At 65.4% G+C, this 99,662-nt stretch carries 88 protein-coding genes, 1 other RNA gene, 2 pseudogenes and 1 riboswitch (1 of these 92 running past the window's edge); of the genes and pseudogenes, 32 read left to right on the top strand and 59 right to left on the bottom strand.

The window, feature by feature from the left end; translation table 11 throughout:
- Nucleotides 1–155: 155 nt before the first annotated feature.
- Nucleotides 156–1,406, top strand: a complete 1,251-nt coding sequence (locus DFR43_RS05265; protein WP_133596305.1) for an O-antigen ligase family protein — start codon at nt 156–158, stop codon at nt 1,404–1,406.
- Between the two features lie 22 nt (nt 1,407–1,428).
- Here the strand turns inward: DFR43_RS05265 and DFR43_RS05260 are convergent, their stop codons facing one another.
- Genes DFR43_RS05260 through DFR43_RS05245 form a run of 4 tightly spaced genes read right to left on the bottom strand, consistent with a single transcriptional unit; the run spans nt 1,429 to nt 6,092 of the window.
- Nucleotides 1,429–2,295, bottom strand: a complete 867-nt coding sequence (locus DFR43_RS05260) for a glycosyltransferase family 2 protein (RefSeq protein ID WP_133596303.1) — start codon at nt 2,293–2,295, stop codon at nt 1,429–1,431.
- Complete coding sequence (locus DFR43_RS05255; protein ID WP_425471071.1) at nt 2,292–3,626, bottom strand: 3-deoxy-D-manno-octulosonic acid transferase; 1,335 nt, start codon at nt 3,624–3,626, stop codon at nt 2,292–2,294. The genes DFR43_RS05260 and DFR43_RS05255 overlap by 4 nt, the downstream gene beginning before the upstream one ends.
- On the bottom strand, nt 3,616–4,671 hold the full coding sequence (locus DFR43_RS05250; protein ID WP_245988834.1) for a glycosyltransferase family 4 protein: 1,056 nt from the start codon (nt 4,669–4,671) through the stop codon (nt 3,616–3,618). The genes DFR43_RS05255 and DFR43_RS05250 overlap by 11 nt, the downstream gene beginning before the upstream one ends.
- Nucleotides 4,672–4,673: 2 nt before the next feature.
- Entirely contained in the window at nt 4,674–6,092 is a 1,419-nt protein-coding gene (locus tag DFR43_RS05245; RefSeq protein WP_133596299.1) for a phosphomannomutase/phosphoglucomutase, read from the bottom strand.
- An 81-nt stretch (nt 6,093–6,173) separates the two neighbouring features.
- On the opposite strand from DFR43_RS05245, the gene DFR43_RS05240 reads away from it, so the two are divergent.
- Nucleotides 6,174–6,674, top strand: coding sequence for a methylated-DNA--[protein]-cysteine S-methyltransferase (locus tag DFR43_RS05240; RefSeq protein WP_133596297.1), 501 nt, complete (start codon nt 6,174–6,176; stop codon nt 6,672–6,674).
- A 3-nt stretch (nt 6,675–6,677) separates the two neighbouring features.
- Here DFR43_RS05240 and DFR43_RS05235 read toward each other — a convergent pair whose 3' ends face one another.
- The 7 genes from DFR43_RS05235 to thrS form a co-directional block, all read right to left on the bottom strand.
- Nucleotides 6,678–7,037: an integration host factor subunit alpha gene (locus tag DFR43_RS05235; RefSeq protein WP_133596295.1), complete on the bottom strand. Its 360-nt coding sequence runs from the start codon at nt 7,035–7,037 to the stop codon at nt 6,678–6,680.
- Between the two features lie 25 nt (nt 7,038–7,062).
- Nucleotides 7,063–9,486: a phenylalanine--tRNA ligase subunit beta gene (gene pheT / locus DFR43_RS05230; RefSeq protein WP_133596293.1), complete on the bottom strand. Its 2,424-nt coding sequence runs from the start codon at nt 9,484–9,486 to the stop codon at nt 7,063–7,065.
- A 26-nt stretch (nt 9,487–9,512) separates the two neighbouring features.
- Nucleotides 9,513–10,583, bottom strand: a complete 1,071-nt coding sequence (gene pheS, locus DFR43_RS05225; RefSeq protein ID WP_133596291.1) for a phenylalanine--tRNA ligase subunit alpha — start codon at nt 10,581–10,583, stop codon at nt 9,513–9,515.
- 95 nt (nt 10,584–10,678) lie between these two features.
- Nucleotides 10,679–11,038 (bottom strand): 50S ribosomal protein L20, encoded by a 360-nt coding sequence (rplT, locus tag DFR43_RS05220; protein WP_133596289.1) that lies wholly within the window; start codon nt 11,036–11,038, stop codon nt 10,679–10,681.
- 26 nt (nt 11,039–11,064) lie between these two features.
- A complete protein-coding gene (gene rpmI / locus DFR43_RS05215) occupies nt 11,065–11,268 on the bottom strand; it encodes a 50S ribosomal protein L35 (protein ID WP_133596287.1) in 204 nt (67 codons plus the stop codon).
- Between the two features lie 120 nt (nt 11,269–11,388).
- Nucleotides 11,389–11,997: a translation initiation factor IF-3 gene (gene infC, locus DFR43_RS05210; protein ID WP_133596286.1), complete on the bottom strand. Its 609-nt coding sequence runs from the start codon at nt 11,995–11,997 to the stop codon at nt 11,389–11,391.
- Nucleotides 11,998–12,072: 75 nt separating this feature from the next.
- Entirely contained in the window at nt 12,073–13,980 is a 1,908-nt protein-coding gene (thrS, locus tag DFR43_RS05205) for a threonine--tRNA ligase (protein ID WP_133596285.1), read from the bottom strand.
- A gap of 383 nt (nt 13,981–14,363) precedes the next feature.
- Here thrS and DFR43_RS05200 point away from each other — a divergent pair.
- From DFR43_RS05200 to DFR43_RS05170, 7 genes and pseudogenes are all read left to right on the top strand, one after another.
- Nucleotides 14,364–15,280, top strand: a pseudogene (locus DFR43_RS05200) (WYL domain-containing transcriptional regulator).
- Nucleotides 15,281–15,287: 7 nt separating this feature from the next.
- Complete coding sequence (locus DFR43_RS05195) at nt 15,288–16,844, top strand: class I SAM-dependent DNA methyltransferase (RefSeq protein ID WP_133596284.1); 1,557 nt, start codon at nt 15,288–15,290, stop codon at nt 16,842–16,844.
- On the top strand, nt 16,834–18,201 hold the full coding sequence (locus tag DFR43_RS13695) for a restriction endonuclease subunit S (RefSeq protein ID WP_133596358.1): 1,368 nt from the start codon (nt 16,834–16,836) through the stop codon (nt 18,199–18,201). Before DFR43_RS05195 ends, DFR43_RS13695 begins: the two co-directional genes overlap by 11 nt.
- Nucleotides 18,198–19,208 carry a virulence RhuM family protein/type II toxin-antitoxin system death-on-curing family toxin gene (locus tag DFR43_RS05185; RefSeq protein WP_133596283.1) on the top strand — a complete coding sequence of 337 codons (1,011 nt, stop codon included), beginning with the start codon at nt 18,198–18,200 and terminating at the stop codon, nt 19,206–19,208. Before DFR43_RS13695 ends, DFR43_RS05185 begins: the two co-directional genes overlap by 4 nt.
- Nucleotides 19,205–20,410 carry an AAA family ATPase gene (locus DFR43_RS05180; protein ID WP_133596282.1) on the top strand — a complete coding sequence of 402 codons (1,206 nt, stop codon included), beginning with the start codon at nt 19,205–19,207 and terminating at the stop codon, nt 20,408–20,410. The genes DFR43_RS05185 and DFR43_RS05180 overlap by 4 nt, the downstream gene beginning before the upstream one ends.
- Nucleotides 20,407–21,021 carry a DUF4276 family protein gene (locus DFR43_RS05175; protein ID WP_133596281.1) on the top strand — a complete coding sequence of 205 codons (615 nt, stop codon included), beginning with the start codon at nt 20,407–20,409 and terminating at the stop codon, nt 21,019–21,021. Before DFR43_RS05180 ends, DFR43_RS05175 begins: the two co-directional genes overlap by 4 nt.
- A gap of 67 nt (nt 21,022–21,088) precedes the next feature.
- Nucleotides 21,089–24,274, top strand: a complete 3,186-nt coding sequence (locus DFR43_RS05170; RefSeq protein WP_133596280.1) for a type I restriction endonuclease subunit R — start codon at nt 21,089–21,091, stop codon at nt 24,272–24,274.
- Nucleotides 24,275–24,338: 64 nt separating this feature from the next.
- On the opposite strand, the gene ppsA is transcribed toward DFR43_RS05170, so the two are convergent.
- Nucleotides 24,339–26,729, bottom strand: coding sequence for a phosphoenolpyruvate synthase (gene ppsA / locus DFR43_RS05165; protein ID WP_133596279.1), 2,391 nt, complete (start codon nt 26,727–26,729; stop codon nt 24,339–24,341).
- 151 nt (nt 26,730–26,880) lie between these two features.
- On the opposite strand from ppsA, the gene ppsR reads away from it, so the two are divergent.
- Complete coding sequence (gene ppsR / locus DFR43_RS05160; RefSeq protein ID WP_133596278.1) at nt 26,881–27,690, top strand: posphoenolpyruvate synthetase regulatory kinase/phosphorylase PpsR; 810 nt, start codon at nt 26,881–26,883, stop codon at nt 27,688–27,690.
- Between the two features lie 12 nt (nt 27,691–27,702).
- Here ppsR and DFR43_RS05155 read toward each other — a convergent pair whose 3' ends face one another.
- The 15 genes from DFR43_RS05155 to cbiT form a co-directional block, all read right to left on the bottom strand.
- Nucleotides 27,703–28,596, bottom strand: coding sequence for a lytic transglycosylase domain-containing protein (locus tag DFR43_RS05155; protein WP_133596277.1), 894 nt, complete (start codon nt 28,594–28,596; stop codon nt 27,703–27,705).
- On the bottom strand, nt 28,593–28,961 hold the full coding sequence (locus DFR43_RS05150) for a hypothetical protein (RefSeq protein WP_133596276.1): 369 nt from the start codon (nt 28,959–28,961) through the stop codon (nt 28,593–28,595). The genes DFR43_RS05155 and DFR43_RS05150 overlap by 4 nt, the downstream gene beginning before the upstream one ends.
- Nucleotides 28,962–29,087: 126 nt before the next feature.
- On the bottom strand, nt 29,088–30,944 hold the full coding sequence (locus DFR43_RS05145; RefSeq protein WP_133596275.1) for a sodium:solute symporter family protein: 1,857 nt from the start codon (nt 30,942–30,944) through the stop codon (nt 29,088–29,090).
- Between the two features lie 19 nt (nt 30,945–30,963).
- Entirely contained in the window at nt 30,964–31,224 is a 261-nt protein-coding gene (locus DFR43_RS05140) for a DUF4212 domain-containing protein (protein ID WP_133596274.1), read from the bottom strand.
- A gap of 159 nt (nt 31,225–31,383) precedes the next feature.
- Entirely contained in the window at nt 31,384–32,457 is a 1,074-nt protein-coding gene (cobT, locus tag DFR43_RS05135) for a nicotinate-nucleotide--dimethylbenzimidazole phosphoribosyltransferase (RefSeq protein WP_133596273.1), read from the bottom strand.
- A gap of 11 nt (nt 32,458–32,468) precedes the next feature.
- Nucleotides 32,469–33,953, bottom strand: coding sequence for a cobyric acid synthase (locus tag DFR43_RS05130; protein ID WP_133596272.1), 1,485 nt, complete (start codon nt 33,951–33,953; stop codon nt 32,469–32,471).
- Nucleotides 33,950–34,957, bottom strand: coding sequence for an aminotransferase class I/II-fold pyridoxal phosphate-dependent enzyme (locus DFR43_RS05125; RefSeq protein ID WP_133596271.1), 1,008 nt, complete (start codon nt 34,955–34,957; stop codon nt 33,950–33,952). Before DFR43_RS05125 ends, DFR43_RS05130 begins: the two co-directional genes overlap by 4 nt.
- Complete coding sequence (gene cbiB, locus DFR43_RS05120) at nt 34,954–35,940, bottom strand: adenosylcobinamide-phosphate synthase CbiB (protein WP_211338603.1); 987 nt, start codon at nt 35,938–35,940, stop codon at nt 34,954–34,956. The genes DFR43_RS05125 and cbiB overlap by 4 nt, the downstream gene beginning before the upstream one ends.
- A 712-nt stretch (nt 35,941–36,652) precedes the next feature.
- On the bottom strand, nt 36,653–37,759 hold the full coding sequence (locus tag DFR43_RS05115) for a magnesium chelatase ATPase subunit I (RefSeq protein WP_133596269.1): 1,107 nt from the start codon (nt 37,757–37,759) through the stop codon (nt 36,653–36,655).
- Nucleotides 37,756–41,571 (bottom strand): cobaltochelatase subunit CobN, encoded by a 3,816-nt coding sequence (gene cobN, locus DFR43_RS05110; RefSeq protein WP_133596268.1) that lies wholly within the window; start codon nt 41,569–41,571, stop codon nt 37,756–37,758. The genes DFR43_RS05115 and cobN overlap by 4 nt, the downstream gene beginning before the upstream one ends.
- 37 nt (nt 41,572–41,608) lie before the next feature.
- Nucleotides 41,609–42,673, bottom strand: coding sequence for a cobalamin biosynthesis protein CobW (cobW, locus tag DFR43_RS05105; protein ID WP_133596267.1), 1,065 nt, complete (start codon nt 42,671–42,673; stop codon nt 41,609–41,611).
- Nucleotides 42,674–42,710: 37 nt separating this feature from the next.
- On the bottom strand, nt 42,711–43,280 hold the full coding sequence (gene cobO, locus DFR43_RS05100; RefSeq protein WP_133596266.1) for a cob(I)yrinic acid a,c-diamide adenosyltransferase: 570 nt from the start codon (nt 43,278–43,280) through the stop codon (nt 42,711–42,713).
- Between the two features lie 28 nt (nt 43,281–43,308).
- Nucleotides 43,309–44,118, bottom strand: coding sequence for a precorrin-6A synthase (deacetylating) (gene cobF / locus DFR43_RS05095; RefSeq protein WP_133596265.1), 810 nt, complete (start codon nt 44,116–44,118; stop codon nt 43,309–43,311).
- Nucleotides 44,115–44,888 carry a precorrin-4 C(11)-methyltransferase gene (gene cobM, locus DFR43_RS05090; protein WP_133596264.1) on the bottom strand — a complete coding sequence of 258 codons (774 nt, stop codon included), beginning with the start codon at nt 44,886–44,888 and terminating at the stop codon, nt 44,115–44,117. Before cobM ends, cobF begins: the two co-directional genes overlap by 4 nt.
- Entirely contained in the window at nt 44,885–46,105 is a 1,221-nt protein-coding gene (cbiT, locus tag DFR43_RS05085) for a precorrin-6Y C5,15-methyltransferase (decarboxylating) subunit CbiT (protein WP_133596263.1), read from the bottom strand. The genes cobM and cbiT overlap by 4 nt, the downstream gene beginning before the upstream one ends.
- On the opposite strand from cbiT, the gene DFR43_RS05080 reads away from it, so the two are divergent.
- A complete protein-coding gene (locus DFR43_RS05080) occupies nt 46,104–46,889 on the top strand; it encodes a cobalt-precorrin-6A reductase (RefSeq protein WP_133596355.1) in 786 nt (261 codons plus the stop codon). The genes cbiT and DFR43_RS05080 overlap by 2 nt on opposite strands.
- Nucleotides 46,890–46,930: 41 nt before the next feature.
- Here the strand turns inward: DFR43_RS05080 and cobJ are convergent, their stop codons facing one another.
- Genes cobJ through DFR43_RS05015 form a run of 13 tightly spaced genes read right to left on the bottom strand, consistent with a single transcriptional unit; the run spans nt 46,931 to nt 59,177 of the window.
- A complete protein-coding gene (gene cobJ, locus DFR43_RS05075; RefSeq protein ID WP_133596262.1) occupies nt 46,931–47,665 on the bottom strand; it encodes a precorrin-3B C(17)-methyltransferase in 735 nt (244 codons plus the stop codon).
- A complete protein-coding gene (gene cobI, locus DFR43_RS05070; RefSeq protein WP_133596261.1) occupies nt 47,662–48,402 on the bottom strand; it encodes a precorrin-2 C(20)-methyltransferase in 741 nt (246 codons plus the stop codon). Before cobI ends, cobJ begins: the two co-directional genes overlap by 4 nt.
- On the bottom strand, nt 48,402–49,049 hold the full coding sequence (locus DFR43_RS05065; RefSeq protein WP_245988839.1) for a precorrin-8X methylmutase: 648 nt from the start codon (nt 49,047–49,049) through the stop codon (nt 48,402–48,404). The genes cobI and DFR43_RS05065 overlap by 1 nt, the downstream gene beginning before the upstream one ends.
- A 26-nt stretch (nt 49,050–49,075) precedes the next feature.
- The gene (locus tag DFR43_RS05060) at nt 49,076–50,290 is read right to left on the bottom strand and encodes a precorrin-3B synthase (protein ID WP_133596259.1); all 1,215 of its coding nucleotides are present in this window, start codon (nt 50,288–50,290) and stop codon (nt 49,076–49,078) included.
- Nucleotides 50,287–51,075, bottom strand: coding sequence for a uroporphyrinogen-III C-methyltransferase (cobA, locus tag DFR43_RS05055; RefSeq protein ID WP_133596258.1), 789 nt, complete (start codon nt 51,073–51,075; stop codon nt 50,287–50,289). The genes DFR43_RS05060 and cobA overlap by 4 nt, the downstream gene beginning before the upstream one ends.
- A complete protein-coding gene (locus DFR43_RS05050; protein ID WP_133596257.1) occupies nt 51,065–51,742 on the bottom strand; it encodes an energy-coupling factor ABC transporter permease in 678 nt (225 codons plus the stop codon). The genes cobA and DFR43_RS05050 overlap by 11 nt, the downstream gene beginning before the upstream one ends.
- A 12-nt stretch (nt 51,743–51,754) precedes the next feature.
- Complete coding sequence (locus DFR43_RS05045; protein ID WP_133596256.1) at nt 51,755–52,642, bottom strand: ABC transporter ATP-binding protein; 888 nt, start codon at nt 52,640–52,642, stop codon at nt 51,755–51,757.
- An 11-nt stretch (nt 52,643–52,653) separates the two neighbouring features.
- The gene (locus DFR43_RS05040; protein ID WP_133596255.1) at nt 52,654–53,691 is read right to left on the bottom strand and encodes a FecCD family ABC transporter permease; all 1,038 of its coding nucleotides are present in this window, start codon (nt 53,689–53,691) and stop codon (nt 52,654–52,656) included.
- A complete protein-coding gene (locus DFR43_RS05035) occupies nt 53,688–54,572 on the bottom strand; it encodes an ABC transporter substrate-binding protein (RefSeq protein WP_133596254.1) in 885 nt (294 codons plus the stop codon). The genes DFR43_RS05040 and DFR43_RS05035 overlap by 4 nt, the downstream gene beginning before the upstream one ends.
- The gene (locus tag DFR43_RS05030; RefSeq protein ID WP_133596253.1) at nt 54,569–55,141 is read right to left on the bottom strand and encodes a bifunctional adenosylcobinamide kinase/adenosylcobinamide-phosphate guanylyltransferase; all 573 of its coding nucleotides are present in this window, start codon (nt 55,139–55,141) and stop codon (nt 54,569–54,571) included. Before DFR43_RS05030 ends, DFR43_RS05035 begins: the two co-directional genes overlap by 4 nt.
- The gene (locus DFR43_RS05025; protein ID WP_133596252.1) at nt 55,134–55,949 is read right to left on the bottom strand and encodes an ABC transporter substrate-binding protein; all 816 of its coding nucleotides are present in this window, start codon (nt 55,947–55,949) and stop codon (nt 55,134–55,136) included. The genes DFR43_RS05030 and DFR43_RS05025 overlap by 8 nt, the downstream gene beginning before the upstream one ends.
- On the bottom strand, nt 55,946–57,307 hold the full coding sequence (locus DFR43_RS05020) for a cobyrinic acid a,c-diamide synthase CobB (protein ID WP_133596251.1): 1,362 nt from the start codon (nt 57,305–57,307) through the stop codon (nt 55,946–55,948). Before DFR43_RS05020 ends, DFR43_RS05025 begins: the two co-directional genes overlap by 4 nt.
- 4 nt (nt 57,308–57,311) lie before the next feature.
- Entirely contained in the window at nt 57,312–59,177 is a 1,866-nt protein-coding gene (locus tag DFR43_RS05015; protein ID WP_133596250.1) for a TonB-dependent receptor plug domain-containing protein, read from the bottom strand.
- 71 nt (nt 59,178–59,248) lie between these two features.
- A riboswitch (cobalamin riboswitch) is annotated at nt 59,249–59,494 on the bottom strand.
- A 34-nt stretch (nt 59,495–59,528) separates the two neighbouring features.
- Here DFR43_RS05015 and DFR43_RS05010 point away from each other — a divergent pair.
- From DFR43_RS05010 to DFR43_RS05000, 4 genes are all read left to right on the top strand, one after another.
- On the top strand, nt 59,529–59,747 hold the full coding sequence (locus tag DFR43_RS05010; protein ID WP_133596249.1) for a cell division protein ZapB: 219 nt from the start codon (nt 59,529–59,531) through the stop codon (nt 59,745–59,747).
- Nucleotides 59,748–59,758: 11 nt separating this feature from the next.
- Entirely contained in the window at nt 59,759–60,106 is a 348-nt protein-coding gene (locus DFR43_RS05005; protein WP_133596353.1) for a cell division protein ZapA, read from the top strand.
- 34 nt (nt 60,107–60,140) lie between these two features.
- A non-coding RNA gene (ssrS, locus tag DFR43_RS13965) (6S RNA) lies at nt 60,141–60,321 on the top strand.
- Between the two features lie 23 nt (nt 60,322–60,344).
- On the top strand, nt 60,345–61,157 hold the full coding sequence (locus DFR43_RS05000; protein WP_133596248.1) for a sulfite exporter TauE/SafE family protein: 813 nt from the start codon (nt 60,345–60,347) through the stop codon (nt 61,155–61,157).
- A 52-nt stretch (nt 61,158–61,209) separates the two neighbouring features.
- On the opposite strand, the gene rraA is transcribed toward DFR43_RS05000, so the two are convergent.
- Nucleotides 61,210–61,710, bottom strand: a complete 501-nt coding sequence (gene rraA, locus DFR43_RS04995) for a ribonuclease E activity regulator RraA (protein ID WP_133596247.1) — start codon at nt 61,708–61,710, stop codon at nt 61,210–61,212.
- Between the two features lie 261 nt (nt 61,711–61,971).
- On the opposite strand from rraA, the gene DFR43_RS04990 reads away from it, so the two are divergent.
- Complete coding sequence (locus DFR43_RS04990; protein WP_133596246.1) at nt 61,972–62,268, top strand: SWIB/MDM2 domain-containing protein; 297 nt, start codon at nt 61,972–61,974, stop codon at nt 62,266–62,268.
- 77 nt (nt 62,269–62,345) lie between these two features.
- Here the strand turns inward: DFR43_RS04990 and DFR43_RS04985 are convergent, their stop codons facing one another.
- Both DFR43_RS04985 and DFR43_RS04980 read right to left on the bottom strand, forming a co-directional pair.
- Nucleotides 62,346–62,807: a DNA polymerase III subunit chi gene (locus DFR43_RS04985; RefSeq protein WP_133596245.1), complete on the bottom strand. Its 462-nt coding sequence runs from the start codon at nt 62,805–62,807 to the stop codon at nt 62,346–62,348.
- Nucleotides 62,808–62,821: 14 nt separating this feature from the next.
- A complete protein-coding gene (locus DFR43_RS04980; RefSeq protein WP_133596244.1) occupies nt 62,822–64,330 on the bottom strand; it encodes a leucyl aminopeptidase in 1,509 nt (502 codons plus the stop codon).
- Nucleotide 64,331: 1 nt separating this feature from the next.
- Here DFR43_RS04980 and lptF point away from each other — a divergent pair, with 1 nt between their 5' ends.
- From lptF to DFR43_RS04955, 5 genes are read left to right on the top strand one after another with little or no spacing between them, the layout of a single operon-like run.
- The gene (gene lptF, locus DFR43_RS04975) at nt 64,332–65,462 is read left to right on the top strand and encodes an LPS export ABC transporter permease LptF (RefSeq protein ID WP_342776093.1); all 1,131 of its coding nucleotides are present in this window, start codon (nt 64,332–64,334) and stop codon (nt 65,460–65,462) included.
- On the top strand, nt 65,459–66,577 hold the full coding sequence (gene lptG, locus DFR43_RS04970) for an LPS export ABC transporter permease LptG (protein WP_133596242.1): 1,119 nt from the start codon (nt 65,459–65,461) through the stop codon (nt 66,575–66,577). The genes lptF and lptG overlap by 4 nt, the downstream gene beginning before the upstream one ends.
- A gap of 7 nt (nt 66,578–66,584) precedes the next feature.
- Complete coding sequence (locus DFR43_RS04965; protein ID WP_164499703.1) at nt 66,585–66,956, top strand: sirohydrochlorin chelatase; 372 nt, start codon at nt 66,585–66,587, stop codon at nt 66,954–66,956.
- On the top strand, nt 66,953–67,897 hold the full coding sequence (locus DFR43_RS04960; RefSeq protein WP_133596241.1) for a CysB family HTH-type transcriptional regulator: 945 nt from the start codon (nt 66,953–66,955) through the stop codon (nt 67,895–67,897). Before DFR43_RS04965 ends, DFR43_RS04960 begins: the two co-directional genes overlap by 4 nt.
- Nucleotides 67,898–67,914: 17 nt before the next feature.
- The gene (locus DFR43_RS04955) at nt 67,915–69,105 is read left to right on the top strand and encodes a pyridoxal phosphate-dependent aminotransferase (RefSeq protein WP_133596240.1); all 1,191 of its coding nucleotides are present in this window, start codon (nt 67,915–67,917) and stop codon (nt 69,103–69,105) included.
- A gap of 25 nt (nt 69,106–69,130) precedes the next feature.
- Here the strand turns inward: DFR43_RS04955 and hrpA are convergent, their stop codons facing one another.
- Nucleotides 69,131–73,108, bottom strand: coding sequence for an ATP-dependent RNA helicase HrpA (gene hrpA / locus DFR43_RS04950; protein WP_133596239.1), 3,978 nt, complete (start codon nt 73,106–73,108; stop codon nt 69,131–69,133).
- A gap of 84 nt (nt 73,109–73,192) precedes the next feature.
- Between hrpA and argA the strand changes: the two genes are divergently transcribed.
- Complete coding sequence (argA, locus tag DFR43_RS04945) at nt 73,193–74,542, top strand: amino-acid N-acetyltransferase (protein ID WP_133596238.1); 1,350 nt, start codon at nt 73,193–73,195, stop codon at nt 74,540–74,542.
- A 98-nt stretch (nt 74,543–74,640) separates the two neighbouring features.
- Here the strand turns inward: argA and DFR43_RS04940 are convergent.
- The 3 genes and pseudogenes from DFR43_RS04940 to DFR43_RS04930 form a co-directional block, all read right to left on the bottom strand.
- Nucleotides 74,641–74,841, bottom strand: a pseudogene (locus DFR43_RS04940) (hypothetical protein); the annotation flags it as partial.
- 209 nt (nt 74,842–75,050) lie between these two features.
- Complete coding sequence (locus tag DFR43_RS04935; protein ID WP_133596237.1) at nt 75,051–75,545, bottom strand: hypothetical protein; 495 nt, start codon at nt 75,543–75,545, stop codon at nt 75,051–75,053.
- Nucleotides 75,538–76,701, bottom strand: coding sequence for a cupin domain-containing protein (locus tag DFR43_RS04930; protein ID WP_133596236.1), 1,164 nt, complete (start codon nt 76,699–76,701; stop codon nt 75,538–75,540). Before DFR43_RS04930 ends, DFR43_RS04935 begins: the two co-directional genes overlap by 8 nt.
- A 44-nt stretch (nt 76,702–76,745) precedes the next feature.
- On the opposite strand from DFR43_RS04930, the gene DFR43_RS04925 reads away from it, so the two are divergent.
- On the top strand, nt 76,746–77,237 hold the full coding sequence (locus DFR43_RS04925; RefSeq protein ID WP_133596346.1) for an FKBP-type peptidyl-prolyl cis-trans isomerase: 492 nt from the start codon (nt 76,746–76,748) through the stop codon (nt 77,235–77,237).
- A 45-nt stretch (nt 77,238–77,282) separates the two neighbouring features.
- On the opposite strand, the gene dut is transcribed toward DFR43_RS04925, so the two are convergent.
- The 7 genes from dut to xseB all read right to left on the bottom strand — a co-directional run bounded on the left by dut (nt 77,283) and on the right by xseB (nt 84,535).
- Nucleotides 77,283–77,732, bottom strand: a complete 450-nt coding sequence (gene dut, locus DFR43_RS04920) for a dUTP diphosphatase (RefSeq protein WP_133596235.1) — start codon at nt 77,730–77,732, stop codon at nt 77,283–77,285.
- Nucleotides 77,733–77,734: 2 nt separating this feature from the next.
- On the bottom strand, nt 77,735–79,483 hold the full coding sequence (locus DFR43_RS04915) for a TRAP transporter large permease (RefSeq protein ID WP_245988831.1): 1,749 nt from the start codon (nt 79,481–79,483) through the stop codon (nt 77,735–77,737).
- Nucleotides 79,480–80,094 carry a TRAP transporter small permease subunit gene (locus DFR43_RS04910; protein ID WP_133596234.1) on the bottom strand — a complete coding sequence of 205 codons (615 nt, stop codon included), beginning with the start codon at nt 80,092–80,094 and terminating at the stop codon, nt 79,480–79,482. The genes DFR43_RS04915 and DFR43_RS04910 overlap by 4 nt, the downstream gene beginning before the upstream one ends.
- 131 nt (nt 80,095–80,225) lie before the next feature.
- The gene (locus DFR43_RS04905) at nt 80,226–81,308 is read right to left on the bottom strand and encodes a TRAP transporter substrate-binding protein (protein ID WP_133596233.1); all 1,083 of its coding nucleotides are present in this window, start codon (nt 81,306–81,308) and stop codon (nt 80,226–80,228) included.
- A gap of 157 nt (nt 81,309–81,465) precedes the next feature.
- On the bottom strand, nt 81,466–83,358 hold the full coding sequence (dxs, locus tag DFR43_RS04900) for a 1-deoxy-D-xylulose-5-phosphate synthase (protein ID WP_133596232.1): 1,893 nt from the start codon (nt 83,356–83,358) through the stop codon (nt 81,466–81,468).
- Between the two features lie 35 nt (nt 83,359–83,393).
- Nucleotides 83,394–84,287, bottom strand: coding sequence for a polyprenyl synthetase family protein (locus tag DFR43_RS04895; RefSeq protein WP_133596231.1), 894 nt, complete (start codon nt 84,285–84,287; stop codon nt 83,394–83,396).
- A complete protein-coding gene (gene xseB / locus DFR43_RS04890; protein WP_133596230.1) occupies nt 84,284–84,535 on the bottom strand; it encodes an exodeoxyribonuclease VII small subunit in 252 nt (83 codons plus the stop codon). Before xseB ends, DFR43_RS04895 begins: the two co-directional genes overlap by 4 nt.
- Before the next feature lie 246 nt (nt 84,536–84,781).
- Between xseB and DFR43_RS04885 the strand changes: the two genes are divergently transcribed.
- From DFR43_RS04885 to DFR43_RS04855, 7 genes are all read left to right on the top strand, one after another.
- Nucleotides 84,782–85,681 carry a S1C family serine protease gene (locus DFR43_RS04885; RefSeq protein ID WP_133596229.1) on the top strand — a complete coding sequence of 300 codons (900 nt, stop codon included), beginning with the start codon at nt 84,782–84,784 and terminating at the stop codon, nt 85,679–85,681.
- A gap of 21 nt (nt 85,682–85,702) precedes the next feature.
- Complete coding sequence (locus tag DFR43_RS04880; protein WP_133596228.1) at nt 85,703–86,707, top strand: AAA family ATPase; 1,005 nt, start codon at nt 85,703–85,705, stop codon at nt 86,705–86,707.
- A 10-nt stretch (nt 86,708–86,717) separates the two neighbouring features.
- Entirely contained in the window at nt 86,718–87,701 is a 984-nt protein-coding gene (locus DFR43_RS04875) for a DUF58 domain-containing protein (protein WP_133596227.1), read from the top strand.
- 8 nt (nt 87,702–87,709) lie between these two features.
- Nucleotides 87,710–88,747: a VWA domain-containing protein gene (locus DFR43_RS04870; protein ID WP_133596342.1), complete on the top strand. Its 1,038-nt coding sequence runs from the start codon at nt 87,710–87,712 to the stop codon at nt 88,745–88,747.
- Nucleotides 88,748–88,919: 172 nt separating this feature from the next.
- Nucleotides 88,920–90,071, top strand: coding sequence for an aromatic ring-hydroxylating oxygenase subunit alpha (locus tag DFR43_RS04865; RefSeq protein ID WP_133596226.1), 1,152 nt, complete (start codon nt 88,920–88,922; stop codon nt 90,069–90,071).
- Between the two features lie 45 nt (nt 90,072–90,116).
- Nucleotides 90,117–91,010 (top strand): DMT family transporter, encoded by an 894-nt coding sequence (locus DFR43_RS04860; protein WP_133596225.1) that lies wholly within the window; start codon nt 90,117–90,119, stop codon nt 91,008–91,010.
- Complete coding sequence (locus tag DFR43_RS04855) at nt 91,007–91,885, top strand: sulfurtransferase (protein ID WP_133596224.1); 879 nt, start codon at nt 91,007–91,009, stop codon at nt 91,883–91,885. Before DFR43_RS04860 ends, DFR43_RS04855 begins: the two co-directional genes overlap by 4 nt.
- A 6-nt stretch (nt 91,886–91,891) precedes the next feature.
- On the opposite strand, the gene DFR43_RS04850 is transcribed toward DFR43_RS04855, so the two are convergent.
- Nucleotides 91,892–92,725 carry a ZIP family metal transporter gene (locus DFR43_RS04850; protein WP_133596223.1) on the bottom strand — a complete coding sequence of 278 codons (834 nt, stop codon included), beginning with the start codon at nt 92,723–92,725 and terminating at the stop codon, nt 91,892–91,894.
- A gap of 85 nt (nt 92,726–92,810) precedes the next feature.
- Entirely contained in the window at nt 92,811–93,710 is a 900-nt protein-coding gene (locus tag DFR43_RS04845; protein ID WP_133596222.1) for a dienelactone hydrolase family protein, read from the bottom strand.
- Between the two features lie 239 nt (nt 93,711–93,949).
- On the opposite strand from DFR43_RS04845, the gene DFR43_RS13895 reads away from it, so the two are divergent.
- Nucleotides 93,950–95,527, top strand: coding sequence for a methyl-accepting chemotaxis protein (locus DFR43_RS13895; RefSeq protein WP_211338601.1), 1,578 nt, complete (start codon nt 93,950–93,952; stop codon nt 95,525–95,527).
- Nucleotides 95,528–95,550: 23 nt separating this feature from the next.
- Here DFR43_RS13895 and DFR43_RS04835 read toward each other — a convergent pair whose 3' ends face one another.
- Nucleotides 95,551–96,642 carry a nucleotidyltransferase family protein gene (locus DFR43_RS04835; protein ID WP_211338600.1) on the bottom strand — a complete coding sequence of 364 codons (1,092 nt, stop codon included), beginning with the start codon at nt 96,640–96,642 and terminating at the stop codon, nt 95,551–95,553.
- A 125-nt stretch (nt 96,643–96,767) separates the two neighbouring features.
- Here DFR43_RS04835 and DFR43_RS04830 point away from each other — a divergent pair, with 125 nt between their 5' ends.
- A complete protein-coding gene (locus DFR43_RS04830) occupies nt 96,768–97,460 on the top strand; it encodes a hypothetical protein (RefSeq protein WP_133596220.1) in 693 nt (230 codons plus the stop codon).
- Nucleotides 97,461–97,495: 35 nt separating this feature from the next.
- On the opposite strand, the gene DFR43_RS04825 is transcribed toward DFR43_RS04830, so the two are convergent.
- Both DFR43_RS04825 and polA read right to left on the bottom strand, forming a co-directional pair.
- Nucleotides 97,496–98,452, bottom strand: a complete 957-nt coding sequence (locus DFR43_RS04825; RefSeq protein ID WP_133596219.1) for a GGDEF domain-containing protein — start codon at nt 98,450–98,452, stop codon at nt 97,496–97,498.
- Nucleotides 98,453–98,530: 78 nt separating this feature from the next.
- Nucleotides 98,531–99,662, bottom strand: the final stretch of a protein-coding gene (polA, locus tag DFR43_RS04820; protein WP_133596218.1) for a DNA polymerase I. It continues 1,643 nt past the right edge of the window; only the last 1,132 of its 2,775 coding nucleotides appear in the window; its start codon lies beyond the right edge, outside the window; it ends in the stop codon at nt 98,531–98,533.

The following is a 99,662-nucleotide window of genomic DNA, read 5'->3' as shown; positions in this document are numbered from 1 at the left end:
AAGGCCTCGAACTTGCCCCTCGAACGCTCCAAGATATCGCCATCTGAAACATCAGCCGACAACAGCCGCCCCAGCGGGGGTTGTGCAGACCTTTCTTAGCCCCAATTTTGCAGCTTCCTGAGCTTGCCGACATCCGCATCGATCCGCCTTAAACCATGCGCTTTGGCTCACACACCTCTCACCCACTCTCAAATCGCCAACATCAATTCATTACAGGATTATTTGCACTGCAATTTTTCACATTTCCTGTCGTCCTAGGACTAGGAAACGTCATCACTCTTGCCATCCTCATCACAGGCATCTACTTTCTGAAGCTCCCTGAAGTCAGAAACGTATGGTCTAGCCAAAGGATGATTTGGCTGCTACTAGCGCTTTACGGAATCATTCTGGTGGGATTGCTGTACAGCCCCGCTGAATGGGCATGGAAATCCATTCACTTGAACAAGTATGCCAAAGCGATTTACGCTGCGGTGATGATATCTTTGCTTGTGGCTTTTCCCCAAGCTCAGAGAGCCGCGTTGCACGGGTTCATTGCCGCCATGATCTTCATCAGCGCCTCTACGTGGCTAAATATTTGGTTTCTGCTTCCTTGGTCAGCTTCGCAGGCGCTGGGCTGGGGGCAGTCGCACCATGTCATTGGCGACTATATCACTCAGAATGTGATGATGAGCTTCTTCTGCGTGATCGCCCTTCACTACAGCATTCAATCTGGAAGAGTTGGTGAAAAGCTGTTCTGGTCCGTTATTTTCTTTGCATCCGCCATCACCATCACGCACTTGTCGATTGGCAGAACCGGATACGTTGCTCTTTTGGCGGCGCTTGCCGCGTATATATTCACCGCTTTTGAAAGCAGGTGGAAATATCTCGCTTTGATTGGCATGACTGCTATTGGTCTGCTCGCTCTCGGCACATCGCCCACGCTTCAAGCTCGCTTCGGCCAAGCATGGCAGGAACTTCTGATGAGCCAGAAAAACCATGAGTCTTCCATAGGCCACAGAATTTATAACTACAAAACGACTACGCAAATGGTTTTAGACAAGCCCTTCCTCGGTCATGGCACCGGGGCGTATCACACAGAAATTTGCAAGTTCATCACGCCTATAGAAAAGTGCGCGAACTATAGCTGGCACCCACACAACCAGTATCTTTTTATCGCGGCCGATCACGGTCTCATCGGCGCAATGGTTTTCATCGGAATCATCGCCTATTCGTGGTGGCTCTCGCTCAAAGCCAAGGATCGTCAAACCAGGGTACTTCTGGCAGCCTGGACCTCGCTATTGCTCGTCAATAGCGCCATCAACTCGCCTTTGTGGAGCGCCCGAGAAAGCCATTTCTTTTTCTACATGCTGGCCTTGCTGGCCGCCATGGCAAGCACCCGATCAGCAATGACCAGCAAGCCGGCGTAATCCGTCAATGCTGGAGCCTGCCTCACCCCCTCCAAGCCCACAATCCCCTCCATCGCCCCCACATGCGGGCAATGAGCTTGGGGGAGAACAGCGCCACACGCACAGGCAAGGCCAGGCTGGTGAGCAGCAGGAGCTTGCGGCGCTGCGCGCGGGCGGCCTGGGGGGATACGTATTTGCCGGTGAAAATCAGCTTGGACTGCGCGTGGTGGTAGCCGCGCCAGTATTCACCACGCCAGGGCGAGCGGCCCTTGACCGAGCCGCGTGAGCGGTGGACCGCCACCACATGCGGCCAGACGACCATTGGCAGGCGGGCCTGAAAGAGACGCAGGCACAGGTCGTCATCCTCATAGTAGAGGAAGAAACGCTCATCGAAAAAGCCCACCTCGGCAAACCGCTGAAGGCGCAGCAGCATGGCCGCGCCGCACACAAAGCCCACGCACGCCGCCCCTTCGGCGCCAGGGCCGCGTGATGTCCACAGGGTATGCGGCCAACGGTAATTGACCTCCGGTTGCCCGCGGGCGTCTTGCAGTTGGGGGGCAATCACTGCCGCTTCAGGCAGGTCGGCGGCGGCCTGCAGCAAGGTCTGGAGTCCTTCGACCGTCAGTTCACAATCGGGATTGAGCAGCAGCGCGAAAGGCGTGGTCACCCGCTCCAGCGCCCGGTTGTTGGCGGCCCCAAAGCCGAGATTGGCTCCGTGCGCCAGCACGAGCGCATGCGGCCAGCGGGCGCTGGCATCAGCGGGGGTGCCGTCGCTGCTGCCGTTGTCCGAGACGATGACGTGCGGGCACCGGCTCAACAGGGGCGACAAGCCGTCGAGGCAATGCGCGCTGTTGTAAGTGACGACGATGACCGTGACCGCGCTGAGCGCAGGCGCAAAACCGTTGTTCATGCCCCCTCCTCCGCGCCGTGGCGATATGCATCGAGCAGAAATGCCGCATAGCGCTGCGCGGCCCCCTGCCCTTGCTGGAGGAGTCGTTCGCACGCCTGTCGGGCAGCGGCCAAGGCTGCAGCGTCGTGCAGCAGGCGCTGGGTGTGTGGCATCGCGGCCGCCATGTCGGGCACGCGAAAGGCCGCGCCGATCTGGATGGCCTGCTCGGCCGCGTCGGCAAAGTTGAAGGTGTGCGGCCCCATGACGACGGGGCAACCGCACGCGGCGGCTTCGATGAGGTTTTGCCCGCCCAAGGGCAAGAAGCTGCCGCCCAACCAGGCCACATCGGCCATGGCGTAGTAGGCGTGCATTTCGCCCAGGGAATCCCCCAACCACACGCTGGCCGTGGCGGCCTCGCTGGGGGGCTCGGCATCGTCAGCCCATGCGCTGCGGCGAAACACCGTCAAGCCGGCTTGCGCCAACAGCGCGGCCACGGCGTCGAAACGCTGGGGATGGCGGGGTACCAGCAGCCACAACACTTCCTGCGCCCAGGGCACTTGCCGCAGCGCCTGGAGCCACAGCGCTTCCTCGCCGTCGCGACTGCTGGCCAGCATGACCACCGGGCGAACGCCGGCGGCCTGCCGCCAGCGTCGTCCCCGAGCCATGAGGGCCGGATCCGGCGCGACATCAAACTTGAGGTTGCCCAGCACCCCATGCACGGCGGCCCCCAGCTGCGCAAACCGCTGGGCATCGGCGGGCGTTTGCGCCAGCACGGCGTGCAGCCCGGCATAGGCGGGCCGCGCCAGCCAGGCCATGCGCCGGGCCCGCTGGAGTGTTTTGTCACTCAGCCGCCCGTTGACCAGACACAACCGAACCCCTCTGGCCCGGCAGGCCTGCACCCAATGTGGCCAGACTTCGGTTTCCATCAGCACCCCCAGCGCGGGTTGGAAGTGGTCCAGAAACCGGGTGATGGCCTGCGGCGTGTCCCACGGCTGCCACACCTGCACGTCGCCCGGCGCCAGCCACTTGGCGCCTTCGGCCCGGCCGGTGGCCGTGCCGTGCGTCAGCAACACCCGCAGGCCGGGCATGCGCGCGCGCAGCGCCTCCAGCAGCAGCCCCGCAGCGCGCGTTTCCCCCAGCGAGACGGCATGCACCCATAGCCACCCAGAAGAAGCCGGAATGCCCGGGTAATGCCCCAGGCGCTGCTCGATGTGCGCCACATAACCCGGCTCCGCGCGGCCACGGCGGCGCAGCTTGCGCCGCAGCAGCGGCACCAAGGCCCGCATGACCCACCCATAGGCCCACAGCGCCAGCCGCTCGATGACGGACAGGCTGCGGGCCTCACGCGGCATCGAACAGCCCTTGATACACGCGGCCTATGCCCGCGGCCTCTTGCGCCAGCGTGAAGCGTTCGACCACGCGCTGGCGGGCCGCCTGCCCCATGGCAAGCGCACGCGCCGGATCCTGCATGACGCGCAAGACGGCCTGCGCCAAGCCGTGCGCGTCGCCCGTATCCACCAGCTCGCCCTGAACGCCAGGGTCGATGAGCTCCTCAAAAGCCCCGGTGCGTGAGCACACCACAGCGCAGCCGGTGGCAGCCGCCTCGAAAGGGGTGAGACCGAAGGGCTCATAGCGCGGGCAGGCCACGCACAGCAGGCAGCGTTGGTACCAACGGTGCACCTCGCCCGCGGGCACCTCACCCAGAAACACGATGCGATCGGCCAGCCCCGCGGCGGCAATCTTGTCCTTGAGGGCTTGCTGATACGCCTGGTGCTGCGGCTGGGCCAAGCCGGCAATCACGGCCGTCACATCGGGCAAGTGGGGCAAGGCTTCGATCATGGCATCGACGAACACATCGCTGCCTTTGTCGGGCCGCACCCGACCAAAGACGCCGATGCCATATTTGCCTGGCAGCCCGGCATCGGCCCAGGCGGTCAGCTTATCCGGCGGGGGGCTGAAGCGCTGCAGATCGATCCCGTGCGGCACCACGGCGGTGGTGTTGGGCACGAAGCTCGCAGCCTTGGGGGTGGTGGCGATGACGGCATCCATGCGGCTGATGAGCCAGCGGGGAAACCAGCCGTGCAGATGCTGGGCCGCCGAGGTGAACACCAGCTTGACAGGCAGGCGCAGCACATCCCGGGCCCACAAGCCCGCCATCATTTCATGGTCGCGCCGCACGTGCCAGATGCGAAACGGCCGCCCCGCCGGTGGACGGCGCGACAGGCGAATCGCTTCCTTCAGCGTCATGCCTGCCACGCCGTTGGACAGCAGCGTGCCGCAATAGCCCAAGCGCCACTGGTGCATCTGCAATGGCACCAGCGCGTTGACGGTGGCAGACACCCCCGTGTACCGCTTTTTGAGGTTGAAGACGATGACTTCGGGATCGGGGCTGAGCATGGTCATGATCCATGGACGGCTTCGGCCACCTGCGCCTCGGGCTTGACCCGCCGCAGCAAGGCCCACATGTCGGCCTCGATGCGCCGCAAGGCTTCGGGGGTATGGCCCTCGAAGCGCAACACGAGCACGGGCGTGGTGTTGGAGGCGCGGATGAGGCCAAAGCCATCGGGCCAGTCCACGCGCAAGCCATCGATGGTGTGGACTTCGGCCGGTGGCTCGAACCGGGCCAGCGCCTGCAGTTCGGCCACCAGACGGTGCGGCTCGCCCTCGGCGCAAGGCACGTTGATTTCCGGGGTGGCGTGGCTGGTGGGCAAGGCCTCCAGCACGGCGGCGGGCTGCGGATGGCGGCTGAGGATTTCCAGCAAGCGGGCGCCGGCATAGGTCCCATCGTCGAAGCCGAACCAGCGCTCCTTGAAAAAAATGTGCCCGCTCATCTCGCCGCCCAGCGGCGAATCCACCGCTTTCATGCGGGCCTTGATGAGCGAGTGCCCGGTTTTGTACATGAGGGGTTGGCCACCGGCGGCACGGATGGCGGGCGCCAGACGCTGGCTGCACTTGACATCGAAAACGATGGTGCCGCCCGGCACGCGGCTGAGCACGTCTTGCGCGAAAAGCATCATCTGGCGGTCCGGAAAAATGTTCTGCCCGCTGGGCGTGACGATGCCGAGCCGGTCGCCATCGCCGTCGAAGGCCAGCCCCAGGTCGGCCCCGGTGGCTTGCAGGGTACGGATGAGATCCTGCAGGTTTTCGGGCTTGGAAGGGTCGGGATGGTGATTCGGAAAATGCCCATCGACCTCGCTGAACAACTCGATCACCTCGCAGCCCAAAGCCCGAAACACCCTGGGCGCAGACGCGCCAGCCACGCCGTTGCCGCAATCCACCACGATGCGCAGCGGCCGCTGCAGGCGCACATCCTGCACGATGCGGGTGATGTAGTCCTCTGCCACGTCGATGCGCTGCGCTTGCCCCGGGGCAGCGGCACCCGGCAGGGGCTGAGTGGCTGCAGCCTCGGCCTCCATGGCCTGGCGCAGGGCCTGGATGCCGTCTCCGTAAATGGCCCGCCCGGCGAGCACCATTTTGAAACCATTGTGGTGCTTGGGATTGTGGCTGCCCGTGACCTGGATGCCGCTGCGGCAGCGCGTATGCGCCGCGAAGTAGAGCATGGGCGTGGTGACCATGCCGATATCAATCACGTCCACGCCGGCCTGGATGAGCCCTTCGATCAGCGCCTGGGCCAAGGTCGGGCTGCTCAAGCGGCCATCGCGCCCCACCGCCACCACGCGCTCGCCCAAGGCCAGCGCCTGGCGGCCAAAAGCCCGGCCCAATGCGCTGGCAAACGAGGGGTTGAGCACGTCAGGCACGACGCCGCGGATGTCATAGGCTTTGAAAGCGGACGGGGGATATGGAGGGGGCGTTTGCATGAATCGGATGGCTCATGGAGATGAGCGATTGTAGGCCGCCGGTTATATGATGACTGGGTTTGCACTGCACTGACGCGCCCCATGCCCACCCTGCCCTGCCCCTTGATGAGCACCCGTTGGCACAGCCCAGTGGGCGAATTGCTGCTGGCCTGCGACGCCGAAACGCTGCGCGGCGTGTGGTTCGTGGATCAGCCCGGCATCCCCCCTTGGGCTGGGCATGCTGCTTCAGGCGATCACCCCCTGCTGGAACGGGCCATCGCCCAGTTGACGGCATACTTTGCCGGCGAGCGCCGCGGCTTCGATCTGCCCCTGAATCTGCGCACCGGCACCCCTTTCCAGCAAGCCGTGTGGCAAGCCCTGCAAGCGATTCCCTGGGGGCACACGGCAACCTATCGGTCCGTGGCCACCGCGATCGGTCGGCCATCGGCCGTGCGGGCGGTGGGCGGCGCGATTGGACGCAACCCGATCGGCATCATCGTGCCGTGCCACCGCGTGGTGGGCAGCGACGGCGGGCTGACCGGCTACACCGGCGGGCTGGAACGCAAGCGCGCGCTGCTGTCGCTGGAAGCCGCGCGACACTGAGCGTCAAGCGCCGCCACCGGCACCAGCGTCCACCGCGTCCTTGAGCTTGGGGCTGGCGTGGAAAGTGACGACGCGCCGCGCCTCGATCGCCACCGGCTCGCCGGTGCGCGGATTGCGCCCGGGCCGGGGTGCCTTGGTGCGGATTTGGAAGTTGCCAAACCCGGACAGCTTCACATCCTCGCCCTGGATGAGGCGGCTGCTGATGACATCGAAAAAGGCATCGACGATGTCTTTCGATTCGCGCTTGTTGAAACCGATCTGCTCATACAGCAGTTCGGCCAGTTGGGCTTTGGTGAGCGCCTCGCCCCCCGCAGACTGCGCATCGGCGGGCGTGGACTCGTCGGAATGAAGGGGCTGGTTCATGCTACGGTCTCCGGGCTAGGGGTCATCAGCGCAGGCGGGCCTGCACGCGCTCGGCCAGCGCAGCCAGCACGGCCTGCACCACGCCATCGATCTCCTCATCGGTCAAGGTGGCGTCCGAGCGCTCCAGGGTCAGGCGCACCGCCAGGCTCTTTTCATCCGGCGCCAGCCCGGCGGCCGACGGCGCGCCAGCCTTGGGTCGGTACACGTCAAACAGCACCGCCTGCCGCAGCCAACCATGGGTGGCTGCGCCATGGATGGCTTGCATCAGGGCCTCGTGGCTGACGCCGTCCTTGACGACCACGGCGATGTCACGCTCGACGGGCTGTTGTCGCGACACCGGACGGGCCTGCGGCACGTCGCGCTGCAGCACGGCCGCGCAGTCGAGCTCGAACATCACCGGCGCCTGCGCCCAACCTTCTTGCTGGCGCCAGCGGGGGTGCAATTCACCGACGTAGCCGATGGGGTGGCCATCGAGCCACACCTGGGCGCACCGCCCGGGATGCATGGCCGGATGCGTGGCCGGCTCAAAGCGCGGCTGTCGCGGCGCCAGCAACGCCTCCACGTCGCCTTTGACGTCGAAAAAGTCCACGGCACGGGCCGGCATGCCCCACTGCAAGGCGGCTTCGCTGCCCCAAGCCAGCCCGGCCACCCGCAAAGGCTGGTCAAACCCGGCCACCGTGGTGTCGCTGTCGGTCACCGTCGGGTCTTTGCGGAACACCCGCCCCACCTCGAACACCCGCAGGCGCGAGGCCTTGCGGTCGGTGTTGAAGCGCAGCACGGCCAGCAGGCTGCCCAACAGCGACGAACGCATCACGTTCATCTGGCTGGCGATGGGGTTGAGCAGACGGATCGGGTCGGCATTGCCCGCGTAATCGCGCTCCCAACGCTCTTCCACGAAGCTGTAGTTGATGGTCTCCTGGTAGCCGAGTTGCGCCAGCTGGCGGCGCAGCTGGAACGGCGCGCGGCGGCTCTCGGGGCGAATCTTGGCCGTCACCGGCGCCAGCGGCGGGGTGTGCGGCAGGTGGTCATAGCCGATGACGCGCGCCACCTCTTCGATCAGGTCCTCCTCGATCTGCAGGTCGAAACGGAAAGACGGCGGCGTGACGGTGACTGTGCCATCGCCTTCGCTCACGGGCAGGCTGAGGCGACGCAGCGCGTCGGCACACTGCTGCTGCGTGACCGGCATGCCGATGACCTTGGCCGCACGCGCCACCCGCAGCGTCACCGGTTTGGACTCGGGCATGTGGACGATGTGATCGTCGATGGGGCCAGCCTGGCCGCCGCAGATCTGCAGGATGAGGTCGGTGATGCGCTCGACGTGTTCGACGGTGAGCTGCGGATCGACACCACGTTCGAAACGGTGGCCCGCGTCGGTGCTGAAGTTGTAGCGGCGCGAACGGCCTGCAATCGCCTTGGGCCACCAGAACGCCGCTTCCACGAAGACGTTGCGCGTCTCGTCGCCCACGGACGTGGCGTCACCACCCATGATGCCGGCGAGCGATTCCACCGCTTGGTCGTCGGCGATGACGCCCACCGTTTCGTCCACCGTGACGGTGTTGCCATTGAGCAGCTTGAGCTGTTCACCGGCTTTGCCCCAGCGCACTTGCAGGCCGCCGTGGATTTTGTCCAGGTCGAAGATGTGCGAAGGACGGCCCAGATCGAACATCACGTAGTTGGAGATGTCCACCAGCGCCGACACGCTGCGCTGGCCACAGCGGGCCAGGCGCTCCACCATCCAGGCGGGCGTTGGTGCCTGCGGGTTGATGCCGCGCACGATGCGCCCGGTGAAGCGGCCGCACAAGTCGGGGGCCAGCACCTTGACGGGCAACTTGTCGGTGTGTGCGGCGGGAACCCTGGGGAAGACGGGCTCGTTCAGCGGTGCACCCGTCAAGGCAGCCAGCTCACGCGCAATGCCATACACACTCAGGCAGTGCGCCAGGTTGGGCGTGAGCTTGAGGGTGAACAGGCGGTCGTCGAGCTTGAGGTGCTCGCGGACATCCTGCCCCACCGGCGCATCGGCCGCCAGTTCCAGCAGGCCAGCGTGGTCGTCCGAAAGGCCGAGTTCGCGGGCCGAGCACAGCATGCCAAAGCTCTCGACGCCGCGCAGCTTGCCCACCTGGATCTGGAAAGGCTTGCCGTCTTCGCCAGGCGGCAGTTCGGCCCCCACCAAGGCACACGGCACCTTGATGCCGACACGGGCATTCGGTGCGCCGCAGACGATTTGCAGCAACGCCCCCGTGCCTGCATCCACCTTGCACACGCGCAGGCGGTCGGCATTGGGATGCGGCTCGGCCTCAACGATGGCGCCCACCACCACCCGGGAAAACGGCGGGGCCACAGGCTCGCACGCCTCCACCTCCAGACCGGCCATGGTCAGGACGTCGGCCAACTGCTCGCTGCTCAAAGGCGGATTGCAAAACTCGCGCAGCCAGGACTCAGGAAATTGCATGGTTCAAACTCTGTGGGAGGAGCGGGTCAACGGAATTGGCTCAGGAAGCGAATGTCGCCATCGAAAAACAGGCGCAAATCGTTGACGCCGTAGCGCAGCATGGTCAGCCGATCGGGGCCCATGCCAAACGCAAAGCCGATGTATTTTTCGGGGTCCAGCCCCATGTTGCGCACCACGTTGGGGTGCACCTGGCCACTGCCGGCCACTTCCAACCAGCGCCCGGCCAGCGGGCCGGTCTGGAACTGGATGTCGATTTCGGCGCTGGGCTCGGTGAACGGGAAAAAACTTGGGCGGAATCGCAGCACCAGGTCATCAAACTCGAAAAAGGCGCGGCAGAAATCGGTGAACACGAACTTCAGGTCTTTGAAGCTGACGTTTTCCCCGATCCACAGCCCCTCGCACTGATGAAACATGGGCGAATGGGTGGCGTCGCTGTCCACCCGGTAGGTGCGGCCTGGCGCGATGACACGGATTTCGGGCATGTCGCCGCTGAACAATCCCTCGCCGCTCCCCCCGGCCAGCGCCTTGTGGCGCTTGACGTGCTGCACCGCGTGGCGGATCTGCATGGGGCTGGTGTGGGTGCGCAGCAAATACGGCGCGCGCTCGCTGCCGCCTTCCACGTAGAAAGTGTCGTGCATGGAACGCGCGGGATGGTCTTGCGGCGTGTTCAGCGCGGTGAAATTGAACCAGTCGGACTCGATCTCCGGGCCATCGGCCACTTCAAACCCCATGGAGCCGAAAATCGCTTCGATGCGCTCCATCGTCAAGCTGACCGGGTGCAGCCCGCCCAGCCCACGCTGCCGGCCGGGCAAGGTGACGTCCAGCGCTTCTGCCTGCAACTGACGCTGCAACTCGGCTTCGGCCAGCGCCTGGCGCCGCTCGGCCAGAGCCGCCTCCACCGCCTGCTTGGCCGTGTTGATGGCCGCCCCACGGGTCTTTTTCTCCTCCACGCTCAGGCTGGCCAAGCCTTTCATCAGCTCGGTGATGCGGCCGCTTTTGCCGAGGAACTGGGCTTTGGCGTTTTCCAGGTCGGTGGGGGTGGCGGCCTGCGCGAACAGCTCACGCGCAGACTGCACCAGAGAATCGAGGTCGTTCATCGCAACGGTTCACGGTGGAAAATGAAAAAGGGCCAGTGCCGTGTAGCGCTGGCCCCTCAAGCCGGGTATTTTCGCTCAGAAAAACCCGTCGTTCCTCAAGCCGCCAGCTTGGCCTTGACCTGCTCGACGATGCTGCCAAAAGCAGCCTTGTCGTTGACGGCCAGATCGGCCAGCACCTTGCGGTCGATCTCGATGGCGGCCTTCTTCAGACCATTGGCAAACTGGCTGTAGGTCAGGCCCAGTTCACGCGCGGCGGCGTTGATACGGGCAATCCACAGCTGACGGAACACGCGCTTGCGGGCGCGGCGGTCACGGTAGGCGTACTGACCGGCCTTCATCACCGCCTGCTTGGCAACGCGGAACACGTTGCCGCGGCGGCCGCGGAAGCCTTTGGCCTGGGCGAGAACTTTCTTGTGACGGGCACGTGCGGTGACACCACGTTTGACGCGAGGCATAGCTTACTCCTTGTTCGTCGCGTTGATTACAAGCCAGCGAAGGGCATCATCTGTGCCATGTGACCCATGTTGGTCTCATGCACATTCACCGCACCGCGCAGTTGGCGCTTGTTCTTGGTGGACTTCTTGGTCAGGATGTGACGCTTGAAGGCCTGCCCGCGCTTGACGGTCCCACCCGGACGAACGCGAAAACGCTTTTTCGCACTGCTCTTGGTCTTCATTTTGGGCATGACATGCTCCTTATGGTTTGTGCTCGCGAGGCGCCGTGAACCCATCACGGACTTGCAGGCCCCGAGCCACTTGGAACGGCGCAGGTGACCGACCCACGCCGCCTTGGCGCCAGGTGGGCTTTAGGCCCCCTGGCTGGCCGCCGCCGTCTCCGGCGCCGGTTTCGCACCCCCGGACTTCTTGCGCCCCGGGGCAATCATCATGATCATCTGCCGGCCTTCGAGCTTGGGGAACTGCTCCACCACGATCGAATCGCCGAGCTCATCGCGAATGCGCTGCAGCAGCGCCAACCCCAGTTCCTGATGGGTGATCTCGCGGCCGCGGAACCGCAGGGTCACCTTGCACTTGTCGCCGTCTTCCAGGAAGCGGCGGATGTTGCGCATCTTGATCTGGTAGTCGCCTTCATCGGTGCCCGGACGGAACTTGACCTCCTTGACCTCGATGACTTTTTGCTTGGCCTTGGCCTCGGCTGCCTTTTTCTGCTCCGCGTATTTGAATTTGCCGTAATCGATGAGCCGGCACACGGGGGGCTTGGCCATCGCCGCGATTTCGACCAAATCCACATCCAGGTCACCCGCCATGCGCAAGGCTTCCTGCAGGCTGACGATGCCGATGGGTTCGTTGTCGGGGCCCATCAGCCGGACTTCAGGCGCGGTAATTTCGCGGTTCAGACGATGGGCGCGCTCTTCGCGTTGACGGCGATCGCGGAAATGGGGAGCAGCGGTAGCGATGGTGAATTCCTTTGTTCAAAAACGCTGACAGGCAGCACTCACGCAAAAACCGGCCCCACCTCCATCGGCAGACGCTCAGGCCCGGGCTTCGATGTCGGCACGCAGGCGCTGGGCGAAGCCGTCAAGCGGCATGACGCCCAGATCTTTGTTGCCACGCGCACGCACGGCCACCGAACCGGCCGCCTTTTCTTTGTCGCCCACCACGAGGATGTATGGCAGCTTTTGCAGCGAAAACTCCCGGATTTTATACGTGATTTTTTCGTTGCGCAAATCCAACGCCACCCTAACGCCTTGATTTTCCAGTGTTTTGGCGATTTCGCGACAGTAGTCGGCCTGCGCATCGGTGATGTTGAGCACCGCCACCTGCACCGGCGCCAGCCACACGGGCAGCGCGCCGGCATGCTGTTCAATCAAAATGCCGATGAAACGCTCCAGGCTGCCGACGATGGCGCGGTGCAGAATGACGGGGCGCTGGCGGCTGCCGTCTTCGGCCACGTACTCGGCATCGAGCCGTTCGGCCAGGTTGAAGTCCACCTGGATGGTGCCGCACTGCCATTCGCGGCCGATCGCGTCTTTGAGCGTGTATTCGATCTTGGGGCCATAGAAAGCGCCATCGCCCTCGGAGATGACGAAGTCGCAGCCGGCGTGGCGCAGGCTGTCCATGAGGGCCTGCTCGGCCTTGTCCCAGAGTTCATCGGAGCCGATGCGCGCGGCTGGGCGGGTCGAGACCTTGTACAGAATGTCGGTGAAGCCAAAGTCGGCGTACACCTTTTTCAGCACCTGGGTGAAGGTGTCGCATTCCGACAGGATTTGGTCTTCGGTACAGAAGATGTGGCCGTCGTCTTGCGTGAAGCCGCGCACGCGCATGATGCCGTGCAGGCCGCCGCTGGGCTCGTTGCGGTGGCACTGACCGAATTCGCCATAGCGCAGCGGCAGGTCACGGTAGCTCTTGATGCCCTGCTTGAAAATCAGGATGTGTCCCGGACAGTTCATCGGCTTGAGCGCATAGTCGCGCTTCTCGCTCTCGGTGATGAACATGTTGTCGCGGTATTTGTCCCAGTGGCCGGTCTTCTCCCACAGCGCCTTGTCCAGGATCTGCGGCCCCTTGACCTCCAGGTAGCCGTTGTCGCGGTACACGCGGCGCATGTACTGCTCCACCTGCTGCCAGACGGTCCAACCCTTGGGGTGCCAAAACACCAAGCCCGGCGCATGTTCGTCGATATGGAACAGGTCCAGTTCGCGCCCCAGCTTGCGGTGGTCGCGCCTTTCGGCCTCCTCCAGCAGCGTGAGGTAATTGTGCAAATCTTCCTTGCTGGCCCAGGCCGTGCCGTAGATGCGCTGCAGCATCTCGTTGCGATGGTCGCCGCGCCAGTAGGCGCCGGCCACCTTCATCAGCTTGAAGTGCTTGAGCTTGCCGGTGCTGGGCACGTGCGGGCCGCGGCACAGGTCCTCGAAGGCCCCTTCTCGGTAGAGGCTGACTTCTTCGCCCGCCGGAATGCTGGCGATGATCTCGGCCTTGTAGTGCTCGCCCAGCCCCTTGAAATAGGCCACTGCCTCATCGCGCGGCAGCACGCGGCGCACCACCGGCTCGTCCTTGGCGGCGAGTTCGGCCATTTTTTTCTCGATGGCAGCCAAGTCATCGGGGGTGAAGGGGCGCTTGTAGGAGAAGTCGTAATAAAAGCCGTTGTCGATCACCGGGCCAATGGTGACCTGCGCGTCGGGGAACAACTCCTTGACGGCATAGGCCAGCAGGTGGGCGGTGGAGTGACGGATCATCTCCAGCCCCTCCGGGTCTTTGGCGGTGACGATGGACAGGGAGGCATCGCGCTCGATGGTGTAGGAAGTGTCCACCAGACGGCCATCGACCTTGCCACCCAAGGCTGCCTTGGCCAGACCCGAGCCAATGGAGGCGGCAACCTCGGCCACCGTGACGGGGCCGGGGAATTGGCGTTGCGAACCATCGGGGAGCGTGATGTGAAGCATGGGCTGTTCCAGAAAAACGAAACGCGGCCTGGGCCGCGCTGAGAAGGATGAGCAACGATTCAAGCAGGCGCGAACTGCCGCCCCTCAACGGGCAGAATCTTCCTCCATGGGCGTTCGCGGTGTCATAACCTGCAGGGGTGCGGCTGGCTGATGAAAACGGCTTTGAGTATAACCCGGTGGCAATTTGGGGCCTGGCTCTCGGTTTCTCGGCGTGATGGATGGGCATGCCCAGGCCATGGGGGGGGCGCGGCTGCTTCCGTGTTGTTACCATCCAGATCATGGCGCATAATGTCATCAGTTTGATGATGTAAACCGCCTGGCGATGCACAAACATAAAACCAATCACAGCTTTTCAGTGGTCCGCCTTGGATGAGGAGCCTCTGGTGACTCAGCCCCAGCGTGTCGAGACCTTGAGCCACGCCCAGCGCGAGCGGCTGGCCTACATCGACTTTCGGCTCTACTTCTTCGGTGAGATCGGCCGTCCCGACCTCATCGAGCGCTTCGGGGTGGCGCCGGCCGGGGCGACGCGCGACTTGGCGTTGTACCGGCAAATCGCACCGCAAAACATCCTCTTTGACGGCAGCCACAAGGTCTACCGGATCGGGCAGACGTTCTCCCCACTGTTCGAGCACGCCCCGCAGCGCGTGCTGTCGGCGCTGGCGCATGGGTTTGGCGATGGCGTGAACGGCCCGGCCAAGCCCTTGCAGCCGCTCTTGCCGTGCGAGTCGCCCGCCGCCCTCTCCATCCCCAGGATGGAGGTGCTGGCCCCGATCTGCCGGGCGATCCACGCCAGGCGGCCCCTCGCCATCCGTTATCACTCGATGACGAGCGGCGAGACCGAGCGGGTCATCGTGCCCTTTGCCTTGGTGGATACCGGCCTGCGCTGGCACGTGCGGGCCTTTGACCGAAAGCGCGGCGAGTTTCGGGACTTCGTCCTCACCCGCATCGAAGCGCCGGCCTTGCTGGATGAAGCGCCCCAGGCCCACGAACGGCCCGATCACGACATCCAATGGACGCGCATCGTCGAGCTGGAGTTCGTGCCGCACCCGCGCCTTGAGCGCCCCGCGATCATCGGCGGGACTACGGGATGCAGGGCGGCGCACTGCGAGTACGGGTGCGCGCGGCGGTGGCGGGCTACATGCTGCTGCGGTGGAGCGTGGACTGCTCGCCCGACCATCGCCTCACCGACGAACAGTACCGCTTGTGGCTGGCCGATCCGCTGGCGCTCTATGGCGTCGAGAACGCCAAGCTCGCGCCGGGGTATCAGGCCCCGGCAACCAAGACATTACGCAAAAGGTAAGCACACGATGGCACAGAACGACGCCGCCAAGAACGGTAACGGAGGCCACCTCGGCTTTGAAGCCGAGCTTTTCAAGGCCGCCGACAAGCTGCGCGGCAACATGGAGCCCAGTGACTACAAGCACGTCGCGCTGGGCTTGATCTTCTTGAAGTACATCTCCGACACCTTCGAGGCCAAGCACCAGGCCCTCTTGGCCGAAGACCCCCAAGCCGCCGAGGACAAGGACGAATACCTCGCCGACTACGTCTTTTGGGTGCCACCGGCGGCCCGCTGGTCACACCTGCAGGCCAATGCCAAGCGGCCCGAGATCGGCACACTCATCGACGACGCCATGCGCGCCATCGAGAAGGACAACGAATCCTTGAAGGGCGTTTTACCGAAGGACTACGCTCGCCCCGCGCTCAACAAGGTGATGCTGGGTGAACTCATCGACCTCATCTCCGGCATTGCCTTGGGCGAGGAAGGCAACCGTTCCAAGGACATTCTCGGGCGCGCGTACGAATACTTCCTCGGCCAGTTCGCCGGTGCCGAAGGCAAGCGCGGCGGCGAATTTTACACGCCGCGCTCGGTGGTACGCGTGCTGGTCGAAATGCTTGAGCCCTACTCAGGGCGCGTCTACGACCCCTGCTGCGGCTCGGGCGGCATGTTCGTGCAGAGCGAAAAGTTCGTTGAGGAACACGGCGGGCGCATCGGCGACATCGCCATCTACGGGCAGGAGAGCAACTACACCACGTGGCGGCTCGCCAAGATGAACCTTGCCGTGCGCGGCATCGACGCCGACATCCGCTGGAACAACGAAGGCAGCTTCCACAAAGACGAACTGCGCGACCTCAAGGCGGACTACATCCTCGCCAACCCGCCCTTCAACATCTCCGACTGGGGCGGCGAGCGCCTGCGCGAAGACGTGCGCTGGAAGTTCGGCGTGCCGCCCGTGGGCAATGCCAACTACGCCTGGCTGCAACACATCTATCACCACCTCGCCCCCAACGGCACCGCGGGCGTGGTGCTGGCCAACGGCTCGATGTCCTCGCAGCAGTCCGGCGAGGGCGAGATCCGCAAAGCCATGCTGGAAGCCGACGTGGTGGACTGCATGGTGGCGCTGCCCGGGCAGCTCTTCTACTCCACGCAGATCCCCGCCTGCCTGTGGTTTCTGGCCCGCAACAAGAACCCCGGCAAGGGCTGGCGCGACCGTAGAGGTCAGGTGCTCTTCATCGACGCGCGCAAGCTGGGCGTGCTGGTGGACCGCACCCGGCGCGAACTCACCGACGAGGAGATCCAGAAGATCGCCGACACCTACCACGCCTGGCGCGGCGAACCCGGTGCGGGCGAGTACACCGACGTGGCGGGTTTCTGCAAATCCGCCACGCTGGAGGAAATCCGCAAGCACGGCTACGTGCTCACCCCCGGCCGCTACGTGGGCGCGGCGGAACAGGAGGATGACGGCGAACCGTTCGAGGAGAAGATGGCGCGGCTTGCGGCCCAGTGGCGCGAACAACGCGCGGAAGCAGCGCGGCTGAATGCAGCGATCGAGGCCAACCTGAAGGAGCTTGGGTATGGCGGGTGAGGAGTTGCTTGGCCCTGCTCCTTACGGGTGGAAGTACACTACTCTGGGCACAGCCTGCCAGCTTGGCGGTGGCGACATCCAGACTGGGCCTTTTGGGAGCCAGTTGCATGCAGCGGACTATGTGCCAGTCGGCATCCCGTCAATCATGCCGCAGAATATCGGCGATAACCGTATCGTCGAAGATGGCATAGCCCGCATCACACCTGAAGACGCCAAACGTCTTAGTCGCTATTTGGTTCGAGCTGGAGACATCGTTTACAGCCGTCGCGGTGACGTAGAAAGGCGAGCTCTAGTGCGTGACCACGAAGACGGCTGGCTGTGTGGCACCGGTTGCCTCCGTGTACGGCTCGGTCCTTGCGGCCCCGATCCACGCTTCACGTCGTATTACCTCGGACATCCCACCGTCCGAGAATGGATCGTCCGGCACGCTCATGGAGCGACGATGCCCAATTTGAATACGTCCATCTTGAGCGCGTGCCCTCTGCTGGTCCCACCTCCCAACGAACAACTCGCCATCGCCCACATCCTCGGCACGCTGGACGACAAGATCGAACTTTTACGCCGCCAGAACGAAACGCTGGAAGCGATGGCCCGCGCCCTGTTCCGCGCGTGGTTCGTGGACTTCGAGCCGGTGCGCGCCAAGAAGGAGGGCCGCTGGTGGCGCGGCGAATCCCTGCCGGGTCTGCCCGCCCACCTCTACGACCTCTTTCCCGAGCGTCTCGTCGAATCGGAATGGGGGGAGATACCGGAGGGGTGGGAGGTAATGTCGTTGACAGAATTTTCTTCTCTCAATCCAGAAGCTTGGACGAAACGGACACGCCCTGAGCAGATTCAGTATGTCGATCTTTCAAACACAAAGTGGGGGCGAATCGAAAGTGTCACGAATTATGATGCCGATGATGCGCCTAGCCGTGCACAGCGAGTCTTGCGCCCGCTGGATACGATTGTCGGCACCGTCCGTCCAGGAAATGGATCCTATGCCCTGATCTCGGATGATGGGCTGACGGCCAGCACAGGGTTTGCCGTGCTTCGCCCATTACGACGTGAGTACGCCGAGTTCGTTTATCTGGCGGCTACGGCACGTGAAAACATCGAGAGGCTGTCGAATCTTGCGGACGGCGGGGCATATCCTGCCGTCCGACCAGAAATCGTATCTGCAACACAAGTGCCACGCGCTGGCGAAAACCTAATCAACGAGTTTTCACACCAGGTTAGTTCGATGCTCGCTGGTATTGCCGCCAATGAGCGCGAATCCCGCACCCTCGCTACCCTGCGCGACACCCTGCTGCCCAGGCTGATCTCCGGCGAGCTGCGCATACCGGATGTCGAAGCGTTTTTCAGGGAGAGAAAACCATGACCACGCCAACCTCGCTCGTCATCTTCGAATCGAGCGGACAGCCGGTGCAAGTGCGATTGGCGGGCGAATCCGTCTGGATGACGCAACGCCAGATGGCCGAGGTGTTTGCCACCACGCCCGAAAACGTGCTCATGCACCTGAAGAACATCTTCGGCGATGGCGAGTTGGAGGAGGCGGCAACCACTAAGGATTTCTTAGCAGTTCAAACCGAAGGCCGGCGGCAGGTTCAGCGACGGCTCAGGCACTACAACCTCGATGCCATCATCTCCGTCGGCTACCGGGTGAACTCCGCCCGCGCCACGCGCTTTCGCCAGTGGGCCACGCGCGTGCTGCGCGAGCATCTGACGCGCGGCTACACGCTGGACCGCCAGCGCTTCGAGCAGAACGCCGCCGAGCTGGAAGTGGCGCTCTCCCTGGTGAGAAAGGCCGCCGCGGGCGAGGCGCTCACTGCCGAGGTGGGCCGCGGGCTGGTGGACGTGATCGCCCGCTACACCCAGACCTTCCTCTGGCTGCAGCGCTACGACGAGGGGCGGCTCACCGCCCCGGTGGGCAGCCCGGGCGGGGTGCTGCCCACGCTCACCGAGGCACGGGCGGCCATCGCGCGCCTGAAGGCCGATCTGATGGCGCGCGGCGAGGCGTCCGACCTGTTCGGCCGCGAGCGCGGCGAGGCCTTCGCGGCGATTCTGGGCAACCTGGAGCAGACCGTCTTCGGCGAGCCGGCCTACCCGACGGTGGAGACCAGGGCCGCGCACCTGTTGTACTTCGTCATCAAGAACCATCCCTTCGCCGATGGCAACAAGCGCAGCGGGGCGTTCCTGTTCGTGGATTTTCTGGCCCGCAACGGCCGGCTCGTGCGCGATGGCGAACCGGTCATCAACGACGTGGGGCTGGCCGCACTCGCCCTGCTCGTGGCCGAGTCGGATGCCAAGAACAAGGATGTGATGATCCGCCTGATCGAAAACATGCTGGCCCTTCCGGGGGCGAAACCACAAGGAGTCGAGCCGTGACGGTCAACCTCTCCCCCCCGCGCATCGAAAGCCTGCGCGTGAAAAACTACCGCGCGCTTCAGAACGTCAAGCTAGAGCACATCACGCCATTGACGGTGTTGCTAGGCCCTAATGGCAGTGGCAAATCCACGGTCTTCGACGTTTTTGCGTTTTTGGCCGAATGCTTTTCAGACGGCCTGCGCAAAGCCTGGGATCGCCGGGGGCGCTTTCGCGAGCTGCGCAGCCGAGACCAAGATGGCCCCATCGTCATCGAGTTGCAATACCGGGAGCGGCCTGGCACCCCTCTCATTACCTATCACCTGGAAATCGCAGAACAGGCCAAGGGCCCGGTCGTCGCGCGCGAGTTTCTGCGCTGGAAGCGCGGCCATCCCGCTGCACCGTTTCATTTCTTGGATTACCAGTACGGCCAGGGCAAAGTCATTACCGGCGAGGAGCCAGAGGCAAGTGACACACGCATCGATAAGCCGCTCTCCGGCCCGGATGTGCTGGCGGTGAGCACACTGGGCACCTTGGCCGAAAACCCGCGCGTGATCGCGCTGCGCGACTTCATTACCGGCTGGCACCTTTCCTACCTCTCGGCGGACGCCGCTCGCGGCAACCCGGAAGCGGGGGCGGAGGAACGCTTGTCCCCCACCGGCGACAACCTGCCCAATGTCATTCAATACCTGCGCGAGCAACACCCTGATCGCCTGGAGCAGATTTTTGACACATTGCGGCGGCGCATCCCTCGCATCGAGAAGGTCGAAGCCCAGGTATTGGAAGACAGCCGCTTGCTGCTGTTAGTCAAGGATGCGCCGTTTTCCAAGCCAGTGCTGTCACGCTTTGCCTCCGACGGCACGCTGAAGCTGCTGGCCTACCTGACCGTTCTCTATGATCCCGACCCGCCTCGACTCGTTGGCATCGAAGAGCCGGAGAACTACCTGCATCCGCGCCTGCTACCGGAACTGGCCGAGGAGTGCCAGCAAGCCGCGGATCGCACGCAATTGATCGTCACCACGCATTCGCCATTCTTCATCAACCCGCTGCGGCCGGAAGAGGTGCGCGTGCTCTACCGCGCCGCCGATGGATATACCCGCGTGCGCCGGGTGATCGACATGCCGGGCATACAGGATTTCATCCGGCAGGGCGCAACGCTCGGTGAGCTATGGATGGAAGGGCATTTCGACGCCGGCGACCCACTTGCCCTGGGAGATGAGGCATGACACAGATCGAGTTTCTGGTCGAAGAACCTTCGGCAGAAGAGGCGCTTCGGCATGTGCTGCCGAAGCTCTTGCGCGGGCGGGCACGCTGGAAGCTGATCAATCTGGGGAGCAAATACAAACTGCTCAAGGCATTGCCCAGCCGGCTTGCGGCCTACCGTGATCGCATCGCGCGGGGCGAGCTGTTGCGCGTGGTCGTGCTGGTGGACCGGGATACCGACGATTGCGTGGCGCTCAAGCGTCAGCTCGAAGAGATGGCAAGCGTGGCAGGGCTTGCCACCAAGACCCTCCCTGACGTAGAAGGGCTGTTCCACGTCGTCAACCGCATCGCGGTCGAGGAATTGGAATCGTGGTTCATTGGTGACGCCGCAGCGCTACGGCTGGCGTTCAGCAGCCTGCCCACGGTCGATGTCGGCAAAGGCATCTTTCGCAATCCCGACAATGGCGGCTCTTGGGAAGCATTACATCGCTTCCTCAAGAAGCACGGCATCTACAAGAACAGCTATCCCAAAATTGACGCCGCGCGGCGCATCGCCGCCAACCTCGACCTGCAAGCCAACCGCTCGCGCAGCTTTCAGGTCTTCGTTCAAGGCGTGGAGGCACTACTGACATGACCGGCTGTTTTGATGATCGCGCCTTGTCTCTGGCCGCTACAGCCGCCCCGGAATAGGGAGTAACTCGATGGCTTTTCTGCCTGAATCTGATGTCGAGGCGGCGCTGCTCGCCCAGTTGCAAGCACTGGGCTATGCTGTGGAGCGCGAGGAGGACATCGGCCCCGACGGCCACCGGCCCGAGCGCGAGAGCCACGATGAGGTGGTGCTGAAAAAGCGGCTTGAGGACGCCGTGGCACGCATCAACCCCACTCTGCCCGCGGAGGCCCGCCAGGATGCCATCCGCAAGGTGACGCAGTCGGAACTGCCCGTCTTGCTCGAAGAAAACCGGCGGCTGCACAAGCTGCTGACGGAAGGCGTGGATGTCGAGTATTTCGCCGCCGATGGCACGCTCACCGCAGGCAAGGTGCGGCTGATCGATTTCGAGGACCCTGCGCAGAACGACTGGCTGGCGGTGGGCCAGTTCGTGGTGATCAACGGCCAGAACAAGCGCCGGCCCGACGTGGTGGTGTTCGTCAATGGCTTGCCGCTGGCGGTGATCGAGCTGAAAGCGCCGGGCAGCGCGGGGGCGCATCTCTTGGGCGCGTTCAACCAGTTGCAGACCTACAAGCGGGAGATCACCCAGCTTTTTCGCGCCAATGCGCTGCTGGTGACTTCCGATGGCATCGCCGCCCGGGTGGGGTCGCTCTCGGCCGACCTGGAGCGCTTCATGCCCTGGCGCACCACCGATGGTACGCAGGTAGCGCCGAAAGGCGCGCCCGAGCTCCCGACCCTGATCGAGGGCGTGTTCGAGCAGCGGCGGCTGCTGGCTCTGCTCGCGCACTTCACAGTGTTTGGCGAGACCGGCTCGGGGCTCGTCAAGATCATCGCCGGTTACCACCAGTTCCACGCCGTGCGGCACGCGGTCACCTCGACGATCCGCGCGGCAAGCCCGCATCCGGAAGCGGGAGAGGAGCCCGCGGCCTATGGCCTGCCCAGCGTGAAAAGCCAGCGCGCGGGCGACCGGCGCGCCGGCGTGATCTGGCACACGCAGGGTTCGGGCAAGAGCCTGTTGATGGCCTTCTACGCTGGCCTGCTGGTCAAGCATCCTGCGATGGCCAACCCGACGCTGGTCGTGCTGACCGACCGCAACGACCTGGACGATCAGCTCTTTGCCACCTTCTCGATGTGCCAAGACCTGATCCGCCAGACGCCGGTGCAGGCGGAAAGCCGCGAGCATTTGCAGGCGCTGCTCAACCGGGCATCGGGCGGGGTGATCTTCACGACCTTGCAGAAGTTCGGCGAGAGTGCAGAGCCACTCACGACCCGACGCAACGTGGTGGTCATCGCCGACGAGGCGCACCGCAGCCAGTACGGCTTCAAGGCCAAGGTGGATGCCAAGACCGGCGAGATTTCCTACGGCTTTGCCAAGTACCTGCGCGATGCGTTGCCGAACGCCTCGTTCATCGGCTTTACCGGCACGCCGATCGAGGCCGATGACGTCAACACCCCGGCGGTGTTCGGCCACTACATCGACATCTACGACATCAGCCGCGCGGTGGAGGACGGCGCGACGGTGCCGATCTACTACGAATCCCGGCTTGCGCGCATCGAACTGGATGAAAACGAAAAGCCGAAGATCGACGCTGAGATCGAGGCGATGCTGGAAGACGAGGAGGAGCCCGCCCGCGAGCGCGTAAAGCAAAAATGGGCGACGGTGGAGGCGCTGGTGGGCAGCGACAAGCGCCTCAGGCAGGTGGCAGAGGACATCGTGCAGCACTTCGAGGCGCGCGTGCAGGCGCTCTCGGGCAAGGCGATGATCGTCTGCATGAGCCGGCGCATCTGTGTGGCGCTCTACGACGAAATCGTCCGGCTTCGCCCCGATTGGCACAGCGCGGATGACAATGCTGGCGCCATCAAGATCGTGATGACCGGCGCCGCTTCCGACCCACCCGAGTGGCAGCCGCACATCGGCAACAAGGCGCGGCGCGACCTGCTCGCCAAACGCGCCCGCGACCCGAATGATCCCTTGAAGCTCGTGATCGTGCGCGACATGTGGCTCACGGGGTTTGATGCGCCGTGCATGCACACGATGTACGTGGACAAGCCCATGCGCGGCCACGGGTTGATGCAGACGATTGCGCGGGTGAACCGGGTGTTCCGCGACAAGCCGGCGGGGCTGATCGTGGACTACATCGGCATCGCGCAGAACCTGAAAAACGCACTCGCCCAGTACTCGCCGCGCGACCGCGAGCAGACCGGCATCGATGAGGCCGAGGCCATCGCGGTGATGCTGGAAAAACTCGAGATCGTGCGCGACATGTTCCACGGCTTCGATTACCGCGGCGCGCTCCATGGCTCGCCCCAGGAGCGGCTCTCGATGATGGCCGGCGCCATCGAGTGGATTCTGGATCGGCAGCAGCAATGGGCGGCGCAGGCGTCTACCGCGGAGGGCAAGAAGGCCGCGCAGCGGCGCTTTCTCGATGCAGTGCTGGCCTTGTCCAAGGCGTTCGCGCTGGCCTCGGCATCCGACGAGGCACGCGCCGTGCGTGAGGAAGTCGGCTTCTTCCAGGCCATCCGGGCCGCACTCATCAAGAGCAGCACCGGCTCGGGCCCACCCCGGCAGGAGCGCGAGCTGGCGATCCAGCAGATCGTCAGCCGCGCGGTGGTCTCCACCGAGATCGTGGACATTCTCAAGGCGGCAGGTATCCAGAGCCCGGACATCTCCATCCTCTCCGACGAGTTCCTCGCCGAAGTGCAGCAGATGGAGAAGAAGAACCTGGCGCTGGAAGCCTTGAAAAAGCTCTTGGGCAACGGGATTCGCTCGCGAGCCAAGGCCAACATCGTCGAGACGCGGGCGTTTTCCGAACGGCTGGAAGCTGCCGTGGCGCGCTACCACGCCAACGCCATCACCACCGCCGAGGTGCTGCAGGAGCTGATCCAGTTGGCCCGCGACATCCGAGCCGCCCGCCAGCGGGGCGAAGAAGCCGGACTCACCGACGAGGAAATTGCCTTCTACGATGCGCTCGCCGAGAACGAAAGTGCGGTGCAGGTGATGGGCGATGAAAAGCTGCGCGTCATCGCCCACGAACTGCTGATGAGCCTGCGCGAGAATGTGACCGTGGACTGGGCACACCGTGAATCGGCCCGCGCCCGGATGCGGGTGCTGGTCAAGCGCATCCTGCGCAAGTACGGTTATCCGCCCGACCTGCAGGACGCTGCCGTACAAACCGTGTTGCAACAGGCCGAGGCGTTGACAGCGCTCTGGAGTGCCTAACCCATGCCCTTGAGGCAGGCTCCTCCCCAAGCCCCATAGAGAACCTGGGGAGGAGAAGCAACAATCAACCCGCCAGCTTCTGCCAGGTGTCAATCACCGTGTCGGGGTTCAGCGAGATGGAGCTGATGCCCTCGTTCTTGAGCCACTGGGCGAAGTCGGGGTGGTCGCTGGGGCCCTGGCCGCAAATGCCGATGTACTTGCCCTGCGCCCGGCAGGCCTTGATGGCTTGGCTGATGAGCGCCGTGACGGCAGGGTCGCGCTCGTCGAAGTCGTGGGCCAGCAGTTCCAGGCCGGAGTCGCGGTCCAGGCCCAGGGTGAGCTGGGTCAGGTCGTTGGAGCCGATGGAGAAGCCGTCGAAATACTGCAGGTACTGCTCGGCCAGGATGGCGTTGCTGGGGATCTCGCACATCATGATGAGCTTGAGATCGTTTTCGCCACGCTTCAGACCAAACTTGGCCAGCAGGTCCACCACGCGCTCGGCCTGCTTGAGCGTGCGCACGAAGGGCACCATCACCTGCACGTTGGTCAGGCCCATGTCCTCGCGCACGCGCTTCAAGGCCTCGCACTCCATGGCAAAGGCTTCGCCGAACTCGTCGCTGATATAGCGCGCCGCGCCACGGAAGCCGAGCATGGGGTTTTCCTCGTCCGGCTCATAGCGGCTGCCGCCGACCAGCTTGCGGTATTCGTTGCTCTTGAAGTCCGAGAGGCGCACGATGACCGGCTTGGGCCAGAAGGCCGCCGCGATGGTGGCCACGCCTTCGGCCACCTTGTCCACATAGAAAGCGCGCGGGCTGGCGTGGCCACGGGCCACGGATTCGACGGCCTTCTTCAGGTCGGCATCGACCTGGGGGTAGTCCAGAATGGCCTTGGGGTGGACGCCGATGTTGTTGTTGATGATGAATTCCAGCCGCGCCAGTCCGACGCCGCCGTTGGGAATCTGGGCGAAGTCGAAGGCCAGCTGCGGATTGCCCACGTTCATCATGATCTTGACGTCCAGCGGCGGCATCTCGCCGCGCTTGACTTCGGTCACTTCGGTTTCCAGCAGGCCGTCGTAGATGTGGCCGGTATCACCCTCGGCGCAGCTCACGGTCACCAGCGTGCCGTCTTTGAGCGTGTCGGTGGCGTTGCCACACCCCACCACGGCAGGGATGCCCAGCTCACGCGCGATGATGGCGGCGTGGCAGGTGCGCCCCCCGCGGTTGGTGACGATGGCGCTGGCCCGCTTCATCACCGGTTCCCAGTTGGGGTCGGTCATGTCGGTGACGAGCACGTCGCCGGGCTGGACCTTGTCCATCTCGCTGATGTTGTGGACCAGCCGCACCGGGCCCGTGCCGATTTTCTGGCCGATGGCGCGGCCCGAGGCCAGCACCGCGCCCTTGCCCTTGAGCTTGTAGCGCATCTCCACCTGGCCGGCAGCCTGGCTTTTGACCGTCTCGGGGCGGGCCTGCAGGATGTAGAGCTGACCGTCGTTGCCGTCCTTGCCCCATTCGATGTCCATCGGGCGGCCGTAGTGCTGCTCGATGACGAGGGCGTAGTGCGCCAGTTGCAGCACTTCGGCGTCGGTCAGGCTGTAGCGGTTGCGCTGCTCCACCGGCACATCCACCGTCTTGACGAGCTTGCCGCTGGCGGCTTTTTCTTCGGGGGAGGCAAACACCATCTGGATGAGCTTGCTGCCCAGATTGCGCCGGATGACGGCTTGCTTGCCGGCCTTGAGCATGGGCTTGTGGACGTAAAACTCGTCTGGGTTGACGGCGCCCTGCACCACGGTTTCGCCCAGGCCGTAGCTGGCGGTGATGAAGACCACGTCCTCGAAGCCGCTTTCGGTGTCGATGGTGAACATGACGCCGGCGGCGCCCAGGTCAGAGCGCACCATGCGCTGCACCCCCGCCGACAAGGCCACCTCGGCGTGGGTGAAGCCCTTGTGCACGCGGTAGCTGATGGCGCGGTCGTTGTAGAGGCTGGCAAAAACCTCCTTGATCTTGTGCAGCACTTCGTCGATGCCGTGCACGTTCAGGAAGGTTTCCTGCTGCCCGGCGAAGGAAGCGTCGGGCAAATCTTCGGCCGTGGCGGAGGAGCGCACGGCGTAAGTGGCGGTGGTGCTGCCGGCGTTGAGCCGCTCATAGGCTTCGCGAATGGCCTGCTCCAGCTCGGGCGGAAAGGGCTGCGCCTGCACCATGGCGCGGATTTCGGCACCGCATTCCGCCAAGGCACGCACGTCCTCGGTGTCTAGCGCCTCGAGCTTGGCGTGGATGCGCTCATCCAGCCCACCGGCTTTGAGGAACTGGCGAAACGCATAGGCCGTGGTGGCAAACCCCGTGGGCACGCGCACCCCTTGGGGCAGTTGAGAGATCATCTCGCCGAGGCTGGCATTCTTGCCGCCGACGGCTTCGACGTCGCTCATGCGAAGTTGCTCGAAGGGCACGACCAGCGCGGTCGGGCTGAAGCGTTGAGACATGGTTGGACTCCAAAGTTGAAAAACCTGCAAGTCGCCCCGCGCCGTCACCTCGATCGTTGTTCTGTTGTGGAAGGTGCCGGAAGCCAGGCGGCAAATCTGGATAATTGGGCGTCATTGTAGGTCCTTGGCCCTGATCGCGCCGCTATCGCCCATGCCCCACCGCACCGCCTTTTTCATTTCCGACGGCACCGGCATCACCGCCGAGACCTTTGCCAAGGCCATTCTGGCGCAGTTCGAGATCGACCCCAAGCGGGTGCGCATGCCCTTCATCGACAGCCCCGACAAAGCCTGGCAAGCGGTGCGGCAGATCAACCATGCCGCCGAGGTGGATGGCAAGCGCCCCCTGGTGTTCACCACCGTGGTGAACATGGAGGTGCTGGCCGTGTTGCGGGCGGAGTGCAAAGGCATGCTCATCGACATGTTTGGCACCTTCATCTCGCCGCTGGAGGAGGAGCTGGGCATGAAATCCAATCACCGGGTGGGCAGGTTTTCCGACGTCTCCAAGAGCCAGGAATACCACGACCGCATCGAAGCCATCAACTTCACCCTCGACCACGACGACGGCCAGACCAACGAGGACCTGGAAAAGTCTGACGTGATTCTGGTGGGTGTGAGCCGCAGCGGCAAAACGCCCACTTCGCTTTATCTGGCCATGCAGTTCGGCTTGAAGGCGTCGAACTATCCGCTCATCCCGGAAGATTTCGAGCGGCGAACCCTGCCGCCCGCGCTGGTGCCGTTCAAGAAAAAACTCTTTGGCCTGACCATCGACCCCGCGCGCCTGAGCGAAATCCGCAACGAGCGACGCCCCAACTCGCGCTACGCCAGCCTGGAAAACTGCCGCTACGAGGTGGCCGAAGCCGAAGCCATGATGCGCCGTGCTGGCATCCGCACGCTGTCTACCACCACCAAGTCGATCGAGGAAATCGCCACCATCATCCGGCAGGATTTGAACCTGCAGTAAAGGGCAACGGCCTCACATCGGCTGCGGGCGGGCGTGTACGGGAGAGCGGTAAAAGTGCAGAATGCGCTGCACGTACTGGCGCGTTTCCTGGTAGGGCGGCACCCCACCGTAGCGGTCCACGGCCCCTTCGCCGGCATTGTAAGCAGCCGCTGCCAGAGCCACATCCCCGTTGAACCGCTCCAACAACCAACGCAGGTAGGCCAAGCCACCTCGGACATTTTGTTCCGGATCGAACGCGTTGCGCACGCCAAAGCGCGCCGCCGTGTCTGGAACCAGTTGCATCAAGCCTTGCGCATTCTTGGGGGAAACGGCTCGCGGATCGAAGTTGGATTCGGCGCGGGCAATCGCCAGCGCCAAGCGGTAGTCCACCTCGAACCTCGGTGCCCAGTGCCGAATGAGCTGGGCATGGCGCTGCTTCTCGCGTGGCAATGCTAAGATGTATCGCTCGACCACCTCGGGCGGCACGGCAGGCTCGACCTGTGGCTGAGACGGGCGCGGGAGTTCGAAAACCGGCGCCGCGCCAGTGAGCAGACAGTCGGGCAGCGCATCGGCAACGCCTGCCTGCGCCACCAGGGCAGCGGCGCGTTCGTGGCCCCGCTGGGCGGCCAACGCGAGCAAGGTGCGGCCTTCCTGGCGGCCTTGCTCATCCATGCGTTCCAGAAACAAACGGCCCAGCCGGTATTGAGCTTCCAGGCTGCCGTAACGGGCCGCTGCGCAATACCGGGCCGCGGCGGTCAGCAGATCGGTCCGACGCTGCGCATCGTACCCTTCCTCGATCCAGCGCGACAGGCGTGGGGGCTCATCCGTCCACTCAGGCGGTTCATCCACCGGCAAGGGGTTGGCGCTCAAGGCACAGCACAGCCCCCAACCGGCGGCGGCCGTCACCCAGGCGCGGGACATGTTCATGCCCTGTTCTCACCACCCTTCTTCTTGTTGCCGAAATGGATGCCGTGGGCATGACGGCTGAGGGCAAACGACGCGAAGATTTTCATCCACAGCGTCACGCCAGCAATGGCCATCCAGTCGTCCCGGTCCAGCGCCTGAAAGCCGAGCACGGCCACCAGCACGCCCACCAGCACGACCCCTCCGACGAAATTGATGACCATTTCATAGGGCGCGTATTGCTCGGCATTGGGCGGCGGCAGCCCCTTCTTCAGGGCCACCTCGGAAAAATCCCGTTTGAAAAAGATGCGCCAAGCCCGCCGCAGCCAGAAAAAAGCCACGGGAATCAAGGCCAGCAAAAAAAACCAGTTGAAGATGTAAATACCCATGCCAGTGAATCCGGTTGACGGATGGGGTTGAGGAGGATTGTCTCAACAAAAAGCCCCGATGGGAACCTCCATCGGGGCCGCAATCGCCTGCTCACCGGGTTCAACCGGTGAGCCTAGGCAGGGAGATCAGTGACCCACGGCGGCGCCAGCGCCACGCGGGATACGGACCGACTCCACCATCTCTTGCACATGGGTGGGCACGCGGCCGCCCGTGACCTTGGTGACCAGGAAGGCCACGACGAAGTTCACGATGGCGCCCACGGTACCGAAGGCAGCCGGCGTCAGGCCGAAGAAGCTGTTCGGGCCACCGATGAGTTGCACGTAGGATGTGCCCTGGATGAAGAAGATGCCGTGGTGTGCGAACACGTAGAAGCACGTGACGAACATGCCGGCGATCATCCCCGCGATGGCGGCCTTGTCGGTGATGGTCTTGCTGAAGATGCCCATCATGATGGCCGGGAACAGGGACGAGGCGGCCAGACCGAAGGCCAGCGCCACCGTCGCCGCCGCGAAGCCGGGCGGGTTCAGGCCGAGGTAGCCGGCCAGGATGATGGCGGCGATCATCGACAGACGGCCGGCGATGAGTTCGCCCTTCTCGCTCAGATCGGGCTTGAACACGCGCTTGACCAGGTCGTGCGAGATGGCCGAGGAAATCGCCAGCAGCAGACCGGCTGCGGTGGACAGCGCGGCGGCCACGGCACCGGCGGCCACCAGGGCGATCACCCAGTTGGGCAGTTGCGCGATTTCAGGGTTGGCCAGCACGATGATGTCGTTGTTGACCGTCAGCTCGTTGCCTTTCCAGCCAGCGGCTTCGGCCTTGGCCAGCACGGCCTCGTTCTTGGTGGCGCTGTTGTAGAACTGGATGCGGCCATCGCCGTTCTTGTCTTCCCACTTCAGCAGACCGGTGCGCTCCCAGCGCTTGACCCAGTCAGGCCGGTCTTCGTAGAGGATGGAAGCCTCGGGGGCGAACAGGTCGGGGTTGGCCTTGATGACATCGGGGTTGATGGTCAACTGGCCGTCGGCGTTCTGGGTGATGCCGACGTTGGTGTTGAAGGTGCCGATCAGGTTCAGGCGGGCCATGCTGCCGACGGCCGGCGCCACGGTGTACAGAATGGCGATGAACACCAGCGTCCAGCCGGCGGAGTAGCGCGCATCGGCCACCTTGGGCACGGTGAAGAAGCGGATGATCACGTGCGGCAGACCGGCAGTACCGATCATCAGCGAAATGGTGAAGAACACCATGTTCAGCGTGGAGCCGGCGGTCTGGGTGGTGAACTGCGGGAAGCCCAGATCGGTCACGACCTGATCGAGCTTGGCCAGCAGGGCCACGTCGGTGCCGGCCAGATTGGAGCCCATGCCCAGCATCGGGAAGGGGTTGCCGGTGAGGTTGAAGGAAATGAACACCGCCGGAATGGTGTAGGCAATGATGAGCACGATGTACTGGGCCACCTGGGTGTAGGTGATGCCCTTCATGCCGCCAAACACCGCATAGGCGAACACGATGGCCATACCGATGTAGATACCGGTGTCGGCCGACACGTTCAGGAAGCGGGCAAAGGTCACGCCCACGCCGGTCATCTGACCCACGATGTACACCACGCAGATGATCAGCAGACAGATCACGGCCACCGTGCGCGCCGCCTGGGAGTAGTAGCGGTCACCGATGAACTCGGGCACCGTGAACTTGCCGAACTTGCGCAGATACGGCGCCAGCAGCATGGCCAGCAACACGTAGCCGCCCGTCCAGCCCATCAGGAACACGGCGCCGCCATGCCCCATGGTGGACAGCAGACCCGCCATGGAGATGAAGGAAGCCGCCGACATCCAGTCCGCGGCCGTCGCCATGCCGTTGGTCACCGGGTGCACGCCGCTGCCGGCGACGTAGAACTCGGAGGTACTGGCCGCGCGCGACCAGAAGGCAATGCCGAGGTAGAGCGCAAAGCTGGCGCCCACCACGAGATAGATCACTGTTTGAAGTTCCATGTTCGATAGACTCCGTGGATCATTCTTCGTGAACGCCGAACTTGCGGTCGATGTCGCCCATCTTCTTGGCGTAGAAGAAGATCAGCGCGATGAAGATGTAGATCGAGCCTTGCTGCCCGAACCAGAAGCCCAGCGGGTAGCCGCCGAGGCTGAAGTTGTTGAGCACTGGGGCGAATATGATCGCAGCCCCGTAGGACACCAGCGCCCATACGATCAGGATTCCGGTCAGCAGACGCAGCGTCGCCGACCAGTAGGCCTTGGCATTCTCTTCGTTTGACATAAACGTCATCTCCTCGGAGTGATGGCTTGAAACGGTGGCGAACCACCGCGCTCGAACACCGCAAAAGGGAATTCGCGATATTGCGGAGATGACTGTCGAGCCCGATGCTTACAGCGAACTTAAGCTTTCCGGGTTGGCCACCCGAACTAGGGAAAGTCCTTAGGCGCTTTTGACCACGCACCCGGCCTCGGGGGTTTCGGCGCGGCTGACGCCAGCGGATTCGAAGCTCGCCATCTCCGCCAGAATGCGCGTGGCCGATTCCAGCAGCGGCCAGACCAGCGCGGCGCCACTGCCCTCTCCCAGCCGCAAACCCAAATCCAGCAGCGGCGTGGCCTGGAGGGCCGCCAGCATGAGGGCATGGCCGCGCTCGCCGGAGCGATGGGCAAACACGCAGCGCTGCAGCACCGCTGGCTGCAGACGCGCCGCCACGAGGACCGCGGCCGAGGTGATGAAGCCATCGACCACCACCACGCGGCGCTGGGCAGCGGCTTCGAGCACGGCGCCGGTGAGGGTCGCGATCTCGAACCCCCCCAAGGCGGCCAGCGCATCCGCGGGATCGGTGGCGCCAGCATGGCGCTGCAGCACCTGGCGCAACACGTCGATCTTGCGCTGCACGCCAGGCGCATCCAGCCCAGTGCCAGCGCCGGTGCAGTCGGCAATGTCCAGTACGCACAGGCGCGACAGCAGCAAGGAAGCGGCCGAGGTATTGCCGATGCCCATTTCCCCAAGCAGCAGCACATTGCCCGGCAGTTGGCGCACGATCTCGGCCCCGTTGTCCAGCGCCTGTTGACATTGCGCCAGCGTCATCGCCGGGGCCGTGGTGGCATCGGCCGTGCCGTGCGCGATCTTGCGAATCAGCAGGCCGGGCCGGGGCGTGAAGTCGTGCGCCACGCCGCAATCCACCACCGTCAGGGCCAAGCCATGCTGGCGGGCCAGCACGCTGACGGCCGCCCCGCCGGCCAGGAAGTTCTCGACCATCTGCCACGTCACGTCGCTCGGGTAGGCCGACACCCCGCGAGCCGCCAAGCCATGATCGGCCGCGCAGACGAGCATCTGGGGCTGCTGCAAGCGCGGGGTTTCGGTGCCCAGGATGCAGGCCAGGCGCAGGGCGAGGGCTTCGATCTGGCCGAGTGAGCCCAGAGGCTTGGTTTTGTGATCCAGTTGGTGCTGCACGCGCTGGGCCAGCGCGGCGTCGGTGATGTCGGCCACTGGGGCATGGCGCAGAGAAGGCATGGGGCGTCCTTTCAGGGTTGGGCCAGCGCGTCGAGCCAGCCAGGGGAAAAACAGGCGTGGACGTGATCGGCCAGCCGGTCGAAGACGTGTTCCAGGGTGGGCGCGGCCTGGCCAAAGAGGGCCTGCACAGCCGCCGCGTCTTCAAACAGACCATGCAGGTACAGGCCCAACACGTTGCCGCCAGCGTTGCGCCAACCCAGGGGCTCGCCCGTGGCGATGTGCGTCAGCGCCACGGGCGCCTGCTGGCCGGCCGCTACCATGGCAGGGTGTGGCACGGTCTGGCCATGATGGATCTCGTAACCTTGAACGACCACGCCAGCCAAAGGCTGCCCGGGGCCAGGCAGGTCGGCGGCGAATGCGGCCCGGGAAGGCGTGACCGTCTTGCTGGCCTCGAACCGGGTGACCAGCGGCAGCAGCCCCAACCCGGGGGCATTGCCGTCGATGCCGTGCGGGTCCACCAGGGCTTCGCCCAACATCTGCAGGCCACCGCAAATCCCCAGCACCAACCGACCCGCCGCCGCGTGCCGCTCCACGGCCCGGTCCAGACCCTGCTCGCGCAGCCAGGCCAAATCGGCGCTGGTGTGCTTGCTGCCAGGCAGAATGACCCAGTCGGCATCGACCAACTGGGCGGGGGATCGGGCCCACACCAGCCGCAGGCCAGGCACGTTTTTCAGGGGCCGGAACTCGTCCAGGTTGCTGATGCGCGGATAGGCAATCACGGCCACGGTGGTGTGAATGGCCCCGGCCCCCAAGGGGCGGTCGTCGAACACACCGTCTTCCTCGGGCAGACCGTGCCGCCACAGCATGGGCAAGGTGGCCACGGTGGGCACGCCCGTGAGCTCGGCCAGCCGTTCGGGGCCGGGCGCCAGCAGGGCGGCATCGCCACGGAATTTGTTGAGCACGAACCCTCGGATGAGGCGCTGCTCCTCGGGCGGCAGCAAAGCCCAGGTGCCGTAGAGATGGGCAAAGGCGCCGCCGCGGTCGATGTCGGTGACCAGCAGGCAGCGCGCGCCCGCATGCCGCGCCACCCGCATGTTGACGACATCGCTGGCGTGCAGGTTGATCTCGGCCGGGGAGCCAGCCCCTTCGATCACGATGAGGTCGTGGGCGGCCCGCAATTCGTCGAGCGCTTGGTGGATGTGGGGCCAGACCCGCTCACTGCGCCCGCGCCACGGCATGGCGCTGAGCTCACGATCGGCCTGCCCCAGCAAGACGACCTGGCTGCGGGTATCGGCCTCGGGCTTGAGGAGGACGGGGTTCATGCGCACATCGGGCCGCACGCCGGCCGCGAGGGCTTGGAAGTATTGGGCGCTGCCAATTTCGCCCCAACGACCTTCGGGGCCGGCCACGACGCGGGCGTTGTTGCTCATGTTCTGCGCCTTGAACGGGGCGACTTTGAGGCCCTGGCGCGCGAAGTGGCGGCACAGGGCGGTGGCCAGCCAGCTTTTGCCCGCGCCGCTGGTGGTGCCCAGCACCATGATGCAGGTGGCGGTCATGCCTCTCCTCCTTGCTCGACATCGTACACATCATGGTGATGGCGCAAGGCATGCAAAAGCGCCGCTTGTGAATGCGGTGGCTGCGCGCTCAAACGCCAATGCCCAGGCAGTCCAAAGGATTGCGCATCACGCAGCTTGATGCCATGGCGGCGCAAGCCACGGGCTGACAGACGGCATGGCGGCAGAGCGCAAAAATAATGGGTGAGGCTGGGCAGGCAGTTCCAGCCCATGGCTTGCAATGCCTCTGTCAGCGAGTGCTTCCAAATGCGCAAAGTCTGCAAACTGTCGCGAACCCACTGCTGCACGGCAGGCTGCGCCCAAGCCAACAGCATGGCATGCGCATGCGCCCCCAAGGGCCAGGAGGCCGACAAGGCCTCCAACACGGCCGCTTGAGCTTGGGCATGCTGTGGGGCAATGGCATAGGCGCCTCGGACGCCCGTCAACCCCAAGGCTTTATTCGGTGAATACAGCCGCCAAGCCGCTGACAAAGCCGGTTCAAACATGAAAGGCTGCCCATCCAATCGCAGGGGGGCATAGGCCAAATCCAACACCACAGCGGCATCGAGCCGCAGCAAATCGGCTGGCCATGGAACCGGTTCCTGAGACACGCCCAACGGACTGCTGGGGTCGCACAGCCAGAGAAGATCGGCAGCCCGCGAGTCGGCGACGCGCCGCATACCGCATGCTTGAGCCGCCTGGGCATAGTCGCCATACGCGTGTCTGGGCACCCAATATTGCCGGGCACCATGCAAATGGCAGGCCCAAGTCATGCGACGGATGAACTCACTGGCGCTGCCTGCCAAAACGATGCGCCAGACTTCGACCTGATGCCAGCGAGCAAGGATCTGACGAAGCTGCGTGTACGCGGGATCTGGATAGTGGGCCGCGTCGGCTTGCCGCACGGCTTGCCAGGCCTCGGGGCACGGCCCACAGGCATTGGCGTTGCTGGAAAAATCGTAGCGGGCCAACCCCTGTGCATCGGCGCCCCCGTGCTCTCGACTCATACACGCCCCTCGAATCCGCTTAGCAGCACGGTCACCAGGATAGCGGCAGCTGCCAGGCCCCACACCACTCTTTGGCATAAACGAAGCGCAGCAGCCGTGTCACAGGCTTGGGGCGGCCGCCCATCAGGGTTGAGCCGATAAACACCGGGCTTTTCCAAGCGCAGCCCCAGGGCCAAAGCCAATGCACCCATCGGCCACCCCCCATTGGGCGAAGGTGTAGATCGGGCCGTTCGCCACAGCTCGGACAAGCGCCCGCATGGGCGCAGGATCAGCAGCAAGATGGCCGTCAGGCGTGCAGGCAGCCAAGAAAGGACATCGTCGGCTCGCGCCGCCCACTTGCCCGCCCATGCCCAATATTGGCCTCGCCACTGCCCTGGATAGCCCCACATGGCGTCTGCGGTATTGGCCCATCGGTACAGCGCAGCAGCCGGCAGCCCCCCGATCAAAAACCAAAACAAAGGAGCCACGACAGAATCGTTGAGATTTTCCGCCAGACTGGAAAGGGCCGACTGACGAACTTCAGAGGCATCCAGGGTCTGTACATCTCGGCTGACGAGATGCCCCACACGCTCACGCCCTGCCGACAAACTGCTGGCCAACGCCTGCTCCACGGCCAGCACCTCATCCCGCAGCATCCGCCAAGCCAGCAGCGGCTTGAGGAAAAGACCCAGCACACACCAGGCCAACACATCGGGCAAACGGGCGGCCAACGATTGCATCCAGGCAGCCAAGGCGCACACGGCCAAGGCACCGATCAACCATGCGACCATGCCGGCGGCAAAGTCACGCCCGCGCCGCTGCGTGTCCGCGCCAGAAGGCGCCACCCAGCGCCCCGCCCACGACAAATAGCGCCCCATCGCAACGACGGGATGCCAGCGCGCGGGGGGCTCACCCAGCACCCAGTCAATCAGCAGCGCGACGGCGATGGCGGCACATAATGCCCCAAGCCCTGGATATGTCCATAGCCACTGCATCTGGTTCATCGATTCTCCTGCCATATCGGCGATGCGGGCAACTGAGGCCGGAGGTATTCCACTTCCCAATGCCGAGCCCACATTTGGCAATTCCCCAATGGCCGCACAGGATCGTCGAAATCCACCAAAACAAAGCGTGCCAAGCCCTGAGGCGGACTGGGCTCTTGGGTGGTGCGGCCATCGGTCAGCAACCACAAAGACACTGGTATGTGTCGATGCACCGACAACAGGCGATCCACCTCGGCCAAGCCTGCCGCCAAAGGGGTGCCCCCTCCCCCGCCCAAAAGGCGCAAGCGCTCTATCCCGGCACGGCGCGCTGCTCGAGGCCGCCAAAGCCATTGAGTCCCTTGTCCGCCAATGGTCAAAATGGCCACCTCACACTGCCAGCGCACAGCGCTGTCCATCCATCTGGCCACCCAAGCCTTGGCCCAACCCAAGCGTCCGGCACGACGCATCGAACCCGAGGCATCGAGCAGCAATACGTGCAAGTGCCGCTGCCTGGCAGGCACGTGACGCCAGACCAGATGGTGCGCCATGAGCGGCTCAGAACCCTTGCGCGCCAACGTGGCGGGCCAATCCAAGCGACGGGCCGTCATACCGCTGCGCACGCCAGCCATCGAATAGGGCTGCTGGGCAATCATTGGCACGTGCGCATCGAAAGCTTGCCACCGTCGGCCGCCAGGTCCGCCCGGCTGTCGCTGGACCGGCAAACCGGGGTGGCTCAGGCTTTTTTTAGGCTCGGTCCCTCCCCGTCCGGCCAGCGCGGCATCTCCACCGGCTGGGCAGGCAAAGCCCCCCAGTCGCTGTGCATGTCGGTTGACGCAGAGGCCCGCTCAGAGCCTCTTCCTGTCGGCCTATCGCCATGCGGATGGCTGGCTTGCGGCGTATCGGCTGAGGCAGAGCCTTTGGCTGTGGACGCTGTGGTCTGCATGCGCCGCGAACCGGCCTGCCTGCGATGCGCCAATGCCAATTCGGCCACGGCCTCGATATGCTCCGGGGCCACCTGGGCACTGGCCTGCATGGCCGCTTGGGCACGCGCAGCCTTGAGCAGCACCAAATCGCCACGCACGCCATCGATGTTCGCAGACAAGGCCAATTCGGTGGCATGCGCAATCGCCGCCTCGCTCCAGCGGATATGCGCCAAGGCTCCACGTGCTTGGGTGATTTGTTGTGCCAGCGCTTCCTGTGCGCTGGCCTGTTCACGCCACAGGGTTTGGGGGTCTTCATCGAAAGCCAGTCGAGTGCGAACGATGGCCTGCCGCACCGCCGGATCGGTGGGGTTGTCCAGATCGACCGCCAAGCCAAAGCGGTCCAACAGTTGGGGACGAAGTTCACCCTCTTCTGGATTCATCGTGCCGATCAGGACAAAGCGGGCCGCATGGCTGCGGGAAATGCCATCGCGCTCGACGGTATTGACGCCGCTGGCCGCAACATCGAGCAACGCATCGACCAGTGGGTCGGGCAGCAAGTTGACTTCGTCCACATAGAGCACGCCCCGATGGGCGCGGGCCAACAGGCCCGGCGCCAAGCGAACCTGTCCATGGCGCAAAGCATCCTGCAAATCGAGGGTGCCCACGAGTTGCTCCACGGTGGCTGTCAGGGGCAAGGTCACGAACGGTGCGGTAGGCAACAGGGCCGCCAATGCTTTGGCCGCCGTGGACTTGGCCGTGCCCCTGGGGCCACGGATGAGCACGCCGCCGATGCCGGGATCCACCGCAGCCAACAGAAGGGCTTGCTGGAGCCGGGGCTGCCCTGCCAATGCCGTGAAAGGAAATTGCGCCACAGGCCCAATCTCGGGCACATTGTTCGAGTCATGGAATGAGGTCATGGGTTCGGTCCCGGTCGCTGTGCGTTTTCGAAAGGGGTTTCGTCATCGAGGCTTGAACCTTCCAGGCGCATCTCGGCCTCCAGCAAAGCTTGCCGAATGGATGGAATGTGCGCGTCCGCATCGGCCCACAGGCCTCGCTCGGCCGCCTGGAGCAGCCGCTGCCCGATCTGGCGCAAAGCCTGGGGATTGTGATGCAGCAGGAACTCTCGATTGATGGGATCTTTGAGATAAGCGTCGGTCACCAAGGCGTAGTGGTGGTCCGCCACTTGGCCTGTGGTGGCATCGAACGCGAACAAAAAATCGACTGTCGCGGCCATTTCGGCTGCGCCTTTGTAGCCGTGGCGGCGCATGGCGCTGAGCCATTTGGGATTGACGGCACGCGAGCGGACCACGCGCGAGAGCTCTTGCGCCAAGCTGCGGATGCGAGGCGCTCCAGGCTGACTGAGATCCCCGTGATACAACGCGGCGGCCGTGCCGCGCAAATGCTCGACGGCCGCGGCCAAGCCCCCCTGAAACTGGTAATAGTCGTCGGAGTCGAGAATGTCGTGCTCACGATTGTCCTGGTTATGCACCACGGCATCGAGCCGAGCCACCTGGGCTTCGAACGGCGCACGGGCCAAAGCCCCATGCTCGTCTTGCCCATACGCATAGGCCCCAGCCCGCAAATAAGCTTGGGCAATTTCGCTCAAGCCTTGCCAACGGTCATCTTCCAGCAGTTGTTGCAGCCCTGTGCCGTACCCTTGTGGGCGAGGCCCAAAAACACGCCAGGTCGCTTGGCGCAACGCAAGCTGGGGCGGCATTCCGCGCTCTTGTGCCTGCGTCTGGTCTTGCCTCACCCTGACGCGGATCGGATTCATTTCATCGGACTCGTCATCGGCAGGCAGTTGCGCCACGGCTTTGACCGCGGTATCGAACAGATCGATCAGGTTAGGAAAAGCATCGCGGAAAAAGCCCGAGATACGCAGCATGACATCGACGCGGGGACGGCCCAGCAAGGCCGCCGGGATGATCTCTACATCAATCACCCGTCCGCTGCCCTCGGCCCATCGCGGACGAACGCCCAGCAGCGCCAGGGCTTGGGCAATGTCTTCTCCACCGCTTCGCATCGTGCTGGTGCCCCAAACCGACAGCCCAACGGCCGTCGGCCACTGCCCGTGATCCTGCACGTGGCGCTCGATGAGGCGCTGCGCCGCCAGTGCCCCGGTTGCGTAGGCCGTTGGGGTAGGAACGGCTCGGGTATCGACGGCGTAGAAGTTTCGCCCTGTGGGAAGCACATCGACGCGCCCCCGCGATGGCGCCCCGCTAGGCCCTGGAGGAACGAAACGTCCTTGCAAGCCTCGCAGCAATTGCATCATTTCGTTGGGGCCCGAAGCGTCCAGTTTGGGGGCGACGTTTTCCAAGATGTCCTGGATCACTAGACGGCTGCGTGGCCACGATTGCGCATCGGGCACTTGGGCGCTGGCCAACATGGTTTGAGCCAAACGTTCCAAACGTTCTCGGGTATGTCCGGCATGCCGCCACGGCCGGGAATCCATGGCTAGCAAAACGTCTGGCCTGGGGCCGCTCCAGGCTTGTCCCCAGTCGGCATCCAGCGGGTCAAAGCCTTGCAATCCCAAATCTTGGGCCAAAGCACGCAAGAGGCTATCCTGCCGAGGCTCCGACCCGCGCGGGAAACGGGCCAGCGCCAACAAGGTGTCAATGCGCTGCTGCCCTTGCGGACTCATGCCAAAGACGTGCAAGCCCCCTCGAATTTGGGCCTCCTTGAGCTCGCAAAGGTAGGTATCGAGCCGCTGCAGCAGTTGTTCTCGCATGGACTCATCATGGATGGCCGTCAACCCCAGTTCGACGTGCAAGCCCTGCGTCAGCACCTGCTGGACCATCTGGCTGCGTAGGCGCTTGGCGCGAGTCGGGTCGATCAGCAAGGCCTCGGCATACTCGTCCATCTGCCGCTCCAAGTGCTGCAAAGCCCCATAGGTCTCGGCCCGGGTCAAAGGCGGCATGAGATGATCGATGATGACGGCTTGGGCGCGCCGCTTGGCTTGACACCCCTCGCCAGGATCATTGACGATGAATGGATAGAGATGGGGCCAAGGGCCGAATACCGCATCCGGCCAGCACTCAGGGCCTAGGGCCACGCTCTTTCCTGGCAACCATTCCAGGTTGCCATGCTTGCCCACATGAACGATGGCATCTGCCGCCCAAACACGCCTGACCCAGACGTAAAAGGCCACATAGGCATGAGGCGGGACCAGGTCGGCATCGTGATAGCTGCGCGCCAGATCTATCTGCCAGCCCCGGGCCGGCTGGATGCCCACGAACACCCGTCCCAAGCGCAGGCCCGGGATCATGATGCGTCCCTGCCGCACCATTGGATCTTGCTCTGGAGGGCCCCATTGCCGCAGCATGGCTTGCTGTAGCGAATCAGGCAGCTGGGCAAAGGCCAATCGGTATTCTTGTAGCGACAAGCTCTGCCCCGCAGGGCGCCAGTCGTTGGCCGATACATCGTTGGTGACACATTGCTGCAGCCGCTCCATCAGCGATTGCGCATCGGGCGGCGCATCTTGCACGCCGTAACCATGGGCCTGCAGGGCCTGCAAAATGCGCACCACAGACGCTGGCGTATCCAGCCCCACGCCATTGGCCAGCCGTCCGTCGTGCTGCGGGTAATTGGCAAGCACTAAAGCCAGTCGTTGCTGCGAAGCCGGCGTACGCCGCAAGGCGCACCAGCGCCGCGCCAATTCGGCCACGAAAGCGATGCGTTCAGGATCGGGCAAATAACGTACCACGTCGATCTGGGCGCGCTCGCAACGCCATCCCAAGCCTTTGAAGCTGATGGCGCGGGTGGCAATACGGCCATCGATCTCAGGCAGCACCACCTGCATGGCCAAATCCCGAGGCGGCAGACCGTGGGGATCGGCTTGCCAGCGTTGGCGATCGACCCCCGCCGTGATGAGTTGCAAAACCACCACATCCCCCAGCCAGGCGGCTTCGCTTGCGGCATCATTCTGGGCGGCTCCCACGGCAAAGCTGGTGGCGTTGAGCACCAGATCCACGCCTTGCTGCGCAATGGTAGTGCGCACGGCATCCATGGTGGACGGGGACTTCAAACTGTCCAATGCCATGGCCACGGGATTGAGACCTTGCTCGCTCAGTGCATGCATGAGCGCATCGAAGGGCGCGGTGTTGCCGGCTTGGGCATGAGCCCGGTAGAACAGCACCAAAACCACCGGGGCTTCAGGGCGCATCACGCATGGCTGCTGCGGCTGGTAGGCAAAGACGGCTGGCAATTCCTGGGGCGGACCGGGAGGCAGCACATCTCCCCAGACCCGGTGCCTGAGCAATTGGAAAAACCGCTGCGCATTGGATCTGCCTCCTTGCCGCAAACACCGCCACAGAAAGCGAGCGTCCTCTGCGGGCGCGGTGCCACGCAGCAGCAGTTGCGGATCTTCTTGGTCGTCGCCGGAAAACAAAGCCAGCCACTGCCCCCGGCGTCGCGCCAGCGCCGAAGCTTGCTCGACGACATAGGCCCAATCGGCAGGCGCCCCCAAATGATCGATCACCACCACCCTGGCGTGAGCGAGCACGTCTTCCACGTACATATCCACTGAGGCAGGTTGGCGCAGCCACATGAGATTGGCCAAACGCACGGTCGGATGGTCCACGGGCAAAGCCTGAGCCGCCTCGGCCAGTAAGGACAGTGTCGTGTCGGCAGCGCTGAGAACCACGATGTCGCCGGCGGTCTGTGGCAGTCGAACCACGCCTTGTCCGGCGTCATCGACATATCCTCCTGCTCGGGTGGACAGCAAATGCATGGTCTTTGTACCAAATACGCAGTCGCGACGAAAGCGTTCATAAAGGCTGGCACGGCATGCCAGCGGCTTGCAGCGCATGCGCCAAACGGTCTGCACGCAATTGGCGTCCGATCAATACCAAGCGACTGCGTCGCTCCTCATCAGGGCGCCAAGGGCGATCGAAGTGGCTGTCGAACCGCTGACCGACCCCCTGAACCACCAAACGCATGGCAGCGCCTGGCAGGGCAATGAACCCCTTGATGCGGTAAATCTCGTGTTGCCGCACCAGCCGATTCAGCGCTTGGATGAGGGCTTGCCGATCCGAAACCTGCAAGTTCAGCGACAAGGCATCGAACGCGTCGTGATCGTGATCATCGTCTTCATGGTCGTGATGGGTGCGGCGCTGATCTATCACGTCCTCGACCGCGCGACCCAATCCCAGAAGGATCGCAATATCCACCTGCCCGTGAGAGGCAGGCAGCACCTGTACGCCGGCTGGCGCTTGGCTTCGCACCATGGCTTCGACTTGGGCCAAGGCTTGGGAAGAGAGATCCTGCGCTTTGTTGAGCAACACCAAATCAGCCGTTGCCAACTGGTCTTCGAACAGCTCTGCCAGCGGGCTTTCATGATCGAGCTCGGCGTCGGCGCGACGCTGGGCATCAACCGCTTGGGGGTCATGCGCAAAGCGGCCTTCGGCCACCGCCGGCGCATCCACCACGGTGACGACCGCATCGACGGTGAAGGCATGCCGGATGGTAGGCCACTGAAACGCCTGCACCAGCGGCTTGGGCAGCGCCAGGCCGGAGGTCTCGATGACCAGGTGGTCGATCTGGCCGCGGCGCTGGGCCAGTTGCTCCATCACCGGGGCAAACTCTTCTTGCACCGTGCAGCACAGGCAGCCGTTGGCCAGCTCGATGACCTGGCCGTTTTCCGCGCCACTTTCGTCGCAGCCGATGCCGCAGCCTTTGAGCAATTCGCCGTCGATGCCCAGCTCGCCGAACTCGTTGACGATGACGGCGATGCGACGCCCTTGCGCCTGGGTCAGGAGGTGGCGCAGCAGCGTGGTCTTGCCGGCGCCGAGAAAGCCAGTGACGATGGTGGCGGGGATTTTGTTGAGGTTCATGGCTTGAAACGTCGTTAAAGAAAAGCTTCAAAGGGCATCAGTCCTCGATGCCGCGCTGCGCCGGCACGCCGGCGTCAAAGTGGTGCTTGTGCTTGACCATTTCGGTGACGGTGTCGGCCAGGTCGATGAGCTCCTGCGGTGCGTGGCGGCCGGTCAGCACCACCGTCATCTCGGGCGGGCGCTGGCGCAGCGCGTCCAGCACCGCCTGCAGCGGGATCCAGCCGTAGCGCAGCGGGTACATGATTTCGTCGAGCACCACCATGAAGTGTTGGCCAGCGCGGATCACCGCCTCGGCGCGCGCCCAGCCTTGGCGCGCCAGCTCGGCGGAGTGCTCCAGGTCACGGCTTTTCCAACTGAAGCCATCCCCCAGCCCTTCGATCGGCATGCCGAGCTGCTCGAACACGCGGTGCTCGCCAAAGCGGGCGCTGGGCACTTTCATGAATTGGAAGATCTTGACGGCCTTGCCGCGCCCGTGCGCGCGCAGCGCCAGGCCGAAGGCCGCGGTGCTTTTGCCTTTGCCGTGGCCGGTGTGCACGATGATGAGGCCGCGGCGCGGGCCTTGCGGCTTGGGGGTGTCGCGCTGCAGCGGGGGGGCGAGCAGTTCCATCGGTTGAAACTCCAAAGGTTGTAGGGGGTCAGTAGTCGTCGGCGCCGCAGCGCTTGAGCAGGTAGATGTCCAGGATCCAGCCGTGCGCCTGCCGCAAGGCCGCGCGGGCGCGCGCGATGCGCGGGCCGGCTTGCACCAGCGGGCCGCTGTCCAAGGTCTGCTGTGGCAGCCCGAGGTAAGCGCCCCACCAGATGTGCCAGGCGTGCGGGTCGGGCAGCGCCTCAAACGCCGTGCCACCATCCAACATGACGGCCAGCGCCGGCACGTCAGGCGGGCAGCCCTGCTGGCGCAGCCGGCGTCCGGTGGTGATCAGCACCGGGCTGGCCAGCTCGTTGAGCGGCACGGCGTGCGCGGCGGCCAGCGCCTGCAGCGCGCTGATGCCGGGCACCACCTCCAGCTCGAGCGGCAGCTCGCGTGCCACGCGCCGGGCGATGCGCATCGAGCTGTCGAACAGCGCCGGATCGCCCCAGATCAGCACGCCCGCTCGCCCGCCGTGCGGCAGTTGGTCGCGCAGCGCCTGCGCCCAAGCGCGGGCCAGCGCGTCGTGCCAGTGCCGCACGCCATCGAGGTAGCGCGGCGTGTCGGCGGCATCGGCGCCGTTGCGCGCTGGCACGGCGTAGCGCGCCACGCGCAAGCCGCCGCCCGCGTCGGTGTCGAAATCCGGGCGCACCGCCTGCAGCAGGCGCAGCCGCGCCGAGGCCAGCTCAGCCTTGTCTTCGCCTTTGTCCGGCAGCAACAGCAATTCCAAGCGGCGCAGCGCCTGTTCACCCTGGCGCGTCAGGTGCGCGGGACTGCCCATGCCCATGCCGATGAGGCTCAGGTGCCAGCGCGCGCTCATGCGGAGCCCTCCCCGGACACGGCCCGGCGGTAGCGGCGCTCGTAATCCGGCGCATACAGGCGGCTGCGGCCAAAGCCGTCTTGGGCCAGGTTGCGCCCGACCAGGATCAGCGCCGTGCGCTCCAACCCGCCTTGCGCGGCCTGCGCCAGTTCGCCCAGCGGCGCGCGCACGGTGCGCTCATCGGGCCAACTGGCGCGCCAGACCACCGCCGCAGGGCAGTCGGCGCCGTAGTGCGGCAGCAGCGTCTGCACCACTTGCTCCAGCACATGGATGCTCAGGTGGATGGCCAGCGTGGCCCCGGTGGCGGCCAAGACCTCCAGGCGCTCGCGCTCGGGCACCGGGGTGGCGCGCCCGTGGGCGCGGGTCAGCACCACCGTCTGGCTGCCGCCGGGCAAGGTCAGCTCGCAGCCCAAGGCCGCTGCCGCGGCAGCAAACGAGGGCACGCCGGGCGTGATCGTGTAAGGGATGCCCTCGGCCTTCAGCGCGCGCAGCTGCTCCGCCAGCGCCGACCACACCGACAGGTCGCCCGAGTGCAGCCGGGCCACGTCCTGCCCGCGAGCGTGGGCGGCGCGGATTTCCTCCAGGATTTGCTCCAGCGACAGCGGGGCGGTGTCGATCAGACGCGCCTGCGGCGGGCAGTGCGCCAGCACCTGGGGCGGCACCAGCGAGCCCGCATACAGGCATACCGGGCAGCGGGCGATCAGGTCGCGCGCGCGCAGCGTCAGCAGGTCGGGGGCGCCGGGCCCGGCGCCGATGAAATGCACGGTCATGCCGTATTCCCTTCAACTTCAACAGGCGGCGCCTGCCACACCCATTGCCACTGCGGCCGCCACGGCACCCAGCCCTGCTGCGGCCCAAGCGGCTGCGCTTCGGCCAGCGCGATCTGCCGCAGCTGGCCGCCGTGACGCTCGTGCAGCTGCGCCAACAAGGCTTGGGTGGCGGTGGTCACCGCGTTGACGACGACCCGGCAGCCCGCCGGCAACCGCAGACGCAGCGCCTGCCACAGCGCCACATCCATGCCGCCGCCGATGAAGACCGCCTGCGGCTCGGGCAGTTGCGCCAGCGTCGCCAAGGCGTCGCCTGACCAGACGCGCAGGCGCGGGGTGAGCCCAAAGCGCTCGGCGTTGCGCTGCACGCGCTCGGCGCGCGCGGCGTTGCGCTCCACCGCCTCGGCCACACCGCCAGCCAGGCACCACTCGATGCTGACCGAGCCGCTGCCCGCGCCCAAGTCCCACAGCCGCTGCCCGGGGCGCGGTGCCAGCGCCTGCAGCGTCAACGCCCGCATCGGCGCTTTGGTGAGCTGGCCGTCGTGTTCGAACAGCGCATCGGGCAACCCCGCGCAGGCGGGCAGACCCTGCGGGCCGTCGTGCAGATCGAGCGCCAGCGCCAGCGGCGCCTGCAAACCGGCCGGAGCGCCGTCCCGGATCGCAAAACGCGCGATGCGCTGCTGCGGCCCGCCCAGCCGCTGCAGGGCCCAGGCGGTGCTGACGCCAAAGCCTTCTTCGCGCAGCAGCGCCACCGCTGCCTGCAACGCCGCCTCGTCGCGCAGCAGGCACAGCAAGCGCCGCCCCCGTCCCAGGTGCGGCCACAGCGTGCGCAGCGGCTGCGCGTGCAGCCCTAAGCAGCGCACCTCCTCCAGCGGCCAGCCCAAAGCGCTGGCGGCCAGGGTGAACGTCGAGGGCGCGGGAATGGCCTGCCACTCCTGACGCGGCAACGCGCGCGCCAGCACGCTGCCCGCGCCAAACCAGAATGGGTCACCCGAGACCAGCGCCACCACCGGCTGCCCACGCCAAGCCAGCAGCGGGCCGATGTCGAACGGCACCGGCCAGGGCTCGGCGCGCTCGGGTTCGATGCCGGCCAGCGCCAGATGGCGCGGACCGCCGAACACGCGCCGGGCCCGCGCCAGCAAATGGCGGCTAGACTCGCTGCAACCGCCCAAGCCGTCTTCACCGATGCCGATGATCGACAACCATGCCTCATCCGCCATGCACGTCCTCCTGCTTGGGGGCACCACCGAAGCTTCCCAGCTGGCGCAGGCGCTGGCGCGCGCGGGCGTGGCAGCGATCTTTTCGTATGCCGGACGCACGGCGCAGCCGATCGCGCAGCCGCTGCCGACCCGCGTGGGCGGCTTCGGCGGCCCCGAGGGGCTGGCGGACTTTCTGCGCCAGCAGCGCATCACGCACGTCATCGACGCCACGCACCCTTTTGCCGCGCAGATGAGCCGCCATGCGGTCGAAGCTTGCGCGCAGGCTGGCGTGCCGCTGCTGGCGTTGCAACGCCCGCCGTGGCGTCCCGGCCCCAGCGACCACTGGCACAGCGTGCCCGACCTCGACGCCGCCTTGCACGCGCTGCCCACCACGCCGAGCCGGGTCTTTCTGGCCATCGGGCGCCAGCACGTGCAACCGTTCTTGCAGCGCACGCCGCACTGGTATCTGCTGCGCGTCGTCGAGCCGGGGCTTGAGGTGCCGCCGCAGCGCGGCGCGGTGGTGGTGCAGCGCGGCCCCTACACGGTGGAAGGCGACCTGTCGTTGTTGCGCGCCCATGGCATCGAGTGGGTGGTGGCCAAAAACTCGGGCGGCCACGGGGGCCAGGCCAAGCTGCTGGCCGCGCGCGCCCTGGGCCTGCCGGTGCTGCTGATCGAGCGCCCCGCGCTGCCGCCGCGGCCCATTGCGGAGACCGTCGCCGAAGCCTTGCAATGGCTCGGGCTGCCCGCGCACGAGGATCTCGACACCCCAAGCGCCGCCCCACCCGCAGACACCCCACCGGTTTGAGCCGCGCCGAGGCAGCCTCCGACATCCCCTGCCCCGCTGCATCAGCCGCCCCTCCGCGGGGTGTAGAGGTAGCGCCCCACCGTGCGCGTGGCGCGGCTGCCGACGATGACCAGCGTGCGCATGTCGGCCATCTCCGGCTGCACTTGCACGAGCGGCAGGTGCTGCACCGATTCCTGCGGCGTGAAGACCGCGCGCGCCAACCCCACCCAGCGCTGCGGCTCGCAGTGCTGGCGCAGCACCGCCAGCGCGCGGGCAAACCCTTCCGGCCGGCTGCGCGAGCGCGGGTTGTAGAGCGCCAGCGCCAGGTCGGCCTGCACCGCCAGCGCGAGCCGCCGCTCGATCACCGCCCACGGCTTGAGGTTGTCGCTCAGGTTGATGGCGCAAAAGTCGTGGCCCAGCGGCGCGCCCAGGCGGGCCGCTGCCGCCAGCATCGCCGTCACCCCGGGCAGCACGCGCACGTCCAGCTGCTGCCAAGCCGGCTCGGCCTCCATGGCCTCGAACACCGCAGCGGCCATGGCAAACACCCCGGGGTCGCCGGAGGAGACGATCACCGCCCGCCGTCCTGCCTGCGCCAGCCGCAGCCCGTGACGCGCGCGCTCGAGCTCTTCGCGGTTGTCGCTGGCGTGATGGGCTTGATCCGCACGCCGCGGCACGCGCGCCAAGTAAGGGCCGTAGCCCAGCACGTCGGTGGCCTCCTGCAGCGCCTGCTGCACCTGCGGGGTGATCAGCGCCGCATCCCCCGGCCCCAAGCCGGCTACGCAGAGCCAGCCGATCATGGAATGATCTCCGGCCTACGCCCCTGCCCCGGCACCAGCACGATGGTGAAGTATGGACAAGTGACGTCCTCCCCCATCTCGCTCAACGGCGCAACACGCTGCGCCTCCATCGTGCCGTATTGCACCAACCAGGCACGCCCCAGCAATCCCGCGCGCTGCAACGCGCGGCGCACCCGTCCCAGATGGCGGCCGATTTTCATCACCACCAGCGCGTCGGTACGCTGCATGTGCTGGACCAATTCGTCTTCTGGCAAAGTCCCCATCAAGACGGTCAACACATCGTCGCCCCAGGTCATCGGCTGGCCACAAGCCCACCAGCACCCAACCATGCCCGGCATGCCTGGAACCACCTCCAAGGCCGTTCGGCCGCGACGGCGCAGCCGTTCATACAGATGCATGAACGACCCATAAAAAAACGGGTCGCCCTCGCACAGCACCACCACGTCGTCGTGCTCGGCCAGCGCCTCTAATCGCTCGACCCAATCGTCATAGAAACGCGCCAACAATCCGTTGTAGTCGGGGCTGTCGACAGGCAGCTCTGTGGTGACCGGATACTCCATGGCGTACTCCTGCGCATGAGGCGCGAGCCATGCTTGCGCGATACGCCGAGCCTGCCCAGGCTGGCCACGCTTGCGAAAATAAGCCACCTGCCCTGCCCGAGACAGCCAGCGCTGCGCCCGCACGGTCACGAGATCTGGATCCCCTGGGCCCAGGCCCAGGCCAATCACCCGACCCATCACACCTCCTCCTCACAGGCCAGGGCGTTGAGGGCCGCCACCGTCATGGCCGACCCGCCCAAGCGCCCATGCACCACCATGGCCGGCACCGGCGCTTCATCCATCAGGGCGGCTTTCGACTCCGCCGCGCCCACGAAACCCACCGGGCATCCGATGATGGCAGCCGGGCGTGGGCATACCGGATCCTGCAACATCTCTAGCAAGTGAAACAACGCCGTGGGCGCATTGCCAATCGCCACCACCGCCCCGGCCAGATGCGGTCGCCACAGCTCCAACGCGGCGGCGCTGCGCGTGGTGCCCAGCTGATGCGCCAACACCGGCACCCGTGAATCGCTCAAGGTGCATAACACGGGATTGGCCGCAGGCAAACGCCGGCGGGTGATGCCGGAGGCCACCATCTGTGCATCACACAGAATCGGGGCCCCACAGCGCAAGGCCGCACGAGCCTTTTCCACGAATCCCGGGGTAAAAGCCACTTGCGCTGCCAGCTCCACCAAGCCCGCAGCGTGGATCATGCGCACCACCACTGGCTCTTGATCGATATCGAAGCGTGACAAATCGGCCTCGGCGCGGATGATGGCAAACGATTGCCGATATATCGCAACACCATCGCGTTCGTAATGGATACGTGAAGCGGGTCGAAGAATGCCTGGCACGCGTGTAGTTCCTTTGTTTAAATGGGAAGGGAGCATGGAATCATGTGACGCACGGCCTTGATCAGCTCGTGATCGTGGCGAAAATGGGCGTCAGCCATGGCATCGGCACGCCCGTACGCGATCCAGTCCCAGCCATCGGCACTTGCGCGTAAAGCAGGGGCTGGTCTTGGATGGGCGCAGCCCTTGGCGCAGCCGCTGACATGCAAGCGGCCGCCAGACGGCACATGAGGCGCCAGCGACAAGGCCAGAGGCAGCGTCGGCCTCAGGGCTTGCGCACAGCCTGGCGCACCAACGCATGCGGCTACGCGCAACCGAGGATCAGCGGGATCAGTGATCCAATCCTCATCTGCTGGCGCACACCGATGCGTCTCTAGCAACACCGCGCGCCACGGAGTCAAACGCAAAGGCGCCAAACGGGCAAGACGCGCCCATGCGGCCGCGCTCAGCCTGCCAAGCGGCGCACCCACCCAGGCCATCGTCTCATGCGTCTGCCGCATCCATGGATGACTGCCCCAACGCACCCCGACTGACTCTGGTGCCGGCACGTGTTGCCAGCGCGGCGGCAAGCCCCCCGCTGCAACTTTGGCCGCCATGCGCTGAGGCGCCTGCGGACTCTGCGCCGTCTCGGCAAACCAGGCGGCCAGCGCCAATGCCTCGTCGGCCGCCTGCGCCAGCGGCACCGCCGCGCCGCGTAAAGCGCCGTCGGCTCGCACCACGACGCGCTCATCATCCAGCGGCTCGATGCGCACATCGGCGCTGGCTGCACGCAAACAGGGGGCTTCACCCAAATCCACCGCAAAACCGAATTTGGGCGGCAGTGTCGGCGCCCCCGGTTGGCGCAAGCGATCGAGCAAAGACCGCGCCACGCTGTGCGTGGCATCTCCAGGGCGCCACCACGGCTGCACCAACACATTGCGCCGCGCCTCCTGCTCGGCGTTGTCGTCCAGCAAGCCCAACTCAGACAAGCCGCGCAACAATGTGTCGTGCTGCGCCGGCTGCACCCCGCGCCACTGCAAATGCGCGCGTTGAGTCAACTCGATCACGCCAAGACCATGCGCACGCATCAGCGCTGCCAGCCCCTCGGCCTGTTCGCGTGACAGCCTGCCCAGCGGCACGCGAATGCGCAACACCCAACCGTCGCCGGATGGCATCGGTCGCCACGCGCCTGGACACCAGCCACGCCGCGAGACCGACGTCTCAGCCGCCGCAGACGAGGCCACCTCAATCATCATGCCGCTGCCTCCACCGAACGGGAGATGGCCTCTTTCTGATAATGCGGACTCAACGCCACCGTCGGTCCGATGATCAGCAACCCCGGTTGCGGGCCATAAGGGGGAGCATGTCGAACGAGCTCTTGTAGCGGCCAGGCCAAGACAGTCTGACCAGGGCGCGTGCCATCCATCACCAACGCCGCTGGCGTATCCGCCGGCAGACCGTTCGCGACCAAACCCTCGGCAATCAGCGCCAGCCGCTCCACCCCCATGTAAAACACCAGCGTTTGCCCAGGGCGGGCCAGCGCCTTCCAATCGTAAGCCGCAGCCATACCGGCCAGATGGCCCGGAAGGAACACGCATTGGCTGGCCAGCTCCCGGTGCGTCAGCGCGATACCGGCAGCAGCCCCGCACCCTTGCGCAGCGCTGATGCCGGGCACCACCTCGAATGGCACCGCAGCTGCCTGCAGCGCTTGCATTTCCTCGCCACCCCGACCAAAAATGAACGGATCACCACCCTTGAGGCGCACGACGCGCCGGCCTGCGCGAGCGTGGGCCACCATCAGCGCGTGAATGTCTTGTTGTGGCACGGTGTGCCTCCCGCGCGCCTTGCCCACATCCAAGCGCAGCGCCTGCGCAGGAATCTGGGCCAAGATATCAGGCCCGATCAGGCGGTCGTGGATCACCACCTGAGCCCGGCGCAGCCGGTCCAGGGCCCGCAGCGTCATCAAGTCCAGCGGCCCCGGACCAGCTCCGACGATGGACACCCAGCCCGAAGCCGCTGCAGCCTGGGCTTCAGCCGACATGGTAGAGGCGACGCTGCACGGCCACACTGTTCTTCAAGCCATGCAGCAACTTGGCCAGAGCCAGCACAGCCAAATCGATCAAGGGCTCAGCGACGATCACCACGACGTACGCTGCCCCGAAAGCGCCGATATTGGCCAGGTTATCGGCCTCGACGCCATGCCCATAGAGGGCCCAAAACGCGACCCAAGCGACGATACCTCCCTGATAGGCCAAGGACAACTTGAAGGCCTGCGCGTAACGAATATCCACATAAGCCACCTGCTGCGGAATGACGCGCCGCGCCAGCGCCGCAGTGGCATACAGCGGCACCAACAACGTGGTAACGTTCATGCCATATTGCGGCAGATCGGTGGGGGCAAAAAACAAGCCTTGGATCAGCAGTCCGGCCGCCAAGCCGATGGCTGCTGGCGCAACGCCAAAGAGCAATAGCAGCGTGGTGCCGAGAATCAAATGCACCTCCGACACCCCGACAGGCTTGGTGGGCAACACCTCAAAAAAGCCAAACACCAACAAAGTGGTCAACAAAGATCGCAACACCAAGGGCAAAGCGCCTTCCTGGCGCAACATATCCCATGCCAGCTTGACACCCCACGCCACAGCCCCTGTGCCTGTGGCATACCCCAAAATCATCTTGCTGCCTTCTACCACTCCAGGTTCAATGTGCATGTCACTCCTCCTTCAGATATGCGCGCCTGAATCGGCGCCGGTTGAACAAACATTGACGACATTTGGGTGCGCAGCCTGCCACCGAGGCAAAACCACCCAACCGGGCATCCCATTCGGTCGGTACCAAGCAGTCAAGGCCTGCACGGAAATCCGATGTTCAAAGACCGCTTCCAGCGCCCGGTGGGTCGAAGCCGCCGTGGCTGACCCCTGATGGCGCAAGCCGCCCTCAGCCAGGATGATCAGTTCGTCGGCATGCAATGCCACATTGAGCTCATGCAGCACGCTGACCACGGTTCGCCCCTGCGCCACCAGTTCGCGCACCAACGCGAGCCAATCGGCCTGATGGGGTGGATCGAGGTTGGCCAGCGGCTCGTCCATCAACAGCACCTGCGCCTGTACCGCCAGCAGCCGCGCCAGCAGCACACGCTGGCGCTCCCCACCCGACAGGGCGCCAAAAGGCCGGTCACGCCAGTCCCAGGCGTGGGTTTGACGCAAAGCCGCTTCCACGGCCGCGTGATCGGCGGGGCTCGGTGGGGCGATCCAGCCCTGGTGCGGCAGACGCCCCAGCATTGCCACGTCGCGCACGGTCAGGTCATCGGCTCCCATGTCTGAGGCCCCGCCTTGGGCTAGCCAGGCGAGCGTGCGGGCCCGCTCCTTGTGAGGCCAGTCGGTCAGCGAGCGGCCCAGCAGCCGCACCTGCCCCTGATACGGCAACAAACCGGCCAACGCCCGCAAGAGCGTGGATTTGCCAGCCCCATTGGGGCCGACGATGCTGATCCAGCGGCCGGCCCCTATGGCCAGGTCCAGCCCTTTGAGGACCAGCCGGCCCGCACGCCCCCCGCCGAGTTCCACGGTGAGTCCGTGCGCCGTGAGGCAGGGGGTTGTGTGGGGAGTGTTCATCGTGCAAGACGTCATGCGGTCCGGCGATGCATCAGCCACAACAAATAGCCGCCCCCGAGCACGGCCGTCAGCACGCCGACCGGGATTTCCTGGGGTGCCAACAGCCCACGCGCCAGCAAGTCGGCCGCCAGCAGCAACAGCCCGCCCATGAGGCTGGACAAGCCCACGAGGCGGGCATGGGTGGTCTTGACGATCGAGCGCACCAGATGCGGCGCCGCCAAGCCCACAAAGGCAATCAAGCCGGTCTGGGCCACGGCGGTGCCCGTGGCCAGGGCAATCACCGCCACCAGCGCCACCCGCAGCGGTGCCAGCGGCAAGCCCAGGCTTTGCGCCGTGGCCTCGCCCAGGCTCAGGCCATCGAGCACTTTGGCCAAAGACCAGGCGACTGCCACGCACACCGCCCCGACCGACATCATGATCGCCCATGAGGACCAGCCCACGAACCCGGTCGAGCCCAACATGAAAGCCTGCATGGCCTGCAACACGTCGGGCGCCATCAGGGTCACCAAAGACGTGAGCGCCCCCAGCACCATGCCCACCACCACACCGGCCAGCAGCAGGCGAAAGGTGTGCTGAACGCCGCGGGCCAGCGCCAGCGTGAGCAGCACCGCCGCCACCGCGCCCACGAAGGCCGCGCCGGTCAGCCCCAGCCGCACCACCCAGGCCGCCGCAAAAGGCGACACCCCCAGACCCGCCAGCGTGACGGCCACCGCCAGCGACGCCCCCGAAGCACTGCCCAGCAAAAACGGATCGGCCAAAGGATTGCGGAACAGCCCTTGCGCCACCGCGCCCGCCAGGCCAAGCAAAGCGCCCGCCGCCCAGGCCCCCAGGGTTCGCGGCGCGCGAATGTCCCACACGATCTGGGCCGCCACCGGGTCGGCCAGCATCGCCCAGACAGACTCCACCCCCGTGCTGCCCACGCCCAGCCCCAGCACGATGAGCACCGCAGCCGCCCCGACCAGCCCCCCGGCCAAGGCCAGCCAACGCGGGGGCGAGGCGCCGAATCGCCACCGGGGATCTGACACCGAGGAAGACAGCGGACGGCTCATGGCTGCACATGCTTTCTCAGACAGTCGGCCAGCAAGCGGGCGCCTTCGGCCATGCGCGGGCCGGGCCGGATGATGGTGTCGGCCTCTTCATGGCTGAACACGCACAGCCGCCCTTCGCTCACCGCGCGAATACGCTTCCAGCCTGGGCGATCCGTCATCCCGTCGGCATTGCGCGCCCCCACCATGATCACGTCTGGATTGGCCCGCACCACAAACTCCGGATTGAGCTTGGGAAAAGGCCCCAATGCCGCAGGAACGATGTTCTGCGCGCCGAGCCGCGCCAGCGTCTCTCCGATGAACGAGGCGGCCCCGGCCGCATAAGGCGCGCGATTGACCTCGAAATACACACGGGTGCGCCGCACCTCGGGGGGCAAGGACTGCGCAGCCGCCGACACCGCGGCATCGATGTGGCGCCAGAGGCGGCCGGCCTCCTGCGGCGGCAGCCCGAGCACCTGGGCGACTGTGCCCATGACGCGCTGCACGTCGGCATGGGTCTTGGGCTCCAGCGCCACCACCTTCAGGCCCAGCGCTTCCAGGCGCTCGCTGCCCCGGCTCGACAAGGCCACCAGCACCACATCCGGCCGCAGGGCCACAATGGCTTCGATGTTCGGATCGATGCCGCCCCCCACCCTGGGCAGCGACTCGATGGCCGAGGGCCAGTTGGAATACCGGTCAACCCCCACGAGCCGATGACACTGCTGAAGCTCGCACACGGTTTCGGTCAGCGACGGCAAGATGGTCACGATGCGTTGCGGCGGCGCAGGCAAGGTGATCGTGCGTCCGCGGTCATCCGTGACCGTGACCGGCTGCGCGGCCGCCAGTGCGCACACGCCCCAGGCCAGTACGGCCAGCCATCCCGCCATCCAGCCTTTGACCGTCATGACGCACCCCCTCTGACCACCAGCGGGCAACCCGCCACCATCAGCGTGACACGCTCAGCCACCGCGGCCACGCGCTGATTGAGCCGCCCGAGCGCATCGACGAATCGACGCACCGGGGGCCCCAGGGGAATGACCCCCAGGCCAATCTCGTTGCTCACCACCACCACCGGCCCGGACGCGGCCGCCAAGGCTGCGCACACGTCCTCCCCCGCGCTGTCCGGGTCTGGCAGCGGCGTCCAGCCGGGCGGGGGCATCAGCACTTGGGTCAGCCACAGCGTCAGACAATCCACCACCACCAGCGTATCCGGGGCGCTTTCTCGGCGCACCGCTTCGGCCAACGCACGCGGCTCCTCCCGCGTCAGCAGCCCTGGCACCCGGGCGGCGCGCTCCTGCCGATGCCGGGCGATGCGCGCACGCATCTCATCGTCGCACGCCAGCCCCGTGGCGATCAACACCGCCCGGCGCCCGGCACCGGCAGCCAGCCAGTCGCGCGCGCGCTCTTCGGCCAGACGCGACTTGCCGCTTTTCTGGCCCCCAAGAATGAATTCACAACGCGGCGCTTCAGCCATGCAACCTCCGCCACTGCTGGATCAGCCGGTGCAACTGTTCCACGCCGTCGGTCAGCGCGGCCGGGCCAGGCTGAAGAATGTCGGCCGACTTGATTTCGAAAAGTTGCCCATCGCGCACGGCCGGCACGTCGGCCCAGCCAGGACGCGCAGCCACCTTTTCCGGGCGAAACTTCTTGCCACACCACGAGCCAATGACCATGTCGGGGGCACGGCGCACGATCTCGGCCCCATCGGCAATGACGCGGTCCTTACCCAGCGCTTGCACGGCCAGCTCGGGGAAGATATCCACGCCCCCGGCCACGCCGACCAGTTCCGACACCCAGCGAATGCCGCTGATGTGGGGATCGTCCCATTCCTCGAAAAACACCCGGGGCCGCCGCCGGCCTTCGGCGTCGAGCGCGGCGGCGGCTTGAGCGATCTCGGCCAGCCGCTGGCGCATCGCCCCGATACGGGCCAGCCCCTCTTCGGCGCAGCCCACCATGGCCGCCACCTGATACAGCATGCCGAAAATGCCCTCCACGCTGCGTTGGTTGAACACCGTGACCTGCACGCCGGCACGGATCAGCGCCGCGGCGATATCGGCCTGCAAATCCGAAAAGCCGAACACGCAATCCGGCTCCAACGCCAGAATCCTGTCGATCTTGGCACTCAGAAAAGCGCTGACCTTGGGCTTTTCCTCCCGCGCCCGGCGTGGACGCACCGTGTAGCCGCTGATGCCCACGATGCGGTGCGATTGCCCGAGCAGGTAGAGCCACTCGGTGGTTTCTTCCGTCAGGCAGACGATGCGCTGGGGGCCTGGCTGGGTCATGCGGCCTCCGCCGAGAACAGGGCTGCCGTGGCCGCCGGGCTGGACGCAAACCACGCATGGAAGTAGCTGGCACGCAGAGCACCACGCCGATACACCCTTTCTGGCTGGCCGAAGGAGCTGACCGGCTCGGTTTGCGCATCGGCCGGCCAGGCCGTGGCCACGGTGGAGTGGTGAAAGGTATGCCCGCGCAGCACGCCGCGCGGGGTGCGCCACTGCTGCGGCCCCAGCGCGGCCAGCCGCCCCTGCATGGTCACTTCGCCGGGCAGCAGCCCCCACATCGGCCAGCGCCGGCCATCGGTGTGGGTGATGCCATCGAACAGCAGCATCATGCCTCCACATTCGGCCCACACGGCCCGCCCGGCGGACACATGGGCCGTCAGGCTCTCGCGCGTGCGCCGGTTGCGCGTCAGCGTTGCGGCATGCAGCTCCGGATAGCCGCCTGGCAACCACACCGCATCGCAACCGTCGGGCAAGGGCTCGTCGGCCAGTGGCGAGAAGTACGCCACCCTCGCCCCCAACGCTTCCAAAACGCGCAGGTTGGCCGGATAGATGAAGCAGAAAGCGGCATCACGCGCCACGGCCACGGTGCGCCCGGCCAGCAGTGGCTCAGGGGCGGCATCGGCCACGGGCGCGAAGTCCACCGCCCAGCGCTGCCAGCCGGCGCGGTCCAGCAGGCCCAGCGGCGTGCTGGCCAGCGCATCGGCCCAGGCGTCGAGCCGCTCATTGGCGTCTGGCAACTCGCTGGCCACCGTCAGCCCCAAATGACGCTCGGGCAATGCCCACCTGGCCTCACGCGGCAAGGCGCCCAGCCAGCCAGCGTCCAAGTCGCTGGCAGCGGCACCGTCCGCAGCCGCGCCGCACACCGCTTGCCGAAGCATCCGGGCATGGCCTTCACTGCCCACCCGGTTGGCGAGCACGCCCGCCCAGGGCAGGCCCGGACGGTAATGGCGCAAGCCATGCACGATGGCACCGAAGGTGCCGGCCATCGCCGCCGCATCGATCACCGCCAGCACCGCGATGCCGAAACGGCTGGCCAGATCGGCGGCGCTGGGCTGGCCGTCGAACAGCCCCATCACCCCCTCGATGAGCAGCACGTCATGGGCCAAGGCCGCCTGGTACAGGCGCTGCCGCACGTCGGCTTCACCGTTGATCCACAGATCCAGGTTGTCCACCTCGGCGCCGCACGCCAGCGCGTGCCAGTGCGGATCCAAAAAATCGGGCCCACACTTGAACACCCCCACCCGCCAGCCACGCCGCGTCAACAGACGCGCCAGCGCAGCGGTCACGGTGGTCTTGCCCTGCCCCGAGGCCGGAGCGGCAATCAACAAAGCGGGGCAACGGGCGGGGGTGTTCGGCATCGGCTCAGTCGTTCCAGTTCAGCGAGACGAAAAAATTGCGCCCCGGCGTGGTGAACCCGTTGGCCAGCGAGTAGGTCTTGTCCGTCAGGTTGTTCAGCCGCGCCTGCAGGCTCAGGTTCGGGCGGATGTGATAAGTGGCCCCCACATTCAACACCCCGTAGCCCGGCAGCGTCACCCGTCCCGGCCATTGGGTATCCTCGCGGTCGCTGGACAAGCGCAGCTCGGCATAAGACTGCCAGGGCCCCTGCCGATGGCTGACCTGGGTGCGCAACACGTGGCGGGCCACCCGCACCACACGGTCATTGCTGGGCTTGAGGCGCGGATCGGCATGGTCATAGGACACAGACAGCGCCGTCGCGCCCCAGGATTGGTCCCACGTCAGCGTCACGCCCTCTAGCACGGCCAAGTTGGACTGCACATTGGTCGAAGGGGTGATGAAGCCTTGGACCCGGTTGCGGTACAGCACGGCGCTGGCCCGGGTGGCCCCCTGCTGATAGCGCAAGCCCACCTCATGCGCCCGGCCTTTCTGCGGCGTCAGCTCGGGGTTGCCAAAGCCGGGGAAGTACAACTGGTTGAAGCTGGGCGCTTGGAAGGTCGTCCCCATGCTGCCCACCAACCGCAACGACGGGCTGAGCTTGTAGCCCGCCGACAGCGCCCAGGTGTTGAAGCTGCCGAACTGGGAGTTGCGGTCATGCCGCACGGTGGCCAACCCATCCCAATCTTGCCCTTTCATCGCGTACGAGGCCGCCAGCCCCCGCACGGTGCGTGACGACACCGTGTAAAGGGTCGTGCTGTCCACCTCGTCCTCACGCTGCTCGGCAATCAGGCTCAGCGTGTCGCGCCCCCAGCGAATGTCGTTTTGCCAGACGAGTTGGGTGCGGGTGGTGTTGAAGCGGCTCGCGCCGGCGGGCGCCCCGTCGGCGATGCGCCAGTAGCGGTTGACCGAAACGTCCTGGGAGCGTCCGTACGTCAAGGTCGATGTCCAGTCGGCGGTCCAGTCGGCCGTCCATTTCAGCACTTGCTGCTCCAGCCGAGGGTGCGCCACGGCCCGGGCGGTGGCGGCGTTCAGGCTGAGGGGATTGGGCGATGGCGCGCCGTCGAAATCGTACTCGCCGTCGCTGAACAGCACTTGAGCCGACACCGCATGCCGGGCATTGACCCGGTAGCGCAGGCTGGCATCGAGGCTGGAGAACTCGAACCCATCGGTATCGGGGTTGAAGCCGGAAGCGCCCGGCAGCTTGACGTTGATACCCTTGGCCCGCTCATGGCTGGCCCCCAGGCTGTACCCCCAGTCGCCGGTCTGCCCTTGCAACGAGGCGCCCAGCTTGCGCTGCCCATCCGTTCCCGCTCCCACGGTGGCCGAACGCATCAGCCCGTCCTGGGGCTCGCGGGTGAATACCTGAATCACGCCGCCGACTGCATCGGGACCGTACAGTGCCGCCGCCGCGCCACGCAGCACCTCGACGCGCTCGATCCGGTCCAGCGGCAGGTTTTCCAGGGAGTAGCCACCGGACGTGGCAGAACCCACGCGCACCCCGTTGATCAGCAAAATGGTTTGGGACGAGGTGGCCCCACGCAGAAACACCCCCGAATTGGAGCGGTAACTGCCGTTGGCAGTCACCTGCACGCCCGGCAGATTCGCCAGCACATCGATGAGCGACTGCATCCCGGCCTGTTCGAGTTGCGCCCGGTCGATGATCGACACATCGGCCAGCAGATCCGTCAGCGGCGTGGCCACCCGCGTCGCCGTCACCACCACCGTTTCCATCTGCGCCGTCTCGGCCGACGCAGGCACGATCACCCCCGCCCACCCAGCCAGAATGGCCGCAGGCACGCACGCCACACGGGCGCTGTCTACAGAAATACGCATGACAACAAACAATGCTTGTCACCCTCACCGCCTTCCCCGACAGTGCATGGGCATCACGGCCCCGCGTTGCACGCAGAGCCACCTCGTTGGCCGGTATCCGGGCTGGTGGAAACAACCTTCACCGCCTTCCCGAAAGCCAGGGGCTTTCAGTGGCGAGGTGGGCGAAAGCGAGGTCACCCCAGGGAGCAACCTGTCCACTTACCGTTGCGGGGGCAGCGCTGGTTAACGCGCGACTGGCCACAGCCACGCGCCTCCAGCTTCCCGTTTAACCGCTGCCCAGGAACCGGGCAGCGAGCACCAACATCCTGCATTCTAGCCGGCCTGTGCCGGCGGCTCTACAATGTGGAGCAAATGCCTCTGCAGATCTACATCGACCAGCTATCCGAGCGCGTGGACCGGTTGCTGCTCCGCCACGAGGAGTTGCAGCGGGTCAACCAGTTGTTGCAGCAGCAGGTGGAGACCCTGCGGTCAGAGCGCGATCAATTGCGCCAGCAGTGCCATGCGGCCCGCCAGCGCCTGGACGCCCTGCTGGCTCAACTTCCCGCCGAATCCCAGGAGCCCGAGGCATGAACAAGCCAGGCATCAAGCAAGTCGAAGTCCAGATCATGAGCCAGAGCTACATGCTGGCTTGCCCGGTCGATGGCGAAGAGGCGCTGCGCGAGGCCGTGGCCAAGGTCGATGGCGCCATGTGCCGCATCCGCGATGCCGGCAAGGTCAAGGCGCGAGACCGCATCGCCGTGCTGGCTGCGCTGAACATTGCCTTTGAACTGTTCCAGAAAGACGCGGGCGCCTTTCGGAATTCCTCATTTGGGCAAACCGAATCCGGGGAAACCGAGGAATCTGCGCGGCTGGCCGAGCAGGAGGCCCAACTGCAAGCCCTGCTGCAACGCCTCGATGCCGCCCTCGCGCCGGACGGACGGTTGTTCTGAGCGGTCCTCGCTGCCAGGCGACGTACTACAATCGGGGCGTCTGCCGTTGGAGTCGGGCTTTATATTTCCTTGAACCAATGCTCATTGAGCCCGGGCTTGGTACATCGCGCAGTGGGTGTGATCGTCTCGCGTCAGACGAACCCGAAGCTGCGCTGCCCTCGCCCACCTGAACCCCCACGTTCAGGATGACGGTCCGGCACAACGGCGGACACCTTTCCCCTACCTCTCCCCCTCTTGCATGTTGGATCTCCTGCTGGTGGCCCAGTTGCTGGCCTTGGGCATGTTCACGGGCTTTCTGGCGGGCCTGCTCGGCATCGGCGGCGGCATGCTGATGGTGCCTTTCATCACCGTGATCGTCACCGCGCAAGGGGTGTCTGCCGATCTGGCGGTCAAGGTCGCCATCGCGACCTCCATGGCCACGATCGTCTTCACGTCGCTGTCCAGCGTCCGGGCGCATCACCGCCGTGGCGCCGTGCGCTGGGATATCGTCGCGCGCCTGGCCCCGGGCATCGTGGCCGGCGCGGCACTGGCCAGCCTGGGCGTGTTTGCCGTGCTGGGCGGCCGCTGGCTGGCGCTGGTGTTCGCAGGTTTCGTGGCGTTTTCAGGTACCCAGATGCTGCTGGACCGCAAGCCCCGCCCCAGCCGCACGCTGCCGGGCACGCCGGGGCAGTTCGCTGCCGGGGGCGTGATCGGTTTCCTGTCCGGGCTGGTGGGCGCCGGTGGCGGCTTCGTGAGCGTGCCCTTCCTGACGTGGTGCAACGTGGCCATGCACCAGGCCGTGGCCACCAGCGCGGCCTTGGGCTTTCCGATTGCGTTGGCCAATGCGGCGGGCTACATCGTCTCCGGCAGCGGCGTACCGGGGTTGCCTGCCGGCTCCATCGGCTACATCTATCTGCCGGCGTTGCTGGTCATCTCCACGGCCAGCGTGCTGACCGCGCCGCTGGGCGTGCGGGCCGCTCACGCCCTGCCCGTCAAACCGCTGAAACGGCTGTTTGCCCTGATCCTGTATGCGTTGGCCGGCTTCATGCTGTACAAAGGCCTGACGGCCTGAGTCCCGCGCCTGCCCGCCAAAGGTCTTGCGCCCCGCACTTGAGCCGTGGCATTCAGGGGTGGATCGGTGTCCGGCTGATGACGATGCCGTCTTCGTCGGCGTACAGCCATTCGCCGGGGCGCACGGGCACGCCCTGGATCCAGACCGGCACGTCGCTGAGCCCCTGCTGACGCTTTTCGGTAGGCAGCGGCATGGCCGCCAGAGCACGGATGCCCACGTCGCAGGCACGCAGTTCGGCCACGTCGCGCACGCAGCCGTCCACCACCACGCCGGCCCAGCCATGCCGGGCCGCTGCCGCCGCCAGATTGCCCCCGACCAACGCCCGCCGCAACGAGCCGCCACCGTCCACCACCAGCACACGCCCGAGCCCGGGGGACTCGACGGCGGCTTTCACCAGGGAGTTGTCTTCATGGCACTTGACCGTGGCCACCGGGCCGGCAAACGCCTGTCGCCCGCCGAAATCCCGAAACACCGGGGGCAGTACCCGAAAGTCTCCGCTCAGATCGTTCTTGTACGCATCGCACAAATCGCAAGTGGCAAATTTCACGGTCATCCTCATCGTGACAGCCCCGAGACAGGCCGATTTCCAGCCGATGATAGCCGAGCAGCCTGGCCGGTTGCTTTCAAGAGGCTGACACCGCTTGCGCTGAATGTCGCGCACGTTCATCACCCCCTAGGAAAAACCCATGCCCCCCGAAAAAAACCCTTTGCCTCTCTATGAAACCGGGAACTTTGCGTATAGGATGACCACCGTTCGTGGCCGGTGTTGGATACACCCCATGACATGACTCAAACCCACAGAAGGACTTGACACATGGCAACTGCGAAAAAAGCTCCTGCTGCTAAAGCTGCGCCGGCCAAGCGCACGCCCAACGCCGCTTTCATGAAACCCATGACCCCGAGCCCCACGCTGGCCGCCGTCATCGGCAGCAAGCCCATGCCCCGCACGGAGGTGACCAAGAAGGTCTGGGAGTACATCAAGAAGAACAAGCTGCAGGACGCCACCAACAAGCGCATGATCAACGCCGACGCGAAGCTCAAAGACATTTTCAAGAAGCCGCAGGTCTCGATGTTCGAGATGACCAAACTGATCAGCGGCCACCTGTCCTGATTCAGCCGCGTCACGTTGCCCACATGGCCCCGTTCGGGGCCATGTGCGTTTGTGATGCGCGTTTGGGGTCTGGCCCTTCAGCGTTCTTGCAGGCGCTGCGCCAGTTGCGCCACGTCATGGCGCTCGATGGTGTAGCCCAAGCCGGTGTAATGGCGCCAACGCTGCCGGGCCGCCGCCTTGAGGGCATCGTCTTCGGGCACGACCTCGATGAGCCGTTGAAAGCCTTCAAACCCGGGCGGCACGGCCGGCAACAGGTTCACCAGCACCGAAACGCCGGACCCGGGCTCAGGCATGGCCCCGTCCGACAGGACCACGGCCGCGCGCTGCCACTGCGCAGGCGGCACGATGCCGCACACCGCGTGCGGGATGAAGTCCTCGGCCGAAAACGTCCACAAGGCGTCATCCAAGGGGCGAAGCAGGTCTTGCGGCAGCAGCACCCAACTGCGCAGGCCAGCGAGCGAGGCTTTGCGCAACAGGCGGCACAGATAAGCCTGTGGCGACGCCGGCACATTGAAGTGAAAGGCGATGGCCGGGGACATGGCTGCCGACACGGTCAGCGCTTGCGAGGGGTTTTGGCCGCCGTCTTGGCCGATCGGCGCGGTTCCTGTGCCAGGCGGCTGGCCTCGTCGAGCAAATACTGCACGAGCAGCGGCACCGGCCGCCCTGTCGCTCCCTTGGCCGCCCCGCCCTTCCAAGCCACGCCAGCAATGTCCAGGTGCGCCCAGGGCGCCTCGCCCACGAACTTTTGCAGGAACTTGGCCGCCGTCACGGAACCGGCTGGCCGTCCAGCCACGTTGGCCATGTCGGCAAAGGGCGACTTCAGCCCTTCGGCGTACTCGTCGTCCAGCGGCATGCGCCAGCACGGATCGAGCGCCTGCTCGCCGGCCTGATAGAGCGCCTGCGCCAGTTCGTCGCGATTGGCGTACATGCCGGCACGCACGCCACCCAGGGCGATCACGCAAGCGCCGGTCAGCGTGGCCACGTCGATCAGCGCGCGGGGCTGGAAGCGCTGGGCGTAGGTGAGCGCGTCGCACAGGATCAAGCGCCCTTCGGCATCGGTGTTGAGGATTTCGATCGTCTGCCCGCTCATGCTGGTGACCACATCGCCGGGCTTGATGGCGCGCCCGTCCGGCATGTTTTCGCAACTGGGCACCAGCCCGACGACGTTGATGGCGGGTTGCAGCCGAGCCAGCGCGGCAAAGGTGCCCAGCACGCTGGCTGCGCCGCCCATGTCGAATTTCATCTCGTCCATCTCGGGGGCGGGTTTGAGGGAAATGCCCCCCGTGTCGAAGGTGATGCCCTTGCCCACCAACACCACCGGGACGCTCGACTTGGCCGCCCCCTGATACTTGAGCACGATGAAACGCAGCGGCTCGCTGGAGCCTTGGGCCACCGCCATGAATGCCCCCATGCCCAGCTTGGCCACCTCTTTGGGGCCCAGCACCTCGACCGACACCTTGGGCTGGCGGCCCAGTTGCCGGGCGGCCTCGGCCAGCAGGGTGGGCGTGGCATGGTTGCCGGGCCGGTTGGCCCACTCACGCGCCCATTCCACGCCGTGGGCCACCGCCACCCCCTGCTCGAAGGCCTGCCGCACCGCGCCCGCATCGGCCACGCCCACGGTCACCTTTTGCAAAGCCCGGGGCTTGGCCTGAGACTTGGTGGCGACATACCGGTAGCTGGCCTCAGAGACCGCCTGCACCGCGGCCGACACCGCAGGTGCTGCGATGTTGCCTGCCAGCAGCACCAGGCGCTTGAGGGCGTCCTGTGGCAGCGCTTTGAGCGCGGCCAGCACCGCTTTGCGCACCGCGGCGGCCGAGCCGTCGCCTGCCCGCGCCAGCGCCAGCCGGCGCGGCTGCACGCCCGGCAGCCGGTGGGCCAGCAGGCAACTGCCGGCGGCGGGCTCGATGTCCTTGTCCGCCACGGCGCCGCGGGCCCACAGCGTCAAGGGATCGTCGATGCCCCCAGCGGCCTCGTCGGCCCGGTCGGGCCACAGCAGGATGAGGGCATCGGCCGCCATGCTGGCAGCCTGGTGGGAGGTCAGGGTTTTGAGTTCGAAGTCCATAATGTCGGCTGTTGTGGGTTTGCCAACGATGTTATTCCATTCCTCCCTGCGCCGTGAGATGGCGCGAAGCTTCGGGGCTTCGCTGCTGGTCTTGCTGACCATCGTGATCACGATGCTGCTGATCCGCACGCTGGGGCTGGCCAACAGGGGCAGCGTCAACCCTGAAGAAATTCTTCTGGTGCTCACCTACACCGTCATCGGGCGGCTGCCCACGGTGCTCACGCTGGCGCTGTTCATCGCGGTCGTCTCTACCCTCTCGCGCATGTACCGCGACAGCGAAATGGTGATCTGGTTTTCCAGCGGCCGGGGCATTGCGGCCTTTTTGCCACCCGTGTTTCGCTTCGCCTGGCCGATCTTGCTGGCCATCGCCGTGCTGGTGATGTTTGCCTGGCCTTGGGCCAATCGCCAGACCGACGAATTGCGCAGCCGTTACGAACAACGCGGCGACCTGGAGCGCATCGCGCCCGGACAGTTCCAGGAATCCTCGGGCGGCCGGCGGGTGTTCTTCATCGACAAAGACACGGCCGACGGCACCGAGGGACGCAACGTCTTCATTGCCAGCACAGCGCGCGACGGCCGAGAAAGCATCACGTCGGCGCGCAGCGGCCGGGTGGAGTGGATGGGTGAGCAGCAAATGCTGCTGCTGGAGCAAGGCCAGCGCCTGGAACTGGCCCCGGCGGAGGCGCCGGGGCCGGTGCGGCTGAGCGAGTTCCGCGCCTATGGCATCCAGATCGGGCATAGCAGCGCCAGCACGGAGGCGGCTTTCGGCCTCAAAGCCCGATCGACCTGGGAGTTGCTGACGCAACCGCACCCCGCCCATGCCGGGGAATTGTCGTGGCGGGTGGGGCTGGCGTTGACGGCCATCAATTTCACGCTCATGGGAGTGGCCGTGGCGGCCGGCAACCCCAGGGCTGGCAAGAGCGGCAATCTGATGTTCATGTTGTTTGCCTTCATCGTGTACTACAACCTGCTCAACCTGGGGCAGAACTGGGTGACCACGGGGCGTATGTCGTGGCCGGCGTTGATGCTGGGGCTGCATGGCGGGGTGTTCGCCTTGAGCGCCTTGTGGCTGGCCAAGCGCCATTGGGGTTGGCGCCTGCCCATGCCCACCTTTTCCCGGGCCAGCGCATGAGAACGGTGCGCAAGCTCATTTTTGGCGAAGTGCTCAGCGCCATCGGCTTCGTGGCGCTGGCCTTTCTGGCCCTGTTCGTGTTCTTCGATCTGGTGGACGAGCTGCCAGCGCTGGGACGAGCGTCGCCGCTGGACGCCTCGCTGCGCTACGGCATGCCGCAGGCGTTGCTGTACGTCGGCCTGCTGGTGCCCAGCCGCCTGTACGAGCTGCTGCCCATCGCCGTGCTCATTGGCTCGGTCTATGGGCTCGTGCGACTGGCCCAGGGCTCGGAATTCACCATTTTGCGCACCAGCGGGCTGGGGCCCTGGCGCGCGCTGCAAACCATGCTGTGGCTCGGGGCCGGCTTCGTGGTGCTGACGGTGGCCATCGGCGACTACCTGGCCCCCTGGGCCGACCGTCAGGGCCAGTTGCTCAAGGCCACCTACCAGGGGCGCATCAGCGTGGGGCAGACGGGCGCCTGGCTCAAGGAGCGGGGGGATGACCGGCAGATCTCCGTCAACGTCCGCGCCATGGATGCCCGGGGCGAATTGGAGGGCGTGCGCATCTTCGAGTTCGACGACGACGGCCGCATCCGCCAAACCGTGCAGGCAGCCTCGGCCACGGTGGACAATGCCGCGGGCCTGTGGCGGCTGCGCGACGTGCGCTTGCGCGAGTTCGTCCATGGCACGCAAGCGCCGCAGACTCGCCACAGCACACCCGAAACCCTCGACTGGCCGACCACGCTGACGACCGACATGATCGCCGTGGCCCTGCTCAAGCCCGAGCGGATGCGCACGGCCGACCTCTTCCGCTACATCCGCCATCTGGAGGCCAACAACCAGACGGCCCAGCGCTACGAGATCGAGTTCTGGCGCAAGGTGTTCTATCCCCTGAGCTGCCTGGTGATGGTGGTGCTGGCCCTGCCTTTTGCCTATCTGCATTTCCGCGCCAAGGGCCTGGCGGCCTATGTGTTTGCCGGGGTCATGATCGGCATCAGCTTTTTCCTGCTCAACAACGTGTTCGGCTACATCGGCAACCTGCGCAATTGGGAGCCGTGGCTGGCGTCGGCCGCGCCATCGCTGCTGTATTCGCTGGCCTCGCTGGGCGCCTTTGGCTGGCTGGTGCTGAAGCGATGAGGGAGGAATGATGCGCGCCGTCATCGTCTTTGCGCATGGATCGCGCGACCCGCTGTGGCGCCAGCCGGTGCAGGCCGTAGCGCAGGCCATCGCCGCGCGTGATCCGTCCTGCACCGTGCGCTGCGCCTACCTGGAGCTGTGCGAGCCCACGCTGGCACAGGCGGTGGACGAACTCGTGGCCCACGGAGCGACCGACATCCGCGTGCTGCCGCTGTTCTTCGGCATGGGCAAGCACGCCCGCGAGGACTTGCCCGCGCTGATGCGCGACCTGCAAGCCCGCCACCCGCACGCACGCCTGCAACGATTGCCCACCGCTGGCGAAGATCCCCGCCTCATCGCCCTGCTCGCTGACATTGCCCTGGAGGGGCCTGTGCCATGAACCTGCACCAGTTCCGCTTCGTTCAGGAAGCGGTGCGCCGCAACCTCAACCTGACCGAGGCCGCCAAAGCCCTCCACACCTCCCAGCCCGGCGTGTCCAAGGCCATCATCGAGTTGGAAGATGAACTGGGCGTGGAAATCTTCACCCGCCACGGCAAGCGCATCAAACGCCTGACGGAGCCCGGCCAGCATGTGCTGCGCAGCATCGAAATCATCATGCGCGAGGTCAACAACCTCAAGCGCATCGGCGAACAGTTTTCGGCCCAGGACAGCGGCACCCTGAGCATCGCCACCACCCACACCCAGGCGCGCTACGTGCTGCCTGGCCCCGTGGCCAAACTGCGCCAGATCTACCCCAAAGTGTCTGTGAGCCTGCACCAAGGCTCGCCTGCGCAGGTGGCCCAAATGCTGCTCGATGACGTGGCCGACATCGGCATCGCCACCGAATCTCTGACCCAGTACGACGACCTCGTCACCCTGCCCTGCTACGACTGGCAGCATGTGCTGGTGCTGCCATTTGCCCACCCGCTGCTGGAAAAAGAGCGAATCAGCCTGGAAGACCTGGCCCAGGTACCGCTGATCACCTACCACCCCTCGTTCACCGGGCGTACCCGCATCGACCAGGCGTTCGGCCTGCGTCAACTCAAGCCCCACATCGTGCTTGAAGCGATCGACTCTGACGTGATCAAGACCTACGTGAAGCTGGGCATGGGCGTGGGCATCGTGGCCGAGATGGCCATGCAGGGCGAAGAGCGCAACCCCGACCTGATGGCCCGCCCCGCCGGACACCTGTTCGGGCAGAACGTGACCCGCGTGGCGTTCAAGCGCGGGGCCTACCTGCGCCAGTTCGTGCTGCGCTTTGCCGAACTCCTTAGCGACCGCCTCTCGCGCGACCTCATCATGAAGGCCATGCAGGGCCACGGCCACGATTACGACCTGTGAGCCATTCACACCCGATCATGAACGCCCCGATTCCCGCCATTGAACCCCGAACACCAGCCGTACCCAGCCGCCTGCCCCATGTGGGCACCACCATCTTCACGGTGATGTCGGCCCTGGCCGCCGAAACGGGGGCGGTCAACCTCGGGCAAGGCTTTCCGGATTTCGACTGCGACCCGCGACTGCTCGATGCCGTGAACGACGCCATGCGCGCCGGCCACAACCAGTACCCGCCCATGACCGGCATCCCCGCGCTGCGCCAGGCGATTGCGGCCAAGGTGCAAGCCCTGTATGGCCACGCTTACGATGCCCAGGCCGAAGTGACCGTCACGGCCGGCGCCACGCAAGCCATCCTCACGGCCGTGCTGGCCGTCGTCCACCCGGGCGACGAGGTGATCGTGCTGGAGCCCTGCTACGACAGCTACGTGCCCAACATCGAACTGGCCGGCGGCGTGGTGGTGCGGGTGCCGCTCACCCCCGGCACCTTCCGGCCCGACTTTGACCGCATCGCTGCGGCCATCACCCCGCGCACCCGAGCCCTCATCATCAACAGCCCGCACAACCCGAGCGGCCGGGTGTGGACGCGCGACGACATGCTGCGCCTCCAAGAACTGCTGGCCCCCACCGACGTGCTGCTGATCAGCGACGAGGTGTACGAGCACATGGTCTACGACGGCCAGCCGCACGAAAGCGCCGCGCGCTACCCCGGGCTGGCCGCGCGGGCCTTCATCGTCAGCAGCTTTGGCAAGACCTACCACGTGACCGGCTGGAAAGTGGGTTATGTGGTGGCACCTGCCCCGCTCATGGCCGAATTCCGCAAGGTGCACCAGTTCAACGTGTTCACCGTGAACACGCCTATGCAGCATGGGCTGGCCGCCTACATGGCTGACCCGGCCCCCTACCTGGCGCTGCCGGCCTTCTACGCCGCCAAGCGCGACCTGTTCCGCCAGGGCCTGGCGCAAACCCGGTTCCGGCTGCTGCCCAGCGAAGGCACGTACTTCCAGTGCGTGGACATCTCGGGGCTGGCCGTGCCGGAAAAAGACCTGCCCGAAGCCGATTTCTGCCAGTGGCTCACCCGCGAGGTGGGCGTGGCGGCGATTCCGCTGTCAGCGTTCTACGGCAACGGCTTCGACCAGAAAGTGATCCGCTTCTGCTACGCCAAGCGCGACGAGACGCTCAAGGCGGCGCTGGCCCGGCTGGCGCGGCTTTGAGGCAACCCGGCCAGCCGGACCACCCTCAGTGGTTCAGTTGGGCCCACACCTTGTCCAGGCGCTTGACGCTCACCGGCTGAGGCGTGCGCAACTCCTGCGCAAACAGGCTCACGCGCAACTCCTCCAACAGCCAGCGTAACTCGTTCATGCGCTCGTCAGTCACGCCCTTGCGCTCGGCCACCAGGCGCCAGTAGCGCTGCTCCTGGGGCTTGATGTCGGCCATGCGGGCCGCGTCGCGGGCCGGGTCGGCGCGCAGCTTGTCCAGCCGCATGACGATCGCTTTCAAATAACGCGGCAGGTGTTGCAGCGAGGCCCACGGGGTTTCCAACAGAAAGCGCTTGCCCACCAGCCGTTGCAGCTGCTGGGTCACATCGGCCAGCGCATCGGGGTGACCCTTGGTGTCTTTGATCTTGCGCTGGACGGCGCTGAAATCGGACAGGATGGCGGCGCTCAATCGCGCCACCTCGTTGCAGATCAGGGTCAGGCGGCCCCGGCCCTCTTCCAGCCGGCGCTTGAAATCGGCCTCGTTGGCGGGCAACGGCTCCAGCATGAATGCCCGGTCCATGGCCACGGCGATGATTTGCTCGCGCAACTCCTCCTGGGTGCCCAGCGTCATGTAGGCCACGGCCATTTTCTGGAGGTCAGGGATGTTTTTTTCCAGGTATTTGAGCGCGTCGCGGATTTGCAGGGCGAACAGGCGGCGCAGCCCCGCGTGATGCTTGCGGGCCGCCACCTCGGGCTCGTCGAACACGTCGATCTGGACGGCGTCCCCCGCATCGATGAGGGCCGGAAAGCCGATCAGGGTCTGCCCATCTTGGCGGATTTCCATGATCTCGGGCCAATCGCCAAAAGCCCAGGTGGTGTAGCGGGCAGCCGCCTCCCAACCGCTGCCGGGTCTGTCAGCGGCATCGGCGCGGGCTGGCGCCGGCGACTGGGCCACGGCCCCTTCCCCCTGGCTGGGCTTGGCCGGCCCGCCGGGCGGCCGGTCGGTCACCTCTGACCCGCCCCTCCCTTGAGCCGGCCCGCTGGCCTGGGCCTTGAGCTGGGCCAACGCCTGAAAAGCGCCACGCGCCTTGCTGCCCCACTCGGCCTTGAGGGCGGGCAAGCTGCGGCCCTGGGCCAATTGGCGGCCGTGCTCATCCACCAGCCGCAGGTTCATGAAGTGATGCGGCTGCAGCATGTCGAGCTTGAAGTCGCTGCGCTTGACATCCAGCCCGGTGATGCGCCGCACCTCTTGCAGCAATGCGTCGAGCAGGCTGCCCTGGGCCCAGCGGTCTGCCGCGGTCAGCCGCTGCGCGAGTTGATCGGCCGTCTCGGGCAACGGCACCAGCCGGGCACGGGGCTTTTGCGGCAAGCTCTTGAGCAGGGCCTGGATTTTGTCTTTCAACATGCCTGGCACCAGCCATTCGCAGCGTTCGTCGCTCACCTGGTTGAGCACGAACAACGGCACCGACACCGTCAGGCCATCTTTGGGGTCTCCGGGCTCGTGCAGATAACTGGCGGCGCAGTCCACCCCCCCGATGCGCAAGACGGTCGGAAACGCCTGGCTGGTCACGCCCGCGGCCTCGTGCCGCATCAGCTCGTCGCGCGTCAGGCGCAGCAGGCGCGGCTGGCTGCGCACGGCTTGGCGGTACCAGCGCTCCAAATCGCGGCCGCTGCACACATCGGGGGGCAACTGGCTGTCGTAAAAGGCGGCAATCAGTTCGTCATCCACCAGCACGTCCTGTCGGCGGGATTTGTGCTCCAGTTCCTGCACCTGCTCGATGAGTTGGCGATTGGCCGCCAAGAAAGGCAGGCGCCGCGCCATCTCTGCGGGCCAGGTGTCCTCATACAGCGCCCCAAGCAGCCCCTGGCGGATGAGGAGGTCGCGCGCGCCGGCCGGATCGACCCGGCCGTAATGGATGCGGCGCTGGCTGTACACGACCAGCCCATACAACGTCGCCCGCTCGTAGGCGATGACCTCGGCGGCCTTCTTCTCCCAGTGCGGATCGAGCACCTGTTTTTTCAGCAGATGCCCCCCCACCTGCTCCAACCACTGCGGCTCGATGGTGGCCATGCCCCGCCCGAACAAGCGGGCCGTCTCCACCAATTCGGCGCATACCACCCAGCGCCCAGGGCGCTTGCTCAAGTGCGCGCCCGGGTGGCGATGGAATTTGATGCCGCGCGCGCCCAGATAGAGATCCTCGGTGTCGTGCTTGCAGCCCACATGGCCCAGCAACCCCGCCAACAGGCTGAGGTGCAACTGCTCGTAGCTGGCGGGTGTGGTGTTGAGCTTCCAGCCATGCTCGGCCACCACGGTGTGCAATTGGGAATGGATGTCGCGCCACTCGCGCACGCGGCGCACGCTGATGAAATGCTGACGCAACAGGGCCTCGTACTGGCGGTGCGACAGCTTGTGGATGGGCGCGGGGGCCTCCCCCGCCTGGGGCACGGCGCCCTTGGCCGGCTTGCCGCCGCGGGCCTCGTCCAGCCATTTCCAGAGCTTGAGCAAGCCGGTGAACTCGCTGCGCTCGTCGTCGAATTTGGCGTGGGCCTGGTCGGCCTGGGCCTGCGCGTCGATGGGGCGCTCGCGCACGTCCTGCACGCTCAAGGCACTGGCAATCACCAGCACCTCATCCAGCGCCTGGCGTTGCCGAGCTTCCAGGATCATCCGCCCCACCCGGGGGTCCAGCGGCAGCTTGGCCAGTTCGGCGCCCAGCGGGGTCAGCTCATGCGCCTCGTCCACCGCGCCGAGCTCTTGCAGCAGCTGATACCCGTCGGCAATGGCGCGACGGCTGGGCGCTTGCAGAAAAGGAAAGTCCTCGACCGCCCCCAGGCGCAGCGATTTCATGCGCAAAATCACCGCCGCCAGCGAAGACCGCAAGATTTCCGGGTCCGTGAAACGCGGCCGGGCCTGGAAATCGGCCTCGTCGTACAGCCGGATGCAAATGCCCTCGGCCACCCGCCCGCACCGGCCCGCCCGCTGATTGGCCGCCGCCTGGCTGATGGGCTCGACCAACAGTTGCTCGACCTTGCTGCGCAGGCTGTAGCGCTTGACGCGGGCGGTGCCGCTGTCGATCACGTAGCGGATGCCGGGCACCGTCAGCGACGTCTCGGCCACGTTGGTGGCCAGCACGATGCGGCGCTGCCCGCTGGGCTGGAATATCCGCTCCTGCTCTGCCTGGCTGAGCCGGGCAAACAGCGGCAGCACCTCGGTCTGGCGCAACACCGGCTGGTGGCTCAGGTGCTTGCGCAGGTGGTCTGCCGCTTCGCGGATCTCGCGCTCGCCGGGCAGGAATACCAAGATGTCCCCAGCGTGCGCGCCACCACGCCACAACTCATCGACCGCATCGGCTATCGCGTGGTTGAGGTCATGATCGCGGCTTTCTTCAAACGGACGCCAGCGCACCTCCACCGGATAAGTGCGGCCCGACACCATGATCACCGGCGCCGCGCCCCGGCGCGACGCGAAATGCTGCGCAAAGCGCTCCGCATCGATGGTGGCCGACGTGATGATGACCTTCAAATCCGGACGCCGGGGCAGGATCTGCCGGATGTAGCCCAGCAAGAAATCGATGTTGAGGCTGCGCTCATGCGCCTCGTCGATGATGAGCGTGTCGTAAGCCTGCAACAGCGGGTCGGTCTGCGTCTCGGCCAGCAAGATGCCATCGGTCATCAGCTTGACCGACGCCGTGGGGCTGAGCCGGTCATGAAAGCGCACCTTGTACCCCACCACCTCGCCCAGCGGGGTGCGGAGCTCCTGGGAGATGCGGCTGGCCACCGAACTGGCGGCAATGCGTCGCGGCTGGGTGTGACCGATCAGGCGGCCGCGTTCCCCGGGTCGGGCATGGGCGCGGCCTCGCCCCATGGCCAACGCGATTTTGGGCAACTGCGTCGTCTTGCCCGAGCCCGTCTCGCCGCAGACGATGATCACCTGATGCTCGCGCAAGGCGGCTTCGATCTCGTGGCGTTTGCCGCTGACGGGCAGGGCGTCGGGGAATTCGATGTGCAGTCGTTCGGCCATGGAGGGGCGAAATCGGGGCAGAGGGCAAACTTCCGATTATCCTAGGGGTCTGGCCAACGGCTGGCCGCTTCTGTCCACCACCCCATGTCCACGGTCTTCAACTTCACCTTCGTCCCCTGGTTCCGGTCGGTCGCCCCCTACATCCACAAATTCCGCAACCAGACCTTTGTGGTGGGCATTCCGGGCGAAGCCATTGCCGCGGGCAAGCTGCCCAACCTGGTGCAGGATCTGGCGCTGATCCAAAGCATGGGGGTGCGCATCGTGCTGGTGCACGGATTCCGGCCACAGGTCAATGAGCAGCTGCGCGCCAAAGGCCATGAAGCCCGCTACCACAACGGCATGCGCATCACCGACGAGGTGGCGCTGGATTGCGCCCAGGAGGCCGCCGGCCAGCTGCGCTACGAAATTGAAGCCGCCTTCAGCCAGGGGCTGCCCAACACCCCCATGGCGGGGGCCACGGTGCGCGTCATCTCAGGCAACTTCATCACCGCCCGGCCGGTCGGCATCGTCGATGGCATCGACTTCCAGCATTCGGGCCTGGTGCGCAAGGTGGATGTGGCCGGCATCATGCGCACGCTCGACATGGGCGCTTTGGTCCTGCTGTCTCCATTTGGCTTTTCCCCCACCGGCGAAGCTTTCAACCTCACCATGGAGGAAGTGGCCACCAGCGTGGCCATCGCCCTGCAGGCTGACAAGCTCCTGTTCCTGACCGAAATCCCTGGCATCCGCGTCCGCCCCAACGACCCCGCCGGCGACGACAACCCCATCGACACCGAATTGCCGCTGGCCGAAGCCGAGCGCATCCTGGCCGGCAATCCACCCAGCCACCGACCAACCGACGTCGGCTTTTACCTGCAGCACTGCGTCAAGGCCTGCAAGGGCGGTGTGGAGCGCAGCCACATCATCCCCTTCGCGGTGGACGGCTCGCTGCTGCTGGAGGTGTATGTGCACGACGGCATCGGCACGATGGTGGTGGACGAAAAGCTCGAAAGCCTGCGCGAAGCCACGCCCGACGACGTCGGCGGCATCCTGCAACTCATCGAACCGTTCGAGAAGGACGGCACGCTGGTCAAGCGCAGCCGCACCGAAATCGAACGCGACATCGCCAACTACACCATCATCGAACACGACGGGGTCATCTTTGCCTGCGCCGCGCTCTACCCCTACCCGGAAGCCAAGACGGGCGAGATGGCGGCGCTGACCGTCTCGCCGCAAGCCCAAGGCCAGGGCGACGGGGAAAAAGTGCTCAAACGTATCGAACAACGGGCCCGGTACATGGGGCTCGAAAGCATCTTCGTGCTCACCACCCGCACCATGCATTGGTTCATCAAGCGGGGCTTCCAGCCCGTGGACGCCGACTGGCTGCCCGAAGCACGCAAGCGCAAATACAACTGGGACCGCCGCAGCAAGGTGCTGGTCAAAAAGCTGGCCTAAAAAAAGAAAACGCCCATTTCGCGCAAGCGAAATGGGCATAGTCAAAAGGACTGACGAAAGACTTACTGGGTCTTCTCTTCGGTCTTCTGCTCTTCCTGGGCTTGACCTTCAGCAGGAGCAGCTTCGGCAGGAGCGGCTTCAGTAGACTCTTCCTTCACCTCTTCAGCGGCAGGAGCCGGGGCAGGTGCGGGCTGTTCGACGGCCGGTGCCGGGGCAGGCGCGGGGGCTTCTTCCTTCTTGCCACAGGCAGCCAGGGCCACAGCAGCCATCAGTGCGGCAATCACGAGGGACTTGTTCATTTGGTAAACGTAAAAAATTAAGGGGGTTCCGGGACGACATTCCTCGCTGCTTCCGCCTTCCCGATGGGCCAGAAACGAGCGGCGCCGGTGCACCAGAATCAACCGACATGCACCAGCGCGGTTCAAATGATAAATCGTGTCGAGCCCTCGGGTTAACCCGGACAAAAATTTTTTCAATCGCCCCTAAAAATGTCTGGTTTTCGCAACATTCAAAGGCCCAGCACGCTCGCTGGGAAAGCAGGGGTGCCCGTTGCCCAAGCCGAATTCCACGCCTGGCGCCACTGTGTCCGGCGAGGCGCCTCCGTGGTGGCCACGACGGTCGGCGCCTGAGCCTCCATCCCCACCACGGCCCAGTCAGGGGTCCACAGCAGCATCGTCATCTCGGGCAGGCCGCTGCGGGGCCAAGTACGCGCCTCAAAGCGGTGGTCGAATTGGCGGCGCCACGCCACGAACCGTGGCGCTTGCAACGTGATCGGCCTGAAGTCCGCCGCCATCATGCACAGGCGCGCGCCGTGCTGCATCCACTGCGTCAGCCCTTCCACGACGGCCAGTTCCCCCAAAGGCCAATGGGTAAAGTCCGGATCGGCCCACAACATCTCGCGCCAGCCGCGCAGCGGCGCCTGCGCCACCGCTGCGCGGACCAGGTGCTGAAAATCGGCCGGGCCGCTGAAACGCCCTTGGGGAAGTTCGGCCACGTCAGTCAAGAGACTCTCCTTTGAGGTGCAGCCAACCGGCTTCGTGCCAGTGGGCCAGCAGGGCCTGGGCCGCCGCGCTGGCCCGCCGCACCGCCTGCGCCGACAGGCCACGCCGATCAGCCAGCGCCCACATCAGGCGGGCATCCCGGCCCGCGGCGCGCAGGGCTTCGCCGTTGATGTACACGTGGCGTTCATCGTAGAGCATGCGGGTGCGCCGGTCCAGCTCTAGCGCCCCGGGCTGCCAGGGGCGTTCTGGGGGATCGAACCAGACACGGGGCTTGGGTTCGGTCATGATCTCGCCCAGGGCCAGCCGCACCGCCCCTTCATCGGCAACCAGCCGGGCCAGGCCCTCCCGGGCGAAATCCACCATCGCTTCGGGCAGGCGGGCCGGCGCGTCGGTGGCGGGCTGCGCGGGGTCGCGGTACAGGGCATCGTCTTCGTGCTCGTCGGCCATGCGCTGCACCAGCTCGGCGGCCAGGCCACCGCGCTGCGGCACCCGAAAGCCGATGGAATACGTCATGCATTCACCGCCTTCGGCCACGCCATCATGGCCCCAGCGCGGCGGCAGGTAGAGCATGTCGCCCGGCTCCAGCACCCACTCTTGCTCGGGCTCGAAGTGGCGCAGGATTTTCAGGGGCACGTCGTCTTGCAGGGCCGGGTCTTTGAGGCGTCCGATGCGCCAGCGACGGCGGCCATGCGCCTGCAGCAGAAAGACGTCGTAACTGTCGTAGTGCGGCCCCACGCCCCCGCCTTCGCTGGCCCAGGAAATCATCAGGTCATCGAGCCGGGCGTCGGGCACGAAACGAAAGCGTCGCATCAATCGGTGCGCGGCCTCCACATGCAAATCCACCCCCTGCACCAGCAGGGTCCAGCCCGGGCGCTTCAGCGGCGGCAGGGCCGTGCGCGTGAACGGCCCATGGCGCAGCCGCCAGCGCCCCTCGGGCTCGCGGACGATCAACCGGGACTCCACCTCCTCCCGGCCGGCCAGGGCAAACAGTTGGGCGCGGCTGAGCAGCGGCTCAAACCCCGGCAGCGCCTGACGGATCAGCAGGGGCTTGCGTTGCCAGTGGCGGCGCATGAACTGGCGCGGCGTGAGCCCACCCAGCAATGCGCACGGCTGGTCGATGGCGGGCGGCTCGTCGGTATGTCGGGCAAGCGAAGTCATGGGACAATTGTCACATGCCTGATACGCCTTCCCTGCACCAACCGATGCGCGTCACGCCGCAATGTGTCGTCGCCCTGACCTGGACCTTGAAAGACACGCTGGGCGAAGTGCTCGACGAACTCGAAGATCCGGTGGAATTCCTCGTGGGCGGACGCGACCTGCTCGCCAAAATCGACGAGGCCCTGCAAGGGCATGTGGCCGGCGACGAGATGGAATTGCATCTCGAACCCGAACACGCCTTCGGCGAATACGACGAGCAACTGGTGTTCCTGGAGCCACGCCAGGCGTTTCCGGCCGATCTGGAGGCAGGCGTGGTGTTCGAGGGGTTGCCGGCAGGCTGCAGCCCAGAAGCCCCCGCCGACCGGATGTATTTCGTCAGCGAAATCTATCCGGAGCATGTGGTCATGGACGCCAACCACCCGCTGGCGGGCATGGCCCTGCGGTTGGATCTGAAGATCCACCATGTGCGCGAGGCCACGGTGGACGAGGTGGGGCGAGGAACCCTGGGTGCAGGGTTCTTCCGGCTGCAAGCCTGACCCGTTTCAGAAAGCTCATCGGGGGGCTCAGCCACCCCGATGCCTTCAGCCCCGGCCGGTGGAGCCGTAGCCCCCAACACCCCGAGCGGTGGCCGCGGCAAACGCTTCGACCATCTCGAACTGCGCCTGCACCACGGGCACGATGACCAGTTGCGCGATGCGCTCCATCGGCGCGATGGTGTAGGCCACATCGCTGCGGTTCCAGGCACTGACCATGAGTTGCCCCTGGTAATCGCTGTCGATCAGCCCCACCAGGTTGCCCAGCACGATGCCGTGCTTATGCCCCAGGCCCGAACGCGGCAAGATGAGCGCGGCATAGCCCGGATCGGCCAAATGAATGGCCATCCCCGTGGGCACCAACTGCCACGCATTGGGCGCCAGAGTCAGCGGCTCATCGAGGCAGGCACGAAGATCCAACCCGGCGCTGCCGGCCGTGGCGTAGGCGGGCAGCGCGTCATGCAGGCGGGGGTCCAGAATGCGGCACTCGATCCGCATCCTCACTCCTTGGCATCGGCGGGCGGATCGCCCCAGGGGTTGTTGCTTTCCTCTTCAGCCGGCTCCCCCCAAGGGTTGCCCGCATCGCCCCAGCCCGAATCCAGACCCGGGAGATTGAGCAGCTTCTCCCGCACCGCGTCGGCATCCACTTCCACCGGCGGCGCCAGTTGGCCGGTCACCAGCGTGGGCTGCCAGATGAGCACAGCGACCATGATGATCTGCAGGATGATGAAGGCGATCGAGCCTTTGTAGATCTGCTCGGTGGTCACCCGCTTGATGGGCTTCTTGGTCACCTCATCCACATAATCGTTGCGGGCCGCCACGCTGCGCAGATAGAACAGCGCAAAACCGAACGGCGGCGTCAGGAACGACGTCTGCAGGTTCATGGCGATGATGATGCCGAACCAGATCAGGTTGATGTCGAGCTTCTCGGCCACCGGGGCCAGCAGCGGCACCACGATGAAGGCAATCTCGAAAAAGTCGATGAAGAAGCCGAGCGCAAACACCAGCAAGTTGACGAACACCAGGAAGCCAATCTGGCCACCGGGCAGCTTGTCGAACAGGTGCTCCACCCAGATGTGGCCATCGGCGGCGTTGAAGGTGAAGCTGAACACCGTCGAGCCGATCAGGATGAACATCACGAAGATCGACAGCTTGGTGCTGTTTTCCAGCGCTTGCTTGAGCACCTGCAAAGTCAGGCGACCGCGCACGAAAGCCATGATCAACGCGCCCACTGCCCCCATGGCACCGCCTTCGGTGGGCGTGGCGATACCCAGGAAGATCGTGCCCAGCACCAGAAAGATGAGCAGCAGTGGCGGAATCAGCACGAAGGTGACTTGCTGCGCCAGGCGCGAAACCAGGTTCAGCCGCAACAGCTTGTTGCCCAAGGCCAGCACCAGGGCAAACAGGGCAGCCACCAGCAGCGACATGATGAACGTCTCGTCGCGCGGTGCATCGCTGGTACGCCCCAGCCACTGCTTCATCAAATCGCTGTGGAACAGCGACCAGACGTAGCCCACCACACCCGACAGGCCCATGAGCACGATCAACGACTTGTGCCCGCTGGCGCCATTGGGCTCGTTGTAAATCCGGGCTTCGGGCGGCAGGGCCGGCACCCAGTGTGGCTTGACCATCGCCACGGCAAAGATGAACAGCAGATACAGCCCCACCAGCATCAAGCCCGGGATGAGCGCGCCGGCATACATGTCACCCACCGAACGGCCGAGCTGGTCGGCCAGCACGATCAGCACCAGAGACGGCGGCAGGGCCTGCGCCAGCGTGCCCGAAGCGGTGATCGTGCCGGTGGCAATCGAGCGGTTGTACCCGTAGCGCAGCATGATCGGCAGGGAAATCAGCCCCATGGAAATCACGGCCGCCGACACCACGCCGGTGGTGGCCGCCAGCAAGGCGCCGACCAGAATCACCGCCACGCCCAGGCCACCGCGTACCGGGCCAAACACCTGCCCGATGGTCTCCAGCAGGTCTTCGGCCATGCGGCTGCGCTCCAGCACGATGCCCATGATCGTGAAGAAGGGGATGGCCAGCAGCGTGTCGTTCTGCATGATGCCGAAGACGCGCAGCGGCAGGGCATTGAACAGGCTGGCGGGGAACAGCCCCAGCTCCATGCCGATCAATCCGAAGAACAGGCCCGTGGCGGCGAGCGAAAACGCCACCGGGAAACCCATGATGAGAAAGACGAACAGCCCCAGGAACATCAGGGGCACGAAGTTGTTGGTCAGAAAGTCGATCATGATGCCTGCCCCCCTTTAGAGGCAGCTTTCGCGGCTTTTTCCGCTTCGGCGATGTCTTTGGCCAGCATTTCGGTTTCGCTGGGGCCGGTGTGATCCAGGGGATCGGGGCCTCCACCGAAAAGAAAGTGCAAGCGCTTGATCAGTTCGGAGACCCCCTGCAACCCCAGCAGCACAAACCCCACCGGAATCAACAGGTACGCCGGCCAGCGGATGAGCCCCCCGGCATTGGAGGAGACTTCACCGCTGACCCAGGCCCGCTCGAACACCGGCCAACCCATCTTGGCAATCATGTAGCACAGGGGCAGCAGGAACGCGACGATGCCGATCACGTCAATCCAGTTGCGGGCGCGCGCCGACAGGCGACTGGCCACCACGTCGATGCGGACGTGAGCGTTGCGCAAGAAGGCATAGCCGCCGCCCAGCAGGAACACGGCGCCGAACAGATACCACTGAATTTCGAGGAAGGCGTTGGAACTGACGCTGAAGGCGTAGCGGCTGATGGCGTTGCCGGCGCTGATCAGCGTGGCTGCCAGGATGAACCACATCATCAACTTGCCAATAGCGCCGTTGACGGTGTCCACCACACGCGAAAAAAGCAGAAAAAATTTCATGGCTGCATACCTTCACGGATCTGATCGATCCGTGATTCGTTCGAGAGCAAATAGTTCGCCTGCCGTCACCGAAACAACAAAACGCCCCGCTGGGCCGCGGGGCGTCCGGTGTAGACCAACGACGGTCAAGTTTACAGGCGGGCAGCCTGCATGTAGCTGTCGAAACGCGCTTCGGTGAAGCGGAACCACAGGTTGGCATCGCGACGGAAGGCGGCGTAATCTTCGTAGATCTTCTTCCAACGCGGGTTGGTATCGTTGAGCTCTTTGTAAAGCTCCATCGAAGCGCGGAAAGCGGCATCCATCACGGAACGCGGGAATGCTTCCAGCTTCGTGCCGCCGGCCACCAAGCGCTTGAGGGCTTGCGGGTTGCGAACGTCGTACATGGCCTGCATGTTGGTGTGAGCATGCGAAGCGGCCGCGGTGACGATCGCCTTGTATTCGTTCGGCAACGCATTGAAAGCCGCTTTGTTGACATACAAATCGATTTGTGCGCCCCCTTCCCACCAGCCCGGGTAGTAATAAAACGGCGCCACACGCTGGAAGCCGAGCTTCTCGTCGTCGTACGGGCCCACCCATTCCACGGCATCGATGGTGCCACGCTCCAGCGCCTGGTAAATCTCCCCACCGGGAATCATCTGGGGCACGGCACCCAGCTTGCTCATCACCTTGCCGGCAAAACCACCCACGCGGAACTTCAGGCCCTGCAGATCGGCCGGCGACTTGATTTCCTTGCGGTACCAGCCACCCATCTGGGCGCCCGAGTTGCCACAAGGGAAGTTCACGATGTTGTAGGCGTCGTAGAACTCGCGGAACAGCTTCAAGCCATTGCCTTCGTAGTACCAAGCGGTGAGCTGGCGGCTATTGAGGCCAAATGGAATGGCGGTACCGATGGCAAACGTATCATCCTTGCCAAAGAAGTAGTAGGCGCAGGTGTGGGCGCACTCCACGGTACCGGCCTGAACGCCATCGACGACGCCAAACGCCGGCATCAATTCACCACCGGGATGCACGGAAATCTGAAAGCGGCCGCCAGTGGCATCAGAGACGAATTTGGCAAACACCTCTGCCCCGCCATAGATGGTATCCAGCGCCCGGGGAAAACTGGACGCACAACGCCAGCGAATGGCAGGCTGAGCGCTGACGATGGCAGGCGCTGCACCCGCAGCCAACACGCCGGCCAGGCCCGCATTTTTGATGAGTGATCGACGATCCATTCGATTGACTCCAATGTGTGATTGATTGATTCCGTTCGCACCGCTGCACATCGAGCGCTGAGCGACAGGCAGAGGCATTGTAGGGTTGCGTGCCGCACGCCCACGGCGGTACAAACCCTAGTTTGCCCCCGCGGCGCTTTGAAAAAATCTCAAAGCCTCAGTCAGCCGCGCTCACAACTTTCAATGCAGGGGCAGGAACCTCGGGCAGCCGCAGGCGCTCGCGCACCGCCGCCACCATGCCGGGGGCATCCAGCCCCAGCATCGAGAGCAGCCGGGCCGGGTCGCCATGTTCCACGAAACGATCCGGCAAGCCCAACGTGAGGACGGGGCGCAAGCGGCCGTTGGCCTGCAGGCATTCCAGCACGGCAGCGCCTGCGCCACCGGCCACGGCCCCCTCTTCCACCGTCACGAGGGCCTCGTGGGTGTCGGCCAGTTCCAGCACGAGCGCTTCATCCAGCGGCTTGGCCCAGCGCATGTTGGCCACCGTGGCGTCAAGGATCTCGGCCGCATCCAGCGCCGGATAGAGCAAAGTCCCGAATGCCAGGATGGCAATGCGCTTTCCGCGGCGGCGGATCTCCCCTTTGCCGTAAGGCAGCCCTTGCAGGTCCTGCGGCAAGGCGGTGCCCACCCCCGCCCCGCGCGGGTAGCGCACGGCCACCGGGTGGTTCTGGGCGAAGGCGGTGGACAACAGGCGGTAGCACTCGGCCTCGTCGGCCGGGCAGGCCATGGCCATGTTGGGGATGCAGCGCACGAAGGCGATATCGTACGCCCCGGCATGGGTAGGGCCATCGGCGCCGACGATGCCTGCCCGGTCGAGCGCAAAGACCACAGGCAGGTTCTGCAACGCCACGTCGTGGATCATCTGGTCGTAGGCCCGCTGCAGGAACGTGGAATAGATGGCGACCACGGGCTTGAGCCCTTCGCAGGCCAGGCCGGCGGCAAACGTGACGGCGTGCTGTTCGGCGATGCCGACATCGTGGTAGCGCGACGGAAAACGGCGATGAAACTCCACCATGCCCGACCCTTCGCGCATGGCCGGCGTGATGCCAATGAGACGCGGGTCGTGCTCGGCCATGTCACACAGCCATTGCCCAAACACCTGACTGAAGGTGGGCTTGGGCGGCTGGGCTGGCTGCTGCAGGCCGACTTTGGGGTCGAACTTGCCGGGGCCGTGGTAGGCGATCGGGTCGGCCTCGGCCAGCTTGTAGCCCTGCCCCTTGCGGGTGACCACGTGCAGGAACTGCGGCCCGTCGAGCTCTCGGATGTTCTGCAGCGTGGGGATGAGGGAGTCCAGATCGTGCCCGTCGATGGGGCCGATGTAATTGAAGCCGAATTTTTCGAACAGGGTGGCCGGCACGACCATGCCCTTGGCTTGCTCTTCCAGGCGCTTGGCCAGCTCGAACAGCGGTGGGGCGACGCTGAGCACCTGCTTGCCCATCTGCTTGGCGGCGGCATAGAAGCGCCCGCTCATCAGCTGCGCCAGATAGCGGTTCAGCGCCCCCACGGGTGGGCTGATGGACATGTCGTTGTCGTTGAGGATGACGAGCAGCTTGGCGTCGGCCACGCCGGCGTTGTTGAGCGCCTCGAAGGCCATGCCGGCGGTCATCGCGCCGTCCCCAATGACGGCAATCGCATGGCGCTGCTCGCCTTTGAGCTTGGCGGCCAGGGCCATGCCCAGCGCCGCCGAGATGCTGGTGGACGAATGCGCCGTGCCGAAGGTGTCGTATTCGCTTTCGGCGCGCACCGGAAAACCGCTGATGCCGCCGAGTTGGCGCAGGGTGGACATGCGCTCGCGCCGGCCGGTCAGGATTTTGTGCGGATAGGTTTGGTGGCCCACGTCCCAGACGATGCGGTCTTCGGGCGTGTTGAACACGTAATGCAGGGCCACCGTCAGTTCCACGGTGCCCAGGTTGGAGCTGAGGTGCCCGCCGGTTTTGGCCACGCTTTGCAACAGAAATTCGCGCAGTTCGTCAGCCAACGGCCGCAACTGCTGGCGCGACAGACGCCGCAGGTCCGCCGGCGAGTGGATGGTGTCGAGCAATCCGTTCATGGGCTGTGTTCCTGAGTATGCGCGTGTCTGCGTCGTCAGTGGGTCCGGCGCACCACCCAGTCCGCCAGGTGCTCCAGCCGGTCGGTGCGGGTCAGATCGCCCTGCCGCAGCGCCTCGTGCGCCTGGGCCAGCAGGGCATCGGCGTAGTGGCGGGCGCCGTCGAGCCCGAGCAGCGAAACGAAGGTGGGCTTGTCGGCGGCCGCGTCTTTGCCGGCGGTCTTGCCCAGGGTGGCGGTGTCGGCCACCACGTCGAGCACGTCGTCCACCACCTGAAAAGCCAAGCCCAGGGCTTGGCCGTAGCGGGTGAGCGCGGCCTGCGCGCGCGCATCGGCGCCAGCGGCCATCGCCCCCATCTGCACGCTGGCCAGCAGCAGGGCGCCCGTCTTGCGGCGATGCATGTCTTCGAGGCGATCCTGGGTCAGCAGTTGACCGACTTCGGCCAGGTCGATGGCCTGGCCGCCAGCCATGCCGGCATGCCCGGCCGCACGCGCCAAGCACCGGGCCAGCCGCGCGGCCAGCGCTTCATCCGGCACATCGAGCAGCCATTCGAAGGCCAGGGCCTGCAGCGCGTCACCGGCTAGCAGGGCCTGGGCCTCGCCAAAGCGCACATGCACCGTGGGCTTGCCACGCCGCAGCACGTCGTTGTCCATGCAGGGCAGGTCGTCGTGCACCAGGGAATAGGCGTGAATGAGCTCCACCGCGCAAGCGGCTTTCATCACGGCCACGGAGGCATCCGCCCCCACCGATTCAGCCGCCGCCAGCGTCAGCAGGGGCCGCAGGCGCTTGCCACCATCCAGGACGGCGTAACGCATGGCCTCGCCGAGCCCAGCCGGGGCGTCCTGGGGCAGCCAGGCGTCGAGCGCCGCCTCGACGGCCGACAAGGCATGGCGAACCCACGCCTGGAAGTCGGACGATGGGGAGGCGGTCATCCCCCCAGCCCTCCCGTCCAAGGGCGGGGCTCGCCGTTTTCCATCACCTGGATTTGCTGCTCGACCGCTTCGAGCTTGGAACGGCACAGCCGAAGCAAAGCGGCACCACGCTCGTAGTGCACGAGCAGCTCTTCGAGCGGCAACTGACCGCCTTCGAGCCGGGAAACGAGCGCCTCCAGCTCTTGCATGGCGGCTTCATAGGTATCGGGCAGGTCGGTGCCTGCGGCGCAATGGGGTGTGGTGGGCATGGGTCACCGATGGCAGCTGGCAAGAAAGCGACGCCCCCGAAGGCGGGCTTTTTCCGCTGCGGTTGCAGGAAACCCTTCATTTTAGGACCAAGGCGCCCGCGGTGGCCGCGGCCCCCGGCTTTCCGAGCCATTTGCCCGGGTTGACGGCAGGGGCTGGATTTTTTGGGCGCAACTGCCACAATGGGCTTTGTCTTTCGTCGCACGTCGGGAGCTGGACATGGGCCTGACCACCGCAGCCTGCCTGCCATGAAGCGGCCACCGCTTTACAGCAGTTCGCGCGTCACGAGCGCCGCGCCAGCGCGCCCGGCTGACGCCCGCGACGAACCTGCCCCTCCCGCCAGTCCGGCAGCACGCCCATGGGCCGCGTGGAGCCGCTGGAGCGGCCTGCCCTGGGTCGTGGCCGGGGCGCTGGCGGTGGCGCTGGCCGCCACACTTGCCCGTGCCCCCGCCGGGCCCGCCCTGACGCAGCAGGCCATCGACCAGGCCGTGCTCCACGCCCTCAACACCCACACCCTGCCCTCTCCAGCCGCCCGCGCTTACGAAACGGTCATCCCCTCGGTGGTGCGTGTCACGGCACTGGTGCCGCACCCCAAGTCGGGGGACATGGTGGAGCATGGGGTGGGCAGCGGGGTGGTGATCGTGGACCGCGGCGTCATCCTGACCAATCTGCACGTGGTCGCCGAAGCCCACACGATCATGGTGGATTTCATCGATGGCTCCTCCTCGCCGGCCAGCCTGATCGGCTTGCAGCCCGAGAACGATCTGGCCGTGCTGCAAGCCCAGGAAGTCCCGGACGATCTGATTCCGGCCACCATGATCTCCACCGGCGACTTGAAGCCGGGTGATCAGGTGGTGGCGGTGGGCCATCCATTTGGGATCGGCCCATCGGTCTCGGCCGGTGTGGTGTCCGGCCTGCAGCGCACGTTCACCTCTCCCGACGGCGCGGTGACGATGCACAACCTCATCCAGTTCGATGCCGCGGCCAATCCCGGCAACTCCGGCGGCCCCCTGGCCACCATGAGCGGCGAGGTGGTGGGCATCGTGACCGCCATTTACAACCCGAATCGCCAACGCACTTTCGTGGGCATCGGGTTCGCCGTGCCCATCGAAAACGCCGCCCAGGCCGCTGGCCTGCCCCCGTTCTGACCCTGCACAGAAAGGCTACGCATGAACACCACGCCCGCCGAACAGGCCCAGCTCATGGAGCGCATCCTGTATGAAGTCAAGCGCATCGTCGTCGGTCAGGATCGCTTTTTGGAGCGGGTGATGGTGGCCATGCTGGCGCAGGGGCATCTTTTGGTCGAAGGCGTGCCGGGCCTGGCCAAGACGCTGACGGTCAAGACCCTGGCGCAGGCGGTGCGCGGGCATTTCCGGCGCATCCAGTTCACGCCCGACCTGGTGCCGGCCGACCTGGTGGGCACCCGCATCTACAACCAGAAAACCTTCGAATTCAGCACCACGCTGGGCCCGGTGTTCACCAACCTGCTGCTGGCCGACGAAATCAACCGCGCGCCGGCCAAGGTGCAGAGCGCCCTGCTGGAAGTGATGCAGGAGCGGCAAGTCACCATCGCGGGCGAAACCCATCGGGTGCCCGAACCCTTCCTGGTCATGGCCACCCAAAACCCCATCGAGACCGAGGGCACCTACCCTTTGCCCGAGGCCCAGGTGGACCGCTTCATGATGAAGGTGCTGGTGGACTACCCCACCGACGAGGAGGAGGCCGTCATCGTCGAACGCGTCACCGGCCCGCGCATCGACATCACACCGGTGGCCACGACAGAGGAACTCGCTGCGCTGCAACAGCACTGCCGCCAGGTGTATGTGGATCCATCGCTGGTGCAGTATGCGGTCAAGCTGGTGTCGGCCACCCGCCGGCCGCAGGATCACGGCCTGGGCGAATGGCAGCGCTTCATCACCTATGGCGCCAGCCCACGCGCGACGATTTCCCTGACCGAAGGCGCCCGGGCGCTGGCCCTGCTGCGGGGCCGCACCTACGCCCTGCCGGAAGACATGACCGACCTCGTCCCCGACGTGTTGCGGCATCGGCTCGTCCTCTCCTACGAAGGTCTGGCCGAAGGCTGGACCAGCGACGCCCTGATCGAGCGCATCATGGGCCGCATCCCCGTACCGGCCAAGCCCCTGGCCCACGAGGCCATGGCCAAGGCCGCCTGAGGAGCCGGCCATGCGGTGGTGGCGACGCCGGGCAGCCAATGAGCCGACTGCGGCCGCCCCTGCGCTGGATGCGCCCGATGCGCCCCCGCGCGAAGCCGACGCCTTGCTGCACCGCCTCGAATGGACGGTGCTGCGCCGGCTCGCCGGGCAAGTGCAAGGCGAGCATCGCACCCTCATGCGCGGCGGCGGCCTGGATCTGGCCGATCTGAGGGAGTATCAGCCTCACGATGACGTGCGCCGCATCGACTGGAACGTGACCGCCAGGCTGCAGCAGCCGCATGTGCGGCAGTTTCTCGAAGATCGGGACGTGACCGCCTGGTTCGTCATCGATGCCAGCCCATCCCTGCATTTCGGTTCCGGCTCGCGCAGCAAGCAGCAAGTGCAATTGGAATGGGTGGCCGTGCTGGCGCGGCTGCTGGCCCGGCATGGCAACCGGGTGGGGGCGCTCATCTACGGCTCGGGCCCGGCCCGCGTGCTGCCCGCCCGCGGCGGTCGCGAGCAGGTGCTGCGCATCATCCAGGCCCTGATGAGCGCGCAACGCCGACACGCCCGGCCCGATGCGCGGGGCGAGACCCGGCTGGCCGAATGGCTGCGCGAAGCCGGCGCATTCTCGCGACGGCGCAGCGCCGTCTTCGTGGTGTCGGATTTCATCAGCGCGCCCGGCTGGGAGCAGCCCTTGGGCCGCATGGCTTTGCGTCACGACGTGCTGGCCGTGCGCCTGTTCGATCCGCTGGAACTGCACCTGCCCGACCTGGGGCTGCTGCCCCTGTACGACGCCGAAACCGGCGAGCGTCTGTGGGTGGATACCCACGATGCCGGTTTTCGCGAGCGCTTCCAGCGCCTGGCCGCCGAACGGGAAGCGCAGCTGCGCGCGGGCCTGGTCCGCGCTGGCGTGGACACGCTGGAGCTTTCGACCGACGACGACCTGGGCACGGCCCTACTGCGGCTGGCCGCCCTGCGCAAACGTCGGCCTCATGGAGTGAGAACCGCATGAACCTGCCGCTGACCTTCTTTTGGCCCCAGCTGCTGTGGCTGCTGCTCGCCGTTCCCCTGCTGGTGCTGGCCTACTGGCTGCTGCTGCGGCGCAAGCGACAAACCGCGCTGCGCTATGCCAGCCTGTCGCTGGTCAAAGAAGCCATGGGCGGGCGCAGCTGGCGCCGCCATGTGCCGCCGGTGCTTTTCCTGCTGGCGCTCACAGCGATGCTGATCGCCGCGGCCCGGCCCTACGCCGTCATCATGCTGCCCAACCCACAGCAGACCATCATCTTGGCGATGGACGTCTCGGGCAGCATGCGCGCCACCGACGTGGAGCCCAACCGGCTGGTGGCGGCCCAAAACGCCGCCAAAGCCTTCCTGGCCGACCTGCCTCGCCATGTGCGCGTGGGCATCGTCGCGTTTGCCGGCACGGCCCAGGTGGTGCAGCAACCCACGCTGAATCGAGACGACCTCATCGCCGCCATCGACCGCTTCCAGTTGCAACGCGCCACCGCCATCGGCAGCGCCATCGTGGTGTCGCTGGCCGAGATTTTCCCCGACGAAGGCATCGACCTGGCCGATATCCTCTATGGCCAGGCGCCCCACCGGGGGCGATCGCTCGATCAAGCCGGCGCCCAACGCCCACCCCACCAACCGGTGCCGCCCGGCTCATACACCTCGGCGGCCATCATCCTGCTGACCGATGGGCAACGCACCACGGGCGTGGACACCTTACAGGCCGCCCAGATGGCGGCCGAGCGCGGGGTGAAAATCTACACCGTGGGCGTGGGCACGGTGGAAGGCGAGACCATCGGCTTCGAGGGCTGGTCCATGCGCGTGCGGCTGGACGAGGAAACGCTCAAGGAAGTGGCCACTCGCACCCATGGCGAATATTTCTACGCCGGCACGGCGGAGAATCTGCGCCACGTCTATGAAACCCTGGGCAGCCGCTTGACGATGGAAAAACGGGAAACCGAGGTCTCGGCCCTGTTTGCCCTGCTCGCGGCCGTGCTGGGCCTGTTGTCGGCGGGCCTGTCGCTGTGGTGGTTCAACCGTATCGCCTGAGCCACAACGACAGCGAATTTTTCACCCCATCCGGGGAACCCCGGGGTACAATCCCGGTCCCTTTTTCAACTCGATGGGAGTTGTTTCCACCCTTCCCGCGCTGATTCGTTCATTCGTCTCAACATGCGCTTCCCTGCCCCTTCATAGGGGGAGTCTTTAGGTCAGGACCATCATGTCTGATTTGAGTCTTCAATTGCAGCAGGCCGCAAGCCAATTGCCCGTTTCCAGCTACTTCGACGAGGCGCTGTTCCAGCGCGAACTGGAGACTATCTTTCAGCGCGGGCCCCGCTATGTGGGGCACTCCAACGCCGTTCCCAACGTGGGGGACTATTTCGCTCTGCCCCAAGAAGGGGAAGGCCGCGCCCTGGTTCGCACCGCCCAGGGCGTGGAACTCGTCAGCAACGTCTGCCGCCACCGGCAGGCCGTCATGCTCAAAGGCCGCGGCAACCTGGGCGACAACGCCAAAGGCCACGCCGGCGGCCACATCGTCTGCCCGCTGCATCGCTGGACGTATTCTGGCGGCTCGGCCATGGACAACCTGGGCGAACTCATCGGCGCGCCCCACTTCGCGCACGACCCCTGCCTCAACCTGCAGCGCTACCCGCTGCGCGAGTGGAACGGCTTGCTGTTCGAGGACAATGGCCGCGACATCGCGGCTGACCTGGCAGGCATGGGCCCGGTCTCCACCCTGAGCTTCGAGGGCATGGTGCTGGGCCACGTGGAACTGCACGAGTGCAACTACAACTGGAAGACCTTCATCGAGGTCTATCTGGAAGACTACCACGTCGTGCCCTTCCACCCCGGCCTGGGCAACTTCGTGACTTGCGACGACTTGAAGTGGGAATTCAAGCCTGAGTACTCGGTGCAAACCGTGGGGGTGCAGAACCTGATGGCCAAGAGCGGCAGCCCCGTCTATCAGCGCTGGCACGAGGTACTGATGCGCTACCGCAACGGCCAACTGCCCGAACAGGGCGCCGTGTGGTTGACCTACTATCCCCACATCATGGTGGAGTGGTATCCGCACGTGTTGACGGTCTCCACCCTGCACCCCATCAGCGTGGACAAAACGCTGAACATGGTGGAGTTCTACTACCCCGAGGAAATCGTTGCCTTCGAGCCCGAATTCATGGAGGCGCAACGCGCGGCCTACATGGAGACCTGTATCGAGGACGACGAGATCGCCGAGCGCATGGACGCTGGCCGCAAAGCCCTGCTAGAGCGCGGTGTCAACGAGGTCGGGCCGTACCAAAGCCCGATGGAAGACGGCATGCAGCACTTCCACGAGTGGTATCGCGCCCGCCTGGGCGAACACCTGCCGGGGTAAGCCATCGGCCCGGCTCCCGCCTCTCACCCCCCAAGCACCCAGACCATCCAGGCACTCTGGATGGTGCTGGGGGCGTTCTTGTTCGCCACCATGGGGGTGTGTATCAAATTCGCCTCAGACCACTTCAACAGCTTCGAGATCGTGGCCTACCGGGGCCTGATCGGCGTGGTCTTTCTCGTCTTCCTGACCCGGGCCCGGGGCGTGTCGCTGCGCACGCGGGTGCCCATGATGCACTTGTGGCGCAGCGTCGTCGGGGTCACGGCCCTGCTGACCTGGTTCTACTCCATCTCGGTGCTGCCCCTGGCCACCTCGATGACGCTCAACTACATGAGCAGCATCTGGATCGCGGCCTTCCTGCTCGGTGGTACGTTGTTGCTGCAAAAGTCCAGCGCCCCTTTGCGTCAGCAAGGGCCGCTGTTCGTGACGGTGCTCGCCGGCTTCGCGGGCGTGGCCATGGTGCTGCGGCCCACGTTCGATGAGCAGCAGGTGCTGGGCGGCCTGTCCGGCCTGATGTCTGGCCTGGTGTCGGCACTGGCCTATCTGCAGGTGGCGGCGCTGGCACGCGCCGGCGAGCCGGAAAGCCGCACGGTGTTCTACTTTTCCATCGGCGCGGCCCTGTTCGGCTTGGCGGGCATGGCCATCTTCGGCTTCAATGCCTGGCACTGGCCCAGTGCGCTGTGGCTGCTGCCCATCGGCCTGCTGGCCGTGCTGGGCCAGCTCTGCATGACGCGCGCCTATGCCAGTGGCGCCACCTTGGTCGTGGCCAATCTGCAATACTTCGGCATCGCATTCGCCGGGGCTTACGGCATCATCGTCTTTGGTGACCAACTGCCCCTCATCGGCTGGCTGGGCATGGGCGTGATCGTGGTCAGCGGCATCGCTGCCACCTTCCTGCGCGAACGCGCCGTGCCCAAGTTGCCCGCAGAGGAACACGCATGACCCCCACGCCTTACACCACCCTCATCACGGCCCAAGCCCTCATGCACCTGCAAGCCAGCGGTCAGCCGCTGATGGTGTTCGACTGCAGCTTCGACCTGATGAACCCCGCCGCTGGCGACGACCTGTACGCCCAGGCACACATCCCCGGCGCGACGTACATGCACCTGGACCGGGACTTGAGCGACCACTCGGGCGCCACCGATACTGCTTCGGGCGGCCGCCACCCGCTGCCCTCGCGCGAAACCTTCGCCGAGCGCCTGCGCAGCCGGGGGTTCGAGCCTGGAATGCAGGCCGTCGTCTATGACCGGCAGGGCATGCAGTATTGCGGGCGCCTGTGGTGGATGCTGAAATGGTGCGGACACGACGCCGTGGCCGTGCTCGATGGCGGCCTGCCCGCCTGGCAGGCAGCCGGCGGGCCCGTGGTCAGCGGACCGGATGCCGCGCCCCGAGCGCCAGGGCGCTTCGTGTTGCAGCCGCCGCTGATGCGAACCACTTGCGCCCAGGAAGTGGCCCGGCAACTCGGCACCCCAGTGCAAACCATCCTCGACGCCCGAGCGCCCGCGCGCTACCGTGGCGACATGGAGCCGCTGGACCCGGTGGCAGGGCACATCCCTGGCGCGCTGAACCGGCCGTTCACCGACAACTTTCTGCCAGACGGCCGCTTCAAGCCCGCCGATCAGCTGCGCGCCGAATTCGAGGCCCTGCTCGCCGGCCGCCCACCCGAAAGCGTCGTGCACCATTGTGGCAGCGGCGTCACAGCCGTGCCCAACTTATTGGCCATGGAACTGGCCGGGCTGGGGCGGGCCGCCCTGTTCCCCGGCAGTTGGAGCGAGTGGAGCCGGACCCCGGGCCTGCCATGCGCGCGGGGCGGATGAGCGGCCTCAGTGGTGGGCGTGCGCCAACACGCTGACCACCGTCACCAGACCGATGCCCACCCCCAACCAAGCCACTTGCGCGGCCGTCTCGCGCGCGCTCAGGCGCTTTTGCAGTTGGGGAATCAAGTCCGCCAGGGCCACATACACGAAACTGCTGGAGGCCAGGACGAGGAAATACGGCAGATAGTCCTCCAAACGGTTCACGATCCAGTAACCAAACAGGCCACCGACCGCGGTGACGGTGCCCGCCAGCGACACCTTCACAATGGCGGCGCGCCGGGTGCCAGAGGTCTGTCGCAGCACGACGAGATCGCCCATGTGGTGGGGCACTTCATGGGCCAGAACCGCCAGCGCCGCCACCACCCCGAGGCGGATATCCGCCAGAAAGGCCGAGGCAATCAGAATGCCGTCGCCAAACGCGTGCACACTGTCACCGGCCAGCACGCTCCAGCCGCCCGAACGGGCTTCGCGGTGCCCATGATCGTGCGCATCCCCGTGGCCGTGCGCATGGGCGCTCGCGTGGGCGTGGTGGGCGTGCCCACGCTGCACTGGCGCGGGATGGTGATGCTCATGCCCGTGGTGCCAGAGTTCGGCCTTGTCCAACAGAAAGAAAAACACCAGCCCTACCAGCAACAGGGCAAACAGATCGTGGGCGCCGGCAGCGCTTTCAAAAGCTTCAGGCAACAGATGCATGAAGGCCGTGGCCATCAAAGCGCCAGCCGCCAGGCTCAGCATGTGCTGGGTATAACGGGCCAACACGCCCAGACTGATGGCAGCGGCAATCCACACGCTGCCCACGCCGGCCAACACAGTGCCCAGCAAGATCGCGAACAAGGTCATGGAGCAAGGGGGTCGTTGAACGAGGCAAAGACTTTACCGCACCCCAAGCCCCCTTGCCCCGGCAGGGGCGGCGAAGGCGGGGCTTTTACGCCACGCCGTGCCGCTGGAACCACGCCAGGCAGCGCTTCCAGGCGTCTTCGGCCGCCTCTTTGCGGTAGGTCGGGCGGTAATCGGCATGGAAGGCGTGCGGCGCGTCGGGGTAGATCACGAATTCCGAGGCTCGGGACGCGGCATTGCCCTGAGCGAGAGCGGCCTTCATTTGCTCCACCGTGCTCAGGGGGATGCCCTCATCGGCGCCCCCGTAGAGCCCCAACACCGGCGCATGCAGTTGACCGGCAATGTCCACCGGGTGCTTGGGTTGCAGCGGGTTGCTCTGGCCCACCAGCCGGCCATACCAAGCCACCCCGGCCTTCACCCGGGGCTGATGCGCGGTGTACAGCCAGGTCTGCCGCCCGCCCCAGCAAAAGCCGGTCACGCCAACCTTGCCCGCATCGCCGCCGTGGGCGGCGGCCCAATCGATGCAGGCATCCAGGTCGGCCGCCACCTGGGCATCGGGCACTTTCGAGACCACCTCGGCAATCAGCCGGGCGATTTCGCCATAGCTTTGCGGATCGCCCTGCCGATCGAACAACTCCGGGGCCAGCGCCATGTAGCCCGCGCGGGCGAAGCGGCGGGCCGTATCGGCAATGTATTCATGCACACCGAAAATTTCGGAAATGACCAGCACGATCGGCAACCCCGTCTGGCCGGCTGGGGCGGCCCGGTACACCGGCACGCTGTGCCCCGCCACCGTGATCTTCACTTCCCCGACGGTCAGCCCATCGGCAGGGGTACGAATGGCGGTCTGGGCCATGACAGGTAGCGCGGCGGCCGCATACCCCACCCCCAAGGCCGCTTTCAACGCGGTGCGGCGGGTAGCCCCATCGGCGGTGCTTTGGCCCGGCACCAGGGCACGAAGGTCTTGCTCAAATGCGAATCGGCTCATGGGAATGTCTCCTTCAATGGCGTCGCCTGGCGACAGAACCACTGACTGTACGCCGTCCGTGCCAGACATGCAGGCACCCCAAGGCATATCCGACGCTTGATCTGCGTCAAACGGCTTGCATTTTCAGGGTTTTCATTTTGCAAGCCGGGAAAGCCCCAAAAAAATACAAACCGTTTCCGATACATAATGTAACTATCATTTTCTTGCCCATGCACCCTACCCTCTAAGGCAGTTCCATCATGCGCCTGCTCGATCGCTTTCGCCTGACCCATCGCGTCTGGACCGTCGTGGTCGTTTACTGGCTGGTGTTTCTGCTGGCCATGGCCGCAGGCATTTTCGGCATGCGCACGGCGCGCGATGCCCTGCACCATGTGCATAACGAGCGCATGCAGGTGGTCGAAGCGCTGGCGGTCATCAACCGCAACTTCTACGAAAACCGCCTGCAAATCCTGCTGGCTTTCCAGCACGACCCGGACGGGCCGCTGTATCAGATTCACGACCACAGCATCGACCTGCATTTCAACGCGCTGCAAGCCACCGTCGCGGCCAACGATGAGGCCTTCCAGATCGTGCTGAACCGCCCGATGTCGGCCGAGGAACAGGCCTTGGTGGATGACATGCAGGCCAAGCGCCGGGCTTGGCAGGCCAAGCGCAATCAGGCGCTGGACGCCCTGCGCGCCGGGGATTTTTCTCCTGCCACCATGAATTTCTTCCTCGTGGCCGGCCGCATGGAAGGTGACGCGTTCGAGAAGTCGATTTCGGCCTTGCGCAATTACCAGGCCGAAATGGCAGACCGAGAAACCCGTCTGGCAGACCAACGCTACCAGGCCAGCCAGATTTTGTTTGCCGCCATCGTGATACTCGGCGCCATCCCGGTGACGGTGCTGATGCTGCTGACCCTGCGCCGCCTGTCCACCGGCTTCGAGCAGGCCGACCGCACCGCCACGGCCATCGCCAACGGCGACTTGACGGAAGAAATCACGGCCCACGGCGGGCAAGACGAAATCGCCCATCTGCTGCGTCAGATGCGCCAGATGCAGGGCCACCTGCGCAATGTGATCACCCAGGTCAGCCAGGGGGCGGACGCCATCGCCAGCGCGGCAGCCCAGGTGGCCAGCGGCACGCTGGACCTCTCGCAGCGCACCGAGCAGCAGGCCAGTTCGCTGGAGCAGACCGCTTCGGCCACGGAAGAACTCAACAGCACCGTCCGGCAAAACGCCGACAACGCCCGGCTGGCCAATGACATGGCCGAGACCGCCTCCAGCGTGGCCGCCCGCGGCGGGGAGGTCGTCTCGCAGGTCGTCCACACGATGGACAACATCAACACCTCATCGCGCAAGATCGTGGACATCATCGGCGTGATCGACGGCATCGCCTTCCAGACCAACATCCTCGCGCTCAACGCGGCGGTGGAGGCCGCGCGCGCCGGCGAGCAAGGCCGGGGGTTTGCCGTGGTGGCCGCCGAAGTGCGCAGCCTGGCGCAGCGCAGCTCGCAAGCCGCGCGGGAAATCAAGGGCCTGATCGATGACTCCGTCTCCAAGGTCGCCGACGGCACCGAGCAGGTGGCTCAGGCCGGCGCCACGATGAAAGAGATCGTCGAAAGCATCGAGCGGGTGACCCAGCTCATGCGTGAAATTTCCACCTCCAGCAGCGAGCAGGCCGAAGGGCTGACGCAGATCAACAGCGCCGTGGCCCTCATGGACGGCGTCACGCAACAAAACGCCGCGCTGGTGGAAGAAGCCTCGGCCGCGGCCGCTTCGTTGAAGGATCAGGCCCAGGAACTGGCCCAGTTGGTCAGCCGGTTCAAGCTGCGCTGAAGGGCGCGCAGATCAGTCCCGGGTCAGGCCCGGGCATCGCCCCAGCGCAACGGGAAGCGATCGTCCCCCACGTAGGTGGCGTTGCCCAGGCGGTCCACGCAATAGCTGGGCGAGACGATCATGTCCTGAAACAGCATGCCTGCGCCGATGCGGGTGTACTCGAACAGGATGCTGCGCTCGACCCGAGCGCCTGCGCGCACGTGGCTGCCATGCCCGATCCACGCCGGCCCGATGATCGTGCATCCCGGCTCCAGTCTCACGCTGGAACCCAGGTACACCGGCCCCTGCACATGCACGGTCTCCCAGTCCACCCGGGTGTTCAGACCCACCCACACGCCAGGCCGCACCTGGGTACCCGGCATGCGCATCTGATCGATTTCCCCTTTGAGCACCTGCTGCAACACCGACCAGTAATCACTCACCCGACCGATATCGATCCAGTTGAACGAGCGGTTCTGGGCGTAGAAAGGCATGTCCCGCTTCACCAGCAAGGGAAAGAGTTGGCTGCCGATGTCGAACACCTCGCCGCGGGGAATCAGGTCCAACACCGACGGCTCGAAAATATAAATGCCCGTGCTGGCCAAGGTGGACCGGGCTTCCTGCGGGCGGGGCTTTTCCTGGAACGAACGCACCTTGCCGTGCTCGTCCGCCACCACGATGCCATAGTTGCTCACCTGCTCGCGCGGCACATCCAGCGTCACCACGCTGGCCATGGCCCCTTGAGCGCGGTGCTCCTGGAGCGCCGCGCCGATGTCCAGATCGATCAAGGCATCGCCACACAGGACGATCGTGGTTTCATCGAAAAAACCGCTGTTGTCCTGAATCCGGCGCATCCCCCCCGCCGAGCCGAGCGGGCGCGGGAGGATGTCGCCATGGTCATACACCCCTTCGTAGGAATACCCCAACTCCACGCCCCAACGGTGGCCATCGCGAAAATATTCTTCGATCTTGCGATGGTTGTAGGCGACGTTGACCATGATCTGGGTCACGCCATGCCGAGCCAGATGCTCGATCAGGTACTCCATGACCGGCTTGCCCAGGATGGGCACCATGGGTTTGGGAAGGTCTTTGGTCAGCGGACGCACGCGGGTGCCCTGCCCCGCTGCCAGAATCATGCCTTTGGCCATTGGTGTGATCGAAGGACTCAAGTTTCGTTAGAGCCGCACTTTACCCGAAGACCGCGACACCTTGACGCCAGCGACGGGCACCGAAACGCCCATGAACCGCGCACAATACGGTGATGCGATCACTCACTTTGTCGTCTTTCCGCCTGCGCACGGCCACCGCTATACCGGTGTTGGCTCTGGCTGCCTGGCTCGCAGGATGCACCACCGCGCCACCTCCGGCGGCTCCCGTGCCGACCACCCCTCCTGTGCAGGCATTCCCGTACACCGGCGGCGAATTGAGGCTGCGCACTCAAAGCGGTGAATGTGTGCTGGAACTGCGCGGCGAGATACAGGCCGCCGCCCTGCGGCAAATGCACCAAGCCCTGCAGGCCGTGGACCTGTCTGGCTGTGGCCGAAAAACCTTGGTGCTCCACGCCAGCCGCGGGGTGCTGGGTGACGCCATCACGGCAGGCGCCATGCTCCGCAACCGGGGCTATGCCACCCAAGTGGCCGCTGGAACAGTCTGCGACACACCTTGCCTGATGGTGTTCGCTGCGGGCGTAGAGCGTTGGATGCCTGTTGCGCCTCAGCCGGCACGCATCGCATTCTCTCAAATTCCCCCTGATGCGGATTTCGGCCGCCAGGTTTGCGAAACGCAATGGAGCCGGGGGCAACAACTGACATTGGCCCGTTATCTGCGTGCCATGCTGCCCTCTCCCACAGCCACTGCCGTCTATCAAAAGCTGGAAGCGGCCACCTGCCGGGAAACCGAAATGTACGGGCCGCAGCAGGCGCTCTCGATGGGATTGGCCACCGCCCTGCGCTGAACGCCGCGGAACCGGCCGCCCCCGCCCGGGGCGGCTCAAAACAATTCCACGCCGCCGCTTTGATGCAGGACTGATGCCGCAGAGAGAGAGGGCTCCGTGTCGTGGCAGACCACCCGGTTACGCCCGCTCTTTTTGGCCAGGTAAACGGCCCGATCGGCGCGGTCGAACGCGGCCGATGGGGTATCGTTGGGGCGAATCTGGGTGTAGCCCAGGCTGACGGTGATCCGTCCGACCTGGGGAAACACGTGCCCCTCGACCGCCTGGCGCAAGCGCTGAAACAGGGATTCGGCGACGGTGGCATCGGTCGATGGCAGGAGTACCACGAACTCCTCGCCGCCAAAACGGTAGAAGCGGTCCTGCCGGCGAAACACCTGCCGCATCAGTCGGGCCAACAGGATCAGCACCTCATCCCCAATGAGGTGCCCGTGCTCATCGTTGACACGCTTGAAATGATCCACATCCAGCACCCCGAGCCAGTAACCCGAGGGCGGCACCTCGTGGCGGCGCTCCGGCTGAGCCACCGCTTGACCATCCAGCACAATCGGTCTGGTGGTTTGCAGGCAATGGGTGCTCAAGCGCCAGAAGGTTTCGTCGAAAGACTTGCGGTTGAACAATCCGGTCATCGGGTCGCGCTCGGCGCCGTCGATCAGGCGCAGCACATGCTGGTAGGCCCGCACCAGATGGCCAATGAAGTCCATGGTGTCGGGCACATCGGCGGCCGCCCACACCCGCAGCAGCGACTGTTCACCATACTCGGACCGCATCTCCCAACACTGGCAGCCTTCGGGATCCGGCAACACCGCGTCGGCCGCCACCTCCACCTGTTCGTCCAGCTCGGCGCGCTCCACTCCCGGCCAAGAGCGCACGCCTTGCAGCAGCAGTTGAGCGAGTTCGCGTCGGTCACGGGCGCTGGTCAGCCGAGACACCCACGCCAAAGCCACGGTCTCGACTTGACCAGACGAGTTGGACGGCAGGGGGGCTGCGACGAACATGGCCGATGATTATGGCAGCCAACTTTCAGCACATATATAGGGTAAACATTGAGAAAAATGGTGCATTACGCCTTTTATTCAATGCGCACGCTCCCAGTTTTCCCCCACGCCGACCTCCGCCAGCAGAGAAACTTTCAATTTAGCCACTTCTGCCATCAATTTAGGCACTTCCGTGCGCACCCAATCCACTTCGGCTTCGGGCACCTCGAACACCAGTTCGTCATGCACTTGCATGATCATCTTCGTGCCTTTGCCTTGCGCGTCCAGCGCCTGCTGCACCGCCACCATGCTCATTTTGATGAGGTCGGCCGCCGTGCCCTGCATGGGCGCGTTGATGGCGGCGCGCTCGGCTGCGGCGCGGCGCGGGCCGTTGGGGCTGTTGATCTCGGGCAGGTATAGCCGTCGGCCAAAAACCGTCTCTACATAACCGCGGGCCTTGGCCTGGGCCTTGGTGTCGTCCATGTAGCGGCGTACCCCGGCAAAACGCTGGAAGTAGCGCTCGATGTAGTTTTTCGCGGCGGTGTTGTCGATGCCCAGCGCTTTGGCCAGGCCATAACTGCTCATGCCGTAGATGAGCCCGAAATTGATGACCTTGGCGTAGCGACGCTGTTCGCTGCTGACCTGCTCCGGCGCCAGCCCAAACACCTCGGCCGCCGTGGCGCGGTGCACGTCCAAGCCCTCGGCAAAGGCGCGCAGCAGAGCTTCGTCCTCGCTCAAGTGGGCCATGATGCGCAGTTCGATTTGGGAATAGTCGGCGCTGGCCAGCACGTGCCCGGGCGCGGCGATGAAGGCCTCGCGGATGCGCCGGCCCTCGGGCGTGCGGATCGGGATGTTTTGCAGGTTGGGGTCGTTGCTCGACAGCCGCCCCGTGACCGCCACCGCCTGGGCATAGTGGGTATGCACGCGCCCGGTGCGCGGATGCGCCATGGCCGCCAGCTTGTCGGTGTAGGTCCCCTTGAGCTTGGTCAGCGAACGGTGCTCCAGAATCTTGGCCGGCAAGGGGTAGTCTTCGGCCAGTTTTTCCAGCACCTCCTCATCGGTGCTGCGCGCGCCGGTGGCGGTCTTCTTGACCACGGGCAAACCCAGCTTGTCGAAAAAAATCTCGCCCAGTTGCTTGGGGCTGTTGAGGTTAAAGGGCTGCCCGGCGATGGCATAGGCTTCCTGCTCCAGTTGGAGGATGCGCTGACCCAGTTCGTGGCTTTGGCGGGAC

It is taken from the genome of Tepidicella xavieri, assembly GCF_004363315.1.
GTDB lineage: Bacteria > Pseudomonadota > Gammaproteobacteria > Burkholderiales > Burkholderiaceae_C > Tepidicella > Tepidicella xavieri.
This window is presented reverse-complemented; position numbering and strand designations above follow the sequence as displayed.

Coding starts and splice junctions, on each gene's coding strand:
- DFR43_RS04965 (WP_164499703.1), top strand. CDS start 66,585: ATGATGCGCGCCGTCATCGTCTTTGCGCATGGATCGCGCGACCCGCTG.
- thrS (WP_133596285.1), bottom strand. CDS start 13,980: ATGCTTCACATCACGCTCCCCGATGGTTCGCAACGCCAATTCCCCGGC.
- DFR43_RS05175 (WP_133596281.1), top strand. CDS start 20,407: ATGACACAGATCGAGTTTCTGGTCGAAGAACCTTCGGCAGAAGAGGCG.
- DFR43_RS05170 (WP_133596280.1), top strand. CDS start 21,089: ATGGCTTTTCTGCCTGAATCTGATGTCGAGGCGGCGCTGCTCGCCCAG.
- DFR43_RS05015 (WP_133596250.1), bottom strand. CDS start 59,177: ATGCGTATTTCTGTAGACAGCGCCCGTGTGGCGTGCGTGCCTGCGGCC.
- DFR43_RS05020 (WP_133596251.1), bottom strand. CDS start 57,307: ATGCCGAACACCCCCGCCCGTTGCCCCGCTTTGTTGATTGCCGCTCCG.
- rraA (WP_133596247.1), bottom strand. CDS start 61,710: ATGACCGTGAAATTTGCCACTTGCGATTTGTGCGATGCGTACAAGAAC.
- rplT (WP_133596289.1), bottom strand. CDS start 11,038: ATGCCTCGCGTCAAACGTGGTGTCACCGCACGTGCCCGTCACAAGAAA.
- DFR43_RS05245 (WP_133596299.1), bottom strand. CDS start 6,092: ATGCAAACGCCCCCTCCATATCCCCCGTCCGCTTTCAAAGCCTATGAC.
- DFR43_RS04895 (WP_133596231.1), bottom strand. CDS start 84,287: ATGACCGCCTCCCCATCGTCCGACTTCCAGGCGTGGGTTCGCCATGCC.
- DFR43_RS04845 (WP_133596222.1), bottom strand. CDS start 93,710: ATGAGCCGATTCGCATTTGAGCAAGACCTTCGTGCCCTGGTGCCGGGC.
- DFR43_RS05030 (WP_133596253.1), bottom strand. CDS start 55,141: ATGGCTGAAGCGCCGCGTTGTGAATTCATTCTTGGGGGCCAGAAAAGC.
- DFR43_RS05080 (WP_133596355.1), top strand. CDS start 46,104: ATGCACGTCCTCCTGCTTGGGGGCACCACCGAAGCTTCCCAGCTGGCG.
- DFR43_RS05255 (WP_425471071.1), bottom strand. CDS start 3,626: ATGCCGCGTGAGGCCCGCAGCCTGTCCGTCATCGAGCGGCTGGCGCTG.
- DFR43_RS05150 (WP_133596276.1), bottom strand. CDS start 28,961: ATGGGTATTTACATCTTCAACTGGTTTTTTTTGCTGGCCTTGATTCCC.
- cobF (WP_133596265.1), bottom strand. CDS start 44,118: ATGAGCGCGCGCTGGCACCTGAGCCTCATCGGCATGGGCATGGGCAGT.
- DFR43_RS13895 (WP_211338601.1), top strand. CDS start 93,950: ATGCGCCTGCTCGATCGCTTTCGCCTGACCCATCGCGTCTGGACCGTC.
- DFR43_RS05185 (WP_133596283.1), top strand. CDS start 18,198: ATGACCACGCCAACCTCGCTCGTCATCTTCGAATCGAGCGGACAGCCG.
- DFR43_RS05130 (WP_133596272.1), bottom strand. CDS start 33,953: ATGACCGCCACCTGCATCATGGTGCTGGGCACCACCAGCGGCGCGGGC.
- DFR43_RS05195 (WP_133596284.1), top strand. CDS start 15,288: ATGGCACAGAACGACGCCGCCAAGAACGGTAACGGAGGCCACCTCGGC.
- DFR43_RS04990 (WP_133596246.1), top strand. CDS start 61,972: ATGGCAACTGCGAAAAAAGCTCCTGCTGCTAAAGCTGCGCCGGCCAAG.
- cobW (WP_133596267.1), bottom strand. CDS start 42,673: ATGAACCTCAACAAAATCCCCGCCACCATCGTCACTGGCTTTCTCGGC.
- cbiT (WP_133596263.1), bottom strand. CDS start 46,105: ATGGCGGATGAGGCATGGTTGTCGATCATCGGCATCGGTGAAGACGGC.
- DFR43_RS04885 (WP_133596229.1), top strand. CDS start 84,782: ATGAAGCGGCCACCGCTTTACAGCAGTTCGCGCGTCACGAGCGCCGCG.
- DFR43_RS05155 (WP_133596277.1), bottom strand. CDS start 28,596: ATGAACATGTCCCGCGCCTGGGTGACGGCCGCCGCCGGTTGGGGGCTG.
- DFR43_RS04865 (WP_133596226.1), top strand. CDS start 88,920: ATGTCTGATTTGAGTCTTCAATTGCAGCAGGCCGCAAGCCAATTGCCC.
- DFR43_RS05250 (WP_245988834.1), bottom strand. CDS start 4,671: ATGCTCAGCCCCGATCCCGAAGTCATCGTCTTCAACCTCAAAAAGCGG.
- DFR43_RS05260 (WP_133596303.1), bottom strand. CDS start 2,295: ATGAACAACGGTTTTGCGCCTGCGCTCAGCGCGGTCACGGTCATCGTC.
- DFR43_RS04855 (WP_133596224.1), top strand. CDS start 91,007: ATGACCCCCACGCCTTACACCACCCTCATCACGGCCCAAGCCCTCATG.
- dut (WP_133596235.1), bottom strand. CDS start 77,732: ATGCGGATCGAGTGCCGCATTCTGGACCCCCGCCTGCATGACGCGCTG.
- DFR43_RS13695 (WP_133596358.1), top strand. CDS start 16,834: ATGGCGGGTGAGGAGTTGCTTGGCCCTGCTCCTTACGGGTGGAAGTAC.
- DFR43_RS05045 (WP_133596256.1), bottom strand. CDS start 52,642: ATGAACACTCCCCACACAACCCCCTGCCTCACGGCGCACGGACTCACC.
- DFR43_RS04985 (WP_133596245.1), bottom strand. CDS start 62,807: ATGTCCCCGGCCATCGCCTTTCACTTCAATGTGCCGGCGTCGCCACAG.
- DFR43_RS05145 (WP_133596275.1), bottom strand. CDS start 30,944: ATGGAACTTCAAACAGTGATCTATCTCGTGGTGGGCGCCAGCTTTGCG.
- lptF (WP_342776093.1), top strand. CDS start 64,332: ATGTCGGCTGTTGTGGGTTTGCCAACGATGTTATTCCATTCCTCCCTG.
- DFR43_RS04830 (WP_133596220.1), top strand. CDS start 96,768: ATGCGATCACTCACTTTGTCGTCTTTCCGCCTGCGCACGGCCACCGCT.
- cbiB (WP_211338603.1), bottom strand. CDS start 35,940: ATGAACCAGATGCAGTGGCTATGGACATATCCAGGGCTTGGGGCATTA.
- cobJ (WP_133596262.1), bottom strand. CDS start 47,665: ATGATCGGCTGGCTCTGCGTAGCCGGCTTGGGGCCGGGGGATGCGGCG.
- DFR43_RS05010 (WP_133596249.1), top strand. CDS start 59,529: ATGCCTCTGCAGATCTACATCGACCAGCTATCCGAGCGCGTGGACCGG.
- DFR43_RS04850 (WP_133596223.1), bottom strand. CDS start 92,725: ATGACCTTGTTCGCGATCTTGCTGGGCACTGTGTTGGCCGGCGTGGGC.
- lptG (WP_133596242.1), top strand. CDS start 65,459: ATGAGAACGGTGCGCAAGCTCATTTTTGGCGAAGTGCTCAGCGCCATC.
- DFR43_RS05060 (WP_133596259.1), bottom strand. CDS start 50,290: ATGATGATTGAGGTGGCCTCGTCTGCGGCGGCTGAGACGTCGGTCTCG.
- pheS (WP_133596291.1), bottom strand. CDS start 10,583: ATGAACGACCTCGATTCTCTGGTGCAGTCTGCGCGTGAGCTGTTCGCG.
- cobA (WP_133596258.1), bottom strand. CDS start 51,075: ATGTCGGCTGAAGCCCAGGCTGCAGCGGCTTCGGGCTGGGTGTCCATC.
- DFR43_RS04980 (WP_133596244.1), bottom strand. CDS start 64,330: ATGGACTTCGAACTCAAAACCCTGACCTCCCACCAGGCTGCCAGCATG.
- argA (WP_133596238.1), top strand. CDS start 73,193: ATGTCCACGGTCTTCAACTTCACCTTCGTCCCCTGGTTCCGGTCGGTC.
- cobM (WP_133596264.1), bottom strand. CDS start 44,888: ATGACCGTGCATTTCATCGGCGCCGGGCCCGGCGCCCCCGACCTGCTG.
- DFR43_RS05115 (WP_133596269.1), bottom strand. CDS start 37,759: ATGACCTCATTCCATGACTCGAACAATGTGCCCGAGATTGGGCCTGTG.
- DFR43_RS05125 (WP_133596271.1), bottom strand. CDS start 34,957: ATGAGTCGAGAGCACGGGGGCGCCGATGCACAGGGGTTGGCCCGCTAC.
- DFR43_RS05035 (WP_133596254.1), bottom strand. CDS start 54,572: ATGACGGTCAAAGGCTGGATGGCGGGATGGCTGGCCGTACTGGCCTGG.
- DFR43_RS04915 (WP_245988831.1), bottom strand. CDS start 79,483: ATGATCGACTTTCTGACCAACAACTTCGTGCCCCTGATGTTCCTGGGG.
- DFR43_RS04955 (WP_133596240.1), top strand. CDS start 67,915: ATGAACGCCCCGATTCCCGCCATTGAACCCCGAACACCAGCCGTACCC.
- DFR43_RS04905 (WP_133596233.1), bottom strand. CDS start 81,308: ATGGATCGTCGATCACTCATCAAAAATGCGGGCCTGGCCGGCGTGTTG.
- cobI (WP_133596261.1), bottom strand. CDS start 48,402: ATGGGTCGGGTGATTGGCCTGGGCCTGGGCCCAGGGGATCCAGATCTC.
- DFR43_RS05050 (WP_133596257.1), bottom strand. CDS start 51,742: ATGCACATTGAACCTGGAGTGGTAGAAGGCAGCAAGATGATTTTGGGG.
- DFR43_RS05025 (WP_133596252.1), bottom strand. CDS start 55,949: ATGACCCAGCCAGGCCCCCAGCGCATCGTCTGCCTGACGGAAGAAACC.
- hrpA (WP_133596239.1), bottom strand. CDS start 73,108: ATGGCCGAACGACTGCACATCGAATTCCCCGACGCCCTGCCCGTCAGC.
- DFR43_RS05140 (WP_133596274.1), bottom strand. CDS start 31,224: ATGTCAAACGAAGAGAATGCCAAGGCCTACTGGTCGGCGACGCTGCGT.
- rpmI (WP_133596287.1), bottom strand. CDS start 11,268: ATGCCCAAAATGAAGACCAAGAGCAGTGCGAAAAAGCGTTTTCGCGTT.
- cobT (WP_133596273.1), bottom strand. CDS start 32,457: ATGCCTTCTCTGCGCCATGCCCCAGTGGCCGACATCACCGACGCCGCG.
- ppsA (WP_133596279.1), bottom strand. CDS start 26,729: ATGTCTCAACGCTTCAGCCCGACCGCGCTGGTCGTGCCCTTCGAGCAA.
- DFR43_RS04880 (WP_133596228.1), top strand. CDS start 85,703: ATGAACACCACGCCCGCCGAACAGGCCCAGCTCATGGAGCGCATCCTG.
- ppsR (WP_133596278.1), top strand. CDS start 26,881: ATGCCCCACCGCACCGCCTTTTTCATTTCCGACGGCACCGGCATCACC.
- cobN (WP_133596268.1), bottom strand. CDS start 41,571: ATGCATTTGCTGTCCACCCGAGCAGGAGGATATGTCGATGACGCCGGA.
- DFR43_RS04930 (WP_133596236.1), bottom strand. CDS start 76,701: ATGACTTCGCTTGCCCGACATACCGACGAGCCGCCCGCCATCGACCAG.
- DFR43_RS05265 (WP_133596305.1), top strand. CDS start 156: ATGCGCTTTGGCTCACACACCTCTCACCCACTCTCAAATCGCCAACAT.
- DFR43_RS04835 (WP_211338600.1), bottom strand. CDS start 96,642: ATGATTCTGGCAGCGGGGCAGGGCACCCGCGTGCGTCCGCTGACCAAA.
- DFR43_RS04960 (WP_133596241.1), top strand. CDS start 66,953: ATGAACCTGCACCAGTTCCGCTTCGTTCAGGAAGCGGTGCGCCGCAAC.
- DFR43_RS05000 (WP_133596248.1), top strand. CDS start 60,345: ATGTTGGATCTCCTGCTGGTGGCCCAGTTGCTGGCCTTGGGCATGTTC.
- dxs (WP_133596232.1), bottom strand. CDS start 83,358: ATGAACGGATTGCTCGACACCATCCACTCGCCGGCGGACCTGCGGCGT.
- DFR43_RS04875 (WP_133596227.1), top strand. CDS start 86,718: ATGCGGTGGTGGCGACGCCGGGCAGCCAATGAGCCGACTGCGGCCGCC.
- DFR43_RS04925 (WP_133596346.1), top strand. CDS start 76,746: ATGCGCGTCACGCCGCAATGTGTCGTCGCCCTGACCTGGACCTTGAAA.
- cobO (WP_133596266.1), bottom strand. CDS start 43,280: ATGGAACTGCTCGCCCCCCCGCTGCAGCGCGACACCCCCAAGCCGCAA.
- DFR43_RS05240 (WP_133596297.1), top strand. CDS start 6,174: ATGCCCACCCTGCCCTGCCCCTTGATGAGCACCCGTTGGCACAGCCCA.
- DFR43_RS05040 (WP_133596255.1), bottom strand. CDS start 53,691: ATGAGCCGTCCGCTGTCTTCCTCGGTGTCAGATCCCCGGTGGCGATTC.
- DFR43_RS05235 (WP_133596295.1), bottom strand. CDS start 7,037: ATGAACCAGCCCCTTCATTCCGACGAGTCCACGCCCGCCGATGCGCAG.
- DFR43_RS04825 (WP_133596219.1), bottom strand. CDS start 98,452: ATGTTCGTCGCAGCCCCCCTGCCGTCCAACTCGTCTGGTCAAGTCGAG.
- xseB (WP_133596230.1), bottom strand. CDS start 84,535: ATGCCCACCACACCCCATTGCGCCGCAGGCACCGACCTGCCCGATACC.
- pheT (WP_133596293.1), bottom strand. CDS start 9,486: ATGCAATTTCCTGAGTCCTGGCTGCGCGAGTTTTGCAATCCGCCTTTG.
- DFR43_RS04910 (WP_133596234.1), bottom strand. CDS start 80,094: ATGAAATTTTTTCTGCTTTTTTCGCGTGTGGTGGACACCGTCAACGGC.